Raw genomic sequence first — 115343 nt, forward strand, 5'->3', positions numbered from 1 at the left:
CCGTCCATCAATCCGCGAATCTGATCAGCATAGGCGATACGCAGATCATCGAAGGTGACTGCACGATAGCCCGGATTGTTCACGTCCGGCGAAAGCGAGGCGGTACGGTTTGTCGGTCCGAGTGCGCCTGCAACAAAGCGGCGGCGACCGTCTTTCTGCTGAGCGCGCAAGGCTGCACGTCGGGCAAGGCGCGCGCCATCGCGGTTCAGTTCGTAAACCGCATCCTCCATGCCGTAATCGGCCTGAGCGATGGTGGTTGAAGAAAACGTATTGGTTTCAAGAATATCCGCTCCAGCCATGGCGTAAGCATAGTGAATTTCTTCAATCGCCTTTGGCTGGGTGAGTGTCAGAAGATCGTTATTGCCCTGAAGCTGGCAGTCGCAGGCACCAAAACGTTCGCCGCGAAAATGCTCTTCGTGAAAGCCGAGCCCCTGAATCTGCGTACCCATGGCCCCATCGAGAATCAGAATGCGCTCTCTGGCGGCCTGGGTCAGTGCTGCGAGCACTTCCGAACCGTCCGGCTTTGCTGCCGTTGCACCAAAAAGATTATCGAGGGAAGACGTCATAGGGGATTACCGCCTGTATTCAAATACGCTTCATCGCTACAACACCGGCCGAAATTCGCAAAGGATTTTCAATTAATCCAGTGTGTAGATCACATCACATCGTGCGCGTTCGAAGGTTTTGCGTAAACCCACAACGCACAAGCACCGCTTAATGACATAAACATATCTTTATGTCAATTCTGAACGCATGTTTTAGGCCCCTACACAAGCCTTCACCCAACTGTTGCCAAGGGGAAGAAAAAGTGAGCATTCGCAGCCACCTACCCGCCATATTGCTGGAGCAAAATCGCCTTCAGGGACAGCGAGACCATAAGCGCTATGCGCTCTATTCTTGTTTTTCGCATGTCGAGATCGGAAAACCCGTCCCCACTTTTCCGCGACATGTTTCAGGGAGAACCCGATGAAGAAACTTGCATCTTCCTTCTTCGCAGCGTGTCTGTCACTCGGCATAGGTGTGCCCGCCATCACAGCAAGCGCAAATGCGGCACAGCCAACAGCGCTTATCGCACCTGCAATCACACCCAGCGCGCAGGCTCCGGTCGAGAACGTGCAATACTACGATTACCGCGGAGATCGACGCCATTGGCGTCATGATCGGCCACGTTATCGCGATGGATACAGGCATTATCGCCCGCATTATCGGCCGTATTATCGAGATTGGGGTCCGCCGGTCTATCGTCATCAGCCGCGCTATCGCCCAGCCCCGATGTATCGTGGTGGCAACGCCCATGTGCGCTGGTGCTACAATCGCTATCGCTCCTACCGCGCATATGACAATACGTTCCAGCCCAATTATGGGCCAAGGCGTCAGTGCTATTCGCCCTATATTTAAACAAAAAAGCCCCGGACAATCCGGGGCTTTTTTGTAATGCTATAAGCTTCGAAAGTCAGGTTACGAAAGCGCCGATAGAAGCTGCGACCAGTCCGATCGCAATGGCGATCATCACGCCATAGACGCGGGGCTTATCGAAAAGCACTGCAAAAGCAGAGAACCAGGCTACCACCGCTGCACCCAGCGCGAAAAGAAAACCCGGCTTATCGCCATGATAAAGATTGGCTGCCATCAGTGCACCGACGATCAGCGCACCAAAAACGATCATCAGCCCTGTGGCATAGCGTTCGTAATCGTCCATTTAAAATTCCTCGTCCCGATCACGCCAAAACGCGCGCCAGAAGATATCACTCAATCATTTGGCCATTTAAAGACATGCAACTTTCCATGTCACTGGCGGGTTACTCTCACACAATCACTATTTGCGTCGTTCTTCAACCATTTCGCTGTGCCGTCCGCTGCAAATATTGCGAATTTCACGCAAGCGTTTTCACGGAAACGACCAACTCATGTTATGATTGCTGCTATGGAATCGTCAGGTCTCAGCATATTTGAAACACCGATAGGCCCTTGCGGCATCGCTTGGCATGCAGACAAAATCGTCGGCGTGGAAATCGGCGATGCCGATGAAAACGAGACCCGTTACAGGCTGAAAAGCCGCTTTTCCGAAATAGAAGTCACATCCCCACCTGTTTTCATCACAGAAGCGATCGACAATGTTCGCGTGTTGCTTGAAGGCGGCGATCCGGACTTTTCCGTAACGCCTCTCGCACTTGATTCGGTACCGGACCTCAATCGCAGGGTCTATGAAATCCTTCTGGAACTCAAAGCTGGTGAAACCATCACCTATGGCGCAATCGCGCGCAGGCTCGGTGATGTCAGTCTTTCGCAGGCAGTTGGCTATGCGCTCGGCAAGAACCCGTTTCCGATCATTGTCCCCTGCCATCGGGTTTTAGGTTCCAATGGCAAAGTCGGCGGTTTTTCGGCTGCGGGTGGTACAGCGACCAAGCTGCGCCTGCTCAATATCGAACGCGCCAGAACATCACTTGAGCCGGATTTGTTCGGTGGTCTGCCTTTGCAGGCACGACCAACAACCGAAGATTAATTACGCAAATCCCAATGACCCGATTGACGCAGCTGATCTATGATCAATCCGACAGCTTCCTCGGGTGAGAACAACGCCGTGTCGATCACAAGATGCGGTCTGTCCCAAGGCTCATATTGACGAGACTGAACAGCGCTCCATGTCGGCTGAGATGGATCTTGAGACTTCTCTCTACGTGTCTCAACACGTCTTTTGTGCTCCGCTAAATCAGAACAGATGATTTCGACTTCCACCAGCGGCACATTCGCAGATAGCGCAAGAGATCTATAAGCATCACGCGTAATTTTGAGCGGATTCACAGAATCTGCAATGACCATATGTCCCAACGATAGATTATCGGAGGCAAGCCGGTATGCGGTCATATAGCCCGAAACGCCTGGCTTTCCCTGCTGTGAAAGCACATCGGAAGCAATGATTGCGTTCTCGATCGTATCAATACGCAAATAAAAAGCGGGCAAAATGCCCGCCAGTTTATGTGCAATCGTACTTTTTCCAACACCCGGCAAACCTGCAAATACGATAAACATATGCCTGCCACCTCGATCAGAGCCAGAATGGGTAAAGTCTATCAGCCCTTGTCAGTTACGACATCTGCGGAGAAACGCAGTTCACGCATAGGGCGCACATATTGCGTGGATGCATCATAGGTCGGATGGTTTTTATAAGCGAAGAGCGCTTCCTCATCCTTGAACTCGGCATAGACAACAAGATCAATTGCGTTGCCCATCGGGTCGACCTTGGAATTCGGCAGAACTTCAAAAACGTCGGAATAAGGAATAGTGCCCAACTGCTCCAAGCCCTTGCGGACGACATCGATGTCCTGATCTGGCTTGACGCTGAAGAAAACAATGTGGCGGATCACGTCTTGTCTCCAAATCCAGAGCGGTTCCGGATAATATGAAACCTTTGACCGCTCTATCTTTTTATTTTGACGCATTATCCGACGCAAAACCGCTTCGCACTTTTGCTGGAAATGCTTTGATGGGGCGTATCTACCCCATCAAGCGAACAAGCAAAACCACAAAAAAGGTGATTGCTAAGAATTAGCCCGCCTTTACCCGACGCCAGGCGAACCCACCCTCCTGCTGCACCGAACCACGGCCGGGCTGATAATAACCGGGCGTATCCACAAGACGCTGCTCGCCAAGGCGGCTTTGGGCCACCTTGTTGGTTACCTGAAGGCTGTCAAACCCGGTGCGCAGCATAAGAGCTGCCTGATCGATCAGCACATCGCCTGTCGCCCGCAATTCGCCTTCAAAACCCGCACGACGCAGAACTTCTGCCTTTGAATAGGAACGGCCATCGTTGAAGGCCGGAAACTGTAAGGCAATAACCGGCAGGCTGTCGAGATGATCGAATAGTGGCTCGACCTTTTCACCCGGCGTCACCAACACACCTATGCGGCGATTGGAAGAACGACGCAGCTCCTCATCAAATCCCAACCAGACGGCCAAAGGGATGATGATCGCGGGCGCATCACCTGCGGTTTCCAGATCATCCGCAAAAATATAGTCGTCTTCACGAAAGCCTTGCTCAGACCAGAGCTTCGTTTCCAAGATTGTTTCACTCATTTCGGGTCCAAAGCTCCAAGATTATTCAGGCTTTCAGCAAGGCCGGTCAGATGGATGCCGCACTCGGTCTTTTCCGATCCCGCCCAGCGTCCGGCACGCTGATCTTCGTCATCACGGACTGGTCGTGTGCAGGGCATGCAACCAATGGAGCGATACCCCTGCGTGGTCAGTGGGTGCACGGGAAGGTCGTACTTTTGCGCATAGGCGCGCAAGTCTTCCGACTGCATATGCGCAAGCGGATTGATGCGGATACGCGGGCCGACAGATTCAAAAACCGGCAAAGCATTGCGGGTGGAGGCCTGAAATTGCTTCCGGCCTGTCATCCACGCGCGATAAGGTGCGACGGCACGCGCCATCGGTTCAACCTTGCGAATGAAGCAGCAGCGATCCTTGTCGGTCATCGACAAAGCACCGAAAGGATCATCGGCTTTCACGTTTTCCTCAAGCGGCAGAATATCCTGAACATCCGTCAGACCCAGCCGTTCTACGAGATCATGCCTATAATCGAGCGTTGCGCGGAAATGCTTACCCGTATCGAGAAACAGAACCGGTGTTGCCGGATCGATCTGCGCGATCATGTGCAACAGAATGGCGGACTCCGCTCCAAACGACGAGACGACTGCGATGCGTCCTTCAAAGAGTTCGTGGATGCTGAGTGCGATCACCTCTTGCGGAGAGGAAGCGCCATGACTTCCTTCCAGCAGACGGGCTTGCGCCTCCGCTCTCTGGTCCGAACTGGGATCAGCGTCAGGCCGCACGGCTCACCTCTCCATAAAGCGCGCGCTTGAAGGGCTCCATGCCAACCCGACGGTAAGCATTGAGGAATGTTTCCTTATCGCTCTCGCGCAAACCGAGATAGGTATCGACGACAGTCTCGATGGCATCGACCACTTCTTCGGAAGAAAATCCACGTCCCGTGATGTCGCCAATCGACGTATGCTCATCGCCGGAACCGCCAAGCGTGATCTGATAGAGTTCTTCGCCCTTCTTCTCGACGCCAAGAATACCGATATGCCCGACATGATGATGACCGCAGGCATTAATGCAGCCGGAAATCTTGATCTTGAGATCGCCGATTTCAAGCTGGCGCTGCTGATCGCCAAAGCGTTCCGAAATACGCTGCGCGACCGGGATCGAGCGCGCATTGGCCAGCGCACAATAATCAAGGCCTGGGCATGCGATGATATCTGTGATGAGACCGGCATTGGCCGTCACCAGACCATCGGAGGCGAGCAGATCATAGACCGCAGGAAGGTCAGCCTTGGCCACATGCGGCAGAACCAGATTCTGCTCATGGCTGACGCGGATTTCATCGAACGAATAGGTTTCGGCAATATCCGCCACCAGTTCCATCTGCTCGGCGCTGGCATCACCCGGAATCCCACCGATAGGCTTCAACGAAACCGTGACAACGGCATAATCGGGATTCTTGTGTGGCGTTACATTGCGCTTGGTCCAGGCCGCAAAATCGGCATCGGACTTCTGCGTAACAGCCAGAATTTCCCAGCCTTCGGGACGCTGCGGCAGGTCCGGCATCCTGAAATAGCTTTCAATCGCATCAATATCACGCTGCGGCAGTTTTAGATCACCGTAGCGGATCTGTTCCCATTCGGCGTCAATCTCCTGTACCAACGGCTCAACGCCAGTTTCATGCACGAGAATTTTGATGCGCGCCTTATATTTATTATCGCGGCGACCGTATAGGTTATAGACACGCACGATAGCCGTCACATAGGTCAGCATGTCTTCGACCGACAGGAAGTCGCGGATTTTTTTGGCGATCATTGGAGTACGCCCCTGCCCGCCCCCGATGTAAACAGCAAGGCCAAGTTCGCCTGCTTCGTTCTTTTTAAGCTGCAAGCCTATGTCATGCACCTGAATGGCCGCACGATCCTGCTCTGAGCCGACAATCGCTATCTTGAACTTGCGCGGCAGATAAGAAAACTCCGGATGCAGTGACGACCACTGACGGAGAATCTCGGCAAACGGGCGTGGATCGGTGACTTCGTCGTGCGCAGCCCCTGCAAAATGATCGGCTGTCACGTTGCGAATGCAATTTCCCGACGTCTGGATTGCATGCATTTCGACTCCCGCAAGCTCTTCGAGAATTTGCGGCACGTCTTTCAGTGCTGGCCAGTTGTACTGGATGTTCTGACGCGTCGTGAAATGCGCGAAGCCACGGTCATAATCCCGCGCAATGGAGCCAAGCCTGCGCAGCTGGCGGCTCGACAATGTGCCATAAGGGATCGCAACACGCAGCATATAGGCATGTAATTGCAGATAAAGACCGTTCATCAGCCGCAAAGGCTTGAACTGGTCTTCCGTCAATTCGCCAGAAAGGCGACGCCCAACCTGATCCTTGAACTGTGCAACGCGGGCCGCAACAAAGTCACGGTCAAATTCATCATAACGATACATATTTACTTCCGATATTCAGATCAGGAGGCTTGCTTTAAAAGCTTTTTTTCACGCATGGCTTTATCCCAAAACCGGTTCCCACTTTTGGGAGCCATGCGGTTGACCAAGCGTAATGATGGTGGGACCGGAGAGTCGGATACGTTCGCGGAGGCGAATGGGATAAAGCCCTTCGTCGCGCTCTTCGACATCGATGACATTCACGTCGACAACCAGATTGGCTTTCGCTGCGACTTTACCTGCTTCTTCAAGTGCGCTGACGGCTTCCGCATGACGGGCAACCAACGCACCATCGATGGTTTCCTGCCATGATCCGTCAGCGCCAAGCCACACAGCCTGTCCATCGATGAGCCGGTTTGCAGTGAGAACTTTTACAACCATTTTCCCAACTCCTGAACTTTGAGCGCATTTCGATCTGATTAAGTCAGATCGGCGCTACGTTCGTTTTTTCTTCACGCGCATCTTTTCCGAAAACCGGGGTCCACTTTTCGGAATGCGCTTTAAGCTGCAACAAGGCTTGCCTTGACTGCCAGCGCCTGCGCTTTGTCGATAGCGGCGCCTGCAACAGCATCGCCGATGATGACCATGACCGGACCGGAGAGTTCTTTGCGCTCTTCCAGAGACGGGAGATCTTTCAATGTTCCATGAAACAGCCGCTTATCCTTGCGGCTGGCATTCTCAACAACCGCGACCGCCGTATCTTCATGCAGACCGGCAGAGATCAGACGGCTTGCAACCGAGGCTGCAACACTTGAACCCATATAGACGGCAATTGTTGCCCCGGAGACAGCAAGCTTGGCCCAGCCCGGCAGCACATCGCCTGCCATGTCATGGCCAGTCGTAAATACCAACGAAGAAGCAACACCACGCAAAGTCAGCGGTAGTTCCATATCGGCTGCGGCGGCGAAAGCGGACGTGATGCCCGGCACGATTTCAAAGCCGATACCCGCGGCGCGCAATGCCGCCATTTCCTCGCCAGCACGACCAAAAACAAGCGGATCGCCTGCTTTCAGGCGCACCACACGCTTGCCCTCACGACCAAGGCGGACCAGAAGATCGTTGATTTCATTCTGACTCTTGGAATGGCAACCTTTGCGTTTGCCTACCGCTAGGCGTTCGGCATCGCGGCGACCCATGGCGATCACACCTTCCGGCACCAGCGCGTCATGCACGATGACATCCGCTTCCATCAGAACGCGATGGGCGCGCAAGGTCAGCAGGTCTTCTGCGCCCGGACCAGCACCGACAAGCCAGACGTAGCCGGCAGCGTTTTGCGACTGAGCGATCAACTCATTTGCGGCTTTGTATGCGCTCTCGCGATCACCGTTTTCAACAGCACGCGCTACAGAGCCGGAGAAGAATCCGCGCCAGAAACTGCGGCGGGCCAGGCCTTTTGGCAGAAGCTTTTCGACCAGCGGACGCCAGCTTTCGGCATAATGCGCCAATTCGCCAAGACGTGGTGAGAAGGCTGCATCGATGCGCGCACGCACCATCTGCGCCAGCACAGGGGCTGATCCTTCCGTGCCAATCGCAATCGCAATCGGTGCGCGGTTCACGATGGCTGGTGTCAGGAAATCGCAAAGGGCTGGACGGTCCACAACATTGACCGGGATTTTCTCAGCCTTCACGCTGGCTGCAATGGCGCGGTCCTTTGCCTCGTCGCCGGTTGCGACAAAAACCAGCTTCGCACCTTCAAGATGTTCTGGTCTGAAAGCTTCCTCTGCTTGCTCCGCACCATGGCTTTCAATGAAAGCTGTCAGAGCGGGCTCGAACTCTTCCGCAACAATCCGCAAACGGGCAGATGTCTGAGCTACGAGGCGCGCTTTGTTGAGCGCTTCCTCGCCACCGCCGACAATAACCACCAGCTCTTCCGAAACACGGAAGAAGGCAGGAAAATCAGCAAGAAGACGCGGTTGTGAATGGGACACGAGACTATCCTTTTTCAGATAGCGGCTATTATCCCCGGAGTGGTGAAATTTTATAAGAAACGGGCTTGCGCGCGCAAATCGCGCGGAGCATCACTTTTTCTCGGAAAAGGCTTTTTGAGGATTTTAATTCCTGTTTGCCCCAAATTATATCCCATAATTTTTATAGGATTTACATTAACTTAGCTATAGTTGCCAGACGTGAAAAATGCCGGAACATGTTTGGGCCACCGACGTGGAAGTACGGCCACAAGGTCAAACCGCAACGACAGCCGAGCATAATCTGGCTGACGTTGCAGCCACATATCGGCAGCCCCTTCGATGCGACGCATAGCGGACGATGTGACGGCAAGTTGCGCTGCCTCCACACTCGATCGTGCTTTGACTTCTACAATGAGAATGAGATCACCACGCCGGGCAATGAGATCAATCTCACCAAGCCTAGTGCGATAGCGGCGCGCGACGATACGAAAACCCTTGAGCATAAGCGCGAAAGCGGCCAAGCGCTCAGCGCTATGTCCGCGAAAGAAAGCAACACGCTTTTTCTCGCGGAAACCACTCATCAGCCTTGCGCCTTCAGCTGCATCAATCGCTGATAAAGTACCGATTTCTGCCCGCCCGTCATGCGCGCGGCCTCGCCTGCGGCTTTTGACGGCGGAAGTTCCTCAGCAAGCGATAAAAGCAACTTGTCTATATCTTCTTCGCTTTGCGGACCGGCTTCCCCTGAAGGCGGGCCGACCAGCAGCACCACCTCACCGCGAATTCGGTCTTCGCCATCGAACTGCTTGGACAATTCACCGAGCGTCGTGGTCACGATGGTCTCATAGGCTTTGGTCAGTTCACGGCAAAGCGCTGCTTCCCGATCTGCGCCGAAAACCTCGACCATATCAGCCAATGTTGCCGCGGAGCGGTTCGGTGATTCATAGAAAACCAGCGTCGCATCAATATTCTTGAGGCTCTCAAGCTTCGATTGCTTCTGACCATGCTTGACTGGCAGAAAGCCGCAAAACATGAACGCATCGGTTGGCAACCCTGAAGCTGCAAGGGCTGCAAGAAGCGCCGATGCGCCCGGAATTGGCACAACCCGGATACCCGCATCACGCGCTTCACCAACCAGCCGGAAACCCGGATCGGACACGAGTGGTGTCCCGGCATCCGAAACAAGCGCAACACTCTTGCCAGCCTGCAAAGCAGCGATGAGCTTTGGACCTGCTTCATTGGCATTATGTTCATGATAGCTGATCGGACGACGCACAATGCCATAACGATCCAGCAACACGCGGGTAACGCGGGTGTCTTCACAGGCGACAATGTCAGCGCTTGCCAGCGTTTCTAGTCCGCGCAAAGTCATATCGCCGAGATTGCCAATCGGGGTCGAGACGATATAGAGCGCAGATTCAATGGGTCGGGCACGCTGGGCGGTGCCACCAACCACAAATTCGCGCTTCACATCGTCGTATAATTCGGTCATTCCGTATCCTTACGCAGGCCTATATTTACGCCGCAAGATCAGCTAAAAGCGCATCAAGCACCAAAGCGCCATCCGGGGTCGCACGGATGAAATCCCCATCCATCGGTTCGATCATGCCCGATGCAACCAGTCTCGCAAGACGTTGTCTGTCGATATCGTGCCCCGTCAGGCGACGATATCGATCAAGATCAATGCCTTCACGCAGACGCAATCCCATCATCAGGAATTCATCGCCTTCCTGATCGCGTTCAAGATATTCTTCTTCGTTGATCCCATGGCCACGCTGCTCGACCTTTTCGAGCCATGTTTCCGGATGTTTTTCCGTGATCGTTACAGTGCGAGCGCCATTCTCAACGAAACGCCCATGAGCGCCGGGGCCGATACCGACATATTGCCCATAGCGCCAGTAAACTAGATTGTGCTGCGATTCACGTCCAGGCACGGCATGGTTCGAAATTTCGTAAGCCGGAAGGCCATACTCCGCTGTCACCTTCTGCGTTTCCTCATAGAGAGCCGCAGCGTGATCGGGGTCAGGCGTAGTCAGTTTGCCCGCTTTCCACAGATTATAAAACTGCGTGCCTTCCTCGATGGTCAGCTGGTAGAGCGACAGATGATCGGCAGCCAGATCAATTGCTTCTTTCAGCTCTTCACGCCAGGCTTCAATCGTCTGGTTGGGGCGCGCATAGATGAGATCGAAAGACAGACGCGGGAAAATCTCACGCGCCAACCGAATTGCGGCCTTAGCCTCCTCGACCGAATGCATACGACCTAAACGGCGCAGATCGGTGTCATTCAATGCCTGAATGCCGAGCGACACGCGATTGACGCCAGCTGCACGATAGCCGCGAAAGCGTTCAGCTTCCACGCTCGTCGGATTGGCTTCCAGCGTGACTTCAATGTCGGGTGCCACCGACCAGCGCGATGCGATACCGTCGAGCAGGCTGCCAACCGTTGAAGGCTGCATCAGCGATGGCGTGCCTCCGCCCAGAAATATACTGGTGATGGTACGCGGGCCGGTGCGGGCACGCAATGTGTCCATCTCCCGGTTGAAGGCTTGCGCAAAGCGCTGCTGATCAACCGGCTGATGACGCACGTGACTGTTAAAGTCGCAATAGGGGCATTTGGCGAGGCAAAACGGCCAATGCACGTAAACACCAAACGCACTCTCCCCATCCGTACGCGTGATCGGCAAAATATCAGCATTATCGGCGGGTAGAGAAAAATGATGGTTCATTCAGCGGGGTCCGAAACAACGTCAAGTGCCTTTTCAGCGAAAAGCTTGAAAGCGCGCGCACGATGCGAAAGAGCTGACGCATCGCCCGGCTTCCAGCCGTGCTTTTCGTCGGCGGTCATTTCACCAAAGGTCTTTTGATAGCCATCGGGCTTAAACACCGGATCATAACCGAAACCAATATCGCCCCGCGGTGGCCAGATCAGCGTGCCTTCCACTTCACCACGGTAATATTGTGCTTCACCATCCGGCCAAGCAAGGCAGATCACTGAAACAAAGCGTGCTTTACGCTTATCTGGCGTCGTCGCGCCCTTTTCCTGCAAAAGATCTTCGACCTTCTGCATTGCCATGTTGAAATCGCGCGTGCCGTCTTGAGTTTCTGCCCAGTCAGCCGTGTAAACGCCGGGTTCGCCATCAAGCGCATCCACGGCCATGCCGGAATCATCAGAAAGCGATGGCAGACCCGTAGCCTCTGCTGCGGCCAGCGCCTTGATGTAAGCGTTTTCCTCAAAAGTTGTGCCGGTTTCTTCCGGCTCAGGGAGGCCGAGAGCCGCAACAGAACTGACCTCAAAACCAAACGGGGCGATCAGCCCATCAAACTCGCGCAGTTTGCCCGCATTGTGGGATGCGACGATCAGTTTGCCTTTTTCAAGTGCTCTCATTTCAGTCCTGTTTTTTCAACGCATGATCTCATCCGAAAACCGGTTCCCACTTTTCGGGATCATGCCCTTTTTCCACACATGATCTTAGCCGAAAACCGGTTCCCACTTTTCGGGATCATGCTTTAATTCCAAAGTTTCGGCTCAGCGAATTCCAACGAGTTGCCGAAGGGATCACGAAAATAAATCGAACGTGCGCCGTTTGGCCATTCGAAATCAGACTCGATCGCAATGTCCTGCTTTTCGAGATAAGTGCGCCAAGCGTCAATCTCATGACGCGCGGCTGCAAAACAGACATGCCCCGGGCCCGTTGTACCATGAGGCGGCACCGGCAGCGATCCCGGTGCAGGCGGCTTCAACGTTTCTTCCGCCTTGAAGAGCAGCAAAATGCCATCACCACAGCGGAAGAATGCATTGCGTTCGCTGACTTTGCCCACCGGCGCAAGCCCTATGATGTCGCGATAGAACTTAATCGCTTCGGCAACATCCCGGACATAGAGCGCAGTTTCAAGAATGCGGGCTGCCTGCATAGCCTTGGCCTCCTCTTAGAGCGCTTTCAATTTCTCTGAATCAGAGGAAACGCTCCAAATATTTGTTTTTGAGCGCATCTTGTCCGAAAACCGCTTCACACTTTTCGGGATGCGCTCTAACCAGAGAAGGCCTTAACTATCAGGCAATGGCTGCTTTCTGCAACTCGACGAGCTGATTAATGCCGCCGCGTGCAAGCTTCATAAGCGATGCGAACTCTTCTTCCGAGAACGGTGCACCTTCAGCCGTACCCTGAATTTCGACGATGCCGCCCTGGCCAGTCATCACGAAATTGCTGTCGGTTTGAGCAGCCGAATCCTCTGCATAATCTAGATCAAGCACCGGCTGGCCTTCATAAATGCCGCAAGAGATGGCGGCGATATGATCTTTGAGCACTTTCTCGATGCGGATCATCTGACGCGCTTCCATCCAGCGAAGGCAATCATGCAATGCAACCCAGCCGCCGGTGATGGCTGCTGTGCGCGTGCCGCCATCGGCTTGAATAACGTCGCAGTCAACCGTGATCTGGAATTCGCCAAGTGCCTGAAGATCAACAACTGCCCGCAACGAACGCCCGATCAGACGCTGGATTTCCTGCGTGCGACCGCCCTGCTTGCCGCTTGCCGCTTCACGGCGCATACGATCACCCGTCGAGCGCGGAAGCATGCCATATTCGGCCGTGACCCAGCCCTTGCCGCTATTACGCATCCAGCCCGGGACCTTTTCCTCAAGGCTAGCCGTGCACAGAACATGGGTGTCACCAAACTTGACGAGGCAAGAGCCTTCGGCATGCTTGGAAACGCCGCGCTCAAAAGACACGGCGCGCATTTCATCGACAGCGCGCTTGGATGGACGCATGGTAATTCCTCAATTCGTTTTTCGTTGCGGCTTTTTAGGCCTGTCGCACAAGAATGGAAAGGAATTTCGCAAGATCACCCAAGAGAGGTGTTAAGAGACCTGTCATTATAGGTGCAAAGCCTTTGACGCCTTCGCCAGCAGTCTTATATTTAAAGCATGCAATTCAAAAGGCGCGCATTGAGACAATGATCAAATCACCGGAACATCAGCTCCTTAGCGCGCTCGACCAGCGGTCGCGTGATATTTTTCGGCTGATCGTCGATAGCTACCTCAATGATGGTGATCCGGTCGGCTCACGCAATCTATCACGTCTGCTGCCGCACAGTCTTTCGCCTGCCACCATTCGCAATGTGATGAGCGATCTGGAACAATTGGGTCTCATCTATGCGCCACACATCTCCGCCGGACGTTTGCCGACGCAGATTGGCCTGCGTTTCTTCGTGGATGCTTTCATGGAAGTGGGCGACCTGCCGCCCGATGAACGCTCATCGATTGAAGCACAGGTTCGTTCCGCAGGCACCAGTAATTCTGTCGAAAGCGTTTTGACCGAAGCCAGTCAGGTTTTGTCAGGCCTTTCGCGCGGCGCAGGTCTTGTGCTTGCCACCAAAGCGGAAGGTGCGCTCAAACACATCGAATTTGTACGGCTTGAGCCGACACGTGCGCTTGCTGTCCTTGTGATGCAGAACGGCGATGTTGAAAACCGTGTCATCAATCTGCCTGCCGGCATTTCCGCTTCGCAACTCGTGGAAACATCGAACTTTCTCAATGCCCATATTCACGGGCATACGCTGTCAGAAGCAAAATCGGAACTCGAAAAACTTTCCGAAGAAACCAGACAGGAGCTTGATCAGCTCTCGCAGGAACTGGTGGGACAAGGGCTTGCCGTATGGAGTGGTGCAGGGTCCGACCAGCCCGCGCGGCTTATCGTACGCGGACGCGCCAATCTGCTGGAAAACATTCATGCACAAGAAGATATCGAACGTCTGCGTCATCTCTTCGATGATCTTGAAACCAAGGACGGCATGATCCAATTGCTGGATCTTGCTGAATCGGGTTCTGGCGTGCGGATTTTCATCGGCTCGGAAAACAAGCTGTTCTCGCTCTCGGGATCTTCACTCGTCGTAGCCCCTTATCGTGACAGCGAGCAGCGGGTTATTGGTGCTCTTGGCGTGATCGGCCCGACGCGGCTCAACTATGCCCGCATCGTGCCGATGGTTGATTACACTGCTCAGATCGTATCCCGACTGCTGCGCTAATATGATATGGAATCTAGTGCGGCTCCAGCTAAGACTGAACCGGTGGAGCCACGTCTCACTGTTTGTTTTGCGCTTTATCCAACGCAAAACCGCTTCGCACTTTTGGCTCAAATGCTGATATGCAGTGTCAGACTTGCCAAGGTGAAGAATTTAGACCTTGATTTTAATGCCGCGAAACTCGATATCCGGCCCAAACACTATTCAAGACGGAAGAAGCATTATGGCTGATGAAAAAAACAAAACCGAAAACCCCGATCTTGAGCAGCGCGATATCAACAATCCTCGGGATCGTGATGCGCTGAAGCGTGCTGCCGATGATTTTCTGAAAAGCCGTAAGGCTGAGGCACGCGCGGAAGCCGAAGAGGAATCCGTTGATGCCGAGAGCCTGGCTGCAAATACGATTGCAGCGCTCGAAGCTGACAATGCTGAACTCAAGGATCAGATGCTGCGTCTCGTTGCCGAGATGGAAAACCTGCGCAAGCGCACCCAGCGCGATGTTCAGGACGCCCGCACTTACGCAGTGACAAATTTTGCTCGTGACATGCTGTCGGTTTCCGACAATCTGAGCCGAGCACATGAAGCTATTCCTGTGGATGCACTGGAAACCGATGCAAACCTCAAGTCACTGGCTGAGGGCGTGGAAATGACCGAACGTGCCATGCTGCAGGCTTTGGAACGCCATGGCGTGACCAAGCTTAATCCAGAAGGTGAAAAGTTCGATCCGAACTTCCATCAGGCTATTTTTGAAGTGCCAAACCCTGAACTGCCAGCCAACACGGTCGTACAGGTTATGCAGGCAGGCTATGCCATCGGCGACCGCGTGCTGCGTCCAGCTATGGTTGGCGTTTCAAAGGGCGGCCCGAAGGTCGCTGCCGAAAGCGGCGCAACTGAAGCAGAGGGCGATGCTTAGGGCGCATTTTGATCTGATTGATTGATCGATTGAGAGCGGCGATATACATCGCCGCTCTTTCTTTTTGTCCTTATCCGTTGGAATATCGACAAAATACCAGCTGGGAGGCGCATGCGTGACGATTTTTGATTTTGCAAATTTTGCAGGTGTTTTCGTCTTCGCTGCCACTGGCGCTCTTGCGGCTTCACGTCGTCAGCTCGACATTATCGGCTTCATTTTCCTCGCCAATATTACAGGCATTGGCGGCGGCACGATGCGCGATCTGGTGTTGGGCGCGCCGGTTTTCTGGGTCGTGCAACCCTTTTATCTGCTGGCAGGCACATCGGCGGCAATCATCGTCTACTTCACAGCCCACCTGGTGGAATCACGCTACAGGCTTTTGCTGTGGTGTGACGCCATCGGTATGTCGGCCTATACAGTCGTGGGCGCTGCCAAAGGGCTAGCACTTGGTTTCGGGCCATCGGTCGCGATTGTGACGGGCATTTTCACCGCCACACTTGGTGGCATTTTGCGCGATATGGTAGCAGGTGAGCCGTCCGTGCTGATGCGCAGGGAAATTTATGTTTCGGCAGCACTCGCGGGCGCTTGTCTTTATGTGGTGCTGGAGCGCTTCGGATTTGACCCGATATTCGCAGCCCTTGCAGCAGCGCTCACCGCATTCATCGTGCGCGGCGGTGCGCTGTACTTCGGCTGGAACCTGCCGGTTTATAAGAGCCGTCCCGGCCGCACTGAAGAAGAACTCAAGCGCGACCGAATTGTCAGATTGGATAAATAATCAGAGTATTTCCAGCAAAAGTGCAAAGCAGTTTTGCGTCGGGTAATGCGCCAAGAAATCAGATCAGTTTGGCCTGACTTGCGACGGCCTGAAGGTCGATCAGCGGACGTGGGCCCATCTGTTGAATGATCATGCCTGCGGCAAGCGAACCAAGACGCGCGCAATCCTCAAGCGAACGGTCTTTGGTATATCCGTATAGGAAGCCGGCAGCGTAAAGATCGCCTGCACCCGTCGTATCGACCAGCTCTTCAATTTCAATCGCGGGGACATGCAGCGTCTGGTCAGCGGTGATGACAATTGCGCCTTTCTCCGAACGCGTGATAATCGCAAGTGGACAATCCTTGCGGATGGCTTCCACAGCTTCATCAAGCGACTTGGTTTGATAAAGCGATTTTGCCTCGTCTTCGTTCGCAAAAACGATATCGACAGTGCGCTTACGCATCAAATCGAGAAACTCTTCGCGATAACGGTCTACGCAGAATGGATCCGACAAGGTCATGGCAACCTGACGGCCATGCTCATGCGCGATCTTGGAAGCGAGAACAATGGCTTCCTTGGCGCGTGGCGGGTCCCACAGATAGCCTTCGAAATAGGTGACGCGAGCGTCGGCAACCTTGGAGGTTTCGACGTCTTCGGGTCCAAGTTCGACGCAGGCACCCAGATAGGTGTTCATTGAACGCTCGCCATCCGCTGTGACGAAAATCATCGAACGCGCAGTCGGTGAACCTTTTTCCAGAGCACGCGTATCAAAGGCTACGCCCTGCGCACGAATGTCATGGGCAAATACCCGACCAAGATGATCGGTTGCAACCTTACCGAAATAGGCAGAACGTCCGCCGAGACTTGCAACGCCTGCAGCTGTATTGCCTGCACTACCACCGGACATTTCAGTAAACTGTCCCTTGATGCGGCTATAGAGCAGTTCTGCTCGATCCCCATCAATCAGGTTCATGGCACCTTTGATGATACCATTGGCCTCAAGGAACGCGTCTTCAGTGCGCGAAAGAATATCGACAATGGCGTTGCCAATGCAAAGAACGTCGAATGTAGCCATGAGCTGGTCTGGGGCTCCCCTTTTTGTCTGCTGCCAGCCTCTCTCCGAGGCATTCAGACAGCGGTGCGGCGGCAGTCATGTGGGGCGGGTTTAGCCTTTTGAAAAGTTTTTGGCTAGTCCGTCAGTCTTGTGACTTGTGGGCAGGCCGTCTTGTGCAGACCGAACAGCCTTCTTATTTTGATCGCATGAGATTGCTGAAAGTGGATCCAAAATGATCATTGATGCTGCGTTGAAGGCACTTAAACGTCTTCCAACGCCGGAATTTCGCTCCGTTTTATGGAAAACGCTTGGCTTGACGCTTTTGTTACTTGTCGGGCTTTGGGTCGCCATAAGACAAATATTTTTTACTTTCGCATGGCCCTGGATGGAGCAATTGCTGCCCGGAATGCCTGGATGGGCAGGCTGGCTCGGTATTGCTGCAGCAATCGTGGCAGGTCTTGGGCTTGCTCTTGTGCTGGCATTAATGATTGCGCCTGTGACAGCGCTGGTCGCCGGTATTTTCCTCGATGACGTCGCAGATGTCGTTGAGCGCGAAGATTATCCCAGAGAGCCAGCTGGCACACCTCTGCCGCTCGGGCGCTCTGTAGTCGTTTCGCTCAAATTCCTGAGTGTGGTCATTCTCGGCAATATCGTGGCGTTGGTTCTGCTGTTCGTTCCAGGCATCAATCTGATCGCCTTCTTCGTTATCAACGCCTATTTGCTGGGGCGGGAATTTTTTGAATTTGCCGCGATGCGTTATCGGTCCGAGAGCGAGGCCAAGGCACTCCGCTCTCAATATGGTGTCACGGTGTTTCTAGCAGGACTGCTGATCGCGGCCTTCATGGCGATCCCGCTTGTCAATCTGCTGACCCCGCTTTTTGCAGCCGCTATGATGATCCATTTGCACAAGGCAATTTCGCAGCGAGAAATTTTAAAACTGCGGCGGTAGCGGAATGAGCGCTGCGGGGACGTCACAGGTCTTTCCGGGATATTTGCAGATATCAGCAATAACGCAATTCTCGCATTCAGGCTTGCGCGCCTTACACGTGTAGCGACCGTGCAGGATCAGCCAGTGATGCGCGTGGAACAAGTATTCCGTTGGAATAACCCGCATGAGAATAGCTTCCACCGCATCGGGTGTCTTAGCTGGTGCAAGACCGATCCGATTTCCAATGCGCAGAATATGCGTATCCACGGCCATGGTCGAATGACCAAAAGCCATGCTCAGCACGACATTGGCGGTCTTGCGGCCAACGCCCGGCAGCTTCACCAATTCATCGCGATCATCAGGAACTTCACCGCCATAATCACGGATAAGCGCTTCAGATAGCAGAATGACGTTCTTAGCCTTGTTGCGCCACAAACCAATGGTGCGGATATAATCCCCGACTGCTTCTTCGCCGAGAGCCAGCATTTTTTGCGGCGTATCGGCAATCGCAAAGAGTGCGCGCGTCGCCTTGTTCACACCCACATCGGTTGCCTGCGCTGACAGCGCCACGGCTACAAGCAATGTAAACGGATTGGTATGTTCCAGCTCGCCCTTCGGTTCCGGTCGCAAAATGGAAAAGCGACGGAAAATCTCATGGATTTCATCAGCCGTATAAAGCGTGCCTGTGACCCGGCGTGGACGACGCACAGATGTCGAAGCGGAAGCATTCACGGGCGATTTGATTTTGGCGTTTTCCATTTTGTCTCTATACTTACCTCTGTCTTCGGAAAACAGTTCACAGCTTGACGCAGCCCGGAGGGAGCTTTGCATGCAGCATCCAGACGGCGCAAATCCAGACAGATTTGATACTCCCATTTTTGAAGCACTGCTGACGCCCTATCGCTCATTGGGTCAAACTGGGTTTCGCGTGCTGATGGGTTCAATGATCTGTTGCTGGCTGTTTGTCTGTATCGTGTTCTGGTCAATAGGGGCATGGCCGATCATCGGCTTTTTTGGCCTTGATGTGCTGGCGATCTATTTGGCTTTTCGCTGGAACTACCGTTCAGCAAATACTCGCGAAGAAATATCCGTATCGCGCGCCGCCCTGCACATCCGCAAATATGAAGCCTCGGGCGAGGTGACCAGCCATCTGTTTCATCCGTTCTGGACAAGATTCAATGTCGCCAGAAAGCCAGATATCGGCATCACGACCATGCGTGTTGAAAGCCACAACGACAGTGTCCCCGTCGGTAGTTTCCTCAATCCTGATGATCGCGAGAGCTTCGCCACGGCTTTTGGCAATGCCCTAAGCGAAGCCCGGCGCTAGAGCATAATCCGACCGGAGTGAAACGAGGTTCGATAAGATTATGCTTAAAATAAAAGGTTTTAGAGCGCCGATCTGATTCAATCAGATCGAAACGCGCTCTAAAGAAGCGCTATAACTTTTCCACATATGTTGACGGCTTTTACCCCGAAGGCATCAGTTTTATGATGCGAAGACAGGAATCCGATTTCGGCCCTTGAAGTCGCCCGTTTCACAAGCCATATCAGTTGAGCGAAAGATACGCCGAAAGGGTGCTTTCCATGACGGTCGCTTCGATAAGGACTGATGCAATGACAAGAATGACACCGTTTTCGAGCCCGCTATTGCTCGGATTCGACACAATGGAAAAGACGCTGGAACGGATTGCCAAATCCGGCGATGGATACCCGCCCTATAATATCGAACGTCTGCGCGGCGAGACTGGGTCTGAACGCCTGCGTATCACGCTGGCTGTTGCAGGCTTTGCCAGCGACGATCTTGAGGTCATGACGGAGGACAATCAGCTTGTCATCCGAGGGCGCCAGTCAGACGATACCGAACGTGAGTTTCTGCACCGTGGCATTGCTGCCCGTCAGTTTCAGCGCGTCTTCGTTCTGGCCGACGGCATGCGGGTGGTGGGTTGTGAACTGAAAAATGGCTTGCTTGCCATTGATCTCGATCGACCTGAACCAGAACGGCTAATCAAACGTATAAATATAGCAGTGAAGGAATGAAACCGGTTCACGCTGGGTTCAGGCTAAAGCCGCTATAGTGAAATTGTTAAGCTCTTAAGCAGTATGATCGCTAATGATGTGCTGCGAAATTGGAGGCTAAGACCATGGACAGACACATTCTCACCGAACATGAATTCGCTCATCTGGGTGAAGGTGAAGTGGCCTATGTGCGCAAGATCCGCTCTGATGATCTTACCCGCACCTTCCCTGCCCTCCCACCGATTGCACCGGGCCTCGAGCTTTGGGCACTGTTTGGCGCAAGTGGCGAGCCGATTGTGCTTTCCGATGTCCGTGCCACTGCGCTGCAAGGCGCGCATGAACATGAACTGCGCACCGTGATGCTGCACTAAATTCTTTGCGTGATGCCGGTCCGACAAACGGACCGGCATTGCAGCTCTCCGTCAAACGATCATTTTGGCGGATTCTGGTGCATGCAGTTGGCATATTGCTCGCGCAAGCACCATTGATACCATTTTTCACCCTTTTTCTTGTAATTTCGGCAAAGGGTCTCGGCTACTTTCCTGCACTGATCAGATGTCGCTGAACTTTCCATCCGCGACATGTTTGACACTGAACGCTCCGCTAGTGCCGAGCTGGAAATCACCAGTAGTGAAATTGCCGCGACTGCAATTGGTTTAATTAAAGTCACAAAATACCTTTCATCAAATTCAAAACCATGAATGTCAGGGGTTTAGCGCTATCGACCAGCCTTGAAAATCGAGAGATATAGCGACAGAAATAGTGCACCGTAAAAATGACAAAGCCGCCGTTCATGCGTGAACGGCGGCTTTGTTAGCTTAAACAGTCAAAATCAGGCAGCGTTGGACGCTGGCTGTGATGTCAGGAATGAATAAAGTGCCTGCGCGTCATGTGTTCCGCGCAGCTTTGCCACTGTATCCGCATCGCGCAACATGCGAGCAATGCGTGACAAGGCTTTCAAATGATCCGCGCCCGCGTTTTCTGGTGCGAGGAGCAGGAAGACGAGATCGACGGGCTGATCGTCCAGTGCTTCAAAATCCACTGGAGTTTCAAGGCGCGCAAAAATTCCTGCAATCTTGTCGATGCTTGCCAACTTACCGTGCGGAATGGCAACACCGTTGCCAACCCCGGTAGAACCGAGGCGCTCACGCTGGAGAATTGTTTCGAAAACTTCACGCTCAGGGAGACCGGTCAGTTCCGCGGCTTTTTCAGACAAAATCTGCAAAAGCTGCTTTTTGGAGCTGGCTTTCAGCGCAGGGATAATCGCCCCTGGCTGAATCAGATCACTAAGATCCATTCTCTCCGTTCCTTCTTCAATCAGGCCATCGTAGGCCCGGTTTAGGGAAGCGCACGACAGCTCAAAACTGCGTGCGCTTCAGGTTTGCCGTCAAGCGCGAGGAGCGGCCTGGCGGGTAACCGTTGATGGGTCAACCCAGCCAATATTGCCGTCCGCACGACGGTAGACGATATTTACTTCATCATTGCCCGCATTGCGGAAGACCAGAACCGGGTTTTCGATCAGGTCAAGTTCCACAACCGCCGACGCGACCGAAAGGGTGCGAAGGGCGACAGACGATTCCGCAACGATAGTCGGTGCGTAATCAACCGGAAGGTCCTCCTCTTCTTCCGGCAGCGGTGCCATAACACGATATGCCACATCATCATAGATCGCATTTGGTGCAGTCGCTGGACGCGATTTCAAACGGCGCTTGTAACGACGCAACCGTGTTTCAATCTTGTCCGCAGCCGCATCGAACGCCAGTTGCGGATCCTGTGCATCTCCGGTGCTCTGCAAGGTAGCACCGCTATCAAGATGCAAGGTACAATCCGCGCTGTATCGCGATCCGGACTTGGTGACCGTTACCTGCCCGGAAAAGCCATGATCAAAATATTTGCCGACCGCTTCATTAACCCGATCAATAATCCGGGTCGTGAAAGCTTCACCGACGTCCATATGCTTTCCAGATACACGCAGAGTCATTTGGTACACCTCATTTGCGTTACACAACAGGACGTAGTCTAATCACAAGGTGAGCGAAGCGCAAAGCGAACCAGCATCAATTCTGCTTTTCGTCCTGTGCTAATTTCCAGCCCCGCTTCACGCGCTCAGGGCAGGTGTCGAAACACTGCCCAGAAAGCGCTCTTTATCGCGACTATTCGAGTAATTTCCCCGTCATATGTTTTCACAACACATGCCTGGAATGCTCGCCGCACATCGTTCTTATATGTAACGCTGGAAACGCAGAAGCGTTTCCCGGAATATTACCTTGCCTTTCGTTTAGAACGCATCTCGATCCGATTGAATCCAGTCAGCGCTCTAATTGTTCGTTTCTAAGCACCTCTTATACCAAGGCGCTGAGATGCTGACGCATCACGCCTTGAAAAGGTTCAATCGCCACACGGGCTTAACCAATATCCCATGAGTCCCACTCATCGGATATTGGTATTATCCGAAAATTACTTCACACTTTTCAATATGCGCTCAATAATCAGACCCCGGTATTCCGGTCTATGCGGGTGCATATCTTAATGCGAGCGGGGCTTCTATTGACTGAAACGTCAATTGTCAATTGCACCTTCTTCCAGCAACAGACAATGCAATACGGCCAATTCCCTCTATAAGATCGAATTTCACGCGTTCAGGGTAATACTGTTTCAAAAACCAACATCGATCCGGTCGTTTCCGAATGCGTATATTAGCGCATACGCAACTTCATGTTGCGGAAACATCAGTCAACGGGCCGATAATCTGGCTTTTTTTTCGCGTCTGCGCTGTACTGAAGAAGCAATATTCATCGATTCCCGATATTTTGCGACCGTTCTGCGCGCGATATCCACACCGTCCTTCTTCAAGGCTTCGACGATTGCATCATCGGATAATACATCATCAGGCTTTTCCGCGTCGATCATCTGACGGATACGATGGCGCACACTTTCGGATGAATGGGCATCTCCCCCCTCGGAAGAAGCAATGGATGCGTTGAAGAAATAGCGCAATTCAAAGACGCCACGCGGCGTTGCCATGAACTTGTTGGCCGTCACGCGGCTGATGGTTGATTCATGCATACCCACAGCGTCGGCAACGGTACGCAGGTTCAACGGTTTGAGGCGGGTGACTCCGTGCCGGAGGAACCCATCCTGCTGGCGCACGATTTCTTGTGTTACTTTCAGGATTGTACGCGCCCTCTGATCAAGGCTGCGTACCAGCCAGTTCGCCGATTGCATACAATCAGACAGAAACGTCTTTTCTTCGCCTTTGATTGAAGGGGTCACTTCTGCATAATATTCGTTGTTCACGATAAGGCGCGGCTGGGCTGCCGGATTAAGCTCAATACCCCAAGTTCCATCGCGGGCGGCTGCAACCAGCACATCGGGAATGATCACATCTGCAACCGAAACCTCGAACTGGGTCCCGGGCTTCGGATCCAGCATCCTGACCTCAGTCAGCATGTCGAGAATGTCGGATTGATCGACGCCGCAAAGTTTTTTGAGCGTCGCAAAATCACGACGCGCGAGCAGATCGAGATTGTCGATGAGCGCTTCCATCGCCGGATCAAACCGGTCCTTGAGACGAAGCTGAATTGCCAGACACTCGCGCAGATCGCGTGCAAAAAGGCCCGCCGGATCAAAGCTTTGCATTTCATGCAGAATGCGTTCGACATGGATAGTTTCGACACTGAGATTCTGCGCAAGCAAGGAAACATCAGCACGCAGATAACCGCTTTCATCCAGCGCATCTGCCAAAGCTGTTGCAATAAAGCGATCAGCCGGGGTGGAAAACGTCAGCGCGATTTGCTCAGCGACATGTTCGCTCAGCGATACGCGGCTTGCCGTTACCTGATCAATGTCGTAGCTGCCGCCCGCACTATAAGTCTCGCCGGCAGAGGTGTTCCATTGAGCAACCAGGTCGATATGCGCATCATCGCTGCGACCGGGATCATCTGGAAAGATATTTTCAAGCGAGCTATCGAATGTTGAAGAGAGATTTTGCGCATCATCGACGGCACCTGTCTTGAACCAGTCTTCATCGGAAGAAGCATCCGGCGTGGCATCATCGCCTTCGTGTTGCGGCTCTGCGTCTGCAAAATCATCATTCGCTGCCTCTATTCTGTCCAGCAGCGGATTCTTTTCAATTTCAAGATCGATGAACTGGTCCAGCTCGATATGCGTCATCTGTAGCAGTTTGATCGACTGCATCAGTTGAGGCGTCATCACCAGCGATTGTGACTGGCGAAAATCAAGCTTCGGCGAAAGGGCCATGCGTTGTGTCGTTCCCCCATTTCCCTGACAGCATTTTAGAGCACCGATCTGATGCAATCAGATCGGTGCTCTAAGCTCTTTTACTTAAAGCATAATCTTATCGACCCTCGTTTCACTCCGGTCGGATTATGCTCTCAGCTGGCAAACCGCTTGTTCCTGAATTATTTTCAATTAAAGCGCGACGGTCATCAAAACTGGTACGAACCTTGCTTGTCAATTCAGAATGTGGGTTTTTCTGACAAAAGAGGAAAATAGTCGCAGAAATGACGCGCTTTGGGAAACGGGAGCAACGTTGTACAGCCGCGCGCAGACTATAGCCTAAATTCAGAGTTTGATCAGAGCGTAAACTGGTCGCCGAGGTAAAGTCTGCGAACATCTGGATTGGCGACGATTTCCGCTGGACGACCATGCGTCAGAACCTGACCGGCGTGAATAATATAGGCACGGTCGATCAGCCCGAGCGTTTCACGCACATTATGGTCAGTGATAAGAACGCCAATGCCACGACTGGTCAAATGGCGCACGAGCTGCTGAATATCGGAGACTGCAATCGGGTCGACACCGGCGAACGGCTCGTCGAGCAGCATGAAGTTCGGGCGAGATGCCAGCGCACGTGCGATTTCCAGACGACGGCGTTCACCACCCGAAAGGGAGATGGCCGGGGCCTTGCGTAAGTGTGCGATATGAAATTCTTCAAGCAGAGCATCGAGCTCGGTGGCCCGCTTCTTGCGGTCTTTTTCGACCACTTCCAGCACAGCCTTGATGTTGTTCTCAACCGACAGGCCGCGAAAAATCGATGCTTCCTGCGGCAGATAGCCAATACCAAGACGCGAGCGGCGGTACATTGGCATTGATGTTACGTCGTAACCATCGATTTCGATTGCACCAGCATCGGCTGGAACAAGCCCTGTGACCATATAGAAGCAGGTTGTCTTACCGGCACCGTTTGGACCAAGAATACCCACGGCTTCGCCAGCGCGCACGCCAAACGACACACCATTGACGACCTGTCGTCCGCGATAGCTTTTGCAAAGGCCCCGAGCGACCAACGTCCCTTTGAGACGGGTCGACTTACCGGGCTGCGATGGCATCATACCATCCGCACCCTCAATAACGGCTGCATTTTCAGACATGCCCTGCTGCTCGTCGGCTTTCTTGTTCCAGAACAATCCCACGCGCGCTCCGGTTAATTCGATTTGGGCGCGGCACCGCCCTGCTTCTGTTGATCCTGCGGCGCCATGATGATGGATACGCGACCCTTGCTCTGGCCCTTGCAGCTTTCGAGGAAAGCTTTGCCGGTGCTCATATTGGCAGTGAGCTTGCAACCGGTTGCAACATTGTCACCATCAGTCAGCACAACCTTCTGGCCCTGCAAGACCATGACCTGACTCTTGCCGTCATAGTTTCCGGTGTCGCCGGTTGCGACCTGCGTGCCGGACTTGAGGTAAACCTTGCCGCTGATTTCGAGACGATCAATACCGGACCCACTCAGACCAGCAGTACCACCAGCAGCCTGACCGCCTTCGCCCTGCGAATCCTTGTTATAATAGACGATCATCTTGCCTGACTTCAAAAGCGCGTCGCCCTGCACGACGGAGACATTGCCAGTGAAAATGGCCTTGCCTTCCTTGTCGAGCATTTCGAGCTTATCTGCGTCAATCTTGATAGGATCCTTGCCACCGGAGAGCTTGAGGCTGCCAAATGGCACCTGCTGGCTGTCCTGAGCCAGAGCGGAGACAGGCGCAACAACGAGGCCAAGCGCCAAAGCTGCAAATCCCATCCGCAAAGTGCGGGTCTTCATGCTCTTGTTCATCTTGCCCGTCTCGCGTTCCATTACTCTCCAGCTCCCCTACAGTTCCTGTTTCAGGAATCGGGTCGAGCACGTCAAATCCCTGCCCGACGCATAAATGTGTCCGAAAAGTCTATCAACCTTTCAGACCTACACCTCAAGCCACAACATTCGGCCTCAATCTTAAACTTAACGCAGCCAGATAGAAATATCTGACTGCGCAGAAAAGAAACGAAACCCGCAGAACCTGCGTCATACAATATCTTTTAGAGCGCAGTGCGCCCTATCGGGCGCACAAATATCGCTCTAACAGTTTAAACTTGCTGCATAATTTAACCTTAAACCAATTCAAGTTTAAGGAATTATGCAATACTGCGCATGCGCTTTACACCCTAATTTCAAGGCGTGTTGTTGCCCGAAACTGCGCCGCCGTCAATGACTACGCGCACCTTGTTTTCAAAGATCACGATCTTGCCGCTCTCTTTGATCTGCATGCTGTCAGCGCTAATCTGCGTAGTGCCGTTACGAATATCGACGGGCTTGTCGGTCGTCACCTGACCGCTCTTCAGATTGACGTCCGCAGAACGCATGACGGCATGCAAGCCTTCGTTCGTCGTAACAGTAAAATCCTTATCAAGTTGCAAACGACCGTTCGCATTATCGTACACGCCGGATGCAGCCTCTACCTTAGCACTACCATTGTCACCAACTGGCAACTCGGCGGAAATACCTTCAAGCGAGATTGCGCCGCTATTTTTGGCATCCTGCACAGCCTTTGCCGCAATCATCGAATAGGGGCGATTGTCTTTGGTATAGCCGTTGAGCTGTGGATTGCTCATGACAAGCTTACCGCTCTCGCCACCGTTATTAACTTCCACCTTCACAGGAGCGGCTGGAGTGGCCAGAAACGTGTACCAGGAAAAGACCGCTGCAAGCGCAATTGCGGCAACAGGCAATGCCGTTTTAAGAACACGAACGCGGATCGAATGACGCTGTGCAGCTTTGAAAAGCGAAGCTGCCTTTTCGGACGCTCCAAAATGCATGCCACCGCCATTGGACGCCGCAGAAGCGGATCCTTGCGAAGCATGGATATGTGGTGTGTCAGCGCTCATCGTGTCTTTCGATTACTCAATCTATAATTCGGTCTATAATTCAGCAGCTTTTAAAGCTGTTTTATTGCTCAACTGTTTACAGACGCATCAAGCAAGAAACTTTTTCATGCGATGCTATCTTAGCTCAATACGGTTTATTTGGGGTGCAATACCCTGACACTCAAGTCTAATACACGTCACAAAACACCGCACCTGCCATGCAAAAATGACATGAACATTGCGGAAGGACGGAAAACTGGCTTTTCTTCAGGCTCTTAAAGAAGCAAAAGCCCGATCACTTCATTGTTAACATACAACTGATTTTGATTATAGTCTTGCCATTCGGCCGGCAAAATCGTTGGGGAGCTTGCCGCCTTCCCCTATCATCGGTCATAGATTAAAGAATATCGACAGCATTTCGCTTGAATAATGGATGGATGAGTATGGCTCAGGACGCCGAAGCACTGATCGAAAGACGCAAGCTGCGCAGAAAGCTCACAGTCTGGCGCATCGCTTTTCTGCTTTTGCTCGCGGCTCTCATTGCCGGAATTGCATCTTATTCCATGCGAGGTGCCAATTTTGCGACACCGCATGTTGCAAAAGTTCGCATTGAAGGCACCATTTTTGAAAATGAAGAGCTTATAAAGCGCCTCAACAAGATTGCCGATGACGATGCAGTCAAGGGCGTGATCCTCATCCTCGATTCACCCGGCGGCACAACCGTTGGCGGCGAATCAATTTACGAAGCAGTACGGAAAATCGCAAAAAAGAAGCCGGTCGTGACCCAGGTCGGGACACTTGCAGCATCGGCTGGCTATATGATCGCCAGTGCATCCGATCATATCTTAGCGCGTCAAACATCGATTGTCGGCTCGATCGGCGTGTTGTTTCAGTATCCTGATCTTTCCAAACTGCTCGACACCATTGGCGTGAAGGTTGAGACCATCAAATCGTCGCCATTGAAAGCAGAGCCAAACTATTTCAGCCCGGCAAGCGACGAAGCCAAAGCCATGATCCGCAACATGATCATGGATTCTTACGACTGGTTCGTCGGAATTGTCCAGGAACGCCGCTCTTTCACGCATGAAGAAGCGCTAGCTCTGGCCAATGGCGCAGTCTTTACCGGTCGTCAGGCGTTGCAAAATAAGCTGATCGACGGCCTTGGTGGCGAGGAAGAAGCGGTTGCCTGGCTTACCAGCAAAGGTGTTTCCAAGGATCTGCCAAAGCTTGAATGGAAACCTGTCAGCAGCGACACCGGTTTTTCTCTGCGTGATCTGATTATTCATGCCGGTGCGCGCCTTCTCGGCGTGCCACAAGAGGCCGATGCTATGTTGAAGGAAATCGCCAAGGATCGTATCTTCCTTGACGGACTTCTTTCGGTTTGGCACGTTGACGGAACGCCGGGTGTCACCCCGGCAAATAAATGAGTCCTTTCACCGGACAAGAGAAACACAGGGGTTTAAAGCCGTGATCAAATCGGAACTCGTTCAGGTTATCGCCAGCCGTAATCCGCATCTTTTCCAGCGCGATGTCGAAAACATCGTCGGCGCAGTTTTTGAAGAGATCACCAATGCCCTTGCTGATGGCAATCGCGTCGAATTACGCGGCTTCGGCGCTTTTTCGGTAAAAAACCGCCCGGCTCGCAGCGGCCGCAACCCACGCACCGGCGACACGGTGGATGTTGAAGAAAAGTGGGTGCCATTCTTCAAGACAGGCAAGGAGCTGCGCGACCGTCTCAACGGCGCCATCTGATCGATCGTCATGGTGGCAAAGCGCGTTGTAACAATTGTCATTCTGGTGCCATTGGCGGTCATTCTGATCGCTCTTTCGGTCGCCAACCGTGAAACGGTTGGCCTGACAATTGATCCATTCAATCCCGGCAATCCTGCGCTGACCTATCAGGCACCGTTGTTTATCTGGCTGTTTGGCGCGCTTATCCTTGGCGCTTTGATCGGCGCCGCCGTCACGTGGCTGACCCAAGGCAAGCATCGCCGCCGGGAACGTCGCTTTAAAAAGGAAGCGTCACAGCTTCTGGAACGTGCGGAATCGGCGGAAAAGCGCCATGTGCCAGGCACAGTTTCCAAGATCTGATCGCATCACGCCTTCTTTTTCACTTCCGTTCCGGCCGCATTTGCCCTACCTACACGTCAAATTAAGAACGGAGTGACGGGTGAAGGCGCCAAAAGGAAAAGGCAAAAAGCCATCGGGCGGTAAAGAGCAGCGCGGTTTCGGTCGTGCAAAGCAGGATGAGCCGCGTTCGGCTGCCAAGCATGGAAGCAAGCCCGACGACAAGGGTTCGTTCTTCAGGAAGCCGCGTCCGCAATTCGCCAAAGCTGCGCCCAAACCTGCAGAAGAAAAGCATATCGTAGCACCTCAGCGCGAGATCAAAGCTTACAAAGGCGAGCGCCCCGTTGAACGCACACCCATCATCCTTGAAACCGAGCCATCAGACGACTACGCGCTGTTGGACAGCGGCGACGGGCTGAAGCTTGAGCAATACGGTCCCTATCGCATCGTGCGCCCGGAAGGTCAGGCAATCTGGCTTCCGAGCCTGCCGAAAAGCGAATGGGACAAAGCCGACGCGGTCTTTACCGGTAATACCGATGAAGAAGGCATGGGACGTTGGGCGTTCCCACATGTGACCCTTGGCGAAACCTGGCCAATGCAGCATGACGGCATCTCGTTTCACGGCCGCTTCACCTCGTTCCGCCATGTGGGTGTGTTCCCTGAGCAGGCAGCACACTGGTCCTATATGGATAGTCTGATCCGCGAAGCAGCCAAGTCTGGCCGCACCGTGAAGGTTCTCAATCTGTTTGGTTATACAGGCGTTGCATCGCTTGTTGCGGCACGCGCAGGTGCCGAAGTGACCCATGTCGATGCTTCCAAGAAGGCTATCGTCTGGGCACGCGAAAATCAGGAAATGGCTGGCCTTTCCGACAAGCCTATTCGCTGGATTTGCGAAGACGCTATGAAGTTCGTGCAACGTGAAGAACGCCGCGGCAGCTTCTACGACATCATCCTGCTTGATCCGCCAGCCTATGGCCGCGGTCCGAACGGCGAAGTCTGGCAGCTATTCGAACATCTGCCTGCCATGGTCGATACCTGCCGTTCAATCCTCACGCCAAACGCGCTGGCTGTCATCTTGACCGCTTATTCGATCCGCGCTTCGTTCTTCGCCATTCACGAGCTGGTTCGTGATCGTTTCACTGGTCTTGGCGGCACGGTCGAATCAGGCGAACTTATTCTGCGTGAACGCTCAGCCAAGCGTGCGCTTTCCACATCCATGTTCAGCCGCTGGGTAGCAAAATGAGCCGAGACGACGATTTTTCCAAAAGCGGCAATCAACAGCATTCAAGTCCGCGTGTGGGGCAGGTGAAGGAAGTCACAAGCCTTACCAATCCGATTGTCAAAGATCTGCGTTCGCTTGCACTGAAAAAATATCGCGATCAGCAGGGCGTTTTTCTGGCAGAAGGTCTTAAGCTCGTCATCGATGCTTTTGAGCAGGACTGGCGCATCAAGACGCTCGTGTTTGCCAAGTCTGGCAAGGGCAACAAGATGGTCGAGCAGGTTGCAGCACGCACCTTCGCCAAGGGCGGACTGGTACTCGAAGTGACTGAAAAGATCATGGCGGCAATCACCCGCCGCGATAATCCGCAGATGGTGGTTGGCGTTTTCGAACAGCAATATCACCAGCTTGCAAGCCTCAAGCCGAAAAGCAACGATGTTTACATCGCGCTTGATCGCGTGCGCGATCCGGGAAACTTGGGCACAGTTATCCGCACCGCCGATGCGGTTGGTGCCAAGGGCATCATCCTGATCGGCGACACCACCGACCCCTATTCGCTGGAAACTGTGCGCGCCACCATGGGCTCGGTGTTCTCGATGCCGCTCTATAAGACAACGGAAACCGAGTTTCTGAACTGGCGCAAAGGCTTTTCGGGTCTTCTCGTTGGCACGCATCTCAAAGGCGCTGTCGACTATCGCACGATCCCTTACGCCAAAAAGCCTGTTATCCTGATGATGGGCAATGAGCAGCAGGGTCTGCCGGAAACGCTTGCTGAAAGCTGCGACAAGCTCGCACGCATCCCGCAGGCAGGCCGCGCAGATTCGCTTAATCTGGCGATTGCCACCGGCGTCATGCTTTATGAAATTCGCCGCGAGGCACTCACTCTCGATGAAAGGGCCAGCGGATGAAGCGTCATGCGGTTTTGTCCTCGTTTCTCGTTGTCATTATCGCGGTCCTGATTGATCAGGGCGTCAAATTTCTGGTCGAAACCCGTATGGGTTATGGGCAGCAGATCGATCTGCTGCCGTTCCTCGCGCTGTTCCGTACACATAATGAAGGCATCGCCTTTTCAATGCTGGCATGGCTGCATGACTGGGGCCTGGTCGCGATAACCGCAGCCGTAATCCTTTTTGTGCTCTATCTCTGGTGGACCAACCCCTCTGAACGAACTTTTGCGCGCTATGGATTTGCGCTTGTGGTCGGTGGCGCTATTGGCAACCTCATCGATCGCGTCATGCATGGCTATGTGGTCGATTACATTCTCTTCCATCTGCCGACATGGTCATTTGCCGTTTTCAATCTGGCCGACACCTTTATCACCATTGGTGCAGCACTTATTATTCTGGAAGAATTTCTCGGTTGGCGACGCGAGCGGGCAGCACGCTAGCTGATATTTTCAGCTCTTTTTTGCCCCCAATGCGAAACGCTTGATCAGACTCAAGCTTTCCCCTATTTTGACTATGAAATTTAACTGATTTTTGAAGGGGATAAGCTTCACCCACCCCAAATGACACATTGGTGACACGCTTCTGTCATCCTCGCGTAGCACTGAATCTGTATTGCTGCGGTCAGATTGGACGTCATGTCCACGCAACCAGACCGTAAGAGAATCGGAATTGGTTAGCTCCGGCTGAAATATCAGTCGGAAAACCGTTCAGGAATGCGTGAACAACAGGATCAGGAGCGAATCATCATGTCAGTACTGCTTGGAATGGGCCAGCAAATCATTGATGATACGGTCATGTCGGGCATAGAAGCACAACCAACGCTCTTCACATCCGCAAGCGATCCCATTGTTCTGGGGCGCATCGGGTCCCTGGAAGTACGACTTGCAAATTCTCGCGATGCGATTGACGCGGCGCAGGAATTGCGGTTCCGCGTCTTCTTTGAAGAAATGGGCGCACGCAAGGAAACCATCGAAGAAGTAGAACTGCGCGATTCTGATCGCTTCGATGCGATCTGCGATCATCTGCTGGTTTATGATACCTCATTGCCGGTTCCCGAGCATCAGCAAATCGTTGGTACCTATCGCCTGATGCGTAGCGATCAGGCTGAAAAGGCACTCGGGTTCTACTCGGCCGATGAATATGACGTTCAGCGTCTGACACTTTCTCGTCCGAACCTCAAGCTACTGGAACTTGGCCGCTCTTGCGTTAAGGCGGAGTATCGCTCGAAGCGCACGGTGGAACTTTTGTGGCAGGGTGCCTGGGCCTATTGCCGTCGTCATTCCATTGACGTGATGTTTGGTTGCGCCTCGTTTCACGGCGCTGTGCCTGCGGCACATGCCCTGGGTCTATCCTTCCTGCACCAGAACTGCCGCGCAACACCCGACTGGGATGTGCGCGCGCTTCCGCATCGCTATCAGCCGATGGATCTGATGCCGAAGGAAGCAATCAACAACAAGGTCGCGCTGTTCTCGATGCCGCCACTGGTGAAGGGTTACCTGCGTCTTGGTGCGATGATCGGCGACGGTGCTGTGATTGATGAGGCTTTCGGCACGACCGATGTGTTCATCATCCTGCCGATTGAGCGCATTTCAAGCCGCTACATCACGTATTATGGCGCAGAAGCGAACCGTTTCGTCTAAAAATTAGCGCTTTCCCCTCGCCCTTCGAAACGGCCTTTCGGGCCTCATCAGGATGAGGGGAAACACAGCGCGCGATAGGTGAGGGCGGGCCTCTCACCGCCCACGCCCTAAAGTGCGGAGCGAAAAGCGAAGGGGAGGGTTACCCCCTGCCCGCCAATTCCTTCAACTTGTAAACCAGATCAAGCGCCTCGCGCGGGGTCAGTTCATCCGGGCTGATTGCCGTAACGGCTTTGGCCAGCTCGCTGTCCTTTGCGGCAGCTTGGGCTTTTGGCTTCTCTTGTTGAAGTACAACGGAAAACAGCGGCAAATCATCAATCAGCTTGTCGGCTTTGCCGGATGTTTCACCCGCTTCAAGCTGATGCAGAACATCGCGCGCGCGATTGACCACGGCTTCCGGCAGACCGGCGAGACGCGCGACCTGCACACCATAAGAACGATCAGCTGCCCCCTTCGCCACTTCATGCAGGAAGACCACGTCATTGTCCCATTCCTTAACCCGCATGGTGACATTTGACAGCCGGTCGAGTTTTTCAGACAGCGCCGTCATTTCATGGAAATGCGTGGCGAAAAGTGCACGGCAGCGGTTCTTCTCATGCAGATATTCCACGGCCGCCCACGCAATGGAAAGCCCGTCAAAGGTTGCCGTTCCACGGCCGATCTCATCAAGGATGACCAGTGAACGCTCACCTGCCTGATTGAGAATTGCTGCTGTTTCGACCATTTCCACCATGAAAGTCGAACGGCCCCGCGCCAGATCATCCGATGCGCCGACGCGGCTGAACAACCGATCCACGACGCCGATCTGAGCAGAACCAGCAGGAACGAAAGACCCCATCTGCGCCATGATCGCGATCAGTGCATTCTGGCGCAGGAAGGTCGATTTACCACCCATATTAGGGCCAGTGAGCAGCCAGATCGCACCATTTCCACCAACCGTTTGCGGAGAAAGATTGCAATCATTGGCAACAAATGGATTGGCTGCCTGACGGCGCAATGCCTGTTCGACCACCGGATGGCGACCGGCCACAATATTGAACGACAAACTGTCATCGACCAGCGGACGACAATAGCCCTGCTCATCGGCAAGAACGGCAAGAGAAGCCGAAACGTCGAACACGCTGAGCGCTGCTGCGGCGGCACGAATGCTATCCGCATGGCTAACCGCTTCCGCAGTGAGTTCCTCGAAAATCGCCAATTCTATCGACAAAGCCCTGTCGGCAGCATTAGCGATTTTACTTTCAAGTGCTGCCAGTTCCGTCGTGGTGAAGCGCATGGCATTTGCCATCGTCTGACGGTGGATGAAGCGTCCCTTGGCAGCATCTGTGTCGGTCATGCTCCCTGCATTATTGGCTGTCACTTCGATAAAATAACCAAGCACATTGTTATGCTTGATCTTCAACGATTTGATGGCTGTTTCCTCGATATAATCGGCCTGAAGACCCGCGATCACCCGGCGCGACTGATCACGGAGCGCGCGCATTTCGTCGAGTTCTGTATTGTAGTCCTGACGCACGAAACCGCCGTCGCGTTTCAAAAGCGGCATTTCATCAGCCAAGGCCCGGTCGAGATGGGCTGCAAAACTTGCCGGTATTTTCACAATCGCGTCGCAGGCATAGCGAAGTTCGTCTGGCAAAAGCGCGCCTTCTAGCAAGGATGCAATCCCACCGGCGGCTTCAAAGCCTCGCTGCAAAGCGCCCAGATCGCGCGGACCACCGCGACCAACCGCCAGACGCGAGAGCGCGCGTGGCATATCCGGCACACCCTTAAGTTCAAGCCGCATAGCGTCGCAGAGCGATTGTTCGCGCAAGAACCATGAAACGGAATCATGGCGTAGCGCGATTTCTACAGGGTTCGTCAGTGGTGCTGTCAAACGTTCGGCGAGAAGACGCGCGCCGCCACCGGTCACAGTTCGATCAATCGCTTTCAGCAGACTGCCCTCGCGATTGCCGGACATTGTGCGGGCGAGTTCAAGGCTGGCGCGGGTGGCAGGATCGATGAAAATCGTGCCGCCTTCCTGCTCGCGTTCAGGTCGCATCAGCGGCGGGCGTTCGGAAATCTGCGTCTTTTCGATATAGGCAATAGCACCGGAAATGGCCGAAAGCTCCGAACGGCTGAACTGGCCAAAACCATCAAGCGTTGCGACATTGAAATAGCGTTGAATGCGCGCCTCCGCTGCACCACTGTCAAACAGAGTTGCAGGTTGTGGAGACACAGCCTTTCCGATCAGATCGAACACCGGACGCAGTTCCGCGTCATGGAATGCAGTGTCGGCCACAATCAGCTCGCGTGGGTCCACACGCATGATATCGGCAAAAAGACGGTCTTCGGCTGTTTCTGCCACGCGAAAGGTGCCGGTTGAAATGTCGATCCACGCGAGTGCCAGCGCGCCGTCACCTTTGGTGCGGCCGAGCGTCATGAGGAAGTTTGCCTCGGACGGATCAAGCAGCTTTTCTTCGGTGATCGTGCCAGGAGTTACAAGACGGATCACATCGCGACGAACGACCGATTTCGAGCCACGCTTCTTCGCTTCAGCCGGATCTTCCACCTGCTCACAGACGGCGACCCGATAGCCCTTGGAAATCAGCTTCTGCAAATAGTCATCAGACGCATGGAATGGCACGCCACACATAGGGATATCTTCGCCCAGATGCTTGCCACGTTTGGTGAGCGTGATGCCGAGCGCGCGGGATGCTTCCACCGCGTCATCGAAGAATAGTTCGTAGAAATCGCCCATGCGATAAAAGAGCAGCGAATCAACATTCGCGGCTTTGATCTCGATATATTGCTCCATCATGGGCGTGAGGCGAACAGCGGTTTCCTGCACAGCGCTTTCATCTGCCTGTGGGTTATTGTCGCCTGCTTTCGATTCCATACTGAAGCCTTCGTTTATTGCTCATTTAAATCGTTTAAAGTCATAAAGTTTCACAACTCATCACTTTTGGATCAACATCTGTTCCAATATGCACTGTTTACACCGTGCATCACTGGCGTTATCGAATTTGTCCCGCAGATGAACCCGGAGGGAACATGCCAGCCTCGACGCCGAAGGGCAACACGCCAGAACGCACACCCACAGCCAGTGAGAAGGAAGCGCTCGACTTTCACGCTCAGGGCCGCCCGGGCAAGCTGGAAATCAATCCGACCAAGCCCATGACGACGCAACGCGACCTGTCGCTTGCCTATTCGCCCGGCGTTGCCGTGCCGGTCAAGGCCATCGCGGAAAATCCCGCTCTGGCCTATGACTATACGGCCAAGGGCAATCTCGTCGCTGTCATTTCCAACGGCACGGCAATCCTCGGCCTCGGCAATCTGGGTGCGCTTGCGTCCAAGCCGGTCATGGAAGGCAAGGCCGTACTGTTCAAGCGCTTTGCCGACGTGGATTCCATCGATCTTGAAATCGACACAACCGATATCGACGCCTTCATCAATGCGGTGCGTTATCTAGGACCATCGTTTGGCGGCATCAATCTCGAAGACATCAAGGCACCAGACTGTTTCATCATAGAAAGCCGCTTGCGTGAGCTGATGGACATTCCGGTCTTTCACGACGATCAGCACGGAACGGCAATCATTGCCGCCGCGGGCATGATCAATGCGCTGCATCTGACAGGCCGCGATATCAAGAACACCAAACTTGTCTGCAATGGCGCAGGCTCTGCTGGCATTGCCTGTATTGAGCTTATCAAGGCTATCGGTTTCCCTGCCGAAAACGTCACCCTCTGCGACACCAAGGGCGTCGTCTATCAGGGTCGCGAAGAAGGCATGAACCAGTGGAAGTCAGCCCACGCGGTAAAAACGTCGAAGCGCACGCTTGAAGAAGCGATGCAAGATGCTGACATCTTTTTCGGCGTTTCCGCCAAGGGGGCCCTGACCAAGGAAATGGTGCGCTCGATGGCGCCCAATCCGATCATCTTTGCCATGGCCAATCCCGATCCAGAAGTCACACCGGAAGATGTTGCAGAAGTGCGCGATGACGCGATTGTTGCAACAGGCCGTTCGGACTATCCGAACCAGGTCAATAACGTTCTGGGTTTCCCTTATATTTTCCGTGGTGCACTCGACGTTCGTGCCACCACGATCAACGATGAGATGAAAATCGCCGCCGTCTATGCGATCGCAGAACTCGCACGCGAAGACGTGCCGGACGATGTTGTTGCCGCCTATCAGGGCAGCCGTCCGCGCTTCGGTCCGAGTTATATCATCCCGGTCCCGTTCGATCCGCGCCTGCTTGCAACCGTTTCGGCAGCTGTCGCCAAGGCTGCAATGGAAACCGGCGTTGCCGGTCGCGCAATTGACGATCTTGAAGGCTATAAGCGCGAATTGCTGGCGCGTCGTGATCCGATTGCTTCGACATTGCGTGGCATTTATGAGCGTGTGCGCCGTCAGCCAAAACGTATCGTCTTTGCCGAAGGTGAAGAAGAGCAGGTGATGCGTGCCGCTGTGTCCTACGTTAATCAAGGTCTTGGCACTGCCATTCTTGTTGGCCGCGAGGAGCGCGTTGCGGAAACTGCAAAAGCTGCAGGTCTTGATCTTGACCGTCCCGGCATCGAGGTTATCAATGCGCGTCTTTCGAGCCGCAATACCGTCTATGCCGATTATCTCTATGAGAAACTGCAACGCAAAGGCTATCTGACACGTGACTGCCACCGTCTGATCAACAATGACCGCAATCATTTTGCCGCCTGCATGGTAGCGCTGGGTGATGCCGATGGCATGGTAACGGGCATCACCCGTAACTACGCAACCGGACTTGAAGATGTACGCCGTGTAATCGATTCAAAGCCCGGCCACCGTCTGGTGGGTGTTTCCATTGCGCTTTGCCGTGGCCGCACAGTCTTCATCGCGGACACTGCCGTGCACGAACAACCAACAGCCGAAGAACTTGCGGATATCGCCGTTGAAGCAGCGGGTATGGCGCGCCGCATGGGCTATGTGCCGCGCGTGGCACTGACAGCGTTCTCGACCTTCGGCCATATGGTCGGCGAAAGCTCGGCACGCATTCAGGAAGCAGTTCGTATTCTAAACACGCGTCATGTCGATTTTGAATTCGATGGCGAAATGAGCGTAGACGTTGCCCTCAACCCGAAGCTGATGGACCGGTATCCGTTCATTCGGCTGTCAGGTCCGGCCAATGTCATCGTCACGCCTGACAATCATTCGGCTTCGATTGCAGCCAATATGTTGCAGGAGCTGGGTGGCGCGACAATTATCGGTCCGCTGCTCGTCGGTCTCGACAAGCCAGCGCAGATCGTCAATATCGGCGCAAAAGATACAGATATCGTGAATATGGCAGCAATTGCAGCCTATAATGCGACCAGCTGAAAAGACGACTACAGCGGTTCCAGTTAATATTGAATCGTTGGAACCGCTGTAACTATTTGTTTTTACGCATTTCCGAACGCGAAATCGGTTCTCACTTTTGCTGGAAATGCTTTAAAACACGAGAAAGGCCGGGCAATGCCCGGCCTATTTGTTTGTATGCGCTTGTCGTTATCGGATCGCAGCGGGAGTATGTTCACCATATCTAAAACCGGCTATAGGATGATAACCGCAAGCCCTTCCCTGCAAGCCGGACATCAAAGCCGCATGAGCGCACACGACCTGAAGCTTGAAGAAATCGTCAATCCCGAAACACTTCGTCGCAAGCTAAACGAACTGGCTGACTCCACAGATGAGAGCTACACAAGCCCGTCCGTGCGTAAAGTCGTGCTGCAAGCACTTAAAGATGCTCTGATACGCGGTCGTGCGAATGCGGAAAGCATGCTGATGAAAGATGGCGGCGGCACACTTTGTGTGCGACGCCTGTCTTATCTCATGGACACGCTGATCAGCGCGTTGTTCGAATTTGCCAGCACCAAAGCCTATCCGATGACGAACCCGTCAAAAGCTGAAAACATGGCGATCGTCGCCGTTGGCGGCTATGGGCGCGGCGGGCTGGCTCCGGGTTCCGACATCGATCTCTTGTTCCTGCTGCCATACAAACAGACCCCATGGGGCGAACAGGTCGCGGAGTATATGCTCTATATGCTCTGGGACATGGGGCTGAAAGTCGGCCATTCGACACGCAATATCGACGAATGCATTCGTCTTTCGCGCGAAGACATGACGATCCGCACAGCCCTTCTGGATGCGCGGTTCATCATCGGAAACAAAGATCTTTTCACCGCACTGATTACCCGCTTTGACGAGGAAGTGGTCAAAAATACCGGACCTGAATTCATCCAGGCCAAGCTTGCCGAACGCGATGCCCGCCATCGCAAAGCAGGCGAGACGCGCTATCTCGTCGAGCCCAATGTGAAAGAAGGCAAAGGCGGTCAGCGCGACCTGCATACGCTGTTCTGGATCTCAAAATATTTCTATCGCGTGAAAAGCAAGGAAGAGCTGATCAAGCTCGGCGTGCTGTCACGAGCCGAATTGCGCCTTTTCAACAAGGCCGAAGATTTCCTTTGGGCTGTGCGTTGCCACATGCATTTTGCAACGCTTAAAGCAGAAGAACGCCTCTCCTTCGATATCCAGCCGGAAATTGCGCAGCGCCTTGGCTACACCGCGCATCCGGGCCAGAACTATGTCGAACGCTTCATGAAGCATTACTTCCTAGTGGCCAAGGATGTCGGAGATCTGACGCGTATTCTTTGTGCGGCGCTCGAAGAAGAACAAGCCAAGCATGTTCCGGGCTTCAACCGCATCTTCCTCACCTTCTCACGCCGCAAGCGCAAGCTTTCAGCCAGTGGAGATTTTGTCTCCGAAAATCATCGCATCAACATTGCTGATCCCGACGTCTTCAAACGAGACCCGGTCAACATCATCCGCATCTTCCATCTTGCCGACAAGCATGGGCTGGAATTTCATCCCGATGCGATGCAACAGCTCACCCGTTCGCTGAAACTCATTAACGGGGAACTACGCGAGAACGCTGAAGCCAATCGCCTGTTTCTTGAAGTGCTGACGTCGCCGCGCAATCCGGAATTGATCCTGCGCCGCATGAATGAATCCGGCGTGCTGGGCAAATTCATCCCGGATTTTGGCAAGATCGTCGCGATGATGCAGTTCAACATGTATCACCATTATACGGTGGACGAACATCTGCTGCGCTGCATTCAGGTCATGTCTGAAATCGAGCACGGTGAGCTCGAAAACGAGCATCCGCTAGCCAACCATCTCGTCACCACCATGAAGCGTGATCGTGTTCTACTTTATGTGGCTATTCTTCTGCATGACATCGCCAAAGGCCGACCAGAAGACCATTCCATCGCCGGTGCCCGCATTGCCCGCAGGCTTTGCCCGCGCTTCGGCCTGTCTACATCAGAAACCGAAACCGTGGAATGGTTAGTGCGCGAGCATCTGACCATGAGCATGGTTGCGCAGTCTCGCGATCTCAATGATCGCAAAACGATTGTCGACTTTGCCGACACGGTTCAGACGATGGAGCGGTTGAAGCTTTTGCTAATCCTGACGGTCTGCGACATCAAGGGCGTGGGCCCCGGCGTCTGGAACGGCTGGAAGGGCCAGCTTCTGCGCACTCTTTTCTATGAAACTGAACTGGTTCTGACGGGCGGCTTCTCCGAATTGCCGCGTGCCGACCGTGACCGGCAGGCGCGTGCTGCATTGGCGGACAAGCTCTCCGAGTGGCCAGCAGCAGAACGTGATGCCTATCTTGGCCTCCACTACACCAACTATTTCCTGACCGTCAGTCTCGATGATCAGGTACGCCACGCCCATTTCATACGGGAAACGGACTGGAATGGTCGTGCGCTTGCCACGATGGCCAAACCACATACTTTTGAGGCCGTCACAGAAATCACCGTGCTCGCCCCCGATCATCCGCGTCTGCTGTCGATTATTACCGGTGCGTGTGCTGCGGCTGGCGGCAACATTGTCGATGCGCAGATCTTCACCACGGGCGACGGCCGCGCGCTCGACACAATCCTGATCAGCCGTGAATTCGACACTGACGACGATGAGCGCAGACGTGCCGAGCGTGTGGGCAAGGTGATCGAAGACGTGCTTTCCGGCAAATCCCATTTGCCGGATGTTCTTGCCAAGCGCACCAAGCCCAAGAGAGGCGCCAAAGCCTTCAAGGTGGAGCCGCATGTCGAGATCAACAACACGCTCTCCGACAAGTTCACCGTCATCGAAGTGGAAGGGCTAGATCGCCCCGGCCTTCTTTCGGAACTGACCGGCCTTATTTCTGACCTTTCGCTGGATATTGCTTCGGCTCACATCACCACGTTTGGCGAAAAGGTGATCGATAGTTTCTATGTAACCGATCTCGTCGGGCACAAGATTTCAAACGCAACCCGACAGGGCAATATCAAGCGCAAGCTCCTTGCCGTTCTTGGTGGGGAAAACAGCGCAAAGACCAACGGTCGCGCAGCAGCATAGGTTTTTAGATTAAATGAGTTTGGTCAAAAAGTTCGCAACGGTCGCGTCCGGCACGCTGATGAGCCGCATTTTCGGCTTTACGCGCGAAATGTTCATGGCAGCAGCACTCGGCACCGGCCCCGTGGCGGATGCGTTCAATGCTGCCTTCCGCTTCCCGAACACGTTCCGCAGGCTTTTTGCTGAAGGTGCATTCAATGCGGCCTTCGTACCGCTTTTTGCCAAGGAGATAGAAAAGAACGGCATGGAAGGCGCACGCCGCTTTTCTGAAGAAGTTTTTGGCGTTCTTTTCACGGTCCTGCTTTTCATCACTATCGTGATGGAACTCTCCATGCCGTTTATCGTGCGCACAGTCATTGCGCCTGGCTTCACCGATGATCCGGTAAAGTTCGACAATACTGTGCGGCTTGCGATCATCATGTTCCCCTATCTCGCCTGCATGTCGCTTTCGGCAATGATGGGCGGAATGCTCAATTCGCTGCATCGTTATTTTGCGGCAGCCATCGCGCCGGTTTTCCTCAACATCATTCTCATTGGCGTTCTGGCCTTTGCATGGTGGAAGGGCTACGACGCGCTTGCTGTCGGCTATGGGCTCTCATGGGGTGTCATGGCGGCCGGTGTGGTGCAGCTGGCTATCGTATGGCTTGCTGTGCGCAATGCAGGCATCAAAATCGGTTTCCGTCGCCCGCGCCTCACCACAAATGTCAAAAGACTTCTGGTGCTGGCACTGCCTGCTGCGATTACCGGCGGAATTACGCAGATCAATCTGCTGATCAACACCAATATCGCATCAGGCATGGAAGGCGCTGTCTCCTCGCTCGTCTATGCTGATCGCATCTATCAGTTGCCGCTCGGCGTGGTGGGTATTGCGGTTGCGACTGTGCTTTTGCCGGAGCTCTCCCGCGCATTGCGCGGCGGACACATGAAAGAGGCCTCGAACCTGCAAAACCGCTCGGTCGAGTTCACACTGTTTCTCACCCTTCCCGCAGCCGCAGCCCTGCTTGTCATGTCGGAGCCGATTGTGCGGCTTCTGTTTGAACGCGGCCAGTTCAGTGCTGAATCGACAATCGTCGTTTCCAATATTCTCGCGATTTACGGTTTGGGCCTTCCAGCGTTTGTTCTGATCAAAGCCTTCATTCCGGGCTTCTTCGCGCGCGAAGATACCCGTACACCAATGATCTTCGCAGCCATTTCAGTGGTTGTGAACGTGTCGCTGGCCATCACGCTTTTTCAACGCATGGGTCCAAGCGGCATAGCGATTGCCGAAATCACTGCCGGTTGGGTCAATGCAGCGCTCTTGTTCGCAACACTCGTTAAGCGTGGCCATTGGGGGAGCGATATACCGTTGCTGACCCGAATTCCGCGCCTGCTGATTGCAGCGGGCGTGATGGCGACAGGTATCTATTTTGCCATCGGGCATTTTGCGTATGAACTCTCATCTGCTGCACCGTTCGCGGTCAGAGCTGGCACTGTTACGACGATGGTTGTCGCTGCGATGATTGTCTACTTCGCATTGGCCTTTGGTCTTGGCGGTGCCAATACCGGAATGATCCGCCGCGGTATCAAACGTGGCGCTGTGAAGAAAGAGCCTGAGAGCGACAAGTAAAAGCGCGCATCTTTTCAGAAAACCGTTTCACACTTTTCGGGATGCGCTTTTATTGCCCTTGAAAGGCCGCTATGCCTCTGCGAAAAGATTAGAGTGCCGTGCGCCCCATTGCGCGCACGGCACTCTAACAATTTAGATTTGTTGCATAATCTTCCTGAAGTTGATTTCAACGTTAGGTAAGATTATGCAACGACATTCTTAAATCCTTCGCTCTCCACCGGCGGAGGCCAACATCAGGATAAAGTCATGAGCACGTTTAAACCGCTTGTCTTCTCCGGCGTCCAACCGACCGGAAATCTTCACCTCGGCAATTATCTGGGTGCGATCAAGCGGTGGGTAGAGGTTCAGGAGACGCAGGAATGCATCTACTGTGTCGTCGATATGCACGCGCTGACCGTGTCGCCTGATCCGGCTGAACTCATTCAGTCGACCCGCGAAGTCACGGCGGCATTTCTGGCCGCAGGCATTGATCCCAAGCGAAGCATCGTCTTCAATCAGAGCCGCGTCATGCAGCATGCGGAACTCGCTTGGGTATTTAACTGCGTTGCGCGCATTGGCTGGATGAGCCGCATGACGCAGTTCAAGGACAAGGCAGGCAAAGACCGCGAGAACGCCTCGCTCGGCCTCTTCGCCTATCCAAGCCTCATGGCTGCCGATATTCTGCTTTATCGCGCGACCCATGTTCCAGTCGGCGAAGATCAGAAGCAGCACCTCGAACTGACCCGTGACATCGCACAGAAGTTCAACAACGATTATTCTGATCGCATCGCTTCGCTAGGCATTGGTGTCGACATGAAGGTTGGTGACGAACAGGTTTCTGGCTTTTTCCCGCTAACCGAGCCGATGATTTCAGGTCCGGCCATGCGTATCATGTCGCTGCGTGATGGCACCAAGAAGATGTCGAAATCCGACCCTTCAGACCTTTCGCGCATCAACCTTATTGATGACGAAGAGACCATCAACAAGAAGATCCGCAAAGCCAAAACCGATTCGGATGGTTTGCCTACGGAAGTCGACGGCCTCGCTGGGCGTCCGGAAGCGGATAATCTCGTCGGCATCTATGCTGCCTTGTCATCGAAATCCAAACAAGAAATCCTGAGCGAATTCGGAGGCCGTCAGTTCTCCGAATTCAAAGCAGCACTCGCTGATCTCGCTGTGGCAAAGCTGTCGCCCATCACCCATGAAATGCGTCGTTTGGTGGCCGATCCCGCCTATATCGACAGTGTTTTGAAAGACGGTGGCGAACGCGCCAGCGTGATTGCAGAGGCAAACATGCGCCACGTCCGCGATATTATCGGCTGGTTGCAGAACTGATAAATAATCAGGAGCCGCCCGCTTGCGGGCGGCTCTTTGCAATGCCACATTATCGCCATGGTATCCAAACGACTTAGCCGCGAAGCCGGCCACCGCCGCAAGTTTCTTGCCGTTATTGACGACACGCCCGAATGCGAGCGTGCTGTCGCCTATGCCGCACGCCGCGCCAAGAATACCAATGGCGCGCTCGTTATGCTGTTTGTCATCGATAATTCAGATTTTCAGCAGATTCTCGGCGTTGGCGAAATCATGCGGCAGGAAGCAGAAGAACGCGCACGTTCAACGCTCGAAAAATTCGCAGCCGCCGTGCGCGAAGAACAGGGCATTGAGCCTGAACTCATCATCCGCGAAGGCAACACCAATGATCAGTTGCCAAGTCTGATTGAAGAAGATCAGGACATAGCCATTCTGGTTCTGGCTGCTGGTTCTGGCAAGGAAGGTCCCGGGCCTCTGGTCCAATCTCTTGCTGGGCGAGCACTGTTTCAGATCCCCGTTACCGTGGTCCCCGCAGGACTTTCCAATGATGACATTGATGCGGTGACATAATCACCCTATATTGATCGTAACTGATATGCAGCTGATCGAAGCAAGCCTTGCTTCCTCGCTCATTGGCGCTTACTAGTGGTCTACTTCCGACATTTGCATCCCTTGAATATAGGCGTCGAGCCGATGTCGGAAGAAAAAGACCACTAGAAAATTTATGAATCTAGTGGATTTTTAGAATTTGACGTTTGAAACAGCATCTATGTCGGTCGGGATTCAAACGTCAAACTCAATCCACTAGAACCCATCCAGAGTTGAAAGCGGAGAACGGGCATGTTCATCCAGACTGAAACGACGCCAAACCCGGCGACCCTGAAGTTTCTGCCAGGCAAGGTTGTCATGCCTGAGGGGACCGCGGATTTCCGCGACGCGGCAAGCGCGGGCAACACCTCGCAGCTCGCAGCCAAGCTTTTTGCGGTACCCGGCGTAACCGGCGTCTTCTTCGGCTATGATTTTGTCACGGTCACCAAGGACGACGGCGAATGGCAGCACCTGAAGCCTGCCATCCTTGGTACGATCATGGAGCATTTTATGTCGGGCCTGCCAGCCATGGCTGGTAATGCCAACGCAGACGCAGCCGCCGCTCATGAAGATGAAGAGTTCTTCGATGAAGCCGACACCGAAATCGTCGAAACCATCAAGGAATTGATCGAGACTCGCGTTCGCCCGGCTGTTGCACAGGACGGCGGCGATATCACATTCCGCGGCTTTGAAAATGGCACAGTGTTCCTGCACATGAAGGGCGCCTGCTCTGGCTGCCCATCATCGACCGCAACGCTTAAGCATGGCATCCAGAATCTTCTGCGCCATTTCGTGCCGGAAGTGCAGCAGGTCGAACAGATCTGATTGCCGATTTTACTTCAGCAAAAAGGCCGCTTCTCAGCGGCCTTTTTTGATTTCAGCGTAAGGTTTACTGCCTCACTATAACCTTGGCACCTTGCTCAGCGCGCTCATGCAAATCAATAATATCCTGGTTCATCATGCGCACGCAGCCGGAAGACATAGCTTTACCAATCGACCACCATTCAGGCGTTCCATGGATACGATAGCCAGTGTCTCCGCCTTTGTTATAAAGATAGAGTGCGCGTGCACCGAGCGGGTTTTTCAGACCCGGACCCATGCCATTGCGATATTTTGCCAGTTCCGGCTGACGCTTGATCATAGGAGCCGGTGGCGTCCATGTCGGCCATTCGCGCTTCATGGCGACACGTGCTGTTCCTGACCAGCCAAAACCCTCACGGCCCACGCCGATGCCATAGCGCATAGCCTTGCCGTCAGGCATGACGTAATAGAGAAACTTCTCGCGCGTCTCAACAATGATCGTGCCCGGCGCTTCGTCGGTCTGATATTTCACGATCTGTCGGCGATATTGCTGCGGAATCTTTTCATTTGGAATTGCCGGGATCGTGTAACCAGCGTCGCTGACCGCAGAATAAGACGCGGTGTAGAAGGTGCCGCCAACTGTTGAGCAACCGGCCAGTACACCACCAAGAAGAAGGGCTGCACTCAGCCGCAAGACGCGAGAATTCATGAATTTCCCCTAAATTGCTTCTTATCGTCAACAGGAGCGAATCGCCCATTCATGTGAAAACATGCGTCAGTATTGTTAACCAGCCGTTAACCGTAAATTGAAAAACGTAATTTTGCCATTTTATCGCCACCTTTTCCAAGATTAAGCCGCTGGAATGTCGCTTAAAATCAACGTTCTTTGATTGCTCAACGCGAGTTGAGGGCGCAAAATGTACCCATGCCAATCGTGATTCCCAACAAAACGCACCCCCTTTCTGACGGACGCCAGTCCGAAAACGCAATGCTCGTGCGTCGTGGTGTGCAGCGCCTATTTCTGGAAATGGGGCTGGCAACTTTACCGGAATTGCCGCTGGCATCCGGTAGGCGCGCTGACCTGATTGCTGTCAGCCGCAAAAGTGAAATCTGGATCGTTGAGATAAAATCTTCAATCGAAGACTGGAAGGCAGACCGGAAATGGCCAGACTACCGCGCTTTTTGTGACCGGCTGTTTTTCGCGACGCATCCGTCGGTGCCGCGCGAAATCTTTCCGGAAGATTGCGGCTTCATTCTATCGGATGGATATGGCGCAGAAATTCTGCGAGATGCACCGGAGCATAAGCTTGCGGGTGCCACACGCAAAGCGCTGATGTTGCGCTTTGCAAGAGCAGGTGCTGCACGTCTGACGATTGCAGAGCTTGCAGGTCTCGATGTGCCCGAGATCGATATAGATTAACGCGGTGCGCGCTTGGCCAGAATGCGCTGCAAAGTACGGCGATGCATATTGAGGCGGCGGGCTGTCTCGGAAACATTGCGCTCGCACATCTCATAAACGCGTTGAATATGCTCCCAACGCACGCGATCAGCCGACATCGGATTTTCCGGTGGTGCAACCTTTTCACCGGGACGACGGGTCAGAGCAGCAAAGACCTCATCCGCATCGGCAGGTTTGGAGAGATAGTCAATCGCGCCGAGCTTTACCGCGTTAACCGCTGTCGCGATATTACCATAACCGGTGAGCACGATAGCGCGCGTGTCTGTACGACGAGAGCGGATAGCCTCAATAACATCAAGCCCGTTACCATCTCCCAGCCGCATGTCTACGACCGCATAAGCGGGCGCAGCGGCCTTTGCAGCGGCGATGCCTTCTTCAACCGATTCTGCAGTCGTTACCTGAAAACCCCGGCCTTCCATGGCACGGGCAAGACGCTGCAAGAAAGGCTTGTCATCATCAACCAGAAGGAGGGTGGGATCGTTGCCAATGGCTTCGGTGTCTTCCTGCTTCAAGTCTTCCATGGGGTACTTCCTGCCTGTATTTTTGTTTCCTTATTGATATCCCTGCGTCAAAAAGTCAAATAGCCATTGAATTATTGAAGCAATCTCAGCAAAATTTAAATTGCAACAGAGCGTAAAGCATTGTGATTAAATGCAATTTCTAATCACGAGCACGAAAATTTGATGAAAATGAAACACCGCACGTTAAGCGGCAGCGCTTCAACCCAAGATTAATTCTGCAATATATTCATTAGTTTACAATGAAAGCGGAACGGGGCCATGTCACTTTTACTTCCGCACCCTGCCCCGGATTCTTGCGATTTTTAAAGCTAATCTGCGCTCCAGAGCGTTCCAGCAGAGTTTTTGCGATAAAAAGTCCCAATCCAAGACCGCCGCCGCCGTTATGTGCGCTATCGCGACTGGTCATATAAGGTTCACCGATTCGGTCCAGAATTTCTGGTTTGAACCCCTCACCGTCATCCTGAATGGTGACGCTGACAGTGCTGTCGGTCCAGCCCCATGTAACGCTGACCTCATCACGCGCAAAATCGACTGCATTCTCCACCAGATTGCCAAGCCCATAAAGCAGCCCTGGATTACGACGCACAACAGGCTCTGGCTTCGGTCCTTCCTGTTTGGTCACTTGAAGCAGAATTCCAAAATCCCGATGTGGCTCAATCACTTCCTCGATCAATGATGAGAAAGGCAGACGCGACATGTGTTCCTCGTTTTCCGAGGACAGACTGGTCAGCCGTTGCAGAATTTCGCGACAGCGCGCAGCCTGTGATTGCAAAAGCGCAATATCCTCTGCAAGTGCCGGATCACCATCGGACTTCTTTGCATAACTGCGCTGCATTTCCTTGACCACCAAAGTAATGGTGGCAAGCGGTGTGCCAAGCTCGTGTGCGGCAGCGGCAGCCAGCCCATCGAGCGCCGTCAGATGTTGTTCGCGTTGCAAAATAAGTTCAGTTGCAGCCAAAGCATCACCAAGCTGACGCGTTTCTTCAGCAATACGATAGGCATAGACGCCAGTAAAACCCAGTGCTGCGATGATCGCGCACCAGATACCCGCTACGAAAAGAAATGGCAGATCAAGGGTTTCACCCGGATACCAGGGCAACGGTTCGTAGCGCACAGTTAACACCGAGGTGCTCAACACAACGAGAAGCGCAAGAACCAGCGTATGGCGTACCGACAGCGATGTGGCCGATATAATGACCGGGGCGATCATCAGGATAACGAAGGGGTTTTGCACTCCACCTGTCAGATAGAGCAGCCCCGCCAGTTGCAGAATATCAAATGCCAGAACAATGCTGGCGGCAGTCGGGCTCAGCCGGTGATTGGTCGGGAAGCGAAATGCGAGATAAAGATTGAGCCATGCGGAACAAGCAATCAGGGCAAAGCAAATGCCAACAGCAAAATTGAATTGCAGATAGAGCGCGACAAACATAACCGCGGCGGTCTGCCCGGCAATCGCCAGCCAGCGCAGACGCACCAAGGTGGTAAGACGCGGTTTTCGCGAAAGATTTGAAGCTCGGTTATCGAATTCTGCGTGCATGATCACCCCGGAGCATTTCCAGCAAACGTATAAAAGTGGTTTTGCGTTTGGAAATACGTAGATAAGGACACAGAGCAGTCGTTCAGATTAAAAAGCAAATACGCTCTGACGAGCCCCTTATGCGGCAACGCGCATATTCACGCAAGCGGAACTGTGTCATCCAGTCGCAGTACAAATTGAGACGCCTGAGAACACCAATACAGTGGGCGTTTGTGAGACTTCACTAAAACGTTAACGCCGCCCGCAGCAATTGTGTCAATTTTGTGAAGAAATTATAATGCTCCCGATACATATAGTAATGGGGGGTACATGATTGTTTTCAGGGGGACAATATCGTCTGGACTGGGGAAACATTCGGAACTCATCATTCCGGGGAAACGAGAGCTGAAAAATTCGCCAACTGACTGGCCAGACAGATTCGCATCGGGTTCGCTGAATGTGCGGATCACGGAATATCCATCTCTTCTGCGCAGCAGCCGGAAAAACCTCAAGGCGCTGGATCGCGGCCTCGTCCCACCAACCCTTGTGATCCCGCAGAATGCAATTAAGAATAACAGCCTGCAACGCAAGCTTTTCAAGCCAAGCCGCGGCACAGGTCAAGCGTGGCGTGCGACGCTTCACTCCCATTCCCGTTCCATGCATGTCTGGATTTTCCGGCGTATCGGATCGCATATGCACGACTGTCTTGAGCTGATCTCGGATAAACGCATACGCGAAAATCTCGACATCCGGGATCAGGACGAAGTTCGCATCGTTCTGCATTCGTAAGAATGTCAAGTGCCGCGCGGCTTAGCCCTGCGCGTGGCTTCTGCGTTCGTGGGATCCTCCGGCCAGACATGACGCGGATAACGACCGCGCATGTCGGAGCGCACATCAGCCCATGACCCTTTCCAGAAGTTAGGCAAATCCCGCGTTATCTGGATCGGACGATGGGCAGGTGAAAGCAGCTCCAGCAAAAGCGGTACTTTGCCATTGGCAATGGCTGGATGAACGCCAAGGCCGAAAAGCTCCTGTACGCGCACGGCGAGAACCGGCTCCTCCGTGTCATAGCGGATCGGGATATTTGAGCCGGTCGGCACTTCAAAATGCGTGGGTGCCAGTTGATCGACGAGGCGTTGCAGATCAAACGGCACGAGGCTCATCAGGCCGTTTTTCAATACATGCGCCGGGATGCGGTCGAGCTGTGCTTCGCCGGTAAGGAAAGGCAGAAGCCAGTCGTCAAGACGCTCAACGAGATTGTCATCATCCATCGATGGCCATGGATCGCCAAGGCCGCGATAGAGCCAGCCCAAACGGCGGCGCAGGATTACTGTCTCTTTGCCCCATGGGAGAATATCAAGTCCATGTTCACGCACGGCCGCAATCACGCCCTCGTCGGCGCTTGCACCTGAAGGTGCGGCCAGCGGCTTTTCTGACAGAGCAATAGCACCAATGCGAACCGCTTCGCGTGCGCGGAGCGCATTCTTCTCGACGTCATAGACGACCTGTCGTCCGCTTTCGATCTTGTTGCCAAGGGCCGCACGGATTTCGGCTTCCGATGTTTCAGCGGCAGAAAGGACACGCGCCCGACCCGCTCTGCCAGACATATCGGCCACGACAAGCCATGATGCGCGGCTGAGGCTGATGCCGGGATCGACTTCGCCGCCGCGCCCATTGGCCAGCAGAAATTGCCCGGTCTGGCCGCGTGCCTTGGCGATGCGGTCTGGATAGGCGTCGATCAACATACGGCCAGTAGTAGACCCGGCAGGCTCGCCTTTGTTTGGCACATTGGCAGCAAGGCGTTTTGCCAAGCCTTTGGCGCGCTGTGCGCGGTCGGAACGATCATTGCGAAAACGCGACATGCGAGTATCGAGGTCGGTTTCGTTGCCGCCAAGGCCACGCTCTGTCAGGAGCATGGCGAGTTCTGCGGCACGCAAAGCCTCGCCACGTTTGCCAGCTTCCGCCACCATATGTGCAAGACGCGCAGGCAATGCCAGCGACCGCATGGCTTCGCCATCCGCAGTCAAACGCCCCGCCTCATCCAGTGCACCAAGCCGCGTGAGCAGCGCCTTTGCTTCCTTGAGAGCGGGTAGCGGTGGCTTATCGAGCAGCGAAAGCGTTGTCGGATCAGTCACGCCCCATGCGGACGAATCCAACACAAGACCGGAAAGATCGGCTTCAAGAATTTCAGGCGGAGAGAATGCGGGGAGCGAAGCCGTCTGTCCCTGATGCCAGAGGCGAATGGCAATGCCCGGCTCGGTACGACCGGCACGACCAGCGCGCTGATCGGCACTCGCACGAGAGGTGCGCACTGTTTCAAGCCGGGTCAAACCGGTGGCTGGTTCATATTTTGGCAGGCGGGCAAGGCCACTATCGATCACCACTCGCACGCCATCAATGGTAATGGAGGTTTCTGCAATAGACGTTGCCAGCACCACTTTGCGGTGACTTGGCGGTGCAGGTTTGATGGCCGCATCCTGATCGCGCCCTTCCATCGCGCCATAAAGCGGTGCGAGAATGATATTAGCTGGCAGGAGCTTTTCCAGAATAGCGGCTGTGCGTTCGATCTCGCCCTGACCGGGCAAGAAAGCGAGAATGCTGCCGGTTTCATCGGCCAGTGCATCGCGAATGGCTCTAACCATCGCGTCTTCAATGCGCTCATCGGGCTTGCGGTCGCGGTGGCGAATATCGACAGGATAGGCGCGGCCTTCGCTCTCAACGACCGGCGCTTCGCCCAAAAGCTGGGCCACACGCGCACCGTCCAATGTGGCCGACATGACGAGAATTTTGAGATCGTCACGTAAGGCTGCCTGCACGTCAAGCGCCAATGCCAGACCGAAATCGGCATCGAGGCTGCGTTCATGAAACTCGTCGAACAGAACCGCCGCGACACCTTTGAGATCAGGATCATCAAGGATCATGCGTGCGAAAACGCCCTCGGTGACGACGAGGATTTTAGTCTTGGCCGAAACCTTGCTTTCAAGGCGCATACGATAGCCGACCGTCTCGCCCGCTTCTTCGCCCAAAAGCTGCGCCATGCGTCGTGCCGCAGCGCGCGCCGCAAGACGGCGCGGTTCGAGCAGCACAATCATCCTATCACCGCGCCAACCTGCATTCAAAAAATGCAGCGGCACCAGCGTGGTTTTGCCTGCCCCCGGAGGGGCAACCAGAACCGCGCTTGCATGGGTGGCCAACGCTGCATCAAGCTGCGGCAGAATGCGCGTAACGGGAAGATCGGGCAGACTCGTCAAATGAAATTCCGTATTATAAAGGCGTTGCTTTGGTGCTTATCCCACAAGGAACGACGATGATCCATATACGAAAATCCACGCCCGCCGATGCCCCGGCCCTCACCGCAATCTGGCGGGAAAGCGTGCTGGCGACGCATGATTTTCTCCGCCGAGAAGATTTCATTGAACTCGAAAAGTTGGTCGGAGAGCAATATCTGCCGAATGTAGTAGTCGATGTCGTTGAGGATGACGGCAAGCCGGTTGGATTCATGGGCTTGACCGAAGGCAACATCGACAGTCTGTTTATTTCACCGGTTGAGCGCGGCAAAGGCATTGGCAAGCACATGATCGCCCACGCGAAAGGTATTATCGGGGTGCTGACTGTCGACGTGAATGAGCAGAACACGCAAGGCGTGGGCTTTTATCGCCATGTCGGTTTTGTTGAGACAGGTCGTTCGGAAACTGACGATCAGGGGCGCCCTTATCCGCTCTTGCACTTGCAGCTTGAGGCGTAAAATTCGCGATAGGCAAATTGCAGGGAAAATCATTCTCGCAAGAGGCATTTCTGGAGCAATTGACATACTCCCCTATAGTATATAGGTTTCGCAATAATCGGGAGATTTCATGCCGCATTCACCGGAAGACAAAAAGCGCGCGATGACGCGCCTGCGCCGTATCAAGGGGCAGGCCGAAGCATTGGAGCGCGCGGTGGAAGCAGGCACGGAATGCTCGGCCCTGTTGCAGCAAATTGCAGCGTTGCGCGGGGCTGCCAACGGATTGATGGCGGAAGTGCTGGAAAGCCATTTTCGCGAGACATTTGGCCAAGTGCGCGGGGAGTCTCGTGAGACCATAGCGCGAGATGCCGTGGCTGATCCGGATACACAAATCGACGAAATCATGCGGATTTTGCGCACCTATCTGAAATAGGTGCCTTATGAACTGGAAGGGACTAGAGCCATGAAATCACGTGCCGCCGTTGCCTGGGAGGCAAAGAAGCCGCTCACCATCGAAACCATCGAAATCGGCGGTCCCCGCGCTGGCGAAGTGCTGGTCGAAATCATGGCGACCGGCGTTTGCCACACCGATGCCTATACGCTTTCCGGCCTTGATTCCGAAGGCAAATTTCCGGCCATTCTCGGCCATGAAGGTGCGGGCATCGTGCGCGAAGTGGGCGCTGGTGTGACCTCCGTCAGGCCCGGCGATCATGTCATCCCGCTCTACACGCCGGAATGCCGCTCGTGCAAAACCTGTTTGTCGCAGCGCTCCAATCTCTGCACCTCTATCCGCGCCACACAGGGTCAGGGCCTGATGCCGGATCGCACCACGCGCTTCTCTTGCGATGGCGGCGAAGTGTTCCATTATATGGGCTGTTCGACCTTCTCGAACTTCACAGTTCTGCCGGAAATCGCTCTTGCCAAGGTTCGTGAAGACGCGCCTTTCGACAAGATCTGCTATATCGGCTGCGGCGTCACCACCGGCATTGGCGCGGTTATTTATACGGCTAAGGTTCGTCCAGGTTCCAATGTGGTTGTGTTTGGCCTTGGCGGCATTGGTCTCAATGTCATTCAGGGCGCGCGTATGGTTGGTGCCGACAAGATCATCGGCGTCGACATCAATCCATCCAAGGTTGAAATGGCGAAGAAGTTCGGCATGACCGACTTCGTCAACCCGCGTGAAATCGGCAATGACAAGGTTGTTCAGGCCATTCAGGACCTGACCGATGGCGGCGCGGATTATTCGTTTGACGCAACCGGCAATACCGATGTCATGCGTCAGGCGCTGGAATGCACCCATCGCGGCTGGGGTGAATCGATCATCATCGGCGTGGCGGAAGCCGGCAAGGAAATCGCCACGCGTCCGTTCCAGCTCGTCACCGGACGCGTCTGGAAGGGTACGGCCTTTGGCGGCGCGCGCGGTCGTACCGATGTGCCGAAGATCGTCGACTGGTACATGGAAGGCAAGATCGACATTGACAGCCTGATCACCCACACCATGCCGCTTGATGAGATCAACACAGCTTTCGATCTGATGCATGAAGGCAAGTCGATCCGCTCAGTGATCGTCTACTGATGAGCGAAAAGATTTTCGTTTCCCAGTGGGGTGAACTCGACAACCTGACGCCGCGCGCGCTTTACGCGATGCTGAAGCTGCGCGTGGATGTTTTCGTGGTGGAGCAGAAATGCCCCTACCCCGAAATCGACGGCAAGGACTATGACGCGTTTCACTTACGCATTCTTGATAACGAGGAACTTGCAGCGTCTTTGCGCGTTCTTCCGCCAGAGAGCACAGGCAAGCCAGTGAAGATCGGGCGTGTTGTCGTGGCAGCAGATTATCGCGGCTACAAACTCGGCCAGCGTCTGATGAAAGAGGCGGTGGAATTTGCGCATGAACGGTTCCCCGGCATCGCTATCGAGCTTGGTGGGCAAAGCCATCTGCAGAAATTCTATGGTTCGTTCGGCTTTGTAGCGATTTCGGAAGAATATCTCGAAGACGGCATCCCGCATGTCGATATGCGGTTAGACCCAAAGGAAGTAACCGCCTGATGTTTTTGCTGCGCCGCCATATGTCGTTTTACCTTGGCGCCGCTGGCGGCGTGGCAGCATTCATCATCGCTTACGCGCTTAAAAGCCCGCTTGCCCCAGTCGTTGGCGCAAACTGCTTCTTCCTGATCTATCTGGGGCTCGCGCTATATGCACTGCCCCAACTCACCGCGGCCTATCTGAAAAAACACGCAGCGAGCGCTGACGAACCAGTGTGGATCATCTTCTGGGTGACATTTGCTGCGGTAATTGTTGCGGTTGCCTCGCTGTTTATTCTGATTAACCAGAAACCGGAACCCGATGGCTTTGCACTCGCAATGACACTTGCCGCCGTGCCACTTGGCTGGGCAACGATCCATATGATGGCGGCGCTGCACTATGCCCATGTTTTCTGGCAGCCCGACATGTCCAGCAAAGCCGGCCATAAAGGCGGGTTCCTTTTTCCAGAAACTGATGCGCCATGCGGCTGGGATTTTGCGTATTACTCCTACGTCATCGGTATGACCGCACAAACCTCCGACACCAATTTGAGCACGACCTATATGCGCCGCACCACATTGTTGCACAGTGTCGTCTCGTTCTTCTTCAATACGGTTCTTGTCGCAGCGGCAGTCAATGTCGCGGTGGCATTAGGAAATTAGGATTATTCATGGAAACGATCTCCACCGCAAAGAGCTTTGGTGGCACGCAGGGCGTGTATCGCCATAAGAGCGAGACCAATCAATGCGACATGACCTTTGCCGTCTTCCTGCCGCCACAGGCAAAGGATGGTGCGGTTCCGGTGCTGTGGTATCTTTCTGGCCTTACCTGTACGCATCAAAACGTGATGGATAAGGGCGAATATCGCCAAATGGCCTCAGAACTTGGAATTGCCGTTATTTGCCCTGATACAAGTCCGCGCGGTGACAATGTCCCCGACGAGCCGGATAACTGGCAATTTGGCAAAGGCGCTGGCTTCTACGTCGATGCCACGCAAGAGCCGTTTGGCAAAAACTATCAGATGTATAGCTACATCACCAAGGAACTGACCGAGCTGGTGGCAAGTGAGTTTCCGCTCGATATGTCGCGACAGGCAATCACCGGCCATTCGATGGGCGGACATGGTGCGCTAACAATTGCTTTAAAAAACCCCGACCGTTTCAAGTCGGCATCGGCTTTCGCGCCGATTGTCCAGCCGTCAACGGCGGGATGGTCGAAGCCTGCACTGGAAAAATACCTAGGCGCAGAAGAGCGCGCATGGCGTGCCTATGACGCAACGCTGCTGATTGAAGATGGCTATCGCTTTCCGGAATTTCTTGTCGATCAAGGCACAGCAGACGGCTTCCTCAACGACGGCCTGCGTCCGTGGTTGCTGGAAGAAGCCTGCAAGAAAGCTGGCATCCCGCTCAAGCTCAACATGCACGAAGGCTATGACCATTCCTATTTCTTCATCTCGACCTTCATGGATGACCATCTCAAGTGGCATGCAGAACATCTTGGCAGATAAGAATTGGCAATGTGCGTTTGTGAACTGGCGCTTAAAGCATTTCCAGCAAAAGTGGGAATCGGTTTTGCGTTCGGAAATGCTTAAAAACAAATAGTTACAGCGGTTCCGACGGTTCAATATTAACTGGAACCGCTGTGAGTTAGTTTACAAACGCCTCGTCAGGACAGGAGTGCCATCGTGGAGAAAAAAGTCGTCACAGTCGGCGCCTTCGTCGTGAATGACGAAGGAAAAGTACTGACGGGGTTACGCTCCCCTTGGAAAAAGGCATGGCCCGAACATTGGGACACGCCCGGTGGTCATGTCGAACCCGGCGAAACTCTGGAAGAGGCGCTCATTCGCGAAATGGGTGAGGAAATCGGTATTCGCCCAACGCAGTTCCGCTGGATCGGTGCAGTCGATGAGAAAAGACCTGATTTATACGGCGATTCCATCTGCCAGATTTATCAAGTCACGGCATGGGACGGTGGCGAACCCCGTAATGTCTGCGATGAACATTCGCAAATAAAATGGTTCAGCCCCGAAGAACTCGCGAACCTTCTCAATCTTGCGGATGCTGAGTATCAGCACCTTGCCCGGGTTGCGACCAACACCGCCTCGACTTACAGCGGTTCCAGTTAACAGTGAACCGTTGGAATCCCTGTAACTATTTGTTTTTACGCATATCCGAACGCAAAACCGGTTCCCACTTTTGCTGGAAATGCTTTAACGCTTCACCACCTTCATCGGTAAACCACCCTGTGGCTGGGTGGTCAACTTTTGAACCGGCCAAGGTTTCGTCGTTTCAAGCACGTCGAAGCGATGGTTGCGTAGCAAGATGGCAAGCGCAATGACTGCTTCCTGAAGCGCGAAGCTTGCACCGATGCAGACGCGCGGGCCTGCGCCGAACGGCAGATATTGGAAACGGTCGATCTGATCACGGTTTTCCGGCCAGAAGCGTGACGGCTTGAAAGCGTCCGGCTCCTGCCAGTAAAGCCTGTGGCGATGGATCACCCACGGCATCACCAAAACAGCCGTACCTTTGGCAATTTTCAGATCGCCATAGCTGTCATCGACTGCCGCCTCACGATTGATCGACGGCGCGGGCGGATAGAGCCGCATCGCTTCTTCAAACGCTGCGCGCGTATAGGGCAGTTTTGCCAGCCATTCCTGCGGCGGCAGATCATCGCCGCCATCCGCAAAGAAAGCGTCTATTTCGGCTTCCACGCGTGCACGTTCCTGCTGTGCCTTCGCAAGCAGATAAAGCGTCCAGCCAAGCGCACGGGCGGTGGTCTCGTGCCCGGCACCAATGAAGGTGATGATGTTATCTTCAATCTCGGAGCGGTTCAGTCCGTCCGGTCCTTCAGCGCGCAAAAGCAGCGTCAGGAAATCATTTGGAACGTCCTCGCCCTTGTCCATGCGCTCTTTACGCATAGCAATTGTGCCGGAAACCAGTTCACGGAAAAAGCCAAGCGATTGCTGGCCGCGCAGACGCGTGAAACGTGGAAGCCAGTCCGGCAGGCCAAGCAGATCAAAGGGATCAACGCGGCCCATGGTTTCAAACAGCTTGTCGATCTGGCGGGCGAAATCATTAGGATCGCCAGCGATCTCGCCGGAAAACAGGGTTTCTGCCAGAATATCATAGGTCAAAAGCGTCATGTCGTGGGCGACATCGGTTATCGTGCCACTTGTCTTGTAACGCTCGACAAAATGCTTTGAGCGCTCCCGCATGGTCTCGGCAAAACCGCCAATATGGCGCGGTGTGAAAACCGGTGCCATCGCCTTGCGCGAGCGCTTCCAGGCCTGCCCCTCTGCCGTTAGAAGACCATCGCGCAGGATTGGGCGTAGAACGCGCTGGCGAATGGCGGACATGGGGTAATTGGCGGCGTTATCAACCAGCACATGGCGGATTAGTCCGGGATCATTGGCGATGATGGTTTTTATACCAAGCCAGCTCACCGACACCCAAGGCTCGTTGTATGAGGGCTCACCCCATAATTCGAGCGGGTTTTTATAAACCACGCGCATCATCTCGAAACGGCCTACCGGCTTTTCACGCGGACGCGGTGCAGGCGGAACAAAGGGATTTGCTGTGTCGGTCATCTTGGCTGCAATTTCCATCAAGCGTTCCTTTTTATAAAAATCAGGGTTTATAAAATCGGGTCAAGAACGCCCCCGTTGAGAGAATATAAGCTCCAATTGTGGCGGTTCCAGACACCCCACGCCAACCCAATTCGGTATAGCTAGCCAAATGAGCTGAATCCCCGGCAAATTTGGCCCCAAAATTTGGAAAAATCGCCTTTAACGCCTATATTAAAACCATGTTTGTCGTGTGATTCGACAGTGTTTTTGATGCTGCAGTTGCAGCAGGCTTTAAGGCCGCATCCGCGGCGCATTTTCGAAAGATTTTCATGAGCGAGACTCCAGAGATGAATTCCGAAGCCCCCGCCGAATATGGCGCGGATTCCATTCGTGTGCTGAAAGGTCTGGACGCTGTTCGTAAGCGCCCTGGCATGTATATCGGCGACACGGATGACGGCTCCGGCCTGCATCACATGGTCTACGAAGTGGTGGACAACGCCATTGATGAAGCGCTTGCCGGACATGCAACGCTTGTCACCGTTACGCTTAACGCCGACGGCTCCTGCACCGTGACCGATAACGGTCGCGGCATCCCGACCGACATCCACAAGGAAGAAGGCGTCTCTGCGGCTGAGGTCATCATGACACAGCTCCATGCCGGCGGTAAATTCGACCAGAACTCCTATAAGGTTTCGGGTGGTCTGCACGGCGTGGGTGTTTCAGTTGTGAACGCGTTGTCGATCTGGCTGAAGCTGAAAATTCGCCGCGCAGGAAAAATCCACGAAATGAGCTTCACGCATGGCGTCGCGGATTCCCCGCTGATCGTCACTGGTGACGCTGGCAGCGACACCGGAACCGAAGTCAGCTTTTTGCCGTCGCCCGATACATTCACGATGATCGAGTTTGATTACGACACGCTGGAACGCCGTCTGCGTGAACTGGCGTTTCTAAATTCCGGCGTCCGTATCAAGCTTGCTGATCGCCGTCATGCCGATATTCGCGAACAGGAACTCCACTATGACGGTGGCGTCATCGAGTTCGTGAAATATATCGACCAGAGCAAAAAGTCGCTTCTGGAAACGCCGATCTATATCAAGAGCGAAAAAGACGGAATGACCGTTGAAGTCGCCATGTGGTGGAATGATTCCTACCACGAAAAGGTGCTTTGCTTCACCAACAACATTCCGCAGCGCGATGGCGGCACCCATTTGGCTGGTTTCCGTGGTGCCCTCACCCGTCAGGTAACAGGCTATGCGGATGCTTCCGGCATGACCAAGAAGGAAAAGGTGCAGCTCACCGGCGATGATTGCCGCGAAGGTCTGACCGCTGTTCTTTCCGTCAAGGTTCCTGACCCTAAATTCTCGTCGCAGACCAAGGACAAGCTGGTTTCCTCGGAAGTGCGTCCGATTGTGGAGAGCCTCGTCAACGAAGCGCTTTCGACATGGCTCGAAGAACATCCGGCGGGTGGCAAGACCATCGTCGAAAAGGTCATTCAGGCAGCAGCAGCGCGTGAAGCAGCCCGCAAGGCGCGTGACATCACCCGCAAGAGCAATCTGAGTGTGACGTCCCTGCCCGGCAAGCTTGCCGATTGTCAGGAACGCGATCCTGCTAAGTCGGAAATCTTCATCGTCGAGGGTGATTCCGCAGGTGGTTCCGCGAAGAGCGGTCGCTCGCGCCAAAACCAGGCGATTCTGCCGCTGCGCGGCAAGATCCTCAATGTGGAGCGCGTCCGTTTTGACCGGATGATCTCATCGGATCAGGTCGGCACCTTGATTACAGCGCTCGGCACTTCCATCGGCAAAGATGAAACTCACGGCTTCAACCCGGATAAGCTGCGCTACCACAAGATTATCATCATGACGGATGCTGACGTCGACGGTGCGCATATTCGTACGCTGCTGTTGACCTTCTTCTTCCGCCAGATGCCGGAACTCATCGAGCGCGGTCATATCTACATCGCGCAGCCTCCGCTCTATAAGGTGTCTCGCGGCAAGTCCTCGCAATATATCAAGAACGAAGCAGCCTTTGAGGACTTCCTCATTGAAACTGGCCTCGAAGAAGCAACCCTTGAAATGGCAAGCGGTGAAGTGCGCGCCGGACCAGACCTTCGTTCCGTCGTCGATGATGCACGCACGCTGCGTCAGCTGCTCTCCGGTCTGCACACGCGCTATGACCGGAGTGTCGTTGAACAGGCAGCGATTGCCGGACTTCTCAACCCCAATTCAACGGCAAACGACGCCACTGCACAAACCTCTGCGGGCATTGTTGCACAGCGTCTCGACATGATCTCGGAAGAAACAGAGCGTGGCTGGACTGCACATGTGACTGAAGATGGCGGCTATCGTTTTGAGCGCGTAGTTCGTGGCGTCAAGGATGTCGCAATTCTCGATATGGCACTGCTCGGTTCTGCCGATGCACGCCAGATCGACCGTGTGGCGTCACGCATGTCTGAAGTCTTTGCCGAGCCGCCTGTACTTCGTCGCAAAGACAAGGTTGAAACGCTTTCCGGCGCGATGGCTCTGCTTGATGCGATTTTCGCAACGGGCCGCAAAGGTCTCACGCTACAGCGTTACAAAGGCTTGGGCGAAATGAACGCCGATCAGCTTTGGGAAACCACGCTCGATCCGAACGTGCGTTCGCTACTGCAGGTCCGGGTAAACGACGCAACCGATGCCGACTCGCTCTTCTCGCGCCTAATGGGTGATGAAGTCGAGCCACGCCGCGAGTTTATTCAGGAAAACGCGCTCAGCGTTGCCAATCTGGACGTATAAAAACAGCCCCCGAAAGACATCAAAGCTTTCGGGGGCTTTTTATTCAAGACAAGACAAAAACCGATGACAACAAAAAGCCCGCCGATTGGCGGGCTTTTTTATGATCGGAAATTACTCTCCGCGGTTCTTCTTCGGATAGCCGCTTTTGCCGTCCTTCTTGAAACCATCTTTCTTGAAGTCGCCTTTAGGCTTGGCCCAGCTGTTCTTCGCATTGTCGCGATTATTGTCGCGCGGACCGTCGCGGAAATCGCTTCTTGGCTTGTCGCTGCGTGGCTTGAAATCACGCTTGCCTTCGCGCGGAGCAGCGTCGCCGCCAGCGCCTGCAACGGCCGGACGGATCACGAGGCCCTTTTCACCGGTACCGCGTTCTTCAACCGAACGACGGAACTCATCAGCCTTGGAAGCAACAATTTCAAAACGCGTTTCGTTGTCGAAAATCTTGATCGAACCGACTTCGCGCTTGGAAACGTCACCGGCCTTACAGATCAAAGGCAGAAGCCACTTAGGATCGGCGCGGTGCTTACGTCCGGCGGAGACCGAGAACCAGACGCCATCGAAACGCGCATTGCGGTCGAAGCGTTCGCCTTGCTCTGCACGATCACCGCGATCAAAGCGTTCGCCACGTTCTGGACGATCACCGCGTTCTGAACGTTCACGAGGCTTCTTTCCGCCAACCGGATGAACCGGAGCGTCAGAAACTTCTTCGGCTGCAGGCAATGCAGCAAGTTCGCGATTGAGGAACGCGCTGGCGATCTGTTCCGGCGTGTAACGCTCGGTCAGTGCCTTCAAGAGTTCCTGATGTTCTTCTTCAACCGGCTGATTGAAAGCCTCGCCATTGAGAATGCGTTCGTTGTTCTTTGCCTGAACCGCAGCGATGCCCGGTGCTGGAACAGTCTGCGCATCAAGCTTTGCCATATGCAGAAGACGCTCTGCAATGCGGCGGCGCGAGAATGGAACAACCAGAACACAGGTGCCCTTACGGCCCGCACGACCGGTACGGCCTGAACGGTGCAGCATGGTTTCAGCATTGTTTGGCAGATCTGCGTGGATCACGAGATCAAGATTAGGTAGATCGATACCGCGGGCAGCAACGTCGGTTGCCACACAAACGCGGGCACGGCCATCACGCATCGATTGCAGCGCGTTGTTACGTTCAGCCTGGCTCAGTTCGCCCGAAAGGGCCACAACTGCAAAGCCGCGGTTGGAAAGGCGGCTCGCCATGTGCTTCACAGCTTCACGGGTCGAGCAGAAAATGATCGAGTTCTGTGCATCATAATAAAGCAGCGTATTGATGATCGCGTGATCACGCTCCTGCGGCGGAACAGGCATCGCGAAATAATCAATATCGGCGTGCTGACCAGCTTCGCCCGCAGCAGAAATACGCAGTGCATCTTTCTGGAAGCGCTTGGCAAGCTGTGCAATCGGCTTCGGTACGGTTGCCGAGAACATCAATGTGCGGCGGTCAGCAGGTGCTTCGCCGAGAATGAATTCGAGGTCTTCACGGAAGCCCATATCGAGCATTTCGTCAGCTTCATCGAGCACGACGACGCGCAGTTCAGACATATCGAGCGCATTACGGGTGATATGATCACGCAGACGACCAGGCGTTCCGACAACGATATGCGAGCCGCGTTCAAGCACACGGCGCTCAGAACGGATATCCATGCCACCAACACACGAAGCAATACGTGCACCAGTATCAGCATAGAGCCATTCCAGTTCGCGCTGAACCTGCAGAGCTAGCTCGCGCGTTGGTGCGATGATCATGGCAAGTGGCGCACCAGGATTACCGAAGCGCAGTTCATCACCAAGGATTGTGGAAGCCATGGCAAGACCGAAAGCAACGGTCTTACCGGAGCCGGTCTGTGCTGAAACGAGCAGATCGGCGTGAAGCGTTTCCGGTGCGAGAACAGCGTTCTGAACAGCGGTGAGAGTGTTGTAGCCACGAGCGGCTAATGCTCCGGAGAGAGCCGGAGCAATGGATTCAGGCAGAGACATGATTAACTTTCAAAAAAGCTTCACAAGTCGACACCCTTGGCCGCAAACCCTTTGGCCACAAACCCACTGACGACTACCGAAGCAACAGAATTGCCGCTTACCTATAGTGTCAAACCTCTCAGGTCAACCGGTTGAGCCCTCAATGCGCCTCATCCCAGTTATGCGCTGCACGCGCATCGACCTGTAACGGCACAGAAAGCGGCACTGCAGGCATGGCCGCGTTCTCCATCACATGACGAACGACAGGGATTGTCTTCTCGACCTCGCTTTCAGGCACTTCGAAGATCAATTCATCGTGCACTTGCAATAACATACGTGCTGCAAGCTTTTCTTCGTCCAGCGTCTTCTCCATGCGAATCATGGCACGGCGAATGACATCGGCTGCGGAACCCTGAATAGGCGCATTGATTGCCGCACGTTCGTTGAACGCCCTCACTTGCGGGTTGGAAGCACGAATATCCGGGTAGTGCGCCCGACGCCCGAAAATCGTTTCGACATAGCCATGTTCGCGCGCAAACGCCTTGGTCGCTTCCATATAGTCCTTGATACCGGGGAAACGCTCGAAATAGGTTCGGATATATTGGCCAGCTTCTTCACGCGGAATGGAAAGCTGGTTGGCAAGGCCAAAGGCCGAAATGCCGTAGATAATACCGAAGTTGATCGCCTTGGCGCGGCGACGCACTTCCGAAGGCATACCTTCGACCGGCACACCAAACATTTCTGATGCTGTCATGGCATGAATGTCGATGCCATCAGCAAAAGCCTGTTTCAACTGCGGAATATCGGCGACATGAGCCAGTACGCGTAATTCGATCTGGCTGTAATCGGCAGAAATCAGCTTGTTGCCGGGTTCAGCAATGAATGCCGTCCTGATCTTGCGGCCTTCGGCTGTACGAACCGGAATATTCTGCAAGTTTGGTTCAGATGAAGACAAACGCCCTGTCGAGGTCGATGCCATCGCATAAGAGGTGTGAACGCGCTTGGTCTGCGGGTGAATAAAGCCCGGCAGCGCATCCGTATAAGTGGATTTAAGCTTGGTCAGCTGACGCCAGTCAACAATCTTACGCGGCAGAGGTAGGCCTTCAGCGGCAAGATCTTCCAGCACCTGTGCAGAGGTCGACCATTGTCCAGTTTTGGTCTTGGACGCGCCCGGCAGACCCATTTTGCCAAACAGAATATCGCCAAGCTGCTTGGGCGAGCCGATGTTGAATTTTTCCCCAGCCAATTCATAGATTTCATCTTCATAGGCGGCCGCTGACTGTGCGAGATCGCCCGAAAGGCGCGAAAGAACCTGTCGGTCAACAGAAATACCGCGTTCTTCCATCCGTGCCAGCACATCGACCAGCGGACGTTCAAGACGCTCATAAACCGACGCCAATCCTTCTGCGGCCAGACGTGGTTTCAGCACCTGCCAGAGGCGCAGCGTTACGTCTGCATCTTCGGCTGCGTAAGCCGTTGCGCGATCGATATCGACCATATCAAAGGTTACAGAGCTTTTGCCGCTGCCCGCTACATCCTTATAGGCGATTGGTGTATGGCCAAGCCAGCGTTCGGAAAGCGGGTCCATGCCGTGTCCGCCGGTGCCTGCATCAAGCACATAGGAAATCAGCATCGTGTCATCGAAGGACACGGTGTTGGTGCCGTGACGGCGCATGACGAGCCAGTCATATTTCATGTTTTGTGCAATCTTGAGAACAGACTTGTCCTCAAGAACGGTCTTCAAGGCCTCGAGCGCCGCCCCAAGCGGAATCTGCCCCTCGACCATGCCTCCGCCGAGAAGATCACCCATGCCGGATTTGTGCTGGAGCGGAATATAAGCTGCCTTGCCCGGCGCAAGTGCCAGCGAGAAACCGATCAATTCTGCCTGCATCGGATCAAGCGAATTGGTTTCTGTATCGAAGGCAACAAGACCGGTCTCAACAGCTTCCGCGAGCCACTTGTTCAGCGTCGGAAGATCGCGAATGCAGGTATAGCCCGTGGTGTCGATTTTCTGCGCAAGAGCCGTTGCAGCACGGCTTTCCGCCAATGCTTTCGGCGTGTAGCCACTGACGTCAGACACTTCGGAGTCAACAGAAACTTCGGACGAAGCGGCCGCTGATTTTGCTGGCACATCGACATCGGGACCGTGTGCATCTGCACCCCATTCCGTTTCGATATGACATGGCTCTACCGCCGACGCATCAGTGTCGGTTGCTTCGGCCACGCGACGGGTCAGCGTTGTGAAATCCAGCGCTTTCAAAAAGCCAATGAGCTTTGGACCATTCTGTGGCTCAAGCACCAGACCGTCGAGATCAACTTCGAGCGGCACGTCTGTTTTAAGCGTTACGAGCTCCCGCGCGATTTTTGTCTGGTCAGCAAAAGCGATGATATTTTCACGACGTTTGTTCTGCTTGATCTCAGAAGCGCGTGCGAGCAGCGTATCAAGATCGCCAAACTCTTCCAGCAATTGCGCAGCAGTCTTCGGGCCAATGCCTGGAATTCCCGGTACATTATCGGTGCTATCGCCAGTCAGCGATTGCAGATCGATCATCTTTTCAGGCGGCACGCCCCATTTTTCAATCACTTCCGGGATCGAAATCTGCTTGTCCTTCATGCTGTCATACATGGACACCTGTGGCGTCACGAGCTGCATGAGATCTTTATCGGACGAAATGATTGTAACATCGCCGCCTGCATTTTCAGCCAGACGGGCATAGGTTGCGATCAGGTCGTCGGCCTCAAAACCTTCCTTTTCGATGCAAGGCAGATTGAATGCACGCGTTGCCTGACGGATCAGGCCGAATTGCGGAATGAGATCTTCCGGCGGCGCGGTGCGGTTTGCCTTATACTCGGGAAAAATCTCTTTGCGGAAAGTCTGCGACGAATAATCGAAAATGACCGCAAAATGCGTCGGCACCACACCGACATCGGTGCTGCGCGCATCCTTCAACAGCTTCCACAGCATGTTGCAGAAACCAGATACGGCCCCAACAGGCAAGCCGTCCGTCTTACGCGTCAGCGGTGGCAGGGCATGATAGGCACGGAAAATATAGCCCGAGCCGTCAACGAGGAAGAGATGATCACCTTTTTTCATGGCTTAGAATTAAAGGAAACAAAGCTCAAAGAAAACCGGCCTTATGTCAGGAGAAACGAGTGTCCACCGTTGGATCGCACGAGTGCGCTTTTCAGAGATAGTAGCTACTCCAGATCTTCCTGTATGAACTCACCAGAAACATGAATATCGATCATCTCGAGAAGGCCTGGACCCACATTGACATATTTATGTGGAATATTGGCCGCACCGAATACGACACTGCCTTCGTCGGCTTCGAATTGCTCTTCGCCAACCGTGAATAAGGCCCGGCCTTTACGCACAATGAAAATCTCGTCATAGGGGTGGCGATGCAATCTGGGGCCGCGTCCCGCTTCTTCAGTTGCATAGAACATGACGGACGCACCCGCCCCGAACACATTTCCTTCAAACTCACCGTGCCACTTGCCTGACGTCTTTTCCCAGCCCTTCTTACTGAGCATTGTGATCTTATCCATAAGTGCCTCTTCCCTCACACGTTTTCACGTTATCACTGATAACGGATTTCAACCGGCAAGGTAACGTTTATGTTACGAATTTGTAATCTTAAATGCCCTTGAATAGCCACAGTTGGAGGGCCAGATTACACCCATCGACAGTACGTCGGTCGCCGGTTTTCTGACCCGTCCCCCGTTGGATACCGGTTGTCGCGACAGCCTCATTCCCCTCTCCGGGCTGTCGCTTTTGAGTGTAGTGATATGGCCGTTGTGGTAACCCCCTCACCGCAACGGCCAATTCATTTTCTGCTCTCAGTTTTGCGTTCAATTTGGGTTTCTTCTTCGGGTTGCTGGTTGTAGTGTGCCACCAGTATTACGACTCGTCAGGAAGCATCCATGTCCGCGCAATCACTCGATAAAGTCCTCAATTATCTCGACACCAATCTCGATAAGAGCATCGATCACCTCTTTGATCTTTTGCGGATCAAGTCGATCTCGACTGACCCGGCTTACAAGGCCGACTGCCGGAAGGCCGCCGAATGGCTGGTCGAAGACCTGAAATCCATTGGCTTTGATGCCAGTGTGCGCGACACGCCGGGGCACCCGATGGTTGTTGCCCATCATGACGGTGCCACTGCTGATGCGGCACATGTGCTGTTCTACGGCCATTATGATGTGCAGCCGGTTGATCCACTCAATCTCTGGGACAATGATCCATTTGAGCCTGCAATCAAGGACGTTGGCAATGGTCGCAAGATCTTGACCGGTCGCGGAACATCCGATGACAAGGGGCAGCTCATGACCTTTGTCGAGGCATGCCGTGCCTACAAAGCCGTTAACGGCAATCTGCCAGTGAAGGTGACATTGCTTTTTGAGGGCGAAGAAGAATCCGGTTCTCCTTCGCTCAAGCCTTTCCTTGATGCCCATAAAGAAGAGCTGAAAGCCGATGTGGCGCTTGTTTGCGATACCGCCATGTGGGATGCCGAGACGCCAGCGATCAGTGTGGGTCTGCGCGGGCTTGTCGGCGAACAAATCGTCATCAAGGCTGCTGACCGCGATCTTCACTCCGGCTTCTTCGGAGGCGCGGCTGCCAATCCGATCCATATTCTCGCAAAAATCCTTGCCGACCTGCATGATGAAACCGGCCGGGTTACGGTTCCGGGTTTCTATGAAGGTGTAGAAGAAACGCCGTCGCAGATTTTGCAATCGTGGGAAAGCCTTGGCCGCACGGCTGAAAATTTCCTTGGTCCAATTGGCCTCTCAGTCCCTTCGGGCGAAAAAGACCGCAGCGTTCTGGAACTGACCTGGGCTCGCCCAACGGCTGAAGTCAACGGCATTATCGGCGGCTATACTGGCGAAGGCTTCAAGACCGTGATTGCGGCTGAGGCATCCGCCAAGGTTTCATTCCGCCTTGTTCACAAGCAAGACCCGGTGAAAATCCGCGAAGCTTTCCGCGCATTCGTTGAAGCACGCCTGCCAGCCGACTGCTCGGTCGAATTCCATCCGCATGGCGGTTCGCCGGCGATCCAGCTGCCATATGATTCTCCGCTTGTTTCCAAGGCAAAGGATGCGCTTTCCGACGAATGGCCAAAGCCAGCCGTATTGATCGCCATGGGTGGGTCGATTCCGATTGTCGGCGACTTCGACAAGTTCCTCGGTATGGAATCGCTGCTGGTCGGCTTCGGCCTTGAAGATGATCGCATCCATTCGCCCAATGAAAAATATGAGCTGAATTCCTTCCATAAGGGCCAGCGTTCTTGGGCTCGCATTATGGCCGCTATCGCAGCCAAATAAGGAAGACTAAATGACGATCCGTTTTCACAAGCACGATTTGCCCAACCTGGATAATTATCAGGTTGATGCAGTCGCTATCGACACCGAAACACTGGGCCTGAACCCGCATCGCGACAGGCTTTGCGTCGTTCAGATCTCGCCTGGCGACGGCACTGCAGATGTGATCCAGATCGAAACCGGACAGAAGAAAGCGCCCAATCTGGTCAAGCTTTTGAAAGATCGTTCGATTACCAAAATCTTTCACTATGGACGTTTCGATCTCGCAGTACTTGCACATACGTTCGGCACCATGCCACAACCGGTTTTCTGCACGAAGATCGCCTCGAAGCTGACGCGTACCTATACGGATCGTCATGGTTTGAAGGAAATCTGCAACGAGCTTCTCGATGTTTCGATTTCCAAACAACAGCAATCATCTGATTGGGCAGCGGAAGTGCTTTCCCAAGCCCAGCTCGATTATGCAGCCTCAGACGTGCTTTATCTGCATCGCCTGAAAGCAGTATTCGAAAAGCGTTTAGAGCGTGATGGCCGTGCGAAACAGGCTGATGCCTGCTTCAAATTCCTGCCAACCCGCTCTGAACTTGATCTGATGGGGTGGCCTGATCAAGATATATTCGCTCATTCTTAGCATTTTAAACGGCGACATGAGAGAGCGCTCAGGTTACAGCATAATTCCTTAAACTTGAATCAGTTTAAGGTAAAATTATGCTGTAAATATAAAGTATTAGAGCGACCTTTGTGCGCCCAAGAGGGCGCACGGCGCTCTAGAGCGCTCTCTCATTTTATTTGTTTAACGCGCATCCTGCCCGAAAACCGTTCCACATTTTTCCGGATGCGCTTGACCCGCAGTTTTCTTTTGGTGCGTATGGTCAATCATGGCCCATTTCGGACGGCGAAACAGAAACTGCCCGTAGCCTGCCCATTGAATAAACCCGTAGAGAATGACCGGTCCGATGACACCGCTTGCGGTTGTCAGCAGCGAAACTGTACCGGTATCAAGAAAACCAAATTTCAGAAGAATTGTCCGCGCGATCGCCATCGGCAGGAAGAATGCGAGATAAACGACAATCGAATGAGCTCCGAGCCAGCTTAACCCTCGATGCAGCACATTTTTATGCGGCAGCAAGCTCAACAGCGATGAAATCGAAATTATCGCTAATGCACCGACAAGTCCCAGCAAAAGCGAAATAATCGGAAGATCGCTTATAGCCCCTCGTCCGTTTAAAAGATCACCCGCCGGCGCTATCAGCAAAGCAAGGCTTTCCGGTACTGGCATGAAAACCAGCTTATATTCGATAAGCCCCCAGATAAGCAGCCCAGATATTCCCACTACAGGGCGTTGACGCAGCCAATCGGCGGTGCGGAAAATCAAGGGTGCGAAAGCATAACCTGCAAAGAAATAGACAAAGCGCGAGCAGAACTCGTCGATCATTGTCCAACCGGTATGGATTGGCAGAATTTCCAGAATGGCCAGCAATGCGAAAGTCAACCCAACGGGTACGCGCTTCAACAGGCGCGTCGCAACGAAAAAGACCGGCAGAATGTAAATGAACCAGAGTGTTCCGAATGGCTCAATGAACGCCATGATATAAGCTTCGACAACACCGGTAATACCGGCCTCGCTTGCAATAGCTGGTGCTTTGAATGCGAACTGGATCGTCAGCCATAAAATGTAGAAATACAGAAAGTGAATGACCTTGCGATCAAGATAGCGCCGCCATGGTCTATCGATGACAAGACTGAGAAAGAGACCGGAGATCAGGAAAAAGTCAGGCATACGGAAGGGCTTGGCGAAAGCCACGACATGATGCATCCAGCCTTCAGAGCCAGCTGCCTTTTCCACGCCCAACGTGGAATGCATCATGACAACAAAGATTATACAGATACCCTTGGCAATATCGACCCAGTCGACACGCTGCGCAGCGCCAGTTGCCCCACCCATTTTATTTTCTCCGTGCTTTAGACCCGCACCCTATACCCCAATCCAAATAGCAAAAACATCCTCACCGAATACAACCCTGGATTTTACCTGTTTGGTAACCAAGAACAGCAGCTAATCAAGCTAATCACGATTCTGTGCGCAACTTTTGCGACAATTACACGACTGTGGCCTTCTTGCTACAGACTCTTTTCGGCAATCGCTTATATTGGGTACAACAGATTTAGAATTCCCCGTTCTCCAAAGGAGATTTATTATGAAGCTCAAGTCTCTTCTTCTCGCATCCACCGTTGCTCTTCTCGCAGCAACTGGCGCAAAGGCAGCTGACGCTGTAGTTTACGAAGAACCAGCTCCAGTTGTCGTCGCTCCGTCCTTTACCTGGAACGGCGCCTACCTTGGTGGCCAGATCGGTTATGGCTGGGGCAAGTCGCGTTTTGACGGCGGCATCAATGTCAAGCCAGACGGCTTCCTCGGTGGTCTCTATGCAGGTTACAACTTCGACCTCGGCAACAGCGTTGTTCTGGGTATCGACGGTGACGTGACCTACAACAACCTCAAGGACAGCTACTCTGAAACTTTCCTTGACGGAACAGACAGCGTTGAAAGCAAGCTGCGTTGGTCGGGTGCGGTTCGTGCCCGTGCAGGTTACGCAGTTGATCGCTTCCTTCCATACATCGCTGGTGGTGTTGCTTTCGGAAGCGTAAAGAACACATTGTCGTCGACTGGCGCTGATGGCTCGTTCGAAGCTTCGCAGAGCAAGACCCTCACCGGCTGGACCGCTGGCGCAGGTATTGACTATGCAGCAACTGACAACGTCATCGTACGTCTTGAATACCGTTACACCGATTATGGTAACAAGGACTACGACTTCGGCTTTGGCGACGGTTCGGTTCGCGACAAGTTCAAGACCAACGAAGTTCGCCTCGGCGTTGCATACAAGTTCTAATCTGACCTGTTCAGATGAGTTTTCAAGAAAGGCCCCGCATTGCGGGGCCTTTTCTTTTGCGCGACGGAACCGTTATTTTTTGTGAATGCGAAGTTTACCCCCCTTTAAACTGCCGCATTTACCCTTCAGGCGATAAACGCCCTCGATATATGCGGGTTGATGAATTAAGCGGTTACAAAACCAATAACCGATCAGCAGGTGGGCGGATCTAAAACGACATGACATCGCGAGACGGCAGAAACGGACGTATCGAACCTTCCTTCGGCAAACCGCAGGAAAAGGAAGAGGACGTGTTTCGCGTCGACGAGGAGGAGCGCATGGCCCGTCCGCAACGCAAAAGCAACCCAACGAAAGATCGCGAGCCTCGCGGTTCGCGCCGCTCGCCCAAAAAGCGTGGTGGCTTTTTCGGCTTTGTTCGCCGCGCCTTCTACTGGTGCCTCGTGTTGGGTCTTTGGGGCGGCATCGCCTTTGCGGGCATGCTCGTTTACTTCGCAGCCAAAATGCCGCCGACAACCGACTGGACTATCCCGGATCGTCCGCCAAATGTGCGTATTGTTGATGTCCAGGGTGGCTTGATTGCTAATCGCGGCACAACTGGCGGCGAAGCAGTCGGCTTGCATGAAATGTCGCCGTTTATTCCGCAAGCCGTCATGGCGATCGAAGACCGCCGTTTCATGTCACATTTCGGCATTGACCCGATTGGTCTCGCGCGTGCGATTGTGACCAATGTGACCTCGGGCCGCGCTGTACAGGGCGGCTCGACGCTCACACAGCAGCTCGCCAAGAACTTGTTCCTCTCGCCCGACCGCACACTGGAGCGTAAGGTACAGGAAGTGATGCTCGCCCTCTGGCTTGAGCATAAATACACCAAAGAGCAGATATTAGAGATGTATCTGAACCGTGTTTATCTTGGTTCAGGTGCCTATGGTGTCGATGCTGCATCGCGACGCTATTTCGGGAAATCCGCCAAGGACGTGAACCTGATGGAAGCGGCGACTCTTGCCGGTCTTCTCAAAGCCCCTTCGCGTCTTTCGCCTGCGCGCGATCCAGAGGCAGCAAGTGCCCGCGCCAAGTTGGTGCTGGGTGCCATGCGCGAAGAAGGCATGATCGATGACCGTCAGGTGGCGATTGCAGAAAGTGAGCCGCCAACGCGCGCAGCCTCTTACTGGCAGGGCTCTGAAAACTATTTTGCCGACCGGGTCGTTGCCGAAATTCCGGCGCTTATCGGCGAGACAAAGACCGATATCACGGTTGAAACCACTGTCGATCTCAATCTCCAACGCGCTGGCGAAGAAGCGATCAAGGATCAGATCTCGACAAACGGCAAGAAGATGAATGTGAGTCAGGGGGCGCTCGTTTCCATTGATGGTACGGGTGCAGTGCGCGCATTGGTGGGTGGCTATGATTATGCCGCCAGTCAGTTCGACCGTGTGACCGACGCGCGCCGTCAGCCTGCCTCTTCATTCAAGCCTTTTGTGTATCTGACAGCGCTAGAACAGGGTCGTACACCGGATTCCGTACGCAACGATGCGCCTGTGCGGATCGGCAAATGGACGCCCAGCAACGACAACGGCAAATATATGGGTGAAGTGACGCTGGCGACGGCTCTGTCTCACTCGCTTAATTCCGTTTCGGCGCAGCTGGTCATGGAAGTTGGTCCGCAGACCGTAATCGACACCGCACACCGCCTTGGCGTTCAGTCTAAGCTCGAACCCAATGCCTCGCTGGCACTTGGCACCTCAGAAGTCTCATTGCTTGAATTGGCAGACGCCTATGTGCCGTTTGCCAATGGTGGGTATCGTGCGCCAGTGTATTTCATTACCCGGATCACGGATTCTGAAGGCAAGGTTCTCTACCAGAGAGAAGATGGTGTCGGTCCGCGCGTGATCGATGAGCGCACTGTTGGCATGATGAATGCGATGCTTCGTCGTACAGTGGAAGATGGCACGGCCAAACGTGCAGCTTTTGGTTGGCCTGCAGCTGGCAAAACCGGCACCAGCCAGAATTTCCGCGATGCGTGGTTTGTCGGCTATACAGCAAATCTCACGACCGGCGTCTGGTTCGGCAATGATGATGGCAAGGGCATGAAGCGGGTCTTTGGCTCCACGCTTCCCGTTGCCGCCTGGAAAACCTTCATGAAGGAAGCCCATAAGGGTGTGCCTGTCGCAGAACTTCCGGGCCATTACGACATTCAGAACATCGTGCCAGGTGGCAGCGACGGCATCGATCCGAACAATCCATATGAACCTGGCATGATTCCGCAAGGCGGCTATGGCGATCAACCAATGGCAGGCAATGGTGATGATGGCTATTGGCCACCAGCACCTGACTCCCCCGCTCGCAATACGGTTCAGCAGGGTCAGCAATCCGGCGTACCGGCCAATTATCCGGTGAATGACAATGGCGCACCACTGCCTCCGGGTAATGTTGGCGGTCCACCACCGCAGCAGCGCGATTCAACGACGTTGCTCGACATCATCATGGGTAATACGCAGTAGGAGTGTTCTCTCGTAAAGCCGGGCCGGTCGTTGATCGGCCTAGAGCGTGTCGTGCTTAATCGCACCCAAGGCGTTTGCTCTAGATTCATTTAACCGTCGCATGTTCGCGAACGTTAAATGAATCCATTTGAGCGCGACATGCTTTAGCCTCGCGATCAAGTGAAGCACCACGCATTGCCTGTTGCTAATTCCCCTCGAAATCCTGAGCAGCTTAGTCTATTCAAGGATTGAGAGTGAGGTTTTCATGTCTACAGTTTCCCACACTGATACGTCCCGGTCTGATGCTCCCAAGTCAGACACTCCCAAGGCAGATCCGGAACGTAAGACCCTTGTGCTGACAGGAGCAAGTCGCGGTATTGGTCACGCCACGGTCAAGCGCTTCTCGCGCGCCGGTTGGCGCGTCATTACCTGCTCGCGTCAGGACTTCGCCGAAAACTGCCCTTGGCCCGCAGGCCCCGAAGACCACATCAAGGTCGATCTGGCCGATCAGGAAGATATCGGCAAAGCCATTGCTGAAATCCGCCGCAGATTGGAAGCCAACGGCAGTAAATTGCATGCGCTCGTCAATAATGCTGGCATTTCGCCAAAAGCAGAAGGCGGTCGTCGCATGAATTCAATTGAAACTCCCATGGCTGTCTGGCGCGATGTTTTTCAGGTGAACTTCATGGCCCCGATCATGCTGGCGCGCGGACTGTTCAAGGAGCTGGAAGCAGCACAGGGTTCTGTCGTCAACGTGACTTCTATTGCAGGCAGTCGCGTTCATCCCTTCGCAGGTACTGCTTATGCGACGTCCAAGGCAGCACTGGCAGCGCTTACACGCGAAATGGCTTCCGATTTTGGCCCGCATGGAATCCGAGTGAATGCCATTGCGCCCGGCGAAATCGACACCGCCATCCTGTCACCCGGTACGGAAAAGCTGGTAGAACAGCTGCCAATGCGGCGCCTTGGAAAGACCTCCGAAGTGGCCGAGACCATTTATTATCTCTGCTCCGAAGCCTCATCCTATGTGACCGGCTCGGAAATCCATATCAATGGTGGTCAGCACGTCTAATTATTTTCGAAGGCGCGGCGTTGAAAAACACCGCGCTTTTGTGTTTACCTTGTCAATTCTAAACCTTCAATCGATTTAACAGCCGAGTTGACCATATGATCCTATGCTGCGGTGAAGCCCTGATTGATATGTTGCCACGCGAAACGGCAGAAGGCGAAACAGCCTTTGTACCCTTTGCTGGCGGCTCCGTGTTCAACACGGCCATCGCTCTTGGCAGGCTGAGTGTTCCCACTGGCTTTTTCTCAGGCCTTTCATCGGATTTCTTCGGCGAAGTGCTGCGCGATACGCTCGCACGCTCGAATGTCGACTATTCTTATTCGGCGATCTCTGATCGGCCAACGACGTTGGCCTTTGTGCGCCTTGTCGATGGACAGGCACGCTACGCTTTTTATGATGAGAACACAGCACTGCGCATGCTTTCAGAAAATGACATACCGCTGATAGACGATGCGATAGATGCGCTGCTTTTTGGCTGCATCAGCCTGATTTCAGAACCATGTGGCAGCGTCTACGAAGCGCTGATGACGCGTGAAGCGTCAAAGCGCGTGATGTTCCTTGACCCGAACATTCGTGCCAGCTTCGTCAGCGATCGGGAAAAACATCTCGCCCGCATGAAGCGCATGATCGCGCTCGCGGATATCGTGAAGCTTTCAGATGAAGATCTCGACTGGTTCGGCGAAAAAGGCAGCCATGACGAGATCGCCGCCGAATGGCTCAAGCTTGGCCCCAAGCTGATCGTCATCACCAAGGGCGCTCATGGTGCCGACGCCTATACTGCAAACGCAACTGTTCGCGTGCCTGGCGTGAAGGTAGATGTGGTGGATACTGTGGGAGCTGGCGATACTGTCAATGCGGGTATTCTCGCGAGCCTACATGGTCAGGGACTACTGACGAAGGATGCTATAGCCAATCTCGACGAAGACCAGATCCATGCTGCGGTGGCATTGGGTGTTCGCGCTGCGGCCATCACTGTTTCTCGTGCTGGTGCCAATCCGCCATGGGCAACAGAAATGCGGGATTGATTTCTCGATGGCGAGAGCCAATTCTGCTTTTCAGTAACAGGAAAGCAGACAATGGCTCAGAATATTTACGACCGCGCCGATTTTTTCAACGCCTATAGCCAACTGCCACGCTCAGTCTACGGATTGGATGGTGCGCCTGAGTGGCCTTATATTCGCTCGCTGCTGCCTGATTTATCCGGCAACGACGTTGCGGATCTGGGCTGCGGCTTTGGATGGTTTTCTCGCTTTGCCCGCGAACAGGGCGCGGCTTCCGTCACTGGGTACGATCTGTCGGAGAACATGCTTGAACGCGCGCAGCACGACACGCAAGACGATGCGATCCGGTATGTGCAGGCAGATATGGAAACATTAGAACTACCAGAAGCTCGATTCGATCTGGCCTATAGCTCGCTGGCCTTTCACTATATCCGCGACTTTTCCCGACTGCTCAACACGATCCATCAGGCGCTTCGTCCCGGTTCCCATTTCATCTTCACAATAGAACATCCGATTTTCATGGCACCGCTAATGCCCGGTTGGATCGTGGATGAAGACCAAAACAAGCATTGGCCAGTTGATCATTATGCGATTGAGGGCGAAAGACGCACCAACTGGCTGGCAGATGGTGTCATTAAATACCACCGTCGCCTGAGCACGACCGTCAATGCTTTGCTTGAAGCAGGATTTGACATCAACAGTCTTGAGGAATGGCGGCCTACACCTGCTCAAATCGAAGCAATGCCCGCCTTGCGCGATGAGGTCGAGCGCCCAATGCTTCTGATCGTATCAGCGCGTCGATAACCGGGCACAAAGTACCATCGATCTGCATTACCCTTGACCCGACGCATTTCGCGCTTTCTATAGAAGAAGGGCGGGAGAGAATCGAAAATTGGCGAAGGACAAATCATTGGACGTCTTGCGCATAGCAGCCTTCTCGCAAGGCAATCAGGGCGGTAACCCCGCCGGTGTACTGATTTCTGAAAAACTCCCCTCAGCCGAGGAAATGCAGAAAATCGCCAAGGATGTTGGCTTTTCGGAAACGGCTTTTGCCATGCCGGAAGGAGACAGCTGGCGTGTGCGCTATTTTGCGCCCGAAATGGAAGTTCCGTTCTGCGGCCATGCCACAATTGCGCTCGGTGCAGCACTTGCCATGCGCGAAGGTGACGGGCGTTTTGCATTAAAGCTCAACAATTCCGACATCAGCGTGGAGGGCCGCAAGGAAGGCGATCTGTTTTCTGCGAGCTTGCAATCACCCGGGACGCGCAACCGCGCCGCATCTGAAATCGAGATTGAGCAGGCGCTAGCGCTGTTCAATTATGAAAAAGATGATCTGGCACCGGGCATTCCGCCGGCACTTATCCATGCGGGCGCAGATCATATTGTGTTGGCATTGCGCTCACGCGAGAAACTTGCGGCCATGCATTATGATCTTCCGCGCGGGCGGGTCCTGATGAAGCGGCAAGGCTGGACAACGATCCTTCTGGTGCATTCAGAAACGCCGCAGCGCTTTCACAGCCGCAATCCCTTTGCCTCGGGCGGGGTCTATGAAGACCCGGCGACCGGCGCATCCACTGCAGCTTTCGCCGCCTATTTACGCGACTTGGGCTGGCCGCATGGCGGATCTATTGAAGTGTTTCAGGGCGAAGATATGGGTGTGCCATCTCATCTGCGTGCAGAAATTGGCCATGTGCGTGGCGACTCTATTCGTCTTTCCGGCACAGCCCGATTGATGGAATAAAGATAAGAGTACGCTTCGATCCAAATGATTAAGGTCGAAGCGTCTCAACTATTCCGTGGTGCGAATCTTATTCGAAAATCAATTCACAGTTCTCCGGACATACTTATCGTCAAACCTTGACGAGTTGCTCGACGCGCTCTTCATTACCGAAAAACTTGAGATAGCGTTCGACTTCCTTGGGATCGCCTGTCGCTTTCTGCGGATTGTCGGAAAGTTTGACCGCCGGGCGTCCATTGGCATCGATTACCTTACAGACCAGCGATATGGCTTTGAGGCCATGAATGGTGGTTGGCGCGCAACCGGCGAAATCATTGGTGAGATTTGTGCCCCAACCAAAGCTCATGCGGACCCGGCCTTCAAAATGGCGATAGGTTTCCTCAATCGTATCCACATCCAGCGCATCCGAGAAAATCAGCAGTTTTTCGCGTGGGTCTTTGCCGCGAGACTTCCACCATTCGATAATGCGTTCGCCGCCTTCGATTGGTGGGGCGCTGTCGGGGCGGAAGCCAGTCCAATCGGCAACCCAGTCCGGCGCATTACGCAAGAAAGCAGCCGTGCCGAAAGCATCGGGCAGCACAATCAGAAGATTGCCGCCATAATAGCGGTTCCAGTCCTGTAGTACCCGATAGGGTGCTGTGCGTAGCTCATCATCCGTATTGGCAAGCGCTGCCAGCACCATCGGGAGTTCATGCGCATTGGTGCCGAGCGCTTCAAGATCGTTATCCATCGCCAGAAGCACATTGCTGGTTCCGGTAAATGCGCCGCCGATACCTTCCTTCAAGGCCTCGACGCACCAGCGCTGCCACAGGAATGAGTGACGGCGACGCGTGCCGAAATCTGAAATTTTCAGGTCCGGCAATTCGCGAAGCCGCTCAACCTTGCTCCACATCTTGGCCTTGGCGCGGGCATAAAGCACATCTAGCGAAAAAGGCCCGAGGTTTTTCATCGCGGCGCGCGAGCGAAGCTCATTAATGATCGCAAGCGCTGGGATCTCCCACATGGTCGTGTGCGACCATGGCCCATGGAAATGCAGCTCATACTGACCGTCTTTGCGGCGCAGATCATATTCTGGCAGCTGGAAATCATGCAGCCAATTAAGAAACTCCGGTTGGAAAATCTGCTTGCGTCCGTAGAAGCTGTTACCCGCCAGCCAGATCATCTCTTTTTTGGTAAAACGCAGCGTGCGTGCATGATCGAGTTGCGCGCGCAACTCGCCTTCATCGATCTCATCGGCAAGACGCACCGAGGTTGTGCGGTTGATGAGCGCAAAGGTCGCATCCACCTTGGGGTAAAGCCCCCAGATCATCTGCAACATCAGAAGTTTGTAGAAATCCGTGTCCAGAAGGCTGCGAACAATCGGATCAAGCTTCCATGCGTGATTAAAGACGCGCCGTGCGATATCGGTTTTGGCCATGACGGCCTCCATTGCATGAGCATGTGCTGCAACCACCCAGATGATTTGCAGCAAAAAGAAAGGCGGGTTTTCACCCGCCTTTCTAAATGCTTCATTCAGATTTGGGAAGCTCTACAATGATCTCATGTTCACCATCGAGCTTGATCGCAACCCCTTCATCGGGCTTGGTGATTTTACGGCCATTGAGCTTGATCGCCTTTGACTTGGCACCTGTTACCACCTTCACGTGATAGGTCGCGTCGCCGAAGCGCAGATCAGCTTCATAGCCGTCCCATTCAGGTGGCAATGCCGGGTCGAAATGCAGGCGATCGCCACGCTTTGTGACACCGAGAATACCTTCCGTTGCCACGCGGTAGAACCAGCCAGCAGAACCTGTGTACCAGGTCCAGCCACCCTGTCCGCGACGCGGCTCGACCGAATAGATGTCAGCTGCGATCACATATGGCTCGACGCGATAGACGTCCGGATTGCGTCCATGGTTGACCGGACTGATGAGCGAGAACAGACGCCACGCTTCTGCGGCTTTGCCCATGCGAGCCAGTGCCAGAATGGCCCATGTTGCACCATGCGTGTACTGACCGCCATTCTCGCGAACGCCGGGCGGATAGCCCTTAATGTAGCCTGGTTCCTGCACCGTCTTGTCGAAAGGCGGCGTGAAGAGACGCAGCAACTCGCCCTGATCGTCAAGCAGATGCTTTTCGAGCGAAGCCATTGCCTGTTCGGCACGCTTTGGATCGGCAACACCCGACAACACGCTCCATGATTGCGCGATGGCATCAATTTGGCATTCGTCGCTGTCTTTTGAGCCAAGCGGAGAGCCATTGTCGAAGAAGCCACGGCGATACCACTCGCCATCCCAGCCATCGCGATCAAGCGCCTTTGTCAGACTTTCAAGATGCACAGCCCATGCGGTTGCCCGCTTTGCATCCTTGCGAGATTCAGCAATCGGGATGAACTGGCGCAATGTATAGGCAAGGAACCAGCCAAGCCACACACTTTCGCCTTCGCCCTTTACGCCGACAAGATTCATGCCGTCATTCCAGTCGCCACCAAGGATCAGCGGCAGACCGTGCTTGCCGGTGCGTTCAATCGCAAGATCGAGTGCCAGCGCACAATGCTCATATAGGCTTTCAGTGTTCTTCGAGATTTGCGGCTCGTAGAACGCATCATGTTCGCCCTCTTCGAGCTTGCGGCCTTCAAGGAATGGCAGCTTCTCGTCGAGAATCGCGCGATCACCCGTCGTTTCCACATAGAGCGATGTGCCGTAGCCAAGCCAGACTACATCGTCAGAGATCAGCGTACGCACACCGGCACCCGTTGCTGGAAGCCACCAATGCTGCACATCGCCTTCAGGGAACTGACGCGAGGCCGCATTGAGAATCTGCGCACGAGCCAATGACGGATCGATGAGCAGCAGCGACAGCGTATCCTGCAACTGGTCGCGGAAACCAAACGCGCCACTGGCCTGATAGAAGGCCGCACGCGCCCAGATACGGCAAGCAATCGCCTGATATGGCAGCCAGCCATTGATCAGCAGGTCAAAGGCCGGATCAGGCGTCTTGACCTGAACGCGGCTGAACAGCCCTTCCCAATGCTTGGCCGCAGCAGTGAGCTTGTCATCGAAGGATGCATTGCGGCTTTCTGCGACAAGCACCTTTGCCTGCTGCTGATCGGCAGCATTACCGAGCAGGAAGACCACTTCACGGCTTTCGCCCGGACCGACTTCAATATCGAGCGCAAGCGCTGCACATGGATCGCGTCCTGCTTCAACCGTTCCCGAAAGGGCCTTACCAGCTAGAACCACCTCCGGCTTGTCAACCGATCCTGTCGAACCGATGAACTCGCCACGGTCGGCCGTGACTGATTGCGGCTTTTCCGTTGCCGCAAAGAACGCCACTTGGCCGGACTTGTCCGGATGATATGGATTGCCTGCAAAGAGCGCACCGAGCTCTTCATCCTGCGATGGCACGATGAACGGCACATTCTTGGCGCGGGCGTTGCCCAGCACCCATTCGACATAACCATAGGCACGCAGCTTGCGCTTCGACCGCCCCTTATTGGTAATCGTCAGACGCGAAAGTCGAACCGGCTTTTCGGCGTCAACGATATGGGTCAGCTCCAGTGCCAGTTCGCCGTGCTGTGCCGAGAAGGTGGTGTAGCCATGGCTATGGCGGGCTTCATAGGTGACAGCTTCGTCGCGCAGTACATTGGCTGTCGGGGCAAAGCTGCGTCCGGTTTCACGATCAAGAATATAGATCGCCTCACCCGGACGATTGGTGACCGGATCATTTGCCCACGGGGTAAGCTGATAATCGCGGCTGTTGCCAGCCCAGGTGAAGGCTGAACCTTCCGCCGAAACATGGAACCCGAAATCCGGATTGGCGATAACGTTGATCCATGGATGCGGCGTGGTTGTTCGGTTGTTGATCCGCACAACGTAGCTGCCATCCTCAGCAAATCCGCCATAACCGTTCCAGAACTGGAGATCATCGCCGGTTGGAGCCGGACGTGTGACTGATTTTGGCTTAGCAACCAGACGGCGCTCTTCCGTGCCGCGCTCAAGCGCAACAGGTGCAAGCCCTGCGGCACCCAAGCCCTGCTGGGCAATTGCAGGTGTTTTTGCGTCGCTTCTTGCGGCCAGATCTACCGTGATTTCCTCGCTGCGACGCAACTGTTCGGCAAGCGAACCATTCTGCGCATGCATGACGATGCGGGCTGAAGCGAGAAGCGTGTTGTAGCTTTCTTCACTCATCTGATCGCGACGAACCGCAAAGATATGCGGTTGACCGCCACCACGCGCGCGGAAGCCTTCAACGATCCAGTCGATGGCGCGTTGCGTATCCTGCGCATAGGAGAATGCGCGCTCGTTGACCGCAACGACATCGACCGTCAGGCCCTTGCTACGCCAATATTCCTGCGCGCGCAGCACGCCACGCAACACATCAAGATCCGCTTCATTGTCGATGCGAAGAGCAAAGATCGGATAATCGCCCGAGATCGACATCGGCCAGAGATCGGACTGCTTGCCAAGGCCGCTTGCAATCGTTTCAGGCGGCTGACGCAAAGTGCGTTCCGGGTAAAGCAGATAGGCTGCAACCTTTTGATAGTCGGCAGCTTCCGCCGGTTTGATGCCGATATGGTAGAGCTGAACCTGTGAACTCGTCCATGACAGCGAATATTCGCGAGCAAAGGTTTCCGGATGACGATGCATCGCGACCGCATGTTCAACCGCATCACGGCTTCCACCCGCAAAGGTCCAGAAAACAAGGCTAACCTTCTTATGTGCCGGAACGCGAACGCGGGTGCGTACCGATGCAATCGGATCAAGCACACAGCCCTGGCTTCCGGTGAATGTCGCACCGTCGTCAAAGGCTGCGGCATCACGCAACGAACGCCCGCGACCGATAAATGCACGACGGTCGGCTTCGACTTCGGTTTCACGGATGGAGCCCGACAAATCGGTTACGAAATGCGCAACATGAATGTCCGGATCGGACGGCGCACGCTTGCGGCGTTTCGCATAGATGGTCGAGCCATTGTCAGCGATTTCGGTTTCGACAAACATCTTGGCAAACGCCGGATGTGCTGCATCGCTGTCGCTATCGGTCAGCACCAGTTCGGAATAGGACGTGACTTCAATCACACGATCCCGCGCACTGGTGTTGATGATATCAAGCCTGCGGCCTTCACCATCAGATTCTGACGAAACGATCACTTCCATAACCGTTTTGATGTCACCGGCAGTCTTGTAGAATTCCGCCTTGTCTTCGGTGAAGACAGTCTTGGTTTCTTCCTCTGGGTTGCATACCGGCTCTCCGGTCGCCGACCACCAGTATCCGCTTTCCATATCGCGCAGGAACAAGAACGTGCCCTGCAAGTCTTCCGACGCATCGGCATGGAAACGAGTGATGTCCCAATTATGCCAACGGCTGTAGCCGGAGCCATTCGCCGTCACCATCAGCGCATACTGGCCATTCGACATCATATGCGTTGTGCGCGGAGCCTTGAACGGCACATCGATAATACGCATCGGCGCATCGTCGAAGCCGCCCGAATCCACACGCATCGGATTTTCCGTCTTCGCATAGATCATCGGAATTTCGCGTGGTGCCTTTTCCTGCAATAGCAGTTCGGCTGCTTCGATCACCGGATCGGAATGGAAGCGTTCACGCATACGGCCTTCGAAGATCACGTTGTTGACCGCAATAATCGACATGCCATGGTGGTGGGCATAATAGTTTTTCACCACTGCACAGGTTTCACCTTCGCGAACGCGCGACGGGGTGAAGTCCACGGAATCGTGGAAACCATAACGGCCGAGTGCACCGAGTTTTTCCAGACGCTTCAGGTTGGCGACGGCTGCGGCAGGCTGGTACTGAGAAGCCAGCAAGCTTGCATAAGGCGCGATAACCGCATTACGCGACAGGCCTCGCTGAAGACCGAGGTTCGGCACACCAAAGTTCGAATATTGGTAATTCATATGCGCGTCTCGCGCATTGAATGCCGCTTCCGAAATGCCCCAAGGCAGACCGCGCGAGGTCGCGTAGTCGATCTGACGCTGCACAACGAGTTTGTTGGTCTGATCTAGCAGCGAACCGAGCGGCTCCGACATGACCAGCGGCGGCATCAGATACTCGAACATCGAGCCGGACCAGGAGAGCAGAGCGCCCTTCCAACCCACTGGAACCAGAAGACGGCCAAGCTTGAACCAATGTTCAACAGGCACGTCGCCCTTGGCAATGGCAAACAAACTCGCAAGACGAGCTTCTGACGCCAGAAGATCGTAGCAGCTTTCGTCAAGTTCGTTTTCCTGCACACGGAAACCGATCGACAGAAGACGACGTTCCTTGCGCTCAAGGAAACCGAACTGCATGTCAAAGGCCAGCTGGCGCGAACGTGAAGCAAGATCCCGCAGTCGCTCACGCAGCTCATCGGTGTTGTGCTCGCCCATAGAATCGTCGGTGTGGGCCTTGCAGGTTTCAACGAGAATGTAAGCCCATTCGCGCGCTTCCGCACTTGCAGGTGTTTCGATCTCGCTGTCGAGCTCTTCCATCAGGCGCACAATATCGGTCGCAAAGAGCGAGAGATTGATAGTGCGGAAGGATGCGGTTTCCGGCTCTTCCTTGATGGTACGCACTGCACGACGGAAATTGGCGATCCGTTCTTCCAAACGGCGGCGCAATGGCCGCAGGATACGGCGATCATCCGGGATACGCGCGATCGTTTCTTCAAGCACGTCGTTGACGTCGAGAATACCGTCGAGATCTGCCTGGAGATAAACCGATGGTGCTTCTGCCCATTCTTCCAGCGCCGACGAGAGTGTCACAAGATGTCCAGCGAGGTTGCCACTATCCACGGCAGAGACGTAGAGCGGACGCATCGGCGTCAGCGTATTGGTCTCATACCAGTTATAGAGATGGCCCTGATATTTCTCCATCTTCTCAAGCGTGTTGACGGTTGCTGCGACGCGATCGAGCGTCTCGGTAAAGCCGATCCAGCCAAAGTCACGCGCCGCAATCACCGAGAGAAAATACACGCCGATATTGGTTGGCGACGTACGTTGCGCAACGATCGGAGCTGGATCTTCCTGGAAGTTATCGGGCGGAAGATGGTTGTTTTCCTCATTCGTGAACTCGGCGAAATAGCGCCAGGTACGGCGCGCATACCGGCGCAGAGCCGATTTGTCGGACGAGAGCACTTCCAGCGTGTCCTGCGGCTTGGCAGAACGGCTGACGAGCCAGGCAATGAGCGGTGATGCAAACCAGATGACTGCAAAAGGTGCCGCAATCATTGCAGCATGGCTTTGAGCAGCCAGCGGCATGAAAATCGCAATGCCCGCAATGACAATGGCTGGCCACATCATCTGGAAATAGAACAGAAGTGTGTCGGGGGCGGACTTTGCCTGTGCCGCTGTACGCCATTCGAGAAGATTGCGACGCGACACAAAGAGGCGATAAATCGTACGCGCAATCGCATCAGCCATCAGGAACGCGGAATGTGCAATAAAGGTGGTGCGAAGCGCCACATCCGCTGTGCCCAATGCAATATCGGTCAGAACCGACTGCGCATGGCCTTTGAGCGAATAGTCCATATTTGACGGAATAAGATTGGTGACGATGCCAAAGGTCGGCGCCACAAACATGCTGATGATCAGGAAGCCCTGCCAGACAGCCGCCGGTCCGATTGGCAGCACGCTCCAGCCGACAATTGCCGCAACCAGCCACAGGATCGGATTGAGCGAGCGACGTAGATTATCCACCATCTTCCAGCGCGTGATCGCGCTGACACCACGGCCTGTCGAAAACAACCACGGCAGAAGCTGCCAGTCGCCACGCGCCCAGCGGTGATGGCGCGACACATCGACGTTATAGCCGGTCGGATAATCTTCAACAACTTCGACATCGCTGACCAGCGCCGCGCGCGCATAGCCACCTTCAAGCAGATCGTGGCTAAGAAGCGTGTTCTCTGGAACGCGATCTTTCATCGCAATTTCGAAGGCGTCGATATCGTAAAGACCCTTACCGGTGAAGGTGCCCTCACCCAAAAGATCCTGATAGGAATCGGAAACGGCAAAGACATAAGGATCGATGCCGCGATTGACCGAGAAAACGCGCTGCAGGAATGAAGCTTCGTCGCCTGTTGTCAGCGAAGGCGTCACACGTGGCTGCAAAATGCCATAACCACGAACAACCTTGCCGGTTTTCTCATCGAAAACCGGACGGTTCAATGGATGGCTGAGCTTGCCAACAAGATTGGTGACCGATTCGGGCGTAAGCCGCGTATCAGCGTCCAGCGTCATGACGAATTTGACGTCTTTCGGCAGGCGCTCATCCGGTGGGAAATAGCTCGTATCCTGATCGCCGCGAAGCAGCAGGTTCAGCTCGTGTAGCTTGCCGCGCTTGCGCTCCCAGCCCATCCAGCAGCTCTGCTTTTCATTGAACAGACGACGACGGTGAAGCAGGAAGAAACGCGGCTGCTCGCCACCGGTATAATGCTCGTTGAGCTTGGCTATTTCATCACGCGCATATTCATAGATTTCCATATCGGCAGGCGTGATTTCCTGCTTGGCATCCACCCAGTCGCTAACGAGCGCGAAATAAATCTCGCCGCGCGGATTGGTCAGATAATGGACTTCAAGATTGCGGATCTGCTCATCGATGGAATCGCGCGAATTGATAAGCGTCGGCACGGCAACAAGCGTGCGTGCCTCAACAGGCAGGCCTTCCTTGTATTCAAAGCCGATCAGGCGCGTCGGCTGCACAAACCACGGTACCAGCGCATTGAAGAGCGAATATGACGCGTCCATTGCCGGGAAGATCGCGAGCAACGTGAACAAAGTGCGCAAATCGGTCGAAAGCCCGGCCCGGCTCATGCAATAATTGACCGTCAGCAGGATCAGAATCGTGAAAATGGCCGTTGGTATGAAGAAGCCCAACAGACCCAGATTGCGATAGAAGCGCAGGACTTTGACGCCGAATGGTGCCTTGTAGCCGCATACCTTTTCAAGCTCGGAGCGACCTTCACCCGAAAGATAATGGGCGATTGAGCCCTTGCCTTCTGTGCCGTTGGTATCGGCGGGTCCGGCAGACTTGCTGTCTTCAGCAAGCTTGAGGGCGGCCCAGGTGATGTCGATTTCACTCATGTTCGAAAAGCGGGCAAGCTTTTCAATCGTCACGCGGTACGCGTTGCGCGAACGGAAATCCAGAAGTTCGAAATCGCTGTGATCGCGCAGAATCGCATCGACCTCGTTGACGGTTTCAAACCAGGTTTCCCAATCGATATCATCGATGGTTTTGAGGCTTCGAATGACATTGCCCATCGTGACGCCGCCAGTGGACTGGCGGGCATGTTCTTCAACGATGGCGTCTTCGGGATTGCTGCCTTCCTGCTCGAGAATACGCTCTAGCCAGCTTGCTGCGGCCGATGTATCGGTCGAAGCGCTGCGCAGACGATAGAGCAGATGCGTAGCAAATGTGCTGTCGCGGGCGGCATGCGCATATTGCGCCAGAACCGTGTCGAGCTCATCGCCATTCGCAGCAACAACAATGCGATCTGCAGCCGTATTGGCGAGGTTGCGCATGTTGCGCGCGCGATCAACGCGCAGCGCCAGACGACGCGCATTCTCAATGAGGAAATAACGCACAGCCGACGGCAGCGCCCACAGCTCACCAATCTTAAGCGGCTCGACAGTCTGAAAGCCCTGAACAAGTGCGGTCAGCGACTTGAGCGAGAAATTGCTGTCAGTATGGGCAACATAAAGCCATGCAAGCGCGAAAATACGCGGCATGTCCTGATATTTCTCAACGCGGGCCGCATAGGGCGGCAGCTGGCGAATGAATTTGCGCGGCAGATCGCGGCGTGTCTGCTGAACGGTCTTATCGATCTGATAATGATTATCGAGGAGCCACTGTGCAGCTGGCGTAATCGTTTCGCCAGCGCGGGAAGCAGCATCGGACGAGCGATAGGCGTGCAGAATCAGCTTGCCATTTTCAGACAGGCGTTGATCGAATTCAAAAGCCTGATAGCCGGGCAAATCCAGCTCTTCGCCACGTGCAACGGAGGCCGCGAGTTCGCGCAGCTCATCCTCGCTTTTGTAAAGAGCCCGTATCGGAGAGGGTTGTTCGGGCGGAATCTGATCCGAAGTCTTGCGATCGGCAATGGACGAATTAGACGGCGAAGAAGACAATTCCGGCATGTGCCTTAACAGCCTTTCCGAAGGGAATAAGTTAAATGCGGCGGGTGGATACTGAATGCACTTAGAATTTTCATCTCAGGGGAACGACAGTATCCGTATTCGGTTCCCTGAATGTCGATATGATTTGGCCAAAATGCGACGACGGGTTGTGCTGATATTCAAACCGTTTAAATCGCAACGCACAATTCTTTCCGAACATTAATGTTGCGTTATAAAATATGCGCCTTTTGCAACCCTAACATACTGAAAATAAGAATAATACTACTCTGCGTAATAGATTGCGAAAATGCCTTGGGGGCGCGCTTGGCCCTTAAAAGATAAAAGACATCCGCATCTATTAAAAAACGCGGATGTCACATTGATACGGTCCTGCATCGATCAGCCGATTTTAGGCCTGAGCTTCGGTTAAAACCGGAGGGGTTTCAATTGCATTGGGTGCATCATCATTTCCGAAAACGCGCCAATAGCGAGGACGAAAAGCGATGCGGCTTTTTTCCGAAGCCGGATGCTCGGCCGGTATCTCGATCTCAACGCGCTCACGCGCACCACCGATTTCAAGCTCTACACGGCGTTTGCCGCCAGACCTGCGGCTCGCAACTACCGTACCGGCAATGCAGCCGCCACAACCGTCAAGCAACTCGACATCGTGCGGACGGAAAAATAACTGCGCTTCACCGTCGGTGGCACCATCGACCGTCAGACCAATGTTACGGTCAGCCAGCCAGAGTTCGCCTTTCTCGATACGCACGGGCAGAGTGCTGGATTCACCAATGAAGCCGTAAACGAAAGGCGAATTGGGCGTATCATAAACCTCGTCAGGTGTACCAATCTGCTCAATACGACCCTGGCTCATCACCACCACTCGATCTGCGAGTTCAAGCGCTTCATCCTGATCGTGGGTAACGAACACCGTTGTATGGCCAGTTTTGTCGTGGATCTCACGGAGCCAACGGCGCAGTTCCTTGCGAACCTGCGCATCAAGCGCTCCAAATGGTTCATCGAGAAGTAGGACTTTGGGCTCGATAGCCATAGCGCGCGCAAGAGCCACGCGCTGGCGCTGGCCACCAGAAAGCTGTGATGGGTAACGGTTTTCAAGCCCTTTCAGCTGCACAAGATCGAGTAATTCAAGCGCGCGGCGTTTAATCTCGACAGTGGCAGGACGTGTGCTGCTCGGGCGAACCTTCAGGCCAAAACCGATATTCTCGGCAACCGTCATATGGCGAAACAGCGCATAATGCTGGAACACGAAACCGACGTTCCGCTCCTGCACACTCTTGTGCGAAGCATCCTCTTCACCAAAATAAATGGCACCTTCGGTTGGTTTTTCCAGCCCAGCAATCAGGCGCAGCAAAGTTGTCTTGCCTGAGCCCGACGGTCCAAGCAACGCAATCAATTCGCTCGAACGGATGTCCAGCGACACATTATGCAATGCCGGAAAGCGAGCAAACTCTTTACGCACACCGGCGACACGAACTTCCATTCCAAATCCTTTCCCCTACCGCCAATTGCTAAAACAAAGCCTGAGCGGTTTATTATCGTCTGTAAGTTAGTTGTTAATGCCCGTTACTACCAGCCAGTTCATCACCATAACGCAGCTCCAGAAATGCTTTTAGTGCCAAGGTCACGAGAGCAAGGAGCGCCAGCAGTGAAGCGACAGCAAAGGCTGCAACGAAATTATACTCATTATAGAGGATTTCGACGTGCAGCGGCATCGTATTGGTAAGACCACGGATATGGCCCGACACCACGGAAACCGCGCCAAACTCGCCCATCGCCCGCGCATTACAGAGCAAAACTCCGTAGAGAAGCCCCCATTTTATGTTGGGCAAAGTCACATAACGGAAGGTCTGCCAGCCATTTGCCCCCAACGAAATTGCAGCTTCTTCATCACCGCTTCCCTGTTCCTGCATGAGCGGAATGAGTTCACGCGCCACAAATGGGAATGTCACAAAGAGCGTTGCCAACACAATACCGGGCACCGCAAAGAGTATCTGGATATTATGGCTCGATAGCCATGGTCCAAGCAGTCCATGGCTTGCGAACAGCAACACAAAAACAAGACCGGAAATAACCGGCGATATCGAAAATGGCAGGTCAATCAAGGTTGTCAGAACGGCTTTGCCTTTGAACTCGAACTTGGCAATTGCCCATGCAGCGGCGACACCAAATACCAGATTGACGGGCACGGATATTGCCGCAACCAACAAGGTCAACCTGATCGCTGCCCAGGCGTCCGGCTCAACAAGTGCTGTAAGATACTCTTCCGTTCCCTTACGAAAGGCTTCGACAAAAACTGCGATTACCGGAAGAATGAGGAAGAGCGCCAGAAACACCAGCGCTATACCAATCAAAAGGAGCCGCGTCGGCAGGCTTTCCGTCACAGCGCTGCGCATCGAAGTTGTCATGTCATTCGCCATGGCCATACTTCTTTCTCGTCCAGGACTGGATCAGATTGATAAACAGCAACATGGCAAAGGAAAGTGCCAGCATCACGGTCGCAAGTGCGGTTGCACCGGCATAGTCATATTCTTCAAGCCTGATGACGATCAGTAAGGGCGCGATTTCCGATACATAAGGTGTGTTACCCGCAATGAAGATAACCGAGCCATATTCGCCAACTCCGCGTGCGAAAGCCAGTGCAAAGCCTGTGAGAATAGCAGGTTGCAGACTTGGCAGAAGCACCCGCCAGATTGTCTGGAAACGCGATGCGCCAAGTGTTGCTGCAGCTTCCTCAACTTCGCGGCTGATTTCTTCCATAATGGGCTGCACAGTGCGCACCACGAATGGCAAGCCGATGAAGATGAGTGCGACGACGATGCCAGCACGCGAGAAAGCGATCCGAATATTAAACGGAGCCAACAAGCTGCCGATCCAGCCATTGGGCGCATAGATCGAGGCCAGTGCGATACCGGCAACAGCCGTTGGAAGTGCAAACGGAATATCGACGATTGCGTCAATGAACCGACGCCCCGGAAAGCGATAGCGCACCAATACCCAGGCCAAGATCACGCCAAACACAACATTGACAAGTGCTGCAATGAAGGCTGTGCCAAAGCTCGTTTCAAGCGCTTTTATGGTGCGTTCGTCAGTGACGATACGCCAAAACCCCGACAGGCCGACATCGGTTGAGCGCAGCACGAGAGCCGCAAGCGGAATAAGAATAAGAAGGGTCAAGTAGGCGACACTAAAACCGAGTGTCAGTCCGAAACCCGGAATGACACTCGGTTTTCTGAAATGCCACCCTGCTCTGACCGGTGCAGGGCGCGAAGACATCAATATTTGTTCCCTTTTATTGATCTTGCGTGTGACTGCGTCCTAGTGGGTCGAAATTAAACCACCAGCCGGATTATTTTGCGGGCTTGTATATCTGGTCGAATGTTCCACCATCGCCAAAGTGATAAGGCTGCGCCTTGGCCCATCCGCCAAAGATTGGATCATCGATCGTCACGAGCTGCAATTGTGGAAACTCGCGCTTCTGGTCAGCAGGTACGACGTCCGGCTTGGATGGACGGTAGAAATGCTTGGATGCAAGCGCCTGACCTTCCGGCGAATAGAGATATTCGAGATAGGCCTCGGCAACTTTGCGGGTGCCATTTTCATCGGCATTCTTGTCGACCAGCGCCACTGGTGGTTCTGCGAGGATGGATTGCGGTGGAACCACGATGTCAAAAGCATCTTCACCGAATTCAGCGATCGAAAGATAGGCCTCGTTTTCCCAAGCCAACAACACATCGCCAAGCTGGCGCTGCACAAAGGTCGTTGTCGAACCGCGTGCACCGGTATCAAGCACAGGCACGTGGCGGAACAATTCGCCGATATAATCCTTTATCTTAGCTTCATCGCCGCCATACTCCTTATAAGCCCACGCCCAAGCCGCCAGATAATTCCAGCGTGCACCGCCCGAGGTTTTCGGATTGGGGGTAATGACCTCGACACCGTCCTTTACCAGATCACCCCAATCCTTGATGGCCTTGGGATTGCCCTTGCGAACGAGGAAAACGATCGTGGAGGTATAGGGGGAGGAATTGTCCGGAAGACGTTTGCGCCAATCCTTGTCGATTTTCCCGGAATGTTCGACAATCGCGTCGATATCGCTTTCCAGAGCAAGCGTCACGACATCAGCCTTAACGCCGTCAATGACCGAGCGTGCCTGTTTGCCCGATCCACCATGGGAAACGCGGATGGTCAGATTTTCGCCTGTCTGATCCTTCCAGTGTTTGGCAAAGGCCGCGTTGTAATCCTTGTACAGCTCACGCGTCGGATCATAGGACACATTCAGCAACGTCTGATCGGCATGGCTTGCCTGAATAGTTCCTGCCAGTGACGCCGTTGCCACAAAAGCTGCAAGCGTTAATGAGAATCTCGATATGTTGTTCGACATGTTCAGGGCCACCTCTCCGCGTTTCATTCATCAAACAGTATCAGAGGTCTGAGCTCACAGGATGCCACAAGGTTTCTCTTATTTGAAAGCAGTTCGGAAATTATGAGCAATCCTAATGGATTGTGAGGAATAAATTTCTACCTCCCTCCTCCAATACCTGGAAGGAAGGTAAGAATTATCAATGTTAAGATAGAAGAGATGCCGGTTCTAAAATTGGCAGTTCCCCGGAAAAGGTGGGACCCGGATTGGGATTGCGGGGGCAAATTTAGTCCGGGTCCCGGCCGATCTAACGACCAGCAGAGCTAAAACGGATAAAGATGGATTAGGTTCCCGTACAAAATTGAAATTTTAAGACTTTTTTCTGCTACGCATTGCCAAACTGCTTGCGGCGAACAGAGTTTGATATTTGCAAAGACAACTATTGCCATATTAAGGCGCATCCCGAAAAGTGTGAAACGGTTTTCGGACAAAGATGCGCGTTAAAACAGATAATTAGAGCACCGATCTGATCCAATCAGATCGAAACGCGCTCTAAGGCGTGAGGATAGCACCGACAGGCCAGATAACAGGTCGGGCGAAGGAGAAGTCGTTATGCAAAAAGGCCTATACAATACAGGTATCGCAACCGTCATGACAGTTCTCACGGCAAGCCCGGTTCTGGCGCAATCAATCAGCCGGGATTCCATTATTCGCATCGACTACGTCTGCGAACGCGGCGTTGTCGTGCCGGTCACCTACATTCATGCAGGCGAGGAACCAGCTTTCGCGGTCCTCGACGCTGAAGGCAAGATGGTCGCGCTGCAATGGCACGACGCTCTCAAAAAATATGTCGCCATGGATGAGCAAGACAGCTATCGCTGGGCTGAAAAAGACGGCAAAGCTATCTTAAGCCACCTCGAAGCCGACGATTCAGCCAAAGAGGCGACAATTCTCTCGTCCTGTCGCGCTGACGATAGTGAACAATAAAGCATTTCCGGTAAAAGCGGGAACCGGTTTTGCGTTCGGAAATGCGTAAAAATAAATAATCAGAGCGTTTCGAACGGTTCAGTTTTAACGAAACCGCTCCAATGATCAGGGGACGAGATAGTGCTTGTCCCACTGATCCTGCGGAACTTCATCACCAATATCATAGTCGAATGATACGACGTTGATGTGCTCGTCATCCGTCTTGCAAACGAAAGCGAGCTTATACCAATGCTCGCGGCTGCGAAACGCAGCACCTTCAGCCTGAATGCTGTTCTTTCCCGCTACTGGATCAGAAAAAGCATAAGCCAGAACCTTGTCGACCGAAAACTTTCTCTCGTCCCGGCTGATCCGCTCCATCGCCTCGACATCGCAGCGCTGTTCAAGACGCGTTGCAGGATCGAGCTTTTCAAGCTGAGCCTTTTCGAGCGCTGTCATAGCCATGGACGGCGCACTCACAGAAACGACGACCGACATAGTAATGAACGACAAAAGGCGAGCGACGAATGAATTCGGGATCAGAGCAGATAAAAATTTCATGAGATTTCGGGCAACTCGCTTCGCAAGAGATTTAAGAAAGAGGTTAGAGCATCCAGTTGAGATTGAATCGTTAGAACTGCTCTATCTATTTTTTTGCATTATTCGACACAAAACCGCTTCGCACTTTTGTTGGAAATTCTTTAATAACACACTCTTTGCGTCAGCTTGTCGACCATCACGGCAATTTTATCGGCCTTCATCCCCACAAGATCGCCCCGCGCTGTCAGGAAACATTCTCTTCAAACAAGGTGCGATCACGGCCCGCTTCTTTAGCAGCATAAAGTACCTTGTCGGCACGTTCCACAACTTGCCAGAGGTCATCCTGGTTTCGAAGCCTGACAACACCAAAGCTGCATGTAACGTTTGCGCCACTTGAGAGACGCGAAAATTCGCGTGCCTTGACGCTTTCCCGTATCTTCTCGACCAAGGCGAATGCGGCATCTGACGGCATGTCATTGAGATAAAGAATAAACTCCTCGCCGCCGGTACGTGCCGTCAAATCACCGCTCCCTAAATGCGACTGGAGAACATCGGCAAACTCTTTCAACACAACGTCGCCCGTTGCGTGACCATAAACATCGTTGATCGTTTTGAAGTAATCGATGTCACAGGCCACAACCCAACCCGAAACATTGCTGCGCCCCATAGCCAACATGCGCGTTTCCAGCCCACGTCGGTTGAGAAGCCCTGTGAGGGGATCGCTATCGCGCTCATTAACCAGCTCATTGAATCGATCAGCACTTGCTGCTGCAAACAACACCAGACCAGCAATGACCGCTGCAACGGCTGTCGAAAAAACTGTCCATTGCCAGAAAGGCGTGAAGGCAAAATCGACCGGCGTATCTTCACTGACAATGGAATGCGCAGTCAGCAGTGTGCGTGGAAAAAATTGCACCGCCACCAGAACCAGCATGCCCAGTATGAGCTTGTCAGCAGGAGAACCATGAACGAGGCCGCGCAGATACCAGACAATACCCAGAATCACACATGCAAGCCCGAGATTGAGAACATACACCCGGCCAAGCAGGCTTGGATGGGGATACAGAAAATAGATAACGCCACCCAGGATGAGCGTAAGACTTGCAGCGCAGAACCAGAGCGGCAAACTGAGGCCTGATCGGCGTAGAATCCCATGCCCGCCTGCCAAAGCACCAAGCACGTAGACTGTGGCCGTCAACATCGTGTTCTGACCATCATCAGCGGGTATATCGACAAGCTGAGCAAGCATGGCCAAGCCAATGCAGAGAAAGCACAACGCGCACCACAAAAGATAGCGACGCAGTTGATCTGCAGCCCAGACAATGACGAAGGCCAGTGAAAACAGGAGCAGAACGGCTGGCAGTACATAGAGCATTTAATTATTATCTTATTTCAACTGTTGGAGAGTCTTATCGCCTTCCTTCATTAAAAACACAATTCAGTAAATTAGAATGGCCATCGAAACGCAGACTGTTCCGATGAAACGCTCTTGATTTCAAGTATCCGCCCGTGCTTGAAACCTGCAAACGCAATCGGCACTCTAGCTGTATGACCACTAGGCATTGAATAAGCGGTCAAACGGCAATTTGCCGCGAAAGGAAGAGATATGAAGCCCGTTTTCCTGCAACTGCAATGCACGCCTGGCAAGACTTATGAAGTTGCGGACACGCTCTTTCAGCGTGAGATCGTTTCGGAACTCTATTCGACGAGCGGCGAATATGACCTTCTCGCCAAAATCTATGTCGCTGAAGGTGACGATATCGGCAAGTTCATCAATGAAAACGTGCTGAACATTCCAAACATCGTGCGTTCGCTGACCACCCTCACATTTACCGCGTTTTAGAGCACGTTTGACTTGGCCGAATCCGATACACGCGTCTCGAGGTTGTAAATAGCCGAGCAGTAAAGATTTGATTCACCATTAGTCTATTATCCTGATCACTCAGGGAACCTCCCTGTGTCCTTGCGCATTGACTCTGTGATAGCCCGCCCAAATGGGCTTCACGAAAGATTAGATCGAAAGCGACACTGGAAAGAAGATGGATAATCTTGAACATAGGCGAGTACTGGTCGTAGAGGACGAAATTTTCGTCGCCCTCGACGTGGCCGCCACTGTAGAAGATGCCAACGGAACGGTTGTCGGTCCCGTGGGTACCGTAAGGCAGGCCATAGATATTATAAGTAAACAGGATGTCGACGCAGCTATTCTCGACGTCAACTTGGCTGATGGCGATCTGGAACCCATTCTTGACAGGCTGAAAAGCCGGAACATCTTCGTAGTCATTCACACAGGCGGTGGATTGCCTGCGCATCTCGCGGCTCGCTATCCGGAAATGCCCGTTTTCCAGAAACCTGTTCCACCTTACGTGCTGACAAGAGCGTTGGCCTCAGCACTTACACCCAACATGGCTCAAGGCGTCTGATGCGTCAAAGCTTCCCCGATTTTGCAACCGTGTTGAAAGAAGTTGAAGCGGATCGCGACAGCGATGATCAGTTACTGCGACCAACTGTTAATCTCGCGTCTGCAGTGTTTTCTGCCGGGTTCAATCCTGTTTCAAACGGGTCTTACACGACAGAAAGTATTGTTCCTCAATTTGATCTTCAAGACGTTGATAATGATCGGGACAAGCTTGAACGCGAAATGTGTGACCTGGCAAAGCGAATGGAAATCCAGTCGCAAGCATCCATTAGCAAGGAACTCAATCTGCGGCCTGAGATGAAACGGGCAGAACTTCAACGTCTGCGCCGCCTGTTCGCTGCGCAAAATCACCCTGACCGGTTGCCACAAGAGTTTCGCCTTGCCGCAGAACAACGCATGAAGACAGCCAATGCGCTGCTTGATAGCGCCATGGTAACGGCTGGAAGTTAAAGCTTCTCGTTTTCCGCCTATCTCATCCAGAATCCACGTCGCCGGTTTTGGGGTGCGCAGCCAATCAAAGAAATTTCGTTACGTTTGAGACGCTAAATCTTTTGCATTATATCAATACTATGCTAGATTGTTGTTGTCGGTGTCTGCGATTGCTATTGCACGCCTGAACTTTTCCGCTGAACGCAATGTCCTTAAAGGATCGCGCCCGGTGCAAGCGCTGGGGCAATTTGCGCTTTGCTCTGCGGGAATGGTTCTGCCATACCGGCATCACAGGTTAGCGCATCCCGAAAAATGTGAAGCAGTTTTCGGATAAGATGTGCATCACAAAGTAGAATAGAGCGCATTTCGACCCTATTTAAGGGGCGAGGTTCACTCTGAGATAGTCCTAAAAGGTTTGAAAATGCCTCCTTATCGTTCGCGTACTACCACCCACGGCCGCAATATGGCTGGCGCGCGCGGCCTATGGCGCGCCACCGGCATGAAGGATGAGGATTTTGGCAAGCCAATTATTGCTGTGGTGAACTCGTTCACCCAGTTCGTGCCAGGCCATGTGCACTTGAAAGACCTCGGCCAGCTCGTCGCGCGTGAAATCGAAGCGGCTGGCGGCGTTGCCAAGGAATTCAACACCATTGCGGTCGATGACGGCATCGCGATGGGCCATGACGGCATGCTCTATTCGCTGCCATCGCGCGAGCTCATCTCCGACTCAGTTGAATATATGGTCAATGCTCATTGCGCCGACGCGATGGTCTGCATTTCCAACTGCGACAAGATCACTCCCGGCATGCTGATGGCGGCACTGCGCCTCAATATCCCGGTCGTGTTCGTTTCCGGTGGCCCAATGGAAGCCGGCAAGGTCGTCTGGGACGACAAGGTCAAGAAACTCGACCTCGTGGATGCGATGGTTGCAGCCGCCGATGACAGTTACACCGACGATCAGGTCAAGCAGATCGAGCGCTCCGCTTGTCCGACCTGTGGCTCGTGTTCAGGCATGTTCACAGCAAACTCGATGAACTGCCTCACCGAAGCCCTCGGCCTCTCGTTGCCCGGCAATGGCTCGACGCTCGCAACCCATGCTGACCGCAAGCGCCTGTTTGTGGAAGCTGGTCATCTGATTGTCGATCTCGCTCGCCGTTATTATGAGCAGGACGATGAAAACGTACTGCCACGTTCGATTGCAAGCTTCCCGGCCTTTGAAAACGCCATGACGCTCGACATCGCCATGGGTGGCTCAACCAACACGGTTCTGCATCTGCTGGCTGCTGCACAGGAAGCCGAAATCGACTTCACGATGGCTGATATCGACCGTTTGTCGCGCCGCGTGCCGGTGCTCTGCAAGGTCGCACCCGCCAACAATACCGTTCACATGGAAGACGTGCATCGCGCAGGCGGCATCATGGGCATTCTCGGTCAGCTCGACAAAGCGGGCCTGATCAATACTGCGCTCCCGACCGTGCACAGCGAAACCATGGCAAAGGCGCTCGACCACTGGGACGTCACGCGCACAAAGAGCGAAATGGTGCACAAGTTCTATTCCGCCGCTCCCGGCGGTGTGCCGACACAGGTCGCCTTCTCACAGGATCGCCGCTTTGACAGCGTCGATGCCGACCGCGAAACAGGCGTTATCCGTTCCAAGGAACATGCTTTCAGTCAGGACGGCGGTCTGGCCGTGCTTTATGGCAATCTGGCCGAAGATGGCTGCATCGTGAAAACGGCAGGCGTGGACGATTCCATCCTGAAATTCTCCGGTCCTGCGCGTATCTTTGAAAGTCAGGACACGTCCGTCCTTGCAATTCTGAACGGCAAGATCAAGGCTGGTGACATTGTGCTGATCCGCTATGAAGGTCCGCGCGGCGGTCCGGGTATGCAGGAAATGCTCTATCCAACCAGCTATCTGAAGTCGAAGGGTCTGGGTAAGGCTTGCGCGCTGATCACCGATGGACGTTTCTCGGGTGGCTCTTCGGGCCTTTCGATTGGTCACGTTTCGCCGGAAGCAGCTGAAGGTGGCACGATCGGTCTGGTACGCGAAGGCGATATCATCGATATCGACATCCCGAACCGCAAGATCCATCTGGCAGTTGATGATGCGACGCTGGCCGAACGCCGCGCCGAGCAGGAAGCAACTGGCTGGAAGCCGCTGGAAGAACGCAAGCGCAAGGTTTCGACCGCGCTGAAAGCCTATGCCTCCATGGCAACCAGTGCTGCCAAGGGCGCGGTGCGGAAGTTGCCGGATTGATCGGAGAGATTATTTAAGGCGGCGCGAGCCGCCTTTTTCATTGCAACCTTGAGTAACTCCCACGTTATACCATCGATCGGAGAATCACTTGATGGTGAGGGGTATAATTAGTGGTGCGAGAAAATTTTAAATCCAATAAGGCGCTTTTGTGCGCAGTATTCCTTATACCTTTTATAATGGGCGCTATGTCGTTTTATCTGGACGGCATACTTGGTCTGGGCGGAAATTTTCGGGAACTGACCGTCATCGCCCCCGCTATTGTAGTTCTCATGGCATCGCTTCAGGCACTTAATTCCGATGCACTGATTAACGGCCACACACTTCCCTCTCGGGGGCTCCTGTTCGTCGGCGCTTTGCTGCTTCCCCTCACGCAGCTAGTTTATCTGTTACGCACACGCAAACCGTTGCGCGCCATCTGGCTGCTCATCCTGTTCTGGATAACATTGTCTCTGTCGCTCTTCGCGGGCGCAATCGCCTGTTTGATCGTCGTCCTGATTGTGAATCAATTCTGACGTCTCAACATCCAAACCAGACATGGCAATATCCCTGTTATCGGTTGCCAAGCGCGCCAGTCACCACTGGCATCAGATCGTTCTTCACCGAATCCGGCGTAAACGGCCCGACATGCTTGTAGATAATCTTGCCATCTGGGCCGACGAGAAAAGTTTCGGGCACGCCATAGACGCCCCATTCAATGGCTGAGCGTCCGGCACGGTCGGCTCCTACTGCAGCGAATGGATTGCCGAGATCGCCCAGAAAGCGGCGCGCGTTTTCCGGCTGGTCCTTGTAATTGAGGCCGACCACGCGGATGCGTTCATCCTTGGCGATTTCCATCAGCAATGGATGTTCCTGACGGCAAGGTACACACCACGACCCCCAAACATTGACCAGTGTGAGCTTACCGATAAAATCTTCGCTGTTGAGACCCGGCACAGGCGCACCATCGCGCAGCAAGCCTTCAACGGCTGGCAGATTTGTTTGCGGTGCCTGCTTGCCGATCAGGGCGGAGGGGATGGTCGTATTATCCTTGCCTGATAGGAGTTGCACGGCAAAGATTGCGGCCAACCCGACAAAGATCAGTAGCGGCAGCAGCGCCACCCATGTGCGCGATTTTTTGGCCGCATCGGTTTTCTGCACCGTCTCGGTCATTGCGCTGAACCTTTAGCCGAACGGCGACGCACGCCCTGCGCCTCGAGCCGTTTCAGCTCATTCTTCAGCATACGCTGATCGATCAATATCCAGCCAATGGTGATGGCAAGTGCTCCTGCGGCAATGCCATAGGACGTTACAACAAAAGCCATGTGGCTCATTGAACTGCCTCCCCTTGGGTCTCGGTACGTTCTCTTTTCATGCGGCTGCGGTCGGCATTGCGAGCCGCGAGCTTTTTCATCATGGCCACGCGACGGCGCCAGATTTCATTGCGCATCGCCATCATGTGCAGCGTGAGAAACAGCAGCGTGAAGCCAATCGCCATCACAAAAAGCGGACGCAGCATGGAGCCATCAATGGTCGGGCCGTCCATGCGGAAAACAGAGGCTGGCTGGTGCAAAGTGTTCCACCAATCGACCGAGAATTTGATGATAGGGATATTGATGAAGCCAACCAGCGTCAGAACCGCAACAGACTTGGCGCTCTTGGTGGGATCATCCACGGCGCGCGACAAAGCGATAATGCCGAGATACATGAGAAACAGCACGAAAACGGAAGTCAGCCGTGCATCCCACACCCACCACGTTCCCCACATCGGCTTGCCCCAGAGCGAACCTGTGGCCAGCGCCAAAGCAGTGAACACTGCACCCAAGGGTGCGGCTGCGCGAATAGAAACATCGGCCAGCGGATGACGCCAGACCAATGTACCCAGCGATGAAATAGCCATAATTGAGTAACACATCATGGAAAGCCATGCGAAAGGCACATGAATATACATGATACGGACTGTAATGCCCTGCTGGTAATCCTCTGGCGACAGGAAAACCATATATAGCCCGACGGCTAGAAACAGGGCAGACAGAAGCCCAAGCCATGGCAAGACCCTGCCCGTAAAGGCCAGGAAGCGTGTGGGATTTGCCAGATCAAGCCAGCTTGTGGTTTTCGCGATGTCTTTCGTCATGCGCTATACTTAACCTCCCCCCGTATGCCGTTCAATTGACCGTAATCAACTGCGTCAATCCGCCAAACACTATAAGTTTGGAAAACCGGCTCCCGCTTTTCGGGATCACATTATATTTGAGCATTATCCTACGCAAAACCGCTTCACACTTTTGCTGGAAATGCTTTAGTCCGCCGAACTTTTTAATGAAGCTGCTGCAGCCAGCGGACCCAAAACCGCGAAAAACAAAGTGAGTGCACACAGAATAAGGAATGGTGCAAAAAAGGGGGCCACGGCATCAGTCGCGCCATAAGACGCAGATACGCCAAAAATCAGCACCGGAATGGTCAATGGCAGTACGATGACAGAAACCAGCAAACCACCGCGCGGCAAGGCTACGGCCAATGCCGCACCCACCGCTCCTATAAAGGCAATCGCCGGGGTGCCGACCAGAAGTGTGAGTGCGGTTGCAGCAGTCGCCGTTGCATCCATGTTCATGAACAGCCCTAACATCGGCGATGCGATCACCAGCGGCAATACGCTTGCCACCCAATGGGCCAGACATTTCACAAAAACGGTAAATGCCAGCATATGCCGATCAGCGCCGATCAACAGCAGATCAAGTGAGCCATCCTCGCGATCTGCCTGAAACAGCCGGTCCAGTCCGAGCAATGTTGCCAGCAACGCACCGATCCACAGCATGGCTGGGCCGATGCGCGACAGGAGATTGAGATCAGGACCGACGCCGAACGGCATCACCGAGATCACAGCGAGGAAGAACAAAATTCCAATCAGCGCCCCGCCTCCGGCACGGAAACTGAGGCGCATATCTCGGATAAAAAGCGCCAGCATCACACGCCCTCAAGCGAATAGTCGGCCATATCGAGCGACTTGACGCCAATGTTTCTTTCGAACGCAGTTTCAGACGCGAAACCAGCTTCTGAAATGGTGTCTAAGCCCAACGGGATATGCGTGGCGGCAATAACCAGTCCGCCGTCTTGCATATGTCCACGCATGAGTCCTGCAAAGCGCGCCTCTGATGCTTTGTCGAGCCCAGCAGTCGGCTCATCGACAATCCACAACGGGCGATGACTGACCAGCAGCTTGGCAATTGAAACGCGCCGCTTCTGTCCCGTGGAAAGATAACCGAAAGGCAAATGCTCGACGCCAGGCAAATCAACTGCCTCAAGCGCCTCGTCAATACCAAGGCGTGGCTCGCCATTGAACTTTTGCCAGAACAACAGATTCTCGCGCACACTCAAGGCAGGTTTCATGGCATTCTGATGGCCGAGATAGTGGCAAGCCGCGCGAACAGGAAGCGCGGTTCCTTCATCAAACAACGTAACCGTACCTTCTTCCAACGCAAGAAGACCGCATATGATTCGGAGCATTGTTGATTTGCCAGAGCCGTTCGGACCTGTGACCACCAGCGCTTCGCCGGAAGACAATTCGAAGGAAAGGGCAGAGAAGATCGTCTCGCCGCCGCGCTCACCCGCCAGATTTTCGGCCTCAAGCCGCATTTTCTCTCCTTAGAGCGCCAGGCGCTCTGCAAGGCGCACAAAGGGTCGCTCTAACAGTTAAACTTGCTGCATATTTTTATCTTAAACTGATTCAAGTTTAAGAAATTATGCAATAAGCGCGTCCAGCTCGGGCTAAACACGAGGATCGCAACATTTCGCCGCAAGGGAGCAAATTCACGATATTCTGTCTGGAATCGTTTTAGGAAACTCTCTATATGAGGGCTACCATGCCAGCGGTCGGTGTGGAAACGAATTTTGGCCGATCTCAAAGACTTGGGGCCCGTGAGGGCACAGGTTTCGGGACGGACAGCGGAAATGACTGCACCCGCACCTTTAGCGCGTCCTTGAAACGCAGCAGAGGCGTTCGTCCTGGTTTTCCGGCCAGTAGCATGAAGGACGAACGCAGTGTCACACATTGACAGCTTTAAATGCCGCAAAACCCTTACCGTCGCCGGTAAGGAATATGTTTATTACAGCCTGACCGAAGCCGAAAAGAACGGCCTCGAAGGCATCTCCAAGCTCCCGTTCTCCATGAAGGTTCTGCTCGAGAACCTGCTCCGCTTCGAAGATGACCGCTCTGTCAAGAAGTCGGACATCGAAGCCGTTGCCAAGTGGCTGAATGATCGTGGCTCGGCAGGCGCGGAAATCGCCTACCGCCCGGCACGCGTACTCATGCAGGACTTCACCGGCGTTCCCGCCGTTGTCGATCTGGCAGCCATGCGCGACGGCCTGAAGAACCTCGGCGGCGATCCGGAAAAGATCAACCCGCTGGTTCCGGTTGACCTCGTCATCGACCACTCAGTCATCGTCGATGAATTTGGTAATCCGCAGGCTTTCAAGGCCAATGTGGACCTCGAATATCAGCGCAATGGCGAACGTTACCGCTTCCTCAAGTGGGGGCAGCAGGCGTTCAAGAACTTCCGCGTTGTTCCTCCGGGCACAGGCATCTGCCATCAGGTGAACCTCGAATATCTGGCACAGGCCGTATGGACCAAGGAAGAAGACGGCGTGACCGTTGCCTATCCTGACACCTGCGTCGGCACCGACAGCCACACCACAATGGTCAACGGCCTTGGCGTTCTGGGCTGGGGTGTTGGCGGTATTGAAGCTGAAGCTTCGATGCTGGGTCAGCCTGTTTCCATGCTGCTGCCGGAAGTTATCGGCTTCCGCCTGACCGGCAAGGTCAAAGAAGGCGTGACCGCAACCGATCTCGTGCTCACCGTCACCCAGATGCTGCGCAAAAAAGGCGTGGTTGGTAAGTTCGTTGAGTTCTTTGGTCCGGGTCTCGACAATATGACCCTTGCCGATCGCGCAACCATTGCAAACATGGGCCCTGAATATGGCGCGACCTGTGGTTTCTTCCCGATCGACAAAGAAACGCTGAACTACATGAACACGACCGGTCGCGAAGAAGACCGCATCGCGCTCGTTGAGGCTTATTCGCGTGCACAGGGCATGTGGCGTGAAGCAGACAGTCCTGATCCGGTATTCACGGATATTATCGAACTGGATATGAGTGAAGTCGTTCCGTCGATGGCTGGTCCAAAACGGCCAGAAGGGCGTATTGCGCTGGAAAACATCGGATCGGGCTTCGCAACCTCACTTGAAACCGAATACAAGAAGACCACCGGCCAGACTGCGCGTTACGCTGTTGAAGGTGAAGATTTCGATCTCGGTCATGGCGATGTGGCAATTGCCGCAATCACCTCCTGCACCAACACCTCCAACCCAAGCGTGCTGATTGCTGCTGGTCTTCTGGCCCGCAACGCAGTTGCCAAGGGCCTCAAGACCAAGCCTTGGGTCAAGACCTCGCTTGCTCCCGGCTCTCAGGTGGTTGCCGCTTACCTTGAATCCGCTGGACTCCAGAAGGATTTGGATGCGCTTGGCTTCAACCTCGTCGGCTTCGGCTGCACGACTTGCATCGGCAATTCCGGTCCGCTGCCTGCACCGATCTCCAAGACGATCAACGAAAAGGGCCTGATCGCGGCTGCCGTTCTGTCCGGCAACCGTAACTTCGAAGGCCGCGTTTCGCCGGACGTGCAAGCAAACTACCTTGCTTCGCCGCCGCTCGTCGTTGCTCACGCTCTTGCCGGTACGGTCACCAAAGACCTGACCAAGGAGCCGCTTGGTGAAGATCAGGACGGCAACCCGGTATTCCTGCGCGATATCTGGCCTTCGTCAGCTGAAATCCAGGAATTCATCGCCAAGAACGTTACCCGCAAAATCTTCTCCGAGAAGTATGCGGACGTGTTCAAGGGCGACGAAAACTGGCAGGCCGTTCAGGTTCCTGCTGGCCAGACCTATGCGTGGGATGACAACTCGACCTATGTGCAGAACCCACCTTACTTCGTGGGCATGGGCAAGTCGGCTGGTCAGATCGGCGATGTCAAGGGTGCACGCATCCTCGGCCTCTTCGGCGACAAGATCACCACAGACCACATCTCGCCTGCGGGTTCGATCAAGGCACAGTCGCCTGCCGGCAAGTACCTCATCGACCATGGCGTCGGCATTGCTGACTTCAACCAGTACGGCACACGTCGCGGCAACCACGAAGTGATGATGCGCGGCACCTTCGCCAACATCCGTATTCGCAACCATATGCTGGGCGAAAACGGTCGTGAAGGCGGCTACACCATCCATTACCCGTCGAAGGAAGAAACCTCGATCTACGACGCGGCCATGGAGTACAAGGCAGAAGGTGTGCCGCTCGTCGTCTTCGCGGGCGTCGAATATGGCAATGGTTCGTCGCGTGACTGGGCTGCAAAGGGCACCAACCTGCTCGGCGTCAAGGCCGTGATCGCGCAGTCGTTCGAGCGTATCCACCGCTCCAACCTCGTTGGCATGGGCATTGTGCCTTTCGTCTTCGAAGAAGGCACGAGCTGGCAGACGCTGGGTCTGAAGGGTGACGAAATCGTCTCCATCGAAGGCCTTGCCGATGTGCGCCCACGTCAGAAGGTCGACGCTTCGATCACCTATGCCGATGGAACAGTGAAGAAGGTTCCGCTCATCTGCCGTATCGATACGTTGGACGAGCTCGACTACATGAAGAACGGCGGCATTCTGCAGACCGTTTTGCGCGATCTCGCTGCTTAATCAGCGATGCGCTTCAAACTAAAAGCCGCCGGAGCAATTCGGCGGCTTTTTCTATCTTATTGGCTTGAACGGATCATTTCGCGGATTTTGACGGCCTTTTCGAAATGATCGAGAGTGTGGATCTTTATCCACCACTCAGCGGCTTCCATAAGAAGCTCTGGCTCCGTGTTTTTGTTGGCGAAGAATGCATAGAACGAAATGCCGACCGTATCGCCCTTCTTCGCAATCTTCTCATCGCAGATGGCAATGCCCTTTTCTCTCAAACTCGGTCTCATTCTCAATCTGCCTATTATTAAAGCGCGACGCTGCACATATACCCAAAGAGCCAACTGCCGCTTATGGGAGACATATCTTAGAGCGTGTCGCGCTTAATCGCACCCATAGCGCTCGCTCTAGATTCTTTTAATTGTCGCATGTTCGCGGGAGCTCAAATGGATCCATTTGAGCGCGACATGCTTTAGTGAGGTAAAAGAAACACACTGTATGCAAATCTCACTGCAACGTGAATTCCTATTGATCGCCGTAGTTCCTACATAATAGATGTCAGCGTCAATTATTGTAGGATGAACCCAAAGTGACCTTCCATTACCCCTTCCATGGGACACATACATGGCTTTCCGGCGACTATGTTCCCGGCTTGCGCGGTGTTTGTGCTGCATTGGGGCTGGCGTTCACCGGTTGCCTATCAATGCAGGGCGTAGCGAAAGCTCAGGATAGCAGCACGCGAACATCTGTTCTCGAACTCTATACCAGCCAAGGCTGTAAATCCTGTCCGCAGGCTGACAAGAATTTGGCGAAATATGCCGACGACGCCAATGTCCTGGCTCTATCGTTCCACGTTAATTACTGGGATTACATGGGCTGGCGTGACACGCTCGCCTCACAGGACAATACAGACCGCCAGAACGCCTATCGCAATTCTTTCAATGCCAAGATGGTCTATACGCCTCAGGCGGTCGTCAATGGCTCATCGGAAATGAATGGTGGCGATGCTGAGATCGTGAAGCAACATCTCGATGCGAGCAAGCTCAACGTACCTGTTTCGATCAAAAAGCTGGATGATGGGCGCTTGTCGATTGAGATTGCGGCCGGCGAAAAACCAAAGAAACCCGTGCATGTCGTTATGTTCTACCTGCGCGATTCGGTTACCATTCCGATCGACAAAGGTGAGAACGCCGGACAGTCCGTTACCTATCGTAATACGGTGTCGGACATCAATACGATTGGCATGTGGGATGGCCAGGCTTTGAAAATCGAGCTGCCAGCTTCCGAGCTGACCCGGAAGGATGTGACCGGCTGCGCTGTGGTTTTGCAGCAAAGCAACAGTGACAAAGCGCTCGGTCCAATTCTGGGTGCCGCAATATTCAAGCAGAAAGTTCCGCTCGGGCTTTAGGAGCCGTTTCGGAAGCGATCCTTAAACACAGCAACATCTAAGCCCGTTATGGCTGATACTTTATCATTTGCGGGAATGTTGCATCTGTCTGAGTGGCTAGAGCGCCATGCGCCTTCTTGGGCGCACAAAGATCGCTCTAACACTCTATATTTACAGCATAATTTTACCTTAAACTGATTCAAGTTTAAGGAATTATGCTGTAGGCCAATGAAGGTTGGTTCGGCTCGGGCAGTCCTTTGGGCGGGGGGCTTGGGGTCGGACATACCCGAACCGAACCGTCTCAGGCAACATGGTGATGCTGACGTCATAATCAGGCCGGAATGCGAAGTTGACAAGGCCAAAATGTGGCTGGCGATCACCATTGAGAACAGCTTTTCTCTTTTCGTGAACAGCTAATATACAACAAATTGGGGGTCCGTTTTTGTCGATCAGCTCATAGAAAGCCGACCGTATCAGCGCTTGATCTTGCAATCATTTTACAAAAGCATCACCTTACCGTCATGAGCTGATTTGATCGGAGCTCCTGCATTCCCTTTACGATCACCTTGACATTCCTCACACTCATGGCACTCCTGACGGTGAAAGGAAGAAAATGGATATACCAAGCGCTGCGAATGAAGATAAGTCTTCGCATTCGCCCTCTCATCCATCGGCGACGCCAAAAATTGTCCCTTTAGCGCAATCACGTCCGCCTGCTCCCACCGTAAGCTTTGACAGACACGAACTTGGTAAAATCCTGAACATTTATGGACGCATGGTCGCCACAGGTGCGTGGCGCGACTATGCGATTGACCATCTGGCCGATAGGGCAGTGTTCTCGATCTTCCGACGAGCAAGCGAGGTTCCACTGTTTCGCGTGGAGAAAAATCCCAAGCTAGCACAGAAGCAGGGTGCTTATTCGGTCATCGCTGCAAGTGGCCTCATCATGAAGCGCGGACACGAGCTCGAACGCGTGCTTCGTGTCTTCGATAAAAACCTCAAGCTGGTCGATAATTGATCAGCTAAGAGGAACCTTACCCGGATCAACTGTGCAGCCGCCGTTGAGCGACAATTGCATGAGAACAGTATCGAGCCAGCGTCCATGCTTGAAGCCCGAACCCTGAATACGTCCGCTATGGATAAAGCCGAGGCTCTCATGCAGCTTCACCGATCCGATATTGTGCTCGCCATCACCAATCACGGCCAGAAGCTGTCTGAAGCCTAAGGCGGTCGCGCGCTTAATAAGCTCGCCAAGCAGCAGCTTACCGATACCCTTCCCTTTCGCATCCGGGGCGATATAGATCGAGTCTTCTGCAAGCCAGCGATAGGCAGGCCGGGTACGGAAATAGCTGATATAGGCATAACCCAGCACCAGCCCATTTTCTTGCGCAACAAGAATTGGAAAGCCTTGCTCGGCAAACACGTCGAAGCGAGTTTTCATAGCTTCGACAGTGGGCGCTTCGATCTCATAAGAACCAGAACCGTTCAACACTGCCTCGGTGTAGATCGCAGTAATGGCATCAATATCGGTGGGCTGAAAATCGCGGATATGGGGCATGTCTTAAGCCAGAGGTCAGATTCAGATTACTCCTTCAACATGCCTTGAAGACGCTCAATTGAAAAGCAAAAAGGGCAGCGTTTCCGCTGCCCTTGTGCGTAATTCAATTCCAGATCTATTAGTCACGGTTACCCATGAACTGCAGCAGGAACATGAACATGTTGATGAAGTCGAGATACAGACGCAGCGCGCCCATAACGATCTTGCGGCCCTGCGTGTCTGAAGCATCGCCTTCGTAGTACATTTCCTTGATCGACTGCGTGTCGTAGGCAGTGAGGCCTGCGAAGATCAGAACGCCGATCACCGAGATTGCAAACTGCAGCGCGGTGGAGCCAAGGAAGATGTTGACGACAGAGGCGATGATCAGGCCGAACAGGCCCATCATCAGGAACGAGCCCATTGCGGAAAGATCACGCTTGGTCGTGTAACCGTAAAGCGAGAGCGCTCCGAAGGAAGCAGCCGTTACGAAGAAGGTGCGCACGACGCTCTGTCCGGTATAGACCAGGAAGATCGACGACAGCGACAGACCAACGAGGGCTGCATAGCCCCAGAATACGGCGTTAGCGGTCGAAACCGACAGACGTTCGATACGGAAGCTCAGGAAAAATACTGCTGCGAGCGGTGCAAGCATGACCACCCAGCGCAGAGGAGACGTGTAAAGCGCTGCACCAAGTGCAGTAAGCATCTTGCCGTTTGCCATCTGCGCGACAGCGGCAGACGGGTCGTTGGTCACTGCCAGAGATGCGACGGCGAATGCAGCAAGGCCGGTAACGGCCAAGCCGATAGCCATCATGTTGTAGACACCCAGCATGTAGCTGCGCAGTCCCTGATCAATGCTTGCATCAGCGCGAGCGCCGCCTACCGGCCTCTGCTGCGCCTGAATATTGCGAAAGTCAGCCATGACTTAAATCCTCTTGCCTTGTCCCGTCCGGTGTCGGGGCTTGGCTCATTTCGAGCCGCTCCCAGGCGCCGCTGGCGGGACCCCAGCATGCCTGCGTTTATTATGGGCATTTCAGAGCTTACGTACAAGTACTACCTGTAAAAAATCGTGATAAGGCAGCTTGAAAACTCAAACGCATTCTCCATGCTATCCAATCATTTAGCCGGTATTTAGCCCAATTATGATCCAAACATTACAAATGGTTCATATGGTTCGCAGCACGGTTGCAGGTTTCTGACCCAACACTCGCCATGTTCCAGCAAGGCCGAAACCAACGGTGAGGACCAGTGCAACCGCGACTGTCATCAGAGCCACATCCGGTAGGAACTGCGCTTTAAGCTTCATCACCTCCACCACAACATACCAACCGGCCGCACTTCCTGCGACCAGTGCAAACACCGCCGTTGCAAGCCCGAGCAGCATGTATTCGACAATATAAGCGGCAATGAGCGTGCCACGCGTGGCACCCAGCGTTTTAAGCACAACGGCATCGTGAACGCGGGCTCGATTGCCCGCAGCCAAGGCCCCGCCAAGCACAAGCACTGAGGCCGCAAGCGCAATCGATGCAGCCGCACGGATTGCCGTAGCAAGCTGACTGATCAGATCATTGGCAACATCAAGCGCATCCGTCACGCTGACAGTGGTGACCGCTGGCCAGGTTTTCGTAACCTGTCGCAGCACATCAGGCGCAAGGTTCTTCTGACCATCAGGAATGGTCAAGGTTGCAAGCCAAGTGGCGGGGGCCCCGGCAAAGGTATTGGGCGAAAACACCATGACGAAATTCATCGCCAGCGTTTCCCATTGCAACTGCCGGAAACTTGCAATTTTTGCATTGATGTTGCGACCAAGCACATTAACCGTGACGGTATCACCCAGCTTCAGGCCAAGCTCCTTGCCTTCGCGTTCTGCAAAAGACACGAGTGGCTCGCCGCTATAATCTGTTGGCCACCAAGCCCCCTCTGTGAGGGTTGAATTTTCAGGAACCTTGTCGGCAAAGGTGATGCCACGATCGCCCCGCAATACCCAAGCAGCTTCCGGCGGAATGGTCATATCGCGTACATTCGTGCCGTTAAAGGCCACAATACGTCCACGCAGCATGGGACCGGAGGTAAGCTTGCCGTCGGGCACGATGCCGCTCACAAGCTTGGTGAAGTCACCGATGTCGTTGTTCTGGATATCGACAAAGAAGAAATCCGGTGCCTGAGCAGGAATGTTCTCCGTCACCTGACGGCGTAGATTGCCGTCGATCAGTGCAATCGCCACCATGAGTGTAAGACCGAGGCCGAGCGACAAAACCACCGAAGGAGTCAGCGCGCCTGGACGATGAATATTGCCGACCGCAAGGCGAACGGCCGTTGAACGCATGCGCGGTGCACGGCGGGCAAGCCAGCGGATAGCGTCAGCCACCAGTCGCAAAACACCGAAGGCTGCAATCGACGAAACGATAAAGATAGCCGCGATCCGGCGGTCATAGGCGACGTAAAGCGCCAGCCCCGCCAAGGCCGCAATCAGCAAAACAGCAAGGCTGAGATAAAGGAATGGTGGGAAGCCACGTTGCTCAAAACCCTGTTCGCGGAAAAGTGCTGTCGCCGGAATATTGCGCGCGCGGCCCAGCGGTATGATTGCAAAGGCCAGAGTCGTGATGAGGCCGAAAACTGCAGCAAGTGCTAACGCATCCGGGAAGAAGCCACCTCCACCTGCGACGGGAAGATAATTGGCGAGCGCTGCCGCCGCCGCAAAGGGCATGATCGTCGCCAGAACCAGTCCTATTGCAATGCCGATGAGACCGATCACCATGATCTGTACCAGATAGACCAGCACGGCAAAGCGCGCAGGCGCACCCAATGATTTGAAGGTCGCTATCACACCGCGCTTGCCGTCGAGATAGGCACGAACGGCATTGGCAACCCCGACACCACCAACGATGAGGGCGGTCAGTCCGACCAGTGTGAGAAACTGTGAGAAGCGCTCGATATTGGCGCTCAGCGCCGGTGCGGCGTTGGCGCGCGAACGGATATTCCAGCCTGCATCCGGAAAATCGGTACCTGCCCGCTCACGCAATTGCGCGATTGCTGAGTCCGGCGCGCCATCTGGCAATGCAACCTTGTAGATATGATCGACAAGGCTTCCAGGCTGGATCAGTCCTGAAGCACGTAAACCATCCATTGAGACCAGAAAGCGCGGCGCGAAATTAAATCCCGATGATAGGAGATCGGGTTCGCTTTCAATCAAAGCACGCAGTTCAAAGGTTTCGGAGCCGAGCAGCACTTTCGCACCAAGCGACAGGCCCATTCGATTGAGGAAATCCTGACTGACCGCAGCACCATAGGTCCCACCCTGCTCTTTGGTCATATCCGCAAGCGACTGCTGGGGCTGCACTTTCAGCTCACCATAGAGCGGATAGGCAGCATCCACCGCCTTAACCTCAACGAGCGACTGATCGGTGCCGTCCGGTATGCGCGCCATGGAGCGCATGGTGGCACTTTCCGCAAAGCGGCCCTGCTGTTCGATAAAGGCGCGCTCATTCGTGCTTGCCTCACGTTGATTAAGCGAAAAGCTCATATCACCGCCGAGAATGCTCTGACCTTCCGAAGCAATGCCTGTGCTAACAGAACGCGCGACGGAGTTCACACCGCCAATGGCTGCGACGCCCAGCGCGATACAGGCGAGAAAAATATAGAACCCGGATAAACCACCGCGCATTTCACGTAATGCAAAACGCAGCGCGAGTGAAAAAGACTTCGTAAATCTCATACGCCAGCCGCCGCTTTTTCGAAAACAACAGCATCCGCGGCGGACACCTCAATGCGTCCTGAACGCACTGGGATCTCATGGTCGCAGCGTGCAGCCAGAGACGGATCATGTGTGACCAGCACCATGGTCAAACCGTTTTCGCGCTGCTTGGAAAACAGCAAATCAGTAATCTGGCGACCCGTCGCCGTATCGAGATTACCTGTCGGTTCATCCGCAATCAGGATTTTGGGGCTTGGCGCAAGTGCACGGGCAATCGCCACGCGTTGCTGCTCACCACCAGAAAGCTCTGAAGGATAATGCGTGAGGCGCTCGCCAAGACCGACAGCAATAAGCTCTCGTTCGGCCACTTCAAATGCATCCTTGCGTCCGGCAAGTTCCAGAGGCACGGCAACATTTTCCAGCGCTGTCATATTGGGAATGAGGTGGAAGGACTGGAAGACGATCCCGATATTGGCGCCGCGGAATGCCGCGGCTTGATCCTCGGTCATCTTGCTGATTGTCTCGCCTGCAATCTTCACACTTCCGTTATCGACATGCTCAAGACCAGCCAGAACCATCAAAAGGGTAGACTTACCCGAACCCGATGGACCTACGATGCCGACGGACCGTCCCTGGGCAATTGAAAGTGAAACGCCCTTGAGGACATGGACCGATGAAGCTGCATGTCCAAGTGTGAGATGAACGTTCTCAAGTTCAATAATCGGGCCAAAAATCGGGGGAGTCACCTGTTCCGTCACGCGTTTTTCTTCCTATATGAATATTGAAGAGCCAAAGCGCGCCACAAAATTGAACTTGTTTTGCGCCAGAAATTGAAGAGAAGTCCGAGGAGAAGTTCTTCGGGTGATTTTCCTACCTTGTTGCTAGATATGGGTTGCTGACAATGCGTTTCAAACTCTCGATCCCGGCATGGCTGTCGATTTTTGCGATAGTTGGATCTTTTCTTGCCACAAGCTTGCCTATCGCACACGCTCAGGAAGAGCCGACTGGACTCGAAGACGCACTGCCTACCGAGCAGCTGGCGCAGGTGAAAATTGTTGGTTTCGGCGATAGTTTAATGGCGGGATATCTTCTGCCTTCCAATGCGGCATTCCCTCAGCAGCTTGAAAAAGTGCTCGATGAAAAGGGCTACGAAGTCACCATTGAGAATGCGGGCGTGTCAGGCGACACAACCACCGGCGGCCTTGCTCGCATCGACTGGTCGATCCCCGATGGCACCGACCTGGTGATCCTTGAACTTGGTGCTAATGACGCATTGCGGGGAATTTCACCTGACATCACCGAGAAAAATCTCGATGAAATGTTGTCGCGCCTTAAGACACGCGGCATCTCCGTTATCCTCGCAGGCATGATGGCGCCGCCCAATATGGGCAAGGATTACGCTGATAAATTCAATCCGATCTATCCCAAGCTCGCCCAGAAATACGGCGTGCCACTCTATCCCTTCTTTCTGGAAGGCGTTGCCGCACAAAAGGAATTACAGCTGGAAGATGGCATGCATCCCAATGAAAAAGGGATTGAAACCATGGTCGCGAAGTTTTTGCCTATGATCGAGAAGAACCTGAAGGATATACAAAAGACGGGGACATCCGGCGGTTGATATTGTGGGGCGAGATAAACAGCTTGCCTCCGACAGCGAAGAATGATTCGCTAGAAGATGTAGAACGATTCGAGGAGGATGCCTTATGCCGCGTCTCTTTACTGCCCTCGAAATCCCGCGCGACGCCGCGCTTTCGCTCTCGTTATTACGAGGCGGTCTTCCCGGCGCGCGCTGGATTGATGTCGAAAACTACCACATAACCCTGCGTTTTATTGGAGATGTGGAAGGCCACGTGGCCGATGAGATTGCCAATGCGCTTGATCGCGTAAGGCGTCCCGAATTCATGCTCAACCTGTCGGGTGTCGATGCTTTTGGCTCCAAAAAGCCGCACAGCATCTATGCGGGCGTATCCCCCTCATCTGAACTCAACGCATTGCAAGGTGAAATCGAACGCATCTGCCAGAGGCTTCGCATTCCTGCTGATCCGCGCAAATTCATACCCCATGTGACTTTGGCGCGATTGAGAAATGCCCGCATTGATGATGTGGTGCATTATCTCTCTTCACGCGGCAACTTCTCGACACTGCCCTTCAAAGTAGGTCGCTTCGTGTTGATGTCGTCACGTGATTCTGTGGGCGGTGGACCTTACGTTGTTGAAGAGGCCTGGCCTTTGATCGCTGCATCACGCCAGAACTGGTCAGCCAACGCATTGGAAGACGCCAGGATCATCCGGTAAACCTCTTCGAAATCCCCGATCTGACCGTAATAAGGATCGGGGATTTCAACCGGCCTTCCTTCGGCGATGTCGGTGAGAAGTCCGACACGGGCACTCGCGTTTGCTGGCTGTCGCTGGCCGATCATCCGCATGTTGTAGTGATCCATACCCAAAATAAGATCAAAACGCGTGAAATCAGCGGCGATCAGCTGACGGCAACGTTGGGCTGAGATATCAAGACCATGACGTGCAGCAACCCGGATCGAACGATCGTCAGGTTCTTCGCCTGTGTGATAACCATTTGTACCCGCAGAATCGATCAGCACATGATCAATTCTGCGCTGTTTCAGCACTTCGCCCATCACACCTTCTGCAAGCGGCGAACGGCAGATATTGCCTGCACAGACAAAAAGGATACTGGTCGGGGCTGAATGGGTCACGAAACTCTCGCAGCTATGATAAGTTGATACCAGGGACCCAACATAGGCAAAAGACGATGGCACGCAACAGGTTGACAGAAGAAGAGCTGAAAGAAGCGCTCACTGACCTTGAAGGCTGGCAGAAAGTCGAAGGCCGCGAAGCCATCCAAAAAACTTTCAAGTTCAAGGATTTCAATGTGGCTTTCGGCTTCATGACACGCGCAGCACTTCACGCCGAGAAGCTCGACCACCATCCAGAATGGTTCAATGTCTACAATCGTGTCGATGTTACGCTTTCGACCCATAGTGAAAACGGTATCACGGAACTTGATATCAAATTAGCGCGCAAGATGAATACATTTATCTGAATCTATTCAAACCTTTGAAATATAAACTATAATAATCTTTTTCTGGAAGTTGAAGCTGCCATCACGGTTTCGGCATGAGTAAGGCAGCACCT

The 115343-nt window shown here is 53.9% G+C and carries 105 protein-coding genes (2 of these 105 cut by a window edge); 52 read left to right on the forward strand and 53 right to left on the reverse strand.

The genetic code is table 11. The features are described 5' to 3' along the window. Positions 1-566: the 5' end (the start) of a methionine synthase gene (gene metH, locus QBD00_RS04115; RefSeq protein WP_318578720.1), read on the reverse strand. The gene continues 3217 nt to the left of window position 1, outside the view; the window shows 566 of its 3783 coding nt (coding positions 1-566); it begins with the start codon at positions 564-566; its stop codon lies off the left edge, out of view. Positions 567-966: 400 nt separating this feature from the next. Here metH and QBD00_RS04120 point away from each other — a divergent pair, with 400 nt between their 5' ends. Continuing rightward, positions 967-1398, forward strand: a complete 432-nt coding sequence (locus tag QBD00_RS04120) for a BA14K family protein (protein WP_318578721.1) — start codon at positions 967-969, stop codon at positions 1396-1398. Positions 1399-1453: 55 nt separating this feature from the next. On the opposite strand, the gene QBD00_RS04125 is transcribed toward QBD00_RS04120, so the two are convergent. Next, positions 1454-1699: a hypothetical protein gene (locus QBD00_RS04125; RefSeq protein WP_094578781.1), complete on the reverse strand. Its 246-nt coding sequence runs from the start codon at positions 1697-1699 to the stop codon at positions 1454-1456. Between the two features lie 225 nt (positions 1700-1924). Between QBD00_RS04125 and QBD00_RS04130 the strand changes: the two genes are divergently transcribed. Then, positions 1925-2503 (forward strand): methylated-DNA--[protein]-cysteine S-methyltransferase, encoded by a 579-nt coding sequence (locus QBD00_RS04130; protein WP_095447832.1) that lies wholly within the window; start codon positions 1925-1927, stop codon positions 2501-2503. Here the strand turns inward: QBD00_RS04130 and QBD00_RS04135 are convergent. The 13 genes from QBD00_RS04135 to rph all read right to left on the reverse strand — a co-directional run bounded on the left by QBD00_RS04135 (position 2500) and on the right by rph (position 13161). Next, on the reverse strand, positions 2500-3030 hold the full coding sequence (locus QBD00_RS04135; RefSeq protein WP_264230554.1) for an AAA family ATPase: 531 nt from the start codon (positions 3028-3030) through the stop codon (positions 2500-2502). The genes QBD00_RS04130 and QBD00_RS04135 overlap by 4 nt on opposite strands. 41 nt (positions 3031-3071) lie before the next feature. Then, positions 3072-3365 (reverse strand): Dabb family protein, encoded by a 294-nt coding sequence (locus QBD00_RS04140; protein WP_007873331.1) that lies wholly within the window; start codon positions 3363-3365, stop codon positions 3072-3074. A gap of 181 nt (positions 3366-3546) precedes the next feature. Further along, positions 3547-4074 (reverse strand): DUF934 domain-containing protein, encoded by a 528-nt coding sequence (locus QBD00_RS04145; protein WP_095445933.1) that lies wholly within the window; start codon positions 4072-4074, stop codon positions 3547-3549. Beyond that, positions 4071-4832, reverse strand: coding sequence for a phosphoadenylyl-sulfate reductase (locus tag QBD00_RS04150; protein WP_095445932.1), 762 nt, complete (start codon positions 4830-4832; stop codon positions 4071-4073). The genes QBD00_RS04145 and QBD00_RS04150 overlap by 4 nt, the downstream gene beginning before the upstream one ends. After that, positions 4822-6492 (reverse strand): nitrite/sulfite reductase, encoded by a 1671-nt coding sequence (locus QBD00_RS04155; protein WP_318578722.1) that lies wholly within the window; start codon positions 6490-6492, stop codon positions 4822-4824. Before QBD00_RS04155 ends, QBD00_RS04150 begins: the two co-directional genes overlap by 11 nt. Positions 6493-6552: 60 nt before the next feature. Continuing rightward, positions 6553-6870 carry a DUF2849 domain-containing protein gene (locus QBD00_RS04160; protein ID WP_318578723.1) on the reverse strand — a complete coding sequence of 106 codons (318 nt, stop codon included), beginning with the start codon at positions 6868-6870 and terminating at the stop codon, positions 6553-6555. A 119-nt stretch (positions 6871-6989) separates the two neighbouring features. Then, positions 6990-8417, reverse strand: coding sequence for a siroheme synthase CysG (gene cysG / locus QBD00_RS04165; RefSeq protein ID WP_318578724.1), 1428 nt, complete (start codon positions 8415-8417; stop codon positions 6990-6992). Positions 8418-8596: 179 nt separating this feature from the next. Continuing rightward, positions 8597-8977: a YraN family protein gene (locus QBD00_RS04170; RefSeq protein ID WP_318578725.1), complete on the reverse strand. Its 381-nt coding sequence runs from the start codon at positions 8975-8977 to the stop codon at positions 8597-8599. Further along, entirely contained in the window at positions 8977-9885 is a 909-nt protein-coding gene (rsmI, locus tag QBD00_RS04175) for a 16S rRNA (cytidine(1402)-2'-O)-methyltransferase (protein ID WP_318578726.1), read from the reverse strand. The genes QBD00_RS04170 and rsmI overlap by 1 nt, the downstream gene beginning before the upstream one ends. Before the next feature lie 25 nt (positions 9886-9910). Further along, entirely contained in the window at positions 9911-11119 is a 1209-nt protein-coding gene (hemW, locus tag QBD00_RS04180; protein ID WP_318578727.1) for a radical SAM family heme chaperone HemW, read from the reverse strand. Then, entirely contained in the window at positions 11116-11778 is a 663-nt protein-coding gene (rdgB, locus tag QBD00_RS04185) for an RdgB/HAM1 family non-canonical purine NTP pyrophosphatase (RefSeq protein WP_318578728.1), read from the reverse strand. The genes hemW and rdgB overlap by 4 nt, the downstream gene beginning before the upstream one ends. A 122-nt stretch (positions 11779-11900) precedes the next feature. Then, a complete protein-coding gene (locus tag QBD00_RS04190; RefSeq protein ID WP_264230547.1) occupies positions 11901-12305 on the reverse strand; it encodes a VOC family protein in 405 nt (134 codons plus the stop codon). A 139-nt stretch (positions 12306-12444) separates the two neighbouring features. After that, positions 12445-13161: a ribonuclease PH gene (gene rph, locus QBD00_RS04195; RefSeq protein WP_264230546.1), complete on the reverse strand. Its 717-nt coding sequence runs from the start codon at positions 13159-13161 to the stop codon at positions 12445-12447. Between the two features lie 185 nt (positions 13162-13346). On the opposite strand from rph, the gene hrcA reads away from it, so the two are divergent. From hrcA to QBD00_RS04210, 3 genes are all read left to right on the forward strand, one after another. Further along, complete coding sequence (gene hrcA, locus QBD00_RS04200; protein ID WP_095447830.1) at positions 13347-14417, forward strand: heat-inducible transcriptional repressor HrcA; 1071 nt, start codon at positions 13347-13349, stop codon at positions 14415-14417. Positions 14418-14637: 220 nt separating this feature from the next. Next, on the forward strand, positions 14638-15327 hold the full coding sequence (grpE, locus tag QBD00_RS04205) for a nucleotide exchange factor GrpE (RefSeq protein ID WP_095445923.1): 690 nt from the start codon (positions 14638-14640) through the stop codon (positions 15325-15327). Between the two features lie 115 nt (positions 15328-15442). Next, a complete protein-coding gene (locus tag QBD00_RS04210) occupies positions 15443-16102 on the forward strand; it encodes a trimeric intracellular cation channel family protein (protein WP_095445922.1) in 660 nt (219 codons plus the stop codon). Positions 16103-16160: 58 nt separating this feature from the next. On the opposite strand, the gene QBD00_RS04215 is transcribed toward QBD00_RS04210, so the two are convergent. Further along, positions 16161-17156 (reverse strand): adenosine kinase, encoded by a 996-nt coding sequence (locus QBD00_RS04215; protein WP_095445921.1) that lies wholly within the window; start codon positions 17154-17156, stop codon positions 16161-16163. A 211-nt stretch (positions 17157-17367) separates the two neighbouring features. Here QBD00_RS04215 and QBD00_RS04220 point away from each other — a divergent pair, with 211 nt between their 5' ends. After that, entirely contained in the window at positions 17368-18084 is a 717-nt protein-coding gene (locus QBD00_RS04220; protein ID WP_318578729.1) for a sulfate transporter family protein, read from the forward strand. Here the strand turns inward: QBD00_RS04220 and nth are convergent. Next, the gene (nth, locus tag QBD00_RS04225; protein WP_318578730.1) at positions 18067-18822 is read right to left on the reverse strand and encodes an endonuclease III; all 756 of its coding nucleotides are present in this window, start codon (positions 18820-18822) and stop codon (positions 18067-18069) included. The two genes, QBD00_RS04220 and nth, sit on opposite strands and share 18 nt — an antisense overlap. Positions 18823-18892: 70 nt before the next feature. On the opposite strand from nth, the gene QBD00_RS04230 reads away from it, so the two are divergent. The 3 genes from QBD00_RS04230 to QBD00_RS04240 all read left to right on the forward strand — a co-directional run bounded on the left by QBD00_RS04230 (position 18893) and on the right by QBD00_RS04240 (position 20450). Continuing rightward, positions 18893-19390: a DUF2244 domain-containing protein gene (locus QBD00_RS04230; RefSeq protein WP_318578731.1), complete on the forward strand. Its 498-nt coding sequence runs from the start codon at positions 18893-18895 to the stop codon at positions 19388-19390. Positions 19391-19677: 287 nt separating this feature from the next. Beyond that, entirely contained in the window at positions 19678-20100 is a 423-nt protein-coding gene (locus QBD00_RS04235) for an Hsp20 family protein (RefSeq protein WP_095447829.1), read from the forward strand. 104 nt (positions 20101-20204) lie between these two features. After that, a complete protein-coding gene (locus QBD00_RS04240; RefSeq protein WP_095445917.1) occupies positions 20205-20450 on the forward strand; it encodes a DUF1150 family protein in 246 nt (81 codons plus the stop codon). Positions 20451-20911: 461 nt separating this feature from the next. Here the strand turns inward: QBD00_RS04240 and ptsN are convergent, their stop codons facing one another. From ptsN to lptC, 6 genes are all read right to left on the reverse strand, one after another. Beyond that, a complete protein-coding gene (gene ptsN, locus QBD00_RS04245; protein ID WP_024898162.1) occupies positions 20912-21376 on the reverse strand; it encodes a PTS IIA-like nitrogen regulatory protein PtsN in 465 nt (154 codons plus the stop codon). A 90-nt stretch (positions 21377-21466) separates the two neighbouring features. After that, complete coding sequence (hpf, locus tag QBD00_RS04250) at positions 21467-22060, reverse strand: ribosome hibernation-promoting factor, HPF/YfiA family (protein WP_095445915.1); 594 nt, start codon at positions 22058-22060, stop codon at positions 21467-21469. A gap of 752 nt (positions 22061-22812) precedes the next feature. Then, positions 22813-24339 (reverse strand): RNA polymerase factor sigma-54, encoded by a 1527-nt coding sequence (rpoN, locus tag QBD00_RS04255; protein WP_318578732.1) that lies wholly within the window; start codon positions 24337-24339, stop codon positions 22813-22815. A gap of 335 nt (positions 24340-24674) precedes the next feature. Beyond that, positions 24675-25514, reverse strand: a complete 840-nt coding sequence (gene lptB / locus QBD00_RS04260) for an LPS export ABC transporter ATP-binding protein (RefSeq protein ID WP_318578733.1) — start codon at positions 25512-25514, stop codon at positions 24675-24677. Positions 25515-25525: 11 nt separating this feature from the next. Continuing rightward, positions 25526-26173, reverse strand: coding sequence for an LptA/OstA family protein (locus tag QBD00_RS04265; RefSeq protein WP_095445912.1), 648 nt, complete (start codon positions 26171-26173; stop codon positions 25526-25528). Between the two features lie 353 nt (positions 26174-26526). After that, positions 26527-27240, reverse strand: a complete 714-nt coding sequence (gene lptC, locus QBD00_RS04270) for an LPS export ABC transporter periplasmic protein LptC (RefSeq protein WP_095445911.1) — start codon at positions 27238-27240, stop codon at positions 26527-26529. A 422-nt stretch (positions 27241-27662) separates the two neighbouring features. Here lptC and sppA point away from each other — a divergent pair, with 422 nt between their 5' ends. The 7 genes from sppA to QBD00_RS04305 all read left to right on the forward strand — a co-directional run bounded on the left by sppA (position 27663) and on the right by QBD00_RS04305 (position 33092). Beyond that, complete coding sequence (sppA, locus tag QBD00_RS04275; RefSeq protein WP_095445910.1) at positions 27663-28646, forward strand: signal peptide peptidase SppA; 984 nt, start codon at positions 27663-27665, stop codon at positions 28644-28646. Positions 28647-28686: 40 nt separating this feature from the next. Further along, positions 28687-28971, forward strand: a complete 285-nt coding sequence (locus QBD00_RS04280; RefSeq protein WP_007873253.1) for an integration host factor subunit beta — start codon at positions 28687-28689, stop codon at positions 28969-28971. 9 nt (positions 28972-28980) lie between these two features. After that, a complete protein-coding gene (locus QBD00_RS04285) occupies positions 28981-29310 on the forward strand; it encodes a lipopolysaccharide assembly protein LapA domain-containing protein (protein WP_095445909.1) in 330 nt (109 codons plus the stop codon). Positions 29311-29389: 79 nt separating this feature from the next. Beyond that, entirely contained in the window at positions 29390-30529 is a 1140-nt protein-coding gene (locus QBD00_RS04290) for a class I SAM-dependent methyltransferase (RefSeq protein ID WP_318578734.1), read from the forward strand. Next, the gene (locus QBD00_RS04295) at positions 30526-31413 is read left to right on the forward strand and encodes an RNA methyltransferase (RefSeq protein WP_318578735.1); all 888 of its coding nucleotides are present in this window, start codon (positions 30526-30528) and stop codon (positions 31411-31413) included. The genes QBD00_RS04290 and QBD00_RS04295 overlap by 4 nt, the downstream gene beginning before the upstream one ends. Then, positions 31410-31892: a signal peptidase II gene (gene lspA, locus QBD00_RS04300; RefSeq protein ID WP_095445906.1), complete on the forward strand. Its 483-nt coding sequence runs from the start codon at positions 31410-31412 to the stop codon at positions 31890-31892. The genes QBD00_RS04295 and lspA overlap by 4 nt, the downstream gene beginning before the upstream one ends. Positions 31893-32198: 306 nt before the next feature. Then, positions 32199-33092: a GNAT family N-acetyltransferase gene (locus QBD00_RS04305; RefSeq protein WP_191793702.1), complete on the forward strand. Its 894-nt coding sequence runs from the start codon at positions 32199-32201 to the stop codon at positions 33090-33092. A 139-nt stretch (positions 33093-33231) separates the two neighbouring features. Here the strand turns inward: QBD00_RS04305 and mutS are convergent, their stop codons facing one another. Beyond that, complete coding sequence (mutS, locus tag QBD00_RS04310) at positions 33232-35964, reverse strand: DNA mismatch repair protein MutS (RefSeq protein WP_095445905.1); 2733 nt, start codon at positions 35962-35964, stop codon at positions 33232-33234. Between the two features lie 155 nt (positions 35965-36119). On the opposite strand from mutS, the gene QBD00_RS04315 reads away from it, so the two are divergent. The 6 genes from QBD00_RS04315 to QBD00_RS04340 all read left to right on the forward strand — a co-directional run bounded on the left by QBD00_RS04315 (position 36120) and on the right by QBD00_RS04340 (position 45780). Further along, positions 36120-38414, forward strand: coding sequence for an NADP-dependent malic enzyme (locus tag QBD00_RS04315; RefSeq protein ID WP_318578736.1), 2295 nt, complete (start codon positions 36120-36122; stop codon positions 38412-38414). A 264-nt stretch (positions 38415-38678) separates the two neighbouring features. Further along, positions 38679-41474 carry a [protein-PII] uridylyltransferase gene (locus QBD00_RS04320; protein ID WP_318578737.1) on the forward strand — a complete coding sequence of 932 codons (2796 nt, stop codon included), beginning with the start codon at positions 38679-38681 and terminating at the stop codon, positions 41472-41474. Positions 41475-41487: 13 nt separating this feature from the next. After that, positions 41488-43077, forward strand: coding sequence for a murein biosynthesis integral membrane protein MurJ (gene murJ / locus QBD00_RS04325; RefSeq protein WP_095445902.1), 1590 nt, complete (start codon positions 41488-41490; stop codon positions 43075-43077). Positions 43078-43323: 246 nt separating this feature from the next. After that, positions 43324-44391: a tryptophan--tRNA ligase gene (trpS, locus tag QBD00_RS04330; RefSeq protein WP_151094765.1), complete on the forward strand. Its 1068-nt coding sequence runs from the start codon at positions 43324-43326 to the stop codon at positions 44389-44391. A gap of 6 nt (positions 44392-44397) precedes the next feature. Further along, positions 44398-44937: a universal stress protein gene (locus tag QBD00_RS04335; RefSeq protein ID WP_412534993.1), complete on the forward strand. Its 540-nt coding sequence runs from the start codon at positions 44398-44400 to the stop codon at positions 44935-44937. 270 nt (positions 44938-45207) lie between these two features. Beyond that, complete coding sequence (locus tag QBD00_RS04340) at positions 45208-45780, forward strand: NifU family protein (RefSeq protein WP_095445899.1); 573 nt, start codon at positions 45208-45210, stop codon at positions 45778-45780. A gap of 64 nt (positions 45781-45844) precedes the next feature. On the opposite strand, the gene QBD00_RS04345 is transcribed toward QBD00_RS04340, so the two are convergent. Further along, complete coding sequence (locus QBD00_RS04345; RefSeq protein WP_095445898.1) at positions 45845-46465, reverse strand: L,D-transpeptidase; 621 nt, start codon at positions 46463-46465, stop codon at positions 45845-45847. A gap of 216 nt (positions 46466-46681) precedes the next feature. Between QBD00_RS04345 and QBD00_RS04350 the strand changes: the two genes are divergently transcribed. Then, positions 46682-47176 (forward strand): MmcB family DNA repair protein, encoded by a 495-nt coding sequence (locus tag QBD00_RS04350; protein WP_318578739.1) that lies wholly within the window; start codon positions 46682-46684, stop codon positions 47174-47176. Here the strand turns inward: QBD00_RS04350 and regA are convergent. Together regA and QBD00_RS04360 are read right to left on the reverse strand one after the other, a co-directional pair. Further along, the gene (gene regA, locus QBD00_RS04355) at positions 47173-47736 is read right to left on the reverse strand and encodes a global response regulator transcription factor RegA (RefSeq protein ID WP_024898183.1); all 564 of its coding nucleotides are present in this window, start codon (positions 47734-47736) and stop codon (positions 47173-47175) included. The two genes, QBD00_RS04350 and regA, sit on opposite strands and share 4 nt — an antisense overlap. 229 nt (positions 47737-47965) lie before the next feature. Next, complete coding sequence (locus QBD00_RS04360; protein ID WP_095447827.1) at positions 47966-49273, reverse strand: ActS/PrrB/RegB family redox-sensitive histidine kinase; 1308 nt, start codon at positions 49271-49273, stop codon at positions 47966-47968. Positions 49274-49582: 309 nt separating this feature from the next. On the opposite strand from QBD00_RS04360, the gene QBD00_RS04365 reads away from it, so the two are divergent. Continuing rightward, the gene (locus QBD00_RS04365) at positions 49583-50041 is read left to right on the forward strand and encodes a hypothetical protein (protein ID WP_318578740.1); all 459 of its coding nucleotides are present in this window, start codon (positions 49583-49585) and stop codon (positions 50039-50041) included. A gap of 5 nt (positions 50042-50046) precedes the next feature. Here the strand turns inward: QBD00_RS04365 and hrpB are convergent, their stop codons facing one another. Beyond that, positions 50047-52503: an ATP-dependent helicase HrpB gene (gene hrpB / locus QBD00_RS04370; protein ID WP_318578741.1), complete on the reverse strand. Its 2457-nt coding sequence runs from the start codon at positions 52501-52503 to the stop codon at positions 50047-50049. 56 nt (positions 52504-52559) lie between these two features. Between hrpB and QBD00_RS04375 the strand changes: the two genes are divergently transcribed. From QBD00_RS04375 to QBD00_RS04405, 7 genes are all read left to right on the forward strand, one after another. Continuing rightward, the gene (locus QBD00_RS04375) at positions 52560-52997 is read left to right on the forward strand and encodes an acetyltransferase (RefSeq protein ID WP_318578742.1); all 438 of its coding nucleotides are present in this window, start codon (positions 52560-52562) and stop codon (positions 52995-52997) included. A gap of 109 nt (positions 52998-53106) precedes the next feature. After that, the gene (locus QBD00_RS04380; protein WP_318578743.1) at positions 53107-53409 is read left to right on the forward strand and encodes a metal/formaldehyde-sensitive transcriptional repressor; all 303 of its coding nucleotides are present in this window, start codon (positions 53107-53109) and stop codon (positions 53407-53409) included. A 30-nt stretch (positions 53410-53439) separates the two neighbouring features. Further along, positions 53440-54552: an S-(hydroxymethyl)glutathione dehydrogenase/class III alcohol dehydrogenase gene (locus QBD00_RS04385; protein ID WP_318578744.1), complete on the forward strand. Its 1113-nt coding sequence runs from the start codon at positions 53440-53442 to the stop codon at positions 54550-54552. Further along, positions 54552-55025: a GNAT family N-acetyltransferase gene (locus tag QBD00_RS04390; protein WP_095445891.1), complete on the forward strand. Its 474-nt coding sequence runs from the start codon at positions 54552-54554 to the stop codon at positions 55023-55025. The genes QBD00_RS04385 and QBD00_RS04390 overlap by 1 nt, the downstream gene beginning before the upstream one ends. Continuing rightward, positions 55025-55663: a DUF1345 domain-containing protein gene (locus QBD00_RS04395; RefSeq protein ID WP_318578745.1), complete on the forward strand. Its 639-nt coding sequence runs from the start codon at positions 55025-55027 to the stop codon at positions 55661-55663. Before QBD00_RS04390 ends, QBD00_RS04395 begins: the two co-directional genes overlap by 1 nt. An 8-nt stretch (positions 55664-55671) precedes the next feature. Next, on the forward strand, positions 55672-56508 hold the full coding sequence (gene fghA, locus QBD00_RS04400) for an S-formylglutathione hydrolase (RefSeq protein ID WP_318578746.1): 837 nt from the start codon (positions 55672-55674) through the stop codon (positions 56506-56508). Positions 56509-56685: 177 nt separating this feature from the next. Then, positions 56686-57126 carry an NUDIX hydrolase gene (locus QBD00_RS04405; RefSeq protein ID WP_318578747.1) on the forward strand — a complete coding sequence of 147 codons (441 nt, stop codon included), beginning with the start codon at positions 56686-56688 and terminating at the stop codon, positions 57124-57126. A gap of 84 nt (positions 57127-57210) precedes the next feature. Here QBD00_RS04405 and QBD00_RS04410 read toward each other — a convergent pair whose 3' ends face one another. Continuing rightward, entirely contained in the window at positions 57211-58605 is a 1395-nt protein-coding gene (locus QBD00_RS04410; protein WP_318578748.1) for a cytochrome P450, read from the reverse strand. 290 nt (positions 58606-58895) lie between these two features. On the opposite strand from QBD00_RS04410, the gene gyrB reads away from it, so the two are divergent. Continuing rightward, complete coding sequence (gene gyrB / locus QBD00_RS04415; protein WP_095445886.1) at positions 58896-61337, forward strand: DNA topoisomerase (ATP-hydrolyzing) subunit B; 2442 nt, start codon at positions 58896-58898, stop codon at positions 61335-61337. 111 nt (positions 61338-61448) lie between these two features. Here the strand turns inward: gyrB and QBD00_RS04420 are convergent, their stop codons facing one another. The 3 genes from QBD00_RS04420 to QBD00_RS04430 all read right to left on the reverse strand — a co-directional run bounded on the left by QBD00_RS04420 (position 61449) and on the right by QBD00_RS04430 (position 66863). After that, the gene (locus QBD00_RS04420; RefSeq protein ID WP_151094785.1) at positions 61449-63335 is read right to left on the reverse strand and encodes a DEAD/DEAH box helicase; all 1887 of its coding nucleotides are present in this window, start codon (positions 63333-63335) and stop codon (positions 61449-61451) included. 139 nt (positions 63336-63474) lie between these two features. After that, positions 63475-66408: a DNA polymerase I gene (gene polA / locus QBD00_RS04425; protein WP_318578749.1), complete on the reverse strand. Its 2934-nt coding sequence runs from the start codon at positions 66406-66408 to the stop codon at positions 63475-63477. Between the two features lie 104 nt (positions 66409-66512). Further along, complete coding sequence (locus QBD00_RS04430) at positions 66513-66863, reverse strand: cupin domain-containing protein (RefSeq protein ID WP_095445883.1); 351 nt, start codon at positions 66861-66863, stop codon at positions 66513-66515. 375 nt (positions 66864-67238) lie between these two features. Between QBD00_RS04430 and QBD00_RS04435 the strand changes: the two genes are divergently transcribed. Together QBD00_RS04435 and QBD00_RS04440 are read left to right on the forward strand one after the other, a co-directional pair. Beyond that, on the forward strand, positions 67239-68636 hold the full coding sequence (locus QBD00_RS04435; protein WP_318578750.1) for a dipeptidase: 1398 nt from the start codon (positions 67239-67241) through the stop codon (positions 68634-68636). A gap of 10 nt (positions 68637-68646) precedes the next feature. Next, positions 68647-69264, forward strand: a complete 618-nt coding sequence (locus tag QBD00_RS04440) for a ribonuclease D (RefSeq protein WP_264230531.1) — start codon at positions 68647-68649, stop codon at positions 69262-69264. A 162-nt stretch (positions 69265-69426) separates the two neighbouring features. Here the strand turns inward: QBD00_RS04440 and QBD00_RS04445 are convergent, their stop codons facing one another. Beyond that, positions 69427-70578 carry an acyltransferase family protein gene (locus QBD00_RS04445; protein ID WP_318578751.1) on the reverse strand — a complete coding sequence of 384 codons (1152 nt, stop codon included), beginning with the start codon at positions 70576-70578 and terminating at the stop codon, positions 69427-69429. A 253-nt stretch (positions 70579-70831) separates the two neighbouring features. Between QBD00_RS04445 and QBD00_RS04450 the strand changes: the two genes are divergently transcribed. The 6 genes from QBD00_RS04450 (at position 70832) to QBD00_RS04475 (ending at position 77809) form a co-directional block, all read left to right on the forward strand. Further along, positions 70832-71521, forward strand: coding sequence for an outer membrane protein (locus QBD00_RS04450; RefSeq protein WP_095445879.1), 690 nt, complete (start codon positions 70832-70834; stop codon positions 71519-71521). A gap of 218 nt (positions 71522-71739) precedes the next feature. After that, the gene (locus tag QBD00_RS04455) at positions 71740-74019 is read left to right on the forward strand and encodes a transglycosylase domain-containing protein (protein WP_318578752.1); all 2280 of its coding nucleotides are present in this window, start codon (positions 71740-71742) and stop codon (positions 74017-74019) included. Between the two features lie 244 nt (positions 74020-74263). After that, the gene (locus tag QBD00_RS04460) at positions 74264-75070 is read left to right on the forward strand and encodes an SDR family oxidoreductase (RefSeq protein WP_318578753.1); all 807 of its coding nucleotides are present in this window, start codon (positions 74264-74266) and stop codon (positions 75068-75070) included. Between the two features lie 95 nt (positions 75071-75165). After that, positions 75166-76092: a carbohydrate kinase gene (locus tag QBD00_RS04465; protein ID WP_318578754.1), complete on the forward strand. Its 927-nt coding sequence runs from the start codon at positions 75166-75168 to the stop codon at positions 76090-76092. Positions 76093-76143: 51 nt separating this feature from the next. Further along, positions 76144-76872, forward strand: coding sequence for a class I SAM-dependent methyltransferase (locus tag QBD00_RS04470; RefSeq protein ID WP_264230528.1), 729 nt, complete (start codon positions 76144-76146; stop codon positions 76870-76872). Positions 76873-76978: 106 nt separating this feature from the next. Further along, complete coding sequence (locus QBD00_RS04475) at positions 76979-77809, forward strand: PhzF family phenazine biosynthesis protein (protein WP_151095646.1); 831 nt, start codon at positions 76979-76981, stop codon at positions 77807-77809. A 109-nt stretch (positions 77810-77918) separates the two neighbouring features. Here the strand turns inward: QBD00_RS04475 and pncB are convergent, their stop codons facing one another. The 6 genes from pncB to QBD00_RS04505 all read right to left on the reverse strand — a co-directional run bounded on the left by pncB (position 77919) and on the right by QBD00_RS04505 (position 92299). Then, entirely contained in the window at positions 77919-79223 is a 1305-nt protein-coding gene (gene pncB, locus QBD00_RS04480; protein WP_095447825.1) for a nicotinate phosphoribosyltransferase, read from the reverse strand. Positions 79224-79314: 91 nt separating this feature from the next. Continuing rightward, positions 79315-87918: a GH36-type glycosyl hydrolase domain-containing protein gene (locus QBD00_RS04485; RefSeq protein ID WP_318578755.1), complete on the reverse strand. Its 8604-nt coding sequence runs from the start codon at positions 87916-87918 to the stop codon at positions 79315-79317. 388 nt (positions 87919-88306) lie between these two features. Beyond that, a complete protein-coding gene (locus QBD00_RS04490; RefSeq protein ID WP_318578756.1) occupies positions 88307-89398 on the reverse strand; it encodes a sulfate/molybdate ABC transporter ATP-binding protein in 1092 nt (363 codons plus the stop codon). A gap of 73 nt (positions 89399-89471) precedes the next feature. Beyond that, positions 89472-90335, reverse strand: a complete 864-nt coding sequence (gene cysW, locus QBD00_RS04495) for a sulfate ABC transporter permease subunit CysW (RefSeq protein WP_318578757.1) — start codon at positions 90333-90335, stop codon at positions 89472-89474. Beyond that, the gene (cysT, locus tag QBD00_RS04500; RefSeq protein ID WP_095445872.1) at positions 90325-91191 is read right to left on the reverse strand and encodes a sulfate ABC transporter permease subunit CysT; all 867 of its coding nucleotides are present in this window, start codon (positions 91189-91191) and stop codon (positions 90325-90327) included. Before cysT ends, cysW begins: the two co-directional genes overlap by 11 nt. Before the next feature lie 73 nt (positions 91192-91264). Then, a complete protein-coding gene (locus tag QBD00_RS04505; RefSeq protein ID WP_095445871.1) occupies positions 91265-92299 on the reverse strand; it encodes a sulfate ABC transporter substrate-binding protein in 1035 nt (344 codons plus the stop codon). 591 nt (positions 92300-92890) lie between these two features. Between QBD00_RS04505 and QBD00_RS04510 the strand changes: the two genes are divergently transcribed. Beyond that, entirely contained in the window at positions 92891-93265 is a 375-nt protein-coding gene (locus tag QBD00_RS04510; RefSeq protein ID WP_280523392.1) for a lysozyme inhibitor, read from the forward strand. Positions 93266-93370: 105 nt separating this feature from the next. On the opposite strand, the gene QBD00_RS04515 is transcribed toward QBD00_RS04510, so the two are convergent. Beyond that, positions 93371-93802: a DUF930 domain-containing protein gene (locus QBD00_RS04515; RefSeq protein WP_318578758.1), complete on the reverse strand. Its 432-nt coding sequence runs from the start codon at positions 93800-93802 to the stop codon at positions 93371-93373. 223 nt (positions 93803-94025) lie between these two features. Next, positions 94026-95156, reverse strand: a complete 1131-nt coding sequence (locus QBD00_RS04520; RefSeq protein ID WP_318578759.1) for a GGDEF domain-containing protein — start codon at positions 95154-95156, stop codon at positions 94026-94028. A gap of 231 nt (positions 95157-95387) precedes the next feature. Between QBD00_RS04520 and QBD00_RS04525 the strand changes: the two genes are divergently transcribed. From QBD00_RS04525 to QBD00_RS04545, 5 genes are all read left to right on the forward strand, one after another. Next, complete coding sequence (locus QBD00_RS04525; protein WP_024898218.1) at positions 95388-95624, forward strand: Lrp/AsnC ligand binding domain-containing protein; 237 nt, start codon at positions 95388-95390, stop codon at positions 95622-95624. A gap of 196 nt (positions 95625-95820) precedes the next feature. Next, positions 95821-96204, forward strand: coding sequence for a response regulator (locus QBD00_RS04530; protein ID WP_318578760.1), 384 nt, complete (start codon positions 95821-95823; stop codon positions 96202-96204). Further along, a complete protein-coding gene (locus tag QBD00_RS04535; protein WP_095445867.1) occupies positions 96204-96650 on the forward strand; it encodes a hypothetical protein in 447 nt (148 codons plus the stop codon). The genes QBD00_RS04530 and QBD00_RS04535 overlap by 1 nt, the downstream gene beginning before the upstream one ends. 400 nt (positions 96651-97050) lie before the next feature. Further along, positions 97051-98886, forward strand: coding sequence for a dihydroxy-acid dehydratase (ilvD, locus tag QBD00_RS04540; RefSeq protein WP_151095628.1), 1836 nt, complete (start codon positions 97051-97053; stop codon positions 98884-98886). 185 nt (positions 98887-99071) lie between these two features. Next, positions 99072-99398 carry a hypothetical protein gene (locus QBD00_RS04545; RefSeq protein ID WP_318578761.1) on the forward strand — a complete coding sequence of 109 codons (327 nt, stop codon included), beginning with the start codon at positions 99072-99074 and terminating at the stop codon, positions 99396-99398. A 37-nt stretch (positions 99399-99435) separates the two neighbouring features. Here QBD00_RS04545 and QBD00_RS04550 read toward each other — a convergent pair whose 3' ends face one another. From QBD00_RS04550 to ccmA, 5 genes are all read right to left on the reverse strand, one after another. Next, the gene (locus QBD00_RS04550; RefSeq protein ID WP_318578762.1) at positions 99436-100035 is read right to left on the reverse strand and encodes a DsbE family thiol:disulfide interchange protein; all 600 of its coding nucleotides are present in this window, start codon (positions 100033-100035) and stop codon (positions 99436-99438) included. Beyond that, positions 100032-100196, reverse strand: coding sequence for a heme exporter protein CcmD (gene ccmD / locus QBD00_RS04555; RefSeq protein WP_095445863.1), 165 nt, complete (start codon positions 100194-100196; stop codon positions 100032-100034). Before ccmD ends, QBD00_RS04550 begins: the two co-directional genes overlap by 4 nt. Beyond that, positions 100193-100996: a heme ABC transporter permease gene (locus tag QBD00_RS04560; protein WP_264230521.1), complete on the reverse strand. Its 804-nt coding sequence runs from the start codon at positions 100994-100996 to the stop codon at positions 100193-100195. Before QBD00_RS04560 ends, ccmD begins: the two co-directional genes overlap by 4 nt. A gap of 165 nt (positions 100997-101161) precedes the next feature. After that, positions 101162-101827, reverse strand: coding sequence for a heme exporter protein CcmB (gene ccmB / locus QBD00_RS04565; protein ID WP_094578708.1), 666 nt, complete (start codon positions 101825-101827; stop codon positions 101162-101164). Continuing rightward, the gene (ccmA, locus tag QBD00_RS04570) at positions 101827-102495 is read right to left on the reverse strand and encodes a heme ABC exporter ATP-binding protein CcmA (protein WP_318578763.1); all 669 of its coding nucleotides are present in this window, start codon (positions 102493-102495) and stop codon (positions 101827-101829) included. Before ccmA ends, ccmB begins: the two co-directional genes overlap by 1 nt. A 405-nt stretch (positions 102496-102900) precedes the next feature. Here ccmA and acnA point away from each other — a divergent pair, with 405 nt between their 5' ends. Continuing rightward, complete coding sequence (gene acnA, locus QBD00_RS04575) at positions 102901-105588, forward strand: aconitate hydratase AcnA (RefSeq protein ID WP_095445860.1); 2688 nt, start codon at positions 102901-102903, stop codon at positions 105586-105588. Positions 105589-105644: 56 nt separating this feature from the next. Here acnA and QBD00_RS04580 read toward each other — a convergent pair whose 3' ends face one another. Then, positions 105645-105863 carry a DUF6500 family protein gene (locus tag QBD00_RS04580; RefSeq protein ID WP_318578764.1) on the reverse strand — a complete coding sequence of 73 codons (219 nt, stop codon included), beginning with the start codon at positions 105861-105863 and terminating at the stop codon, positions 105645-105647. Between the two features lie 383 nt (positions 105864-106246). Here QBD00_RS04580 and QBD00_RS04585 point away from each other — a divergent pair, with 383 nt between their 5' ends. Together QBD00_RS04585 and QBD00_RS04590 are read left to right on the forward strand one after the other, a co-directional pair. Beyond that, on the forward strand, positions 106247-106981 hold the full coding sequence (locus QBD00_RS04585) for a DUF1223 domain-containing protein (protein WP_095447823.1): 735 nt from the start codon (positions 106247-106249) through the stop codon (positions 106979-106981). Between the two features lie 592 nt (positions 106982-107573). Further along, the gene (locus tag QBD00_RS04590; protein WP_095445857.1) at positions 107574-107978 is read left to right on the forward strand and encodes a DUF2794 domain-containing protein; all 405 of its coding nucleotides are present in this window, start codon (positions 107574-107576) and stop codon (positions 107976-107978) included. Here the strand turns inward: QBD00_RS04590 and QBD00_RS04595 are convergent, their stop codons facing one another. From QBD00_RS04595 to QBD00_RS04610, 4 genes are all read right to left on the reverse strand, one after another. Next, the gene (locus tag QBD00_RS04595) at positions 107979-108518 is read right to left on the reverse strand and encodes a GNAT family N-acetyltransferase (RefSeq protein ID WP_318578765.1); all 540 of its coding nucleotides are present in this window, start codon (positions 108516-108518) and stop codon (positions 107979-107981) included. A 118-nt stretch (positions 108519-108636) separates the two neighbouring features. Next, positions 108637-109419 (reverse strand): Bax inhibitor-1/YccA family protein, encoded by a 783-nt coding sequence (locus QBD00_RS04600; protein WP_095445855.1) that lies wholly within the window; start codon positions 109417-109419, stop codon positions 108637-108639. A 243-nt stretch (positions 109420-109662) separates the two neighbouring features. After that, entirely contained in the window at positions 109663-112212 is a 2550-nt protein-coding gene (locus QBD00_RS04605) for an ABC transporter permease (protein ID WP_318578766.1), read from the reverse strand. After that, the gene (locus QBD00_RS04610; protein WP_095447822.1) at positions 112209-112937 is read right to left on the reverse strand and encodes an ABC transporter ATP-binding protein; all 729 of its coding nucleotides are present in this window, start codon (positions 112935-112937) and stop codon (positions 112209-112211) included. The genes QBD00_RS04605 and QBD00_RS04610 overlap by 4 nt, the downstream gene beginning before the upstream one ends. Before the next feature lie 155 nt (positions 112938-113092). Between QBD00_RS04610 and QBD00_RS04615 the strand changes: the two genes are divergently transcribed. Both QBD00_RS04615 and thpR read left to right on the forward strand, forming a co-directional pair. Beyond that, on the forward strand, positions 113093-113809 hold the full coding sequence (locus QBD00_RS04615; protein WP_151095606.1) for an arylesterase: 717 nt from the start codon (positions 113093-113095) through the stop codon (positions 113807-113809). Positions 113810-113894: 85 nt separating this feature from the next. Further along, positions 113895-114485: an RNA 2',3'-cyclic phosphodiesterase gene (gene thpR / locus QBD00_RS04620; protein WP_095445852.1), complete on the forward strand. Its 591-nt coding sequence runs from the start codon at positions 113895-113897 to the stop codon at positions 114483-114485. On the opposite strand, the gene QBD00_RS04625 is transcribed toward thpR, so the two are convergent. After that, positions 114395-114904: a low molecular weight protein-tyrosine-phosphatase gene (locus QBD00_RS04625; RefSeq protein ID WP_244923272.1), complete on the reverse strand. Its 510-nt coding sequence runs from the start codon at positions 114902-114904 to the stop codon at positions 114395-114397. The genes thpR and QBD00_RS04625 overlap by 91 nt on opposite strands. Before the next feature lie 56 nt (positions 114905-114960). Here QBD00_RS04625 and QBD00_RS04630 point away from each other — a divergent pair, with 56 nt between their 5' ends. After that, positions 114961-115251: a 4a-hydroxytetrahydrobiopterin dehydratase gene (locus QBD00_RS04630; RefSeq protein ID WP_318578767.1), complete on the forward strand. Its 291-nt coding sequence runs from the start codon at positions 114961-114963 to the stop codon at positions 115249-115251. Positions 115252-115257: 6 nt separating this feature from the next. Here the strand turns inward: QBD00_RS04630 and QBD00_RS04635 are convergent, their stop codons facing one another. Continuing rightward, positions 115258-115343, reverse strand: the 3' end of a protein-coding gene (locus QBD00_RS04635; protein ID WP_095445849.1) for a hypothetical protein. The gene runs 412 nt beyond the window's last position; only the last 86 of its 498 coding nucleotides appear in the window; the start codon falls outside the window, past its right edge; it ends in the stop codon at positions 115258-115260.

The sequence above is a fragment of the Ochrobactrum sp. AN78 genome (genome assembly GCF_029909885.1).
GTDB lineage: Bacteria > Pseudomonadota > Alphaproteobacteria > Rhizobiales > Rhizobiaceae > Brucella > Brucella quorumnocens.

What these genes read in the sequence shown, in the direction of transcription:
- QBD00_RS04120 (WP_318578721.1), top strand. Translation starts at nt 967, where the DNA reads ATGAAGAAACTTGCATCTTCCTTCTTCGCAGCGTGTCTGTCACTCGGC.
- QBD00_RS04125 (WP_094578781.1), bottom strand. Translation starts at nt 1,699, where the DNA reads ATGGACGATTACGAACGCTATGCCACAGGGCTGATGATCGTTTTTGGT.
- QBD00_RS04130 (WP_095447832.1), top strand. Translation starts at nt 1,925, where the DNA reads ATGGAATCGTCAGGTCTCAGCATATTTGAAACACCGATAGGCCCTTGC.
- QBD00_RS04135 (WP_264230554.1), bottom strand. Translation starts at nt 3,030, where the DNA reads ATGTTTATCGTATTTGCAGGTTTGCCGGGTGTTGGAAAAAGTACGATT.
- QBD00_RS04145 (WP_095445933.1), bottom strand. Translation starts at nt 4,074, where the DNA reads ATGAGTGAAACAATCTTGGAAACGAAGCTCTGGTCTGAGCAAGGCTTT.
- QBD00_RS04155 (WP_318578722.1), bottom strand. Translation starts at nt 6,492, where the DNA reads ATGTATCGTTATGATGAATTTGACCGTGACTTTGTTGCGGCCCGCGTT.
- QBD00_RS04160 (WP_318578723.1), bottom strand. Translation starts at nt 6,870, where the DNA reads ATGGTTGTAAAAGTTCTCACTGCAAACCGGCTCATCGATGGACAGGCT.
- QBD00_RS04170 (WP_318578725.1), bottom strand. Translation starts at nt 8,977, where the DNA reads ATGAGTGGTTTCCGCGAGAAAAAGCGTGTTGCTTTCTTTCGCGGACAT.
- rsmI (WP_318578726.1), bottom strand. Translation starts at nt 9,885, where the DNA reads ATGACCGAATTATACGACGATGTGAAGCGCGAATTTGTGGTTGGTGGC.
- hemW (WP_318578727.1), bottom strand. Translation starts at nt 11,119, where the DNA reads ATGAACCATCATTTTTCTCTACCCGCCGATAATGCTGATATTTTGCCG.
- rdgB (WP_318578728.1), bottom strand. Translation starts at nt 11,778, where the DNA reads ATGAGAGCACTTGAAAAAGGCAAACTGATCGTCGCATCCCACAATGCG.
- QBD00_RS04190 (WP_264230547.1), bottom strand. Translation starts at nt 12,305, where the DNA reads ATGCAGGCAGCCCGCATTCTTGAAACTGCGCTCTATGTCCGGGATGTT.
- rph (WP_264230546.1), bottom strand. Translation starts at nt 13,161, where the DNA reads ATGCGTCCATCCAAGCGCGCTGTCGATGAAATGCGCGCCGTGTCTTTT.
- hrcA (WP_095447830.1), top strand. Translation starts at nt 13,347, where the DNA reads ATGATCAAATCACCGGAACATCAGCTCCTTAGCGCGCTCGACCAGCGG.
- grpE (WP_095445923.1), top strand. Translation starts at nt 14,638, where the DNA reads ATGGCTGATGAAAAAAACAAAACCGAAAACCCCGATCTTGAGCAGCGC.
- QBD00_RS04215 (WP_095445921.1), bottom strand. Translation starts at nt 17,156, where the DNA reads ATGGCTACATTCGACGTTCTTTGCATTGGCAACGCCATTGTCGATATT.
- QBD00_RS04220 (WP_318578729.1), top strand. Translation starts at nt 17,368, where the DNA reads ATGATCATTGATGCTGCGTTGAAGGCACTTAAACGTCTTCCAACGCCG.
- nth (WP_318578730.1), bottom strand. Translation starts at nt 18,822, where the DNA reads ATGGAAAACGCCAAAATCAAATCGCCCGTGAATGCTTCCGCTTCGACA.
- QBD00_RS04230 (WP_318578731.1), top strand. Translation starts at nt 18,893, where the DNA reads ATGCAGCATCCAGACGGCGCAAATCCAGACAGATTTGATACTCCCATT.
- QBD00_RS04235 (WP_095447829.1), top strand. Translation starts at nt 19,678, where the DNA reads ATGACAAGAATGACACCGTTTTCGAGCCCGCTATTGCTCGGATTCGAC.
- QBD00_RS04240 (WP_095445917.1), top strand. Translation starts at nt 20,205, where the DNA reads ATGGACAGACACATTCTCACCGAACATGAATTCGCTCATCTGGGTGAA.
- ptsN (WP_024898162.1), bottom strand. Translation starts at nt 21,376, where the DNA reads ATGGATCTTAGTGATCTGATTCAGCCAGGGGCGATTATCCCTGCGCTG.
- hpf (WP_095445915.1), bottom strand. Translation starts at nt 22,060, where the DNA reads ATGACTCTGCGTGTATCTGGAAAGCATATGGACGTCGGTGAAGCTTTC.
- rpoN (WP_318578732.1), bottom strand. Translation starts at nt 24,339, where the DNA reads ATGGCCCTTTCGCCGAAGCTTGATTTTCGCCAGTCACAATCGCTGGTG.
- QBD00_RS04265 (WP_095445912.1), bottom strand. Translation starts at nt 26,173, where the DNA reads ATGGAACGCGAGACGGGCAAGATGAACAAGAGCATGAAGACCCGCACT.
- lptC (WP_095445911.1), bottom strand. Translation starts at nt 27,240, where the DNA reads ATGAGCGCTGACACACCACATATCCATGCTTCGCAAGGATCCGCTTCT.
- sppA (WP_095445910.1), top strand. Translation starts at nt 27,663, where the DNA reads ATGGCTCAGGACGCCGAAGCACTGATCGAAAGACGCAAGCTGCGCAGA.
- QBD00_RS04285 (WP_095445909.1), top strand. Translation starts at nt 28,981, where the DNA reads ATGGTGGCAAAGCGCGTTGTAACAATTGTCATTCTGGTGCCATTGGCG.
- QBD00_RS04295 (WP_318578735.1), top strand. Translation starts at nt 30,526, where the DNA reads ATGAGCCGAGACGACGATTTTTCCAAAAGCGGCAATCAACAGCATTCA.
- lspA (WP_095445906.1), top strand. Translation starts at nt 31,410, where the DNA reads ATGAAGCGTCATGCGGTTTTGTCCTCGTTTCTCGTTGTCATTATCGCG.
- QBD00_RS04305 (WP_191793702.1), top strand. Translation starts at nt 32,199, where the DNA reads ATGTCAGTACTGCTTGGAATGGGCCAGCAAATCATTGATGATACGGTC.
- mutS (WP_095445905.1), bottom strand. Translation starts at nt 35,964, where the DNA reads ATGGAATCGAAAGCAGGCGACAATAACCCACAGGCAGATGAAAGCGCT.
- QBD00_RS04315 (WP_318578736.1), top strand. Translation starts at nt 36,120, where the DNA reads ATGCCAGCCTCGACGCCGAAGGGCAACACGCCAGAACGCACACCCACA.
- QBD00_RS04320 (WP_318578737.1), top strand. Translation starts at nt 38,679, where the DNA reads ATGAGCGCACACGACCTGAAGCTTGAAGAAATCGTCAATCCCGAAACA.
- murJ (WP_095445902.1), top strand. Translation starts at nt 41,488, where the DNA reads ATGAGTTTGGTCAAAAAGTTCGCAACGGTCGCGTCCGGCACGCTGATG.
- trpS (WP_151094765.1), top strand. Translation starts at nt 43,324, where the DNA reads ATGAGCACGTTTAAACCGCTTGTCTTCTCCGGCGTCCAACCGACCGGA.
- QBD00_RS04340 (WP_095445899.1), top strand. Translation starts at nt 45,208, where the DNA reads ATGTTCATCCAGACTGAAACGACGCCAAACCCGGCGACCCTGAAGTTT.
- QBD00_RS04345 (WP_095445898.1), bottom strand. Translation starts at nt 46,465, where the DNA reads ATGAATTCTCGCGTCTTGCGGCTGAGTGCAGCCCTTCTTCTTGGTGGT.
- QBD00_RS04350 (WP_318578739.1), top strand. Translation starts at nt 46,682, where the DNA reads ATGCCAATCGTGATTCCCAACAAAACGCACCCCCTTTCTGACGGACGC.
- regA (WP_024898183.1), bottom strand. Translation starts at nt 47,736, where the DNA reads ATGGAAGACTTGAAGCAGGAAGACACCGAAGCCATTGGCAACGATCCC.
- QBD00_RS04360 (WP_095447827.1), bottom strand. Translation starts at nt 49,273, where the DNA reads ATGCACGCAGAATTCGATAACCGAGCTTCAAATCTTTCGCGAAAACCG.
- QBD00_RS04365 (WP_318578740.1), top strand. Translation starts at nt 49,583, where the DNA reads ATGATTGTTTTCAGGGGGACAATATCGTCTGGACTGGGGAAACATTCG.
- QBD00_RS04375 (WP_318578742.1), top strand. Translation starts at nt 52,560, where the DNA reads ATGATCCATATACGAAAATCCACGCCCGCCGATGCCCCGGCCCTCACC.
- QBD00_RS04380 (WP_318578743.1), top strand. Translation starts at nt 53,107, where the DNA reads ATGCCGCATTCACCGGAAGACAAAAAGCGCGCGATGACGCGCCTGCGC.
- QBD00_RS04385 (WP_318578744.1), top strand. Translation starts at nt 53,440, where the DNA reads ATGAAATCACGTGCCGCCGTTGCCTGGGAGGCAAAGAAGCCGCTCACC.
- QBD00_RS04390 (WP_095445891.1), top strand. Translation starts at nt 54,552, where the DNA reads ATGAGCGAAAAGATTTTCGTTTCCCAGTGGGGTGAACTCGACAACCTG.
- QBD00_RS04395 (WP_318578745.1), top strand. Translation starts at nt 55,025, where the DNA reads ATGTTTTTGCTGCGCCGCCATATGTCGTTTTACCTTGGCGCCGCTGGC.
- fghA (WP_318578746.1), top strand. Translation starts at nt 55,672, where the DNA reads ATGGAAACGATCTCCACCGCAAAGAGCTTTGGTGGCACGCAGGGCGTG.
- QBD00_RS04410 (WP_318578748.1), bottom strand. Translation starts at nt 58,605, where the DNA reads ATGGAAATTGCAGCCAAGATGACCGACACAGCAAATCCCTTTGTTCCG.
- gyrB (WP_095445886.1), top strand. Translation starts at nt 58,896, where the DNA reads ATGAGCGAGACTCCAGAGATGAATTCCGAAGCCCCCGCCGAATATGGC.
- QBD00_RS04420 (WP_151094785.1), bottom strand. Translation starts at nt 63,335, where the DNA reads ATGTCTCTGCCTGAATCCATTGCTCCGGCTCTCTCCGGAGCATTAGCC.
- polA (WP_318578749.1), bottom strand. Translation starts at nt 66,408, where the DNA reads ATGAAAAAAGGTGATCATCTCTTCCTCGTTGACGGCTCGGGCTATATT.
- QBD00_RS04430 (WP_095445883.1), bottom strand. Translation starts at nt 66,863, where the DNA reads ATGGATAAGATCACAATGCTCAGTAAGAAGGGCTGGGAAAAGACGTCA.
- QBD00_RS04435 (WP_318578750.1), top strand. Translation starts at nt 67,239, where the DNA reads ATGTCCGCGCAATCACTCGATAAAGTCCTCAATTATCTCGACACCAAT.
- QBD00_RS04440 (WP_264230531.1), top strand. Translation starts at nt 68,647, where the DNA reads ATGACGATCCGTTTTCACAAGCACGATTTGCCCAACCTGGATAATTAT.
- QBD00_RS04445 (WP_318578751.1), bottom strand. Translation starts at nt 70,578, where the DNA reads ATGGGTGGGGCAACTGGCGCTGCGCAGCGTGTCGACTGGGTCGATATT.
- QBD00_RS04450 (WP_095445879.1), top strand. Translation starts at nt 70,832, where the DNA reads ATGAAGCTCAAGTCTCTTCTTCTCGCATCCACCGTTGCTCTTCTCGCA.
- QBD00_RS04455 (WP_318578752.1), top strand. Translation starts at nt 71,740, where the DNA reads ATGACATCGCGAGACGGCAGAAACGGACGTATCGAACCTTCCTTCGGC.
- QBD00_RS04460 (WP_318578753.1), top strand. Translation starts at nt 74,264, where the DNA reads ATGTCTACAGTTTCCCACACTGATACGTCCCGGTCTGATGCTCCCAAG.
- QBD00_RS04465 (WP_318578754.1), top strand. Translation starts at nt 75,166, where the DNA reads ATGATCCTATGCTGCGGTGAAGCCCTGATTGATATGTTGCCACGCGAA.
- QBD00_RS04470 (WP_264230528.1), top strand. Translation starts at nt 76,144, where the DNA reads ATGGCTCAGAATATTTACGACCGCGCCGATTTTTTCAACGCCTATAGC.
- pncB (WP_095447825.1), bottom strand. Translation starts at nt 79,223, where the DNA reads ATGGCCAAAACCGATATCGCACGGCGCGTCTTTAATCACGCATGGAAG.
- QBD00_RS04485 (WP_318578755.1), bottom strand. Translation starts at nt 87,918, where the DNA reads ATGCCGGAATTGTCTTCTTCGCCGTCTAATTCGTCCATTGCCGATCGC.
- QBD00_RS04490 (WP_318578756.1), bottom strand. Translation starts at nt 89,398, where the DNA reads ATGGAAGTTCGTGTCGCCGGTGTGCGTAAAGAGTTTGCTCGCTTTCCG.
- cysW (WP_318578757.1), bottom strand. Translation starts at nt 90,335, where the DNA reads ATGGCGAATGACATGACAACTTCGATGCGCAGCGCTGTGACGGAAAGC.
- cysT (WP_095445872.1), bottom strand. Translation starts at nt 91,191, where the DNA reads ATGTCTTCGCGCCCTGCACCGGTCAGAGCAGGGTGGCATTTCAGAAAA.
- QBD00_RS04505 (WP_095445871.1), bottom strand. Translation starts at nt 92,299, where the DNA reads ATGTCGAACAACATATCGAGATTCTCATTAACGCTTGCAGCTTTTGTG.
- QBD00_RS04510 (WP_280523392.1), top strand. Translation starts at nt 92,891, where the DNA reads ATGCAAAAAGGCCTATACAATACAGGTATCGCAACCGTCATGACAGTT.
- QBD00_RS04515 (WP_318578758.1), bottom strand. Translation starts at nt 93,802, where the DNA reads ATGAAATTTTTATCTGCTCTGATCCCGAATTCATTCGTCGCTCGCCTT.
- QBD00_RS04520 (WP_318578759.1), bottom strand. Translation starts at nt 95,156, where the DNA reads ATGCTCTATGTACTGCCAGCCGTTCTGCTCCTGTTTTCACTGGCCTTC.
- QBD00_RS04525 (WP_024898218.1), top strand. Translation starts at nt 95,388, where the DNA reads ATGAAGCCCGTTTTCCTGCAACTGCAATGCACGCCTGGCAAGACTTAT.
- QBD00_RS04530 (WP_318578760.1), top strand. Translation starts at nt 95,821, where the DNA reads ATGGATAATCTTGAACATAGGCGAGTACTGGTCGTAGAGGACGAAATT.
- QBD00_RS04535 (WP_095445867.1), top strand. Translation starts at nt 96,204, where the DNA reads ATGCGTCAAAGCTTCCCCGATTTTGCAACCGTGTTGAAAGAAGTTGAA.
- ilvD (WP_151095628.1), top strand. Translation starts at nt 97,051, where the DNA reads ATGCCTCCTTATCGTTCGCGTACTACCACCCACGGCCGCAATATGGCT.
- QBD00_RS04545 (WP_318578761.1), top strand. Translation starts at nt 99,072, where the DNA reads ATGTCGTTTTATCTGGACGGCATACTTGGTCTGGGCGGAAATTTTCGG.
- QBD00_RS04550 (WP_318578762.1), bottom strand. Translation starts at nt 100,035, where the DNA reads ATGACCGAGACGGTGCAGAAAACCGATGCGGCCAAAAAATCGCGCACA.
- ccmD (WP_095445863.1), bottom strand. Translation starts at nt 100,196, where the DNA reads ATGAGCCACATGGCTTTTGTTGTAACGTCCTATGGCATTGCCGCAGGA.
- QBD00_RS04560 (WP_264230521.1), bottom strand. Translation starts at nt 100,996, where the DNA reads ATGACGAAAGACATCGCGAAAACCACAAGCTGGCTTGATCTGGCAAAT.
- ccmB (WP_094578708.1), bottom strand. Translation starts at nt 101,827, where the DNA reads ATGCTGGCGCTTTTTATCCGAGATATGCGCCTCAGTTTCCGTGCCGGA.
- ccmA (WP_318578763.1), bottom strand. Translation starts at nt 102,495, where the DNA reads ATGCGGCTTGAGGCCGAAAATCTGGCGGGTGAGCGCGGCGGCGAGACG.
- QBD00_RS04580 (WP_318578764.1), bottom strand. Translation starts at nt 105,863, where the DNA reads ATGAGACCGAGTTTGAGAGAAAAGGGCATTGCCATCTGCGATGAGAAG.
- QBD00_RS04590 (WP_095445857.1), top strand. Translation starts at nt 107,574, where the DNA reads ATGGATATACCAAGCGCTGCGAATGAAGATAAGTCTTCGCATTCGCCC.
- QBD00_RS04595 (WP_318578765.1), bottom strand. Translation starts at nt 108,518, where the DNA reads ATGCCCCATATCCGCGATTTTCAGCCCACCGATATTGATGCCATTACT.
- QBD00_RS04600 (WP_095445855.1), bottom strand. Translation starts at nt 109,419, where the DNA reads ATGGCTGACTTTCGCAATATTCAGGCGCAGCAGAGGCCGGTAGGCGGC.
- QBD00_RS04605 (WP_318578766.1), bottom strand. Translation starts at nt 112,212, where the DNA reads ATGAGATTTACGAAGTCTTTTTCACTCGCGCTGCGTTTTGCATTACGT.
- QBD00_RS04615 (WP_151095606.1), top strand. Translation starts at nt 113,093, where the DNA reads ATGCGTTTCAAACTCTCGATCCCGGCATGGCTGTCGATTTTTGCGATA.
- thpR (WP_095445852.1), top strand. Translation starts at nt 113,895, where the DNA reads ATGCCGCGTCTCTTTACTGCCCTCGAAATCCCGCGCGACGCCGCGCTT.
- QBD00_RS04630 (WP_318578767.1), top strand. Translation starts at nt 114,961, where the DNA reads ATGGCACGCAACAGGTTGACAGAAGAAGAGCTGAAAGAAGCGCTCACT.